93 protein-coding genes and 1 riboswitch (1 of these 94 running past the window's edge) are annotated in these 115,343 nt (G+C 58.2%); of the genes, 38 read left to right on the forward strand and 55 right to left on the reverse strand.

What is annotated here, in order from left to right; genetic code table 11:
• From repC to FMN63_RS27735, 4 genes are all read left to right on the forward strand, one after another.
• Positions 1-134, forward strand: a 134-nt coding sequence (gene repC / locus FMN63_RS27720; protein ID WP_286192789.1) for a replication initiation protein RepC, incomplete at its 5' end; no start/stop codon positions are given.
• 254 nt (positions 135-388) lie between these two features.
• Complete coding sequence (locus FMN63_RS27725) at positions 389-3,028, forward strand: ATP-binding protein (RefSeq protein WP_148587408.1); 2,640 nt, start codon at positions 389-391, stop codon at positions 3,026-3,028.
• 97 nt (positions 3,029-3,125) lie between these two features.
• Positions 3,126-4,361 carry a serine hydrolase gene (locus FMN63_RS27730; RefSeq protein WP_162530135.1) on the forward strand — a complete coding sequence of 412 codons (1,236 nt, stop codon included), beginning with the start codon at positions 3,126-3,128 and terminating at the stop codon, positions 4,359-4,361.
• Positions 4,362-4,525: 164 nt separating this feature from the next.
• The gene (locus FMN63_RS27735) at positions 4,526-5,461 is read left to right on the forward strand and encodes a hypothetical protein (RefSeq protein ID WP_148587410.1); all 936 of its coding nucleotides are present in this window, start codon (positions 4,526-4,528) and stop codon (positions 5,459-5,461) included.
• Positions 5,462-5,545: 84 nt separating this feature from the next.
• On the opposite strand, the gene FMN63_RS27740 is transcribed toward FMN63_RS27735, so the two are convergent.
• The gene (locus tag FMN63_RS27740; protein ID WP_148587411.1) at positions 5,546-7,987 is read right to left on the reverse strand and encodes a GcvT family protein; all 2,442 of its coding nucleotides are present in this window, start codon (positions 7,985-7,987) and stop codon (positions 5,546-5,548) included.
• Between the two features lie 94 nt (positions 7,988-8,081).
• Between FMN63_RS27740 and FMN63_RS27745 the strand changes: the two genes are divergently transcribed.
• The 3 genes from FMN63_RS27745 (at position 8,082) to FMN63_RS27755 (ending at position 15,137) form a co-directional block, all read left to right on the forward strand.
• A complete protein-coding gene (locus FMN63_RS27745; RefSeq protein ID WP_148587412.1) occupies positions 8,082-9,008 on the forward strand; it encodes a LysR substrate-binding domain-containing protein in 927 nt (308 codons plus the stop codon).
• A 198-nt stretch (positions 9,009-9,206) separates the two neighbouring features.
• Positions 9,207-9,331: riboswitch (TPP riboswitch) on the forward strand.
• A 90-nt stretch (positions 9,332-9,421) separates the two neighbouring features.
• Entirely contained in the window at positions 9,422-11,230 is a 1,809-nt protein-coding gene (thiC, locus tag FMN63_RS27750) for a phosphomethylpyrimidine synthase ThiC (protein WP_148587413.1), read from the forward strand.
• Positions 11,231-12,176: 946 nt separating this feature from the next.
• Positions 12,177-15,137: a calcium-binding protein gene (locus FMN63_RS27755; protein WP_162530136.1), complete on the forward strand. Its 2,961-nt coding sequence runs from the start codon at positions 12,177-12,179 to the stop codon at positions 15,135-15,137.
• A gap of 75 nt (positions 15,138-15,212) precedes the next feature.
• Here the strand turns inward: FMN63_RS27755 and FMN63_RS27760 are convergent, their stop codons facing one another.
• The 12 genes from FMN63_RS27760 to FMN63_RS27815 form a co-directional block, all read right to left on the reverse strand.
• On the reverse strand, positions 15,213-16,421 hold the full coding sequence (locus tag FMN63_RS27760; protein WP_162530137.1) for an alginate lyase family protein: 1,209 nt from the start codon (positions 16,419-16,421) through the stop codon (positions 15,213-15,215).
• A 14-nt stretch (positions 16,422-16,435) separates the two neighbouring features.
• Positions 16,436-19,333, reverse strand: coding sequence for a tetratricopeptide repeat protein (locus FMN63_RS27765; RefSeq protein WP_148587416.1), 2,898 nt, complete (start codon positions 19,331-19,333; stop codon positions 16,436-16,438).
• Between the two features lie 70 nt (positions 19,334-19,403).
• Complete coding sequence (locus FMN63_RS27770; RefSeq protein ID WP_148587417.1) at positions 19,404-20,066, reverse strand: alginate O-acetyltransferase AlgF; 663 nt, start codon at positions 20,064-20,066, stop codon at positions 19,404-19,406.
• A 14-nt stretch (positions 20,067-20,080) separates the two neighbouring features.
• Positions 20,081-21,490: an alginate O-acetyltransferase AlgX-related protein gene (locus FMN63_RS27775; RefSeq protein ID WP_162530138.1), complete on the reverse strand. Its 1,410-nt coding sequence runs from the start codon at positions 21,488-21,490 to the stop codon at positions 20,081-20,083.
• A 58-nt stretch (positions 21,491-21,548) separates the two neighbouring features.
• Positions 21,549-22,634: a hypothetical protein gene (locus tag FMN63_RS27780; protein WP_148587419.1), complete on the reverse strand. Its 1,086-nt coding sequence runs from the start codon at positions 22,632-22,634 to the stop codon at positions 21,549-21,551.
• A gap of 25 nt (positions 22,635-22,659) precedes the next feature.
• The gene (locus tag FMN63_RS27785) at positions 22,660-24,108 is read right to left on the reverse strand and encodes a mannose-1-phosphate guanylyltransferase/mannose-6-phosphate isomerase (RefSeq protein ID WP_148587420.1); all 1,449 of its coding nucleotides are present in this window, start codon (positions 24,106-24,108) and stop codon (positions 22,660-22,662) included.
• Positions 24,109-24,215: 107 nt separating this feature from the next.
• A complete protein-coding gene (locus FMN63_RS27790) occupies positions 24,216-25,277 on the reverse strand; it encodes a PilZ domain-containing protein (RefSeq protein WP_148587421.1) in 1,062 nt (353 codons plus the stop codon).
• Positions 25,278-25,331: 54 nt separating this feature from the next.
• A complete protein-coding gene (locus FMN63_RS27795; protein WP_148587422.1) occupies positions 25,332-26,828 on the reverse strand; it encodes a glycosyltransferase in 1,497 nt (498 codons plus the stop codon).
• A 448-nt stretch (positions 26,829-27,276) separates the two neighbouring features.
• Positions 27,277-28,386: an alginate O-acetyltransferase AlgX-related protein gene (locus tag FMN63_RS27800; protein WP_148587423.1), complete on the reverse strand. Its 1,110-nt coding sequence runs from the start codon at positions 28,384-28,386 to the stop codon at positions 27,277-27,279.
• 20 nt (positions 28,387-28,406) lie between these two features.
• Positions 28,407-29,840: an MBOAT family O-acyltransferase gene (locus FMN63_RS27805; protein WP_148587424.1), complete on the reverse strand. Its 1,434-nt coding sequence runs from the start codon at positions 29,838-29,840 to the stop codon at positions 28,407-28,409.
• A 59-nt stretch (positions 29,841-29,899) separates the two neighbouring features.
• Complete coding sequence (locus FMN63_RS27810; RefSeq protein WP_162530139.1) at positions 29,900-32,863, reverse strand: tetratricopeptide repeat protein; 2,964 nt, start codon at positions 32,861-32,863, stop codon at positions 29,900-29,902.
• Positions 32,864-32,974: 111 nt separating this feature from the next.
• Positions 32,975-36,931 carry a right-handed parallel beta-helix repeat-containing protein gene (locus FMN63_RS27815; RefSeq protein ID WP_162530140.1) on the reverse strand — a complete coding sequence of 1,319 codons (3,957 nt, stop codon included), beginning with the start codon at positions 36,929-36,931 and terminating at the stop codon, positions 32,975-32,977.
• 307 nt (positions 36,932-37,238) lie between these two features.
• On the opposite strand from FMN63_RS27815, the gene FMN63_RS27820 reads away from it, so the two are divergent.
• Positions 37,239-38,351, forward strand: a complete 1,113-nt coding sequence (locus tag FMN63_RS27820) for an alginate lyase family protein (protein ID WP_148587427.1) — start codon at positions 37,239-37,241, stop codon at positions 38,349-38,351.
• 195 nt (positions 38,352-38,546) lie between these two features.
• Here FMN63_RS27820 and FMN63_RS27825 read toward each other — a convergent pair whose 3' ends face one another.
• The 4 genes from FMN63_RS27825 to FMN63_RS27840 form a co-directional block, all read right to left on the reverse strand.
• The gene (locus FMN63_RS27825) at positions 38,547-39,962 is read right to left on the reverse strand and encodes a tetratricopeptide repeat protein (RefSeq protein ID WP_148587428.1); all 1,416 of its coding nucleotides are present in this window, start codon (positions 39,960-39,962) and stop codon (positions 38,547-38,549) included.
• Positions 39,963-40,265: 303 nt separating this feature from the next.
• Positions 40,266-41,597, reverse strand: a complete 1,332-nt coding sequence (locus FMN63_RS27830) for a nucleotide sugar dehydrogenase (RefSeq protein ID WP_148587429.1) — start codon at positions 41,595-41,597, stop codon at positions 40,266-40,268.
• A 136-nt stretch (positions 41,598-41,733) separates the two neighbouring features.
• On the reverse strand, positions 41,734-43,191 hold the full coding sequence (locus tag FMN63_RS27835) for a phosphomannomutase (protein ID WP_148587430.1): 1,458 nt from the start codon (positions 43,189-43,191) through the stop codon (positions 41,734-41,736).
• 320 nt (positions 43,192-43,511) lie between these two features.
• The gene (locus tag FMN63_RS27840) at positions 43,512-44,732 is read right to left on the reverse strand and encodes an AGE family epimerase/isomerase (protein WP_148587431.1); all 1,221 of its coding nucleotides are present in this window, start codon (positions 44,730-44,732) and stop codon (positions 43,512-43,514) included.
• Positions 44,733-45,766: 1,034 nt separating this feature from the next.
• Here FMN63_RS27840 and FMN63_RS27845 point away from each other — a divergent pair.
• From FMN63_RS27845 to FMN63_RS27860, 4 genes are all read left to right on the forward strand, one after another.
• Positions 45,767-47,509, forward strand: coding sequence for a type I secretion system permease/ATPase (locus FMN63_RS27845; protein WP_209001418.1), 1,743 nt, complete (start codon positions 45,767-45,769; stop codon positions 47,507-47,509).
• Positions 47,509-48,834, forward strand: a complete 1,326-nt coding sequence (locus FMN63_RS27850) for an HlyD family type I secretion periplasmic adaptor subunit (protein WP_353619244.1) — start codon at positions 47,509-47,511, stop codon at positions 48,832-48,834. The genes FMN63_RS27845 and FMN63_RS27850 overlap by 1 nt, the downstream gene beginning before the upstream one ends.
• Before the next feature lie 263 nt (positions 48,835-49,097).
• Complete coding sequence (locus FMN63_RS27855) at positions 49,098-49,802, forward strand: DUF1275 family protein (protein ID WP_148587433.1); 705 nt, start codon at positions 49,098-49,100, stop codon at positions 49,800-49,802.
• Between the two features lie 15 nt (positions 49,803-49,817).
• The gene (locus tag FMN63_RS27860; protein ID WP_148587434.1) at positions 49,818-50,849 is read left to right on the forward strand and encodes an FUSC family protein; all 1,032 of its coding nucleotides are present in this window, start codon (positions 49,818-49,820) and stop codon (positions 50,847-50,849) included.
• A 171-nt stretch (positions 50,850-51,020) separates the two neighbouring features.
• Here the strand turns inward: FMN63_RS27860 and FMN63_RS27865 are convergent, their stop codons facing one another.
• From FMN63_RS27865 to FMN63_RS27880, 4 genes are all read right to left on the reverse strand, one after another.
• A complete protein-coding gene (locus tag FMN63_RS27865) occupies positions 51,021-52,667 on the reverse strand; it encodes an NAD-dependent malic enzyme (RefSeq protein ID WP_148587435.1) in 1,647 nt (548 codons plus the stop codon).
• Positions 52,668-52,710: 43 nt separating this feature from the next.
• A complete protein-coding gene (locus FMN63_RS27870) occupies positions 52,711-54,057 on the reverse strand; it encodes an MFS transporter (protein WP_148587436.1) in 1,347 nt (448 codons plus the stop codon).
• A gap of 173 nt (positions 54,058-54,230) precedes the next feature.
• Positions 54,231-55,949: a ubiquinone-dependent pyruvate dehydrogenase gene (gene poxB, locus FMN63_RS27875; RefSeq protein ID WP_148587437.1), complete on the reverse strand. Its 1,719-nt coding sequence runs from the start codon at positions 55,947-55,949 to the stop codon at positions 54,231-54,233.
• Positions 55,950-56,293: 344 nt separating this feature from the next.
• The gene (locus tag FMN63_RS27880) at positions 56,294-56,686 is read right to left on the reverse strand and encodes a tautomerase family protein (RefSeq protein ID WP_148587438.1); all 393 of its coding nucleotides are present in this window, start codon (positions 56,684-56,686) and stop codon (positions 56,294-56,296) included.
• 543 nt (positions 56,687-57,229) lie between these two features.
• Here FMN63_RS27880 and FMN63_RS27885 point away from each other — a divergent pair.
• On the forward strand, positions 57,230-58,873 hold the full coding sequence (locus tag FMN63_RS27885; protein WP_148587439.1) for a cation:proton antiporter: 1,644 nt from the start codon (positions 57,230-57,232) through the stop codon (positions 58,871-58,873).
• Positions 58,874-59,032: 159 nt separating this feature from the next.
• Here the strand turns inward: FMN63_RS27885 and FMN63_RS27890 are convergent, their stop codons facing one another.
• Entirely contained in the window at positions 59,033-59,563 is a 531-nt protein-coding gene (locus FMN63_RS27890; RefSeq protein WP_148587440.1) for a hemerythrin domain-containing protein, read from the reverse strand.
• 411 nt (positions 59,564-59,974) lie between these two features.
• On the opposite strand from FMN63_RS27890, the gene FMN63_RS27895 reads away from it, so the two are divergent.
• The 3 genes from FMN63_RS27895 to FMN63_RS27905 are packed head-to-tail and all read left to right on the forward strand — an operon-like array spanning position 59,975 to position 63,992.
• Positions 59,975-61,606 carry an FMN-binding glutamate synthase family protein gene (locus FMN63_RS27895; RefSeq protein WP_148587441.1) on the forward strand — a complete coding sequence of 544 codons (1,632 nt, stop codon included), beginning with the start codon at positions 59,975-59,977 and terminating at the stop codon, positions 61,604-61,606.
• Positions 61,607-61,634: 28 nt separating this feature from the next.
• The gene (locus FMN63_RS27900; RefSeq protein ID WP_148587442.1) at positions 61,635-63,347 is read left to right on the forward strand and encodes a thiamine pyrophosphate-dependent enzyme; all 1,713 of its coding nucleotides are present in this window, start codon (positions 61,635-61,637) and stop codon (positions 63,345-63,347) included.
• Between the two features lie 48 nt (positions 63,348-63,395).
• Positions 63,396-63,992, forward strand: coding sequence for a DedA family protein (locus FMN63_RS27905; protein ID WP_148587443.1), 597 nt, complete (start codon positions 63,396-63,398; stop codon positions 63,990-63,992).
• A gap of 205 nt (positions 63,993-64,197) precedes the next feature.
• Here the strand turns inward: FMN63_RS27905 and FMN63_RS27910 are convergent, their stop codons facing one another.
• From FMN63_RS27910 to FMN63_RS27930, 5 genes are all read right to left on the reverse strand, one after another.
• Positions 64,198-64,848: a DUF6629 family protein gene (locus FMN63_RS27910; RefSeq protein WP_148587444.1), complete on the reverse strand. Its 651-nt coding sequence runs from the start codon at positions 64,846-64,848 to the stop codon at positions 64,198-64,200.
• A 143-nt stretch (positions 64,849-64,991) separates the two neighbouring features.
• On the reverse strand, positions 64,992-65,303 hold the full coding sequence (cyoD, locus tag FMN63_RS27915; protein ID WP_148587445.1) for a cytochrome o ubiquinol oxidase subunit IV: 312 nt from the start codon (positions 65,301-65,303) through the stop codon (positions 64,992-64,994).
• Positions 65,300-65,935: a cytochrome c oxidase subunit 3 gene (locus FMN63_RS27920; RefSeq protein ID WP_148587446.1), complete on the reverse strand. Its 636-nt coding sequence runs from the start codon at positions 65,933-65,935 to the stop codon at positions 65,300-65,302. The genes cyoD and FMN63_RS27920 overlap by 4 nt, the downstream gene beginning before the upstream one ends.
• 1 nt (position 65,936) lies before the next feature.
• A complete protein-coding gene (locus tag FMN63_RS27925; RefSeq protein WP_148587447.1) occupies positions 65,937-68,015 on the reverse strand; it encodes a cbb3-type cytochrome c oxidase subunit I in 2,079 nt (692 codons plus the stop codon).
• Positions 68,016-68,027: 12 nt separating this feature from the next.
• The gene (locus FMN63_RS27930) at positions 68,028-68,999 is read right to left on the reverse strand and encodes a cytochrome c oxidase subunit II (RefSeq protein WP_148587448.1); all 972 of its coding nucleotides are present in this window, start codon (positions 68,997-68,999) and stop codon (positions 68,028-68,030) included.
• Positions 69,000-69,852: 853 nt separating this feature from the next.
• On the opposite strand from FMN63_RS27930, the gene FMN63_RS27935 reads away from it, so the two are divergent.
• From FMN63_RS27935 to FMN63_RS27965, 7 genes are read left to right on the forward strand one after another with little or no spacing between them, the layout of a single operon-like run.
• Positions 69,853-71,226 (forward strand): class II fumarate hydratase, encoded by a 1,374-nt coding sequence (locus tag FMN63_RS27935; RefSeq protein WP_286192786.1) that lies wholly within the window; start codon positions 69,853-69,855, stop codon positions 71,224-71,226.
• Positions 71,227-71,244: 18 nt separating this feature from the next.
• Positions 71,245-71,631, forward strand: a complete 387-nt coding sequence (gene sdhC / locus FMN63_RS27940; protein ID WP_148587450.1) for a succinate dehydrogenase, cytochrome b556 subunit — start codon at positions 71,245-71,247, stop codon at positions 71,629-71,631.
• Between the two features lie 10 nt (positions 71,632-71,641).
• A complete protein-coding gene (sdhD, locus tag FMN63_RS27945) occupies positions 71,642-72,184 on the forward strand; it encodes a succinate dehydrogenase, hydrophobic membrane anchor protein (RefSeq protein WP_148587451.1) in 543 nt (180 codons plus the stop codon).
• Positions 72,185-72,187: 3 nt separating this feature from the next.
• Positions 72,188-73,981, forward strand: coding sequence for a succinate dehydrogenase flavoprotein subunit (sdhA, locus tag FMN63_RS27950; protein WP_148587452.1), 1,794 nt, complete (start codon positions 72,188-72,190; stop codon positions 73,979-73,981).
• 17 nt (positions 73,982-73,998) lie between these two features.
• Positions 73,999-74,778, forward strand: a complete 780-nt coding sequence (locus FMN63_RS27955; protein WP_148587453.1) for a succinate dehydrogenase iron-sulfur subunit — start codon at positions 73,999-74,001, stop codon at positions 74,776-74,778.
• A gap of 7 nt (positions 74,779-74,785) precedes the next feature.
• Positions 74,786-76,477: an NAD-dependent malic enzyme gene (locus tag FMN63_RS27960; protein ID WP_148587454.1), complete on the forward strand. Its 1,692-nt coding sequence runs from the start codon at positions 74,786-74,788 to the stop codon at positions 76,475-76,477.
• Positions 76,478-76,531: 54 nt separating this feature from the next.
• Positions 76,532-77,800 carry an NAD(P)/FAD-dependent oxidoreductase gene (locus FMN63_RS27965; RefSeq protein ID WP_148587455.1) on the forward strand — a complete coding sequence of 423 codons (1,269 nt, stop codon included), beginning with the start codon at positions 76,532-76,534 and terminating at the stop codon, positions 77,798-77,800.
• Between the two features lie 194 nt (positions 77,801-77,994).
• Here the strand turns inward: FMN63_RS27965 and FMN63_RS27970 are convergent, their stop codons facing one another.
• The 14 genes from FMN63_RS27970 to FMN63_RS28035 all read right to left on the reverse strand — a co-directional run bounded on the left by FMN63_RS27970 (position 77,995) and on the right by FMN63_RS28035 (position 89,809).
• Positions 77,995-78,750 carry a Crp/Fnr family transcriptional regulator gene (locus FMN63_RS27970; RefSeq protein WP_286192790.1) on the reverse strand — a complete coding sequence of 252 codons (756 nt, stop codon included), beginning with the start codon at positions 78,748-78,750 and terminating at the stop codon, positions 77,995-77,997.
• Between the two features lie 5 nt (positions 78,751-78,755).
• Positions 78,756-79,313 (reverse strand): c-type cytochrome, encoded by a 558-nt coding sequence (locus FMN63_RS27975; RefSeq protein ID WP_148587456.1) that lies wholly within the window; start codon positions 79,311-79,313, stop codon positions 78,756-78,758.
• A 147-nt stretch (positions 79,314-79,460) separates the two neighbouring features.
• On the reverse strand, positions 79,461-80,003 hold the full coding sequence (locus FMN63_RS27980) for a copper chaperone PCu(A)C (protein WP_148587457.1): 543 nt from the start codon (positions 80,001-80,003) through the stop codon (positions 79,461-79,463).
• A gap of 12 nt (positions 80,004-80,015) precedes the next feature.
• On the reverse strand, positions 80,016-80,612 hold the full coding sequence (locus FMN63_RS27985) for an SCO family protein (RefSeq protein WP_148587458.1): 597 nt from the start codon (positions 80,610-80,612) through the stop codon (positions 80,016-80,018).
• 4 nt (positions 80,613-80,616) lie between these two features.
• Positions 80,617-81,471 carry an ABC transporter ATP-binding protein gene (locus FMN63_RS27990; protein ID WP_148587459.1) on the reverse strand — a complete coding sequence of 285 codons (855 nt, stop codon included), beginning with the start codon at positions 81,469-81,471 and terminating at the stop codon, positions 80,617-80,619.
• Entirely contained in the window at positions 81,468-82,178 is a 711-nt protein-coding gene (locus FMN63_RS27995; RefSeq protein WP_148587460.1) for a hypothetical protein, read from the reverse strand. Before FMN63_RS27995 ends, FMN63_RS27990 begins: the two co-directional genes overlap by 4 nt.
• Positions 82,175-83,122: an ABC transporter permease gene (locus FMN63_RS28000; protein WP_205514379.1), complete on the reverse strand. Its 948-nt coding sequence runs from the start codon at positions 83,120-83,122 to the stop codon at positions 82,175-82,177. The genes FMN63_RS27995 and FMN63_RS28000 overlap by 4 nt, the downstream gene beginning before the upstream one ends.
• A gap of 101 nt (positions 83,123-83,223) precedes the next feature.
• Complete coding sequence (locus tag FMN63_RS28005; protein ID WP_148587461.1) at positions 83,224-84,600, reverse strand: ABC transporter substrate-binding protein; 1,377 nt, start codon at positions 84,598-84,600, stop codon at positions 83,224-83,226.
• 406 nt (positions 84,601-85,006) lie between these two features.
• The gene (locus FMN63_RS28010) at positions 85,007-85,543 is read right to left on the reverse strand and encodes a TlpA family protein disulfide reductase (RefSeq protein ID WP_148587462.1); all 537 of its coding nucleotides are present in this window, start codon (positions 85,541-85,543) and stop codon (positions 85,007-85,009) included.
• Entirely contained in the window at positions 85,537-86,328 is a 792-nt protein-coding gene (locus FMN63_RS28015) for a GntR family transcriptional regulator (RefSeq protein ID WP_209001419.1), read from the reverse strand. Before FMN63_RS28015 ends, FMN63_RS28010 begins: the two co-directional genes overlap by 7 nt.
• A 54-nt stretch (positions 86,329-86,382) precedes the next feature.
• Entirely contained in the window at positions 86,383-87,336 is a 954-nt protein-coding gene (locus FMN63_RS28020) for a HEAT repeat domain-containing protein (RefSeq protein ID WP_148587464.1), read from the reverse strand.
• 13 nt (positions 87,337-87,349) lie between these two features.
• The gene (locus FMN63_RS28025; RefSeq protein ID WP_148587465.1) at positions 87,350-87,583 is read right to left on the reverse strand and encodes a 4Fe-4S dicluster domain-containing protein; all 234 of its coding nucleotides are present in this window, start codon (positions 87,581-87,583) and stop codon (positions 87,350-87,352) included.
• Between the two features lie 21 nt (positions 87,584-87,604).
• Positions 87,605-89,341: a fumarate reductase/succinate dehydrogenase flavoprotein subunit gene (locus tag FMN63_RS28030; protein WP_148587466.1), complete on the reverse strand. Its 1,737-nt coding sequence runs from the start codon at positions 89,339-89,341 to the stop codon at positions 87,605-87,607.
• Between the two features lie 66 nt (positions 89,342-89,407).
• Positions 89,408-89,809: a gamma-butyrobetaine hydroxylase-like domain-containing protein gene (locus FMN63_RS28035; RefSeq protein WP_148587467.1), complete on the reverse strand. Its 402-nt coding sequence runs from the start codon at positions 89,807-89,809 to the stop codon at positions 89,408-89,410.
• A 130-nt stretch (positions 89,810-89,939) separates the two neighbouring features.
• On the opposite strand from FMN63_RS28035, the gene fdxA reads away from it, so the two are divergent.
• The 5 genes from fdxA (at position 89,940) to FMN63_RS28060 (ending at position 93,472) form a co-directional block, all read left to right on the forward strand.
• Entirely contained in the window at positions 89,940-90,266 is a 327-nt protein-coding gene (fdxA, locus tag FMN63_RS28040; protein WP_148587468.1) for a ferredoxin FdxA, read from the forward strand.
• A gap of 69 nt (positions 90,267-90,335) precedes the next feature.
• Complete coding sequence (locus FMN63_RS28045; RefSeq protein WP_148587469.1) at positions 90,336-91,151, forward strand: ferredoxin--NADP reductase; 816 nt, start codon at positions 90,336-90,338, stop codon at positions 91,149-91,151.
• The gene (locus tag FMN63_RS28050; RefSeq protein WP_148587470.1) at positions 91,148-92,170 is read left to right on the forward strand and encodes a YeiH family protein; all 1,023 of its coding nucleotides are present in this window, start codon (positions 91,148-91,150) and stop codon (positions 92,168-92,170) included. The genes FMN63_RS28045 and FMN63_RS28050 overlap by 4 nt, the downstream gene beginning before the upstream one ends.
• Positions 92,171-92,469: 299 nt before the next feature.
• Positions 92,470-93,060, forward strand: a complete 591-nt coding sequence (locus tag FMN63_RS28055; protein ID WP_148587471.1) for a TetR/AcrR family transcriptional regulator — start codon at positions 92,470-92,472, stop codon at positions 93,058-93,060.
• A gap of 1 nt (position 93,061) precedes the next feature.
• Positions 93,062-93,472 carry a hypothetical protein gene (locus tag FMN63_RS28060; protein ID WP_148587472.1) on the forward strand — a complete coding sequence of 137 codons (411 nt, stop codon included), beginning with the start codon at positions 93,062-93,064 and terminating at the stop codon, positions 93,470-93,472.
• A gap of 387 nt (positions 93,473-93,859) precedes the next feature.
• Here the strand turns inward: FMN63_RS28060 and FMN63_RS28065 are convergent, their stop codons facing one another.
• Both FMN63_RS28065 and FMN63_RS28070 read right to left on the reverse strand, forming a co-directional pair.
• A complete protein-coding gene (locus tag FMN63_RS28065) occupies positions 93,860-94,255 on the reverse strand; it encodes a VOC family protein (protein ID WP_148587473.1) in 396 nt (131 codons plus the stop codon).
• 66 nt (positions 94,256-94,321) lie between these two features.
• Entirely contained in the window at positions 94,322-94,744 is a 423-nt protein-coding gene (locus tag FMN63_RS28070; RefSeq protein ID WP_148587474.1) for a tautomerase family protein, read from the reverse strand.
• Positions 94,745-94,864: 120 nt separating this feature from the next.
• Between FMN63_RS28070 and FMN63_RS28075 the strand changes: the two genes are divergently transcribed.
• A complete protein-coding gene (locus tag FMN63_RS28075) occupies positions 94,865-95,452 on the forward strand; it encodes a TetR/AcrR family transcriptional regulator (RefSeq protein WP_148587475.1) in 588 nt (195 codons plus the stop codon).
• A 526-nt stretch (positions 95,453-95,978) separates the two neighbouring features.
• Here the strand turns inward: FMN63_RS28075 and FMN63_RS28080 are convergent.
• On the reverse strand, positions 95,979-97,019 hold the full coding sequence (locus tag FMN63_RS28080; protein ID WP_162530141.1) for a helix-turn-helix domain-containing protein: 1,041 nt from the start codon (positions 97,017-97,019) through the stop codon (positions 95,979-95,981).
• 111 nt (positions 97,020-97,130) lie between these two features.
• Here FMN63_RS28080 and FMN63_RS29535 point away from each other — a divergent pair, with 111 nt between their 5' ends.
• The 6 genes from FMN63_RS29535 (at position 97,131) to FMN63_RS28110 (ending at position 104,109) form a co-directional block, all read left to right on the forward strand.
• Positions 97,131-97,493 carry a helix-turn-helix transcriptional regulator gene (locus FMN63_RS29535; protein WP_162530142.1) on the forward strand — a complete coding sequence of 121 codons (363 nt, stop codon included), beginning with the start codon at positions 97,131-97,133 and terminating at the stop codon, positions 97,491-97,493.
• A gap of 81 nt (positions 97,494-97,574) precedes the next feature.
• Positions 97,575-99,074, forward strand: a complete 1,500-nt coding sequence (locus FMN63_RS28090) for a DUF1254 domain-containing protein (protein ID WP_148587478.1) — start codon at positions 97,575-97,577, stop codon at positions 99,072-99,074.
• Between the two features lie 90 nt (positions 99,075-99,164).
• Positions 99,165-100,712: a DUF1254 domain-containing protein gene (locus FMN63_RS28095; protein ID WP_209001420.1), complete on the forward strand. Its 1,548-nt coding sequence runs from the start codon at positions 99,165-99,167 to the stop codon at positions 100,710-100,712.
• A gap of 70 nt (positions 100,713-100,782) precedes the next feature.
• Positions 100,783-102,282: a DUF1254 domain-containing protein gene (locus FMN63_RS28100; protein WP_148587479.1), complete on the forward strand. Its 1,500-nt coding sequence runs from the start codon at positions 100,783-100,785 to the stop codon at positions 102,280-102,282.
• 71 nt (positions 102,283-102,353) lie between these two features.
• Complete coding sequence (locus FMN63_RS28105; protein ID WP_209001421.1) at positions 102,354-103,379, forward strand: DUF1214 domain-containing protein; 1,026 nt, start codon at positions 102,354-102,356, stop codon at positions 103,377-103,379.
• Between the two features lie 184 nt (positions 103,380-103,563).
• Positions 103,564-104,109 carry a hypothetical protein gene (locus FMN63_RS28110; RefSeq protein WP_148587480.1) on the forward strand — a complete coding sequence of 182 codons (546 nt, stop codon included), beginning with the start codon at positions 103,564-103,566 and terminating at the stop codon, positions 104,107-104,109.
• 945 nt (positions 104,110-105,054) lie between these two features.
• Here FMN63_RS28110 and FMN63_RS29960 read toward each other — a convergent pair.
• Positions 105,055-105,285 (reverse strand): Rid family hydrolase, encoded by a 231-nt coding sequence (locus FMN63_RS29960; protein WP_205514384.1) that lies wholly within the window; start codon positions 105,283-105,285, stop codon positions 105,055-105,057.
• Positions 105,286-105,448: 163 nt separating this feature from the next.
• On the opposite strand from FMN63_RS29960, the gene FMN63_RS28120 reads away from it, so the two are divergent.
• From FMN63_RS28120 to FMN63_RS28130, 3 genes are all read left to right on the forward strand, one after another.
• On the forward strand, positions 105,449-106,045 hold the full coding sequence (locus tag FMN63_RS28120; protein ID WP_148587481.1) for a TetR/AcrR family transcriptional regulator: 597 nt from the start codon (positions 105,449-105,451) through the stop codon (positions 106,043-106,045).
• A complete protein-coding gene (locus FMN63_RS28125) occupies positions 106,042-106,698 on the forward strand; it encodes a hypothetical protein (protein ID WP_148587482.1) in 657 nt (218 codons plus the stop codon). The genes FMN63_RS28120 and FMN63_RS28125 overlap by 4 nt, the downstream gene beginning before the upstream one ends.
• Positions 106,699-106,882: 184 nt before the next feature.
• Positions 106,883-107,380: a hypothetical protein gene (locus FMN63_RS28130; RefSeq protein WP_148587483.1), complete on the forward strand. Its 498-nt coding sequence runs from the start codon at positions 106,883-106,885 to the stop codon at positions 107,378-107,380.
• A 94-nt stretch (positions 107,381-107,474) separates the two neighbouring features.
• Here the strand turns inward: FMN63_RS28130 and hpxZ are convergent, their stop codons facing one another.
• The 10 genes in view from hpxZ to FMN63_RS28180 are tightly spaced (at most 16 nt apart) and all read right to left on the reverse strand, a layout consistent with a single transcriptional unit that may run on beyond the window.
• On the reverse strand, positions 107,475-107,861 hold the full coding sequence (gene hpxZ / locus FMN63_RS28135; protein ID WP_148587484.1) for an oxalurate catabolism protein HpxZ: 387 nt from the start codon (positions 107,859-107,861) through the stop codon (positions 107,475-107,477).
• Complete coding sequence (locus FMN63_RS28140; protein WP_148587485.1) at positions 107,861-108,631, reverse strand: 5-formyltetrahydrofolate cyclo-ligase; 771 nt, start codon at positions 108,629-108,631, stop codon at positions 107,861-107,863. The genes hpxZ and FMN63_RS28140 overlap by 1 nt, the downstream gene beginning before the upstream one ends.
• Positions 108,632-108,647: 16 nt before the next feature.
• Positions 108,648-110,063: an AtzE family amidohydrolase gene (locus FMN63_RS28145; RefSeq protein ID WP_148587486.1), complete on the reverse strand. Its 1,416-nt coding sequence runs from the start codon at positions 110,061-110,063 to the stop codon at positions 108,648-108,650.
• Entirely contained in the window at positions 110,060-110,245 is a 186-nt protein-coding gene (locus tag FMN63_RS28150) for a DUF4089 domain-containing protein (protein WP_148587487.1), read from the reverse strand. The genes FMN63_RS28145 and FMN63_RS28150 overlap by 4 nt, the downstream gene beginning before the upstream one ends.
• Before the next feature lie 12 nt (positions 110,246-110,257).
• Complete coding sequence (locus tag FMN63_RS28155) at positions 110,258-110,923, reverse strand: cysteine hydrolase family protein (protein ID WP_148587488.1); 666 nt, start codon at positions 110,921-110,923, stop codon at positions 110,258-110,260.
• Entirely contained in the window at positions 110,923-112,464 is a 1,542-nt protein-coding gene (locus FMN63_RS28160; RefSeq protein ID WP_148587489.1) for an ABC transporter ATP-binding protein, read from the reverse strand. Before FMN63_RS28160 ends, FMN63_RS28155 begins: the two co-directional genes overlap by 1 nt.
• Positions 112,461-113,198 carry a biuret amidohydrolase gene (gene biuH, locus FMN63_RS28165; RefSeq protein WP_286192788.1) on the reverse strand — a complete coding sequence of 246 codons (738 nt, stop codon included), beginning with the start codon at positions 113,196-113,198 and terminating at the stop codon, positions 112,461-112,463. Before biuH ends, FMN63_RS28160 begins: the two co-directional genes overlap by 4 nt.
• A 5-nt stretch (positions 113,199-113,203) precedes the next feature.
• The gene (locus FMN63_RS28170) at positions 113,204-114,223 is read right to left on the reverse strand and encodes a formamidase (RefSeq protein ID WP_148587490.1); all 1,020 of its coding nucleotides are present in this window, start codon (positions 114,221-114,223) and stop codon (positions 113,204-113,206) included.
• Positions 114,224-114,234: 11 nt separating this feature from the next.
• Entirely contained in the window at positions 114,235-115,158 is a 924-nt protein-coding gene (locus tag FMN63_RS28175) for an ABC transporter permease (protein ID WP_148587491.1), read from the reverse strand.
• Positions 115,155-115,343, reverse strand: partial view of an ABC transporter permease gene (locus FMN63_RS28180; protein ID WP_148587492.1) — the end only. Its footprint extends 927 nt past the window's final position; 189 of the gene's 1,116 nt are visible here — the last part of the coding sequence; its start codon lies beyond the right edge, outside the window — the gene reads right to left on this strand; it ends in the stop codon at positions 115,155-115,157. The genes FMN63_RS28175 and FMN63_RS28180 overlap by 4 nt, the downstream gene beginning before the upstream one ends.

The raw sequence follows: 115,343 nt of genomic DNA on the forward strand, positions 1-115,343 counted from the left end.
TCGTCGTCGCGGAGAAAGCCTTGCGCGATCCGGAGCAAATCGTATCCCCAGGTGGATATTTCCGCGCCATGATCGACAGGGCAGGGGAGGGCAAGTTGCACCTCCACAAATCCCTGCATGGACTGGCCCAGTGAGGGAGCTGGAAGTTTTTATCTGGCCGCTTTGTGTTCCGGCGAGGTTGAAACCGGATGTCTATCCGGAGGAGGTCATGAACACCTGATTGAAGGATTTCCAAGGTCTCTCCTATCAGGGCGGCCTCGGCGACACGAAGAGGAAGACGTCGGATTTTCAGGTATTTATTACAGGTTCGGCAACATTGACGTTGATGGACTTGATATAGATAGCCTAGATTTCTTCCTGCATTTCAAACTGTCTCCCGGTAGGTCGGTTGCTTCTCGAGCGTGAAGAGCATTTGAAGTTTCTGGATGAGGCTCGGAACTCCATTTCGAGGTCCGGGGGACGGCTCGTCTTCGTCGCCGGTGAGGCAGGGGTCGGCAAGTCATCCCTGATATCCGAGTTCCTGCAGTCTCTGGGGCCGGCAACTCGGAAGGCTGTCGGCCTTTGCGATCCACTGGTCACCCCGCGTCCGCTCGGACCCGTTCGCGATATTGCTGCCGGTCTCATGGGATCAGCGCAATCCCCCGATGAGGAAGCACTGCTTTTCGGGGGACTTGTGGAGCATCTGTCGCATGCCGGCGAGCCGGTGGTGCTTGTCATCGAGGATCTGCATTGGGCGGACGAGCGGACACTCGACTGGCTGAAGTTCATCGGCCGCAGGATCGCCATGCTGCCTTTGCTGCTGATTTGCAGCTTTCGCGACGATCAGGTAGCCGGTTACCACCCCCTTCGCTCGGCGATGGGCGAAATCGGACCGGCATGGAAAAAACAGATAAATCTTGCCCCGCTGTCCCTCGATGCGGTTGAGGCTCTTGCGGGGTCGACATCCCTGGACCCTGAGCGGCTGCTGGAAATCACCGGCGGCAATCCGTTCTTCCTGACGGAACTTCTGGTGCAGTCGACCGATGGCGGCAATATTCCCCAGACCATCGGCGACGCGATCGACGCACGACTTGCTGGCACATCCGCGGAAGTTCTCCGTTTGCTGGAATTTGCGTCTTGCTGGCCGGGTGCCATTCCGTTGGATGTTCAACTCGCCTTGCCGCCGGAGGATGGATACGACGCGCTGACAGAGGCCATCGGAAAAGGCTTGCTCACGGAAAGCGGGCGCAAACTCTCCTTTCGCCACGAGATTGCGCGCCTTGCCCTCTACGACCGCCTCGGCCACCCGAGGCGGATCGAGGCCCACAGGTTTTTCCTGGACCATTTGAGCAAGCAGGCGGACCTGGCCTCGCACCTCGACATGATCGTGCATCACGCCCGCGGTGCTGAAAACGAGGAACTTCTGCTGCGTTACGCACCACTTGCCGCGGACAACGCAGCGAATCTCGGGGCGCATAGAGAAGCCGCACGCTTTCTTGAACACGCGCTGAAGCTTGCAGACCGGCTGGGTGTTGAGGAGGCTGCCGAGATCAACGAGCGTTGGGCATATGAAGCCGGGCTGTCGCTCGGTATCGATGCCGACGTGATTGCCGCGCGCCGCAAGGCGGTAGAACTCTGGCGCGAGGCCGGACGGGAGGACCGGGTCGGGGAAAACCTCCGGTGGCTGTCTCGGCTTCACTGGTACAGGGGCGAAGCCGAGGATGCCCGGCGCTACATCGAAGAGGCAATCGAGACCCTCGAAAACAGCGTTTCCAGCGTGGACGGGACCCGGGCCAAGGCTTATGCCCTGCGCGCTCAATATCATATGCTCCAGGACGAAATGACAGAGGCTGTGAAGTGGGGGCAAGAAGCTTTAATGCTTGCCGAACCCCTGAAAGAGGTCGAAACCTGTGCGCATGCCCTGAACACCGTCGGTTCTGCTCTGTTGTTCCGTGGAAATCCGGAGGGCGAGGAACTGCTGCGGAAGAGCCTGGGCATCTCGCTGGAGAACGGGTTCGATGAGCAGGCGGCTCGGGTTTATACGAATCTCTCCGAATGCCTCATCGAAATGCGCGCCCTGGAGCGAGCCGAAGACCTGATCGATGCCGGCATCAGTTTCGACAGTGCGCACGACCTTGATGCATGGACCTATTATCTTGTCGGCCGGAAGGCGCATTTGCGCCTGGAACAGGGGCGCTTTGAAGAGGCCGTGACCATTGCGCGCGGAGTGCTTCGGCAGGAAAACCAGACATTGCTTATGCGCATGCCGGCGCAGATCGTCCTCGCCCGCTCTCTTGTGCGACTGGGAGATGCCGATGCAGGCAAGGCCCTGGCAGATGCGCTTGCCTCTGCGGAGAAGATCGGCGAACCCCAGTACCTGACCGTCATGAAGATCACCGAGATCGAACAGGCCGTGCTTGAAGGCACGCCGGAAGCCGCGGTGTCTGCCTGGAGCTGGCTGAACGCTTTGGACCGAAGGCTTTTGAGCCCCCGCAAGCGGGGTGAGGCGATGTTTTGGGCCCGGATTGCCGGGCTGCCGGAGGAGGAGACGTCAGCAGATCTTGAACTTCCCGAGCCTGTCAGACTGTTTCTGGACGGGAATGCCGAAGATGCCGGCCGGGCCTTCCAGTTGGAAAATTCCGATTACCTGGCGGCCTGTTCGCTTGCGGTAAGCGGAGAGGCGCACTTGCATCAGGAGGCGGACGCGCTCTTGCAATCCCTGGGTGCACTCGCGGCCCGCCGCTGGATGCGTGCCCGGAACGGGGCCTGCGGCCTCTCGGCCCTGCGGCGCGGCCCCTACAGAATTGCGCGCAAACACCCATACGGGCTCACGGCCAAGGAGCAGATGGTGCTCCGTCTTCTCGTCAAGGGCAACAGCAATGCGGCAATCGCAGATGCGATGAACCGGTCCCGGCGAACCGTCGAAAATCACGTGTCGTCAATCCTGTCCAAACTTCAAGCGAAGGACAGGGTGGAAGTGCTTCTCCGCGTTCAAAGCGAACCCTGGATTGTTGCGGCGGAAGATCAACCAGACATGGAAATTGAGTAGTCTGCACGCGAAAATTAGGTGTGCTCACCCATGATCCGTCCGGCCGCCGGCCGTACAGTTTTCCTGTTTCGTTATGTTTCAGGAAACGGATATTGTCATGTTCAAACTCATTTTGATGTCTACGATTGCCATTGGACTTCCGGTCGCGGCCAGCGCTTGTGACCTTCCCGCAGAAAGACCGGCTTTCACCAAGGTTCAGGAAAGGCAGAATTTCGACACGGCGGCCTTCGCGACAGTTGTGGCTCAGGCGCTTGGCGACCGCTATATGGGCTACGCCGTAACGCTACGTGGAAAGAACGGCAACGTCATTGCGCAGGTCAACCACGGTTATGCGCGGTCACCTTGCGAAAACGGCGGAGAACAGCGGTTCAACGGTCGTACCCAGGCAGCCATCGGTTCCGTGTCGAAGGTCCTGACAGCGGCAACCGTCATCCATCGGGCCGAAACGCTTCAGGGTGTTTCGCTAGAGGACCGGTTCCAGGACTACCTGCCGCGGCGCTGGCAGAGCGAACTCGATGCCTCCCTGCAACCCGTCACCATCCGGAACCTGCTGCAGCATCGTGCGGGGTTTGCCAAGTCCGGCAAGACACTCTGGGACCATAAATACACGCTGCGGGAACGGTATCAGCTTGGTGCAGAAACCTACATCGTGCGTGCCCAGAACATCGCAACACAGTCAAATGCCTGTGTGCCCGAACCGGTGACCAAGCGATGCTACGCCAATACATCGTTTGCGCTCTGGAACGTCAGTGCCGCTTCGCTCGTTCCGGCAAAATGGGCACAGATCGAGGACGCGTACTCCCCAGGAGAGATCACCTATGAGAGCTATCTCCAGGTTCATGCTTACAATCGATACCGGGATATCGTGGCAAAGACCCTGTTCGAGCCTGTTGGCGTGATCGGAGGCTGCAACGTCTTCGCCGATCCCGAGCGTGGCGCCTATTACTATGACGGACCGATGGACGAAACGGGAATCGACCGGACCGAGGCCGGCCGCCCTTGTGCGATCGGGGGATGGTTCCTCTCGACGCGCGCCTTGTCGAAGGTCGTGCACCGCATCGTTTCAACCCGTGAAGTCATCAACGACAACCACGAGCTCATGTTTTCCGCAGGTGATGACCGGCTGGTCTTTGCAAGTCGTCCGCGAACGAACGATGGACGGGCTATCTCCCACAATGGAAGCCGCTGGGGCGGACAAGCCACGGCCGAGGTCGTCGTCTTTCCGAATGGCTATGTCGCGGCAGCAATCGCAAACTCGCGCAAAGGGAATACCGGTGCCGGGCTGAGAGACGCAATCATCGACGGCTACAACGCCGCGCGTGGGCCGTCGTGATGGCCAAGGCTGAAGCCATCACGCTACAAAGTATCAGTAGCTGATATTTTCACTTACTTAAAATAAAAAACAGAAAAATACGTCCTTTTTTAAGTAATGGACTTTTCTTCAATAATTTATTCAGAAATCGAAAAGTGATTGAAGCAGAGCATGAAGGATCTCTCATGAATCTATTTGATTTTCCCAGCGCAATCGTAGCGACAATTTCGCAGGCTCTTTCACAAGGTATCGACGATCCCTCCAAACTCGCCGACCTGGTCTTCTACTGGCACCACCCCGAACTTCGCGCGTCCGGGATCAGAAAAGGCATGAAGAATTTTGACGAACTTTCGAAGGAATGGCTCAGCTATCACGACATGTTCGTCAGTGCATATGGAAACCCTTCACCGGCGCCGGTTGACCCTGGCGAAGAGGCTGTGTGGCGGCCCTACAAAATGTCGAAGCTCGATGGCAACGCGTTCATCAGCTCTGACGTCAAGTCATGGGCATCGAAGCCACCGAAACACAAGCGCGAGGCTGCAGCCTTCATAAGCAACAAGACAGACGGAGACCGCAAGCTGATCTTTATCGTTTGGAAGACGAACGACCCTGCAAACCATTGCGTAAATCATCACAACGCCACAGCAAGTGGAGCGATCCATTCCTGGATCGAGCAGCCGCTCAATTACAATGCGATCAGGAAAGAACACAAGCTTGAGGTAAACTGGATTACGTATCTGGGAAATGACGCGGGCGTCAAAGGAATCGCCCTGATGAATTTCGGCCTCAACCTCATCATTTTAGAAAACACACTCAACGACGGCCAATGCCTGAAGAATGCACGAAGTGCAGCGAAAAGAGCGTTGGCCGAAGAAGCCAAGCAAACCTTCAAATTGATGAAATTAGCGATTGGCGGCACCGGCGGCGCCAAGGTCGCCAAACCCAAATGCATCAGTCGACTGGCCTGGCACTCCTTCGGTGCGCAGGTGAAAAATGTCGTCGAGAACCGGTTTCCACGGTCCGCCGCGCCGAACATCGGATCGCTGCAGGGAATTCGATTCAACGACGAGATAAAGGGCAGCAGCGGCAAAGTGATCGGCTGGGTCAACTACTTCGATTGAACGTTACCATCAGCAGCCAAATCTAAAGACACGGCCTCACTGTCACTGGAAGCTTCATCAGTTTCTTGTTTCCGTTGAAAAGGCTTACATGCGGCAGCGAAGGTTCCCAGGATCATAAGGGGACTCAGAAATTACCCGTGCTTTGCACATTTCACCCAGAATGGGAACGTCCAGTTCTGTTCCGATAACGCCCAGTTCAACGGGCAGAAGGGCGAAGGCGACATCATGGCCGAGTGTATAGGCATAGCTCCCGGACGTGATGCGACCGACAAGTTTGCCTGTGTGGTAAACGGCCTCGTGGGTGAGTGCGCTTGCCCCTTCTGTATCGATCGCAATGGTGAAGGAACGCTGCCTTATGCCCGCTTCTTTCTGACGGACGAGGGCCGCCTTGCCGATGAAGTCTGCCTTTTCCAGCCGAATGAAGCGGTCAAGGTTGCTTTCCCAGGCCGTCAGTTCGGGGTTCATGTCGCGATACAAGGCGCGATAGGACTTCTCGAGCCTGAGCGATTCCAGCGCATGATAGCCGATCAGCCGCAGGCCGTGCGGCTCGCCCGCCGTCAGGATCGCTTCCAGTAGGTGCCGCTGATAGGGAAGTGGGTGATAAAGTTCCCAACCCAACTCGCCTTCGTAATTCACGCGGAGCATACGCACGTCTGTTGCAAGTCCAACCGTACCCGATTTGACCGAGAACCACGGAAAGGCATCATTCGACAGGTCCATTTCTGTCAGTTCTTGCAGAACCTCGCGTGCCTTGGGGCCGACGACAGTGAAACATCCGCGCTCGTTGCTCACGTTGCGCAACTGCACACTTCCATCGTTTGGCAGAAGCTTCGAGAGCTCATCAAAATTCCAGCGCTCGGCACTCGGTGTGGAAATCATGTAGAAGCTGCCGTCTTCGAGACGCGAAACCACATATTCAGCCTGGACCCCACCAGTCTTGGTCAAGTGGTGGCTGAGGTTGACGCGACCGGCTTTCGGCAGCCGATTGGCAAGGATACCGTCGAGCCAGATTTCCGCCCCGGGGCCGGAAACTTCGAATTTTGTCATGGGTGTCATCTCGACGAGACCGACCGCAGTACGAACGGCGTGGACTTCTTCGCCGACGAAATTGCCTTTTTCAGTCCAGCGCCAGCTATACTGGTCCTTGGCTTCCACGCCCTCAGGCGCAAACCAGTTCGGTATTTCCCACCCATCAAGCACTCCCCAGACCGCGCCCTTTTTCGACAGGATGTCATAGGATGGTGCAGTCTTTTGAGGGCGCGCGGCCGGCATGTCCTGGCCCGGAAAGTGAAGTTCTGCATGGGTGCCCCAGCTTTGTTTCACCTTCTGGCGCGTCCACTCCTTGTTGGCGTAATCGCCGAAACGGCGTGGATCGAGATCTGACGTGTTTAGGCTGTTGGCGCCTTCCACGATGCGTTCCGACAGATAGTAGCCGATCGCCCCACCCCACAGGATGCCGCCGGGCACGCCTTCGGCAAGCCAGACATTCTCAAGGCCCCAGGCGGGCCCGACCAGCGGTAATTCGTCAGCAGTCATTTGGAACGGACCACGGACATTGGCCTTGATGCCGACCCGGCCAAGGGCAGGAACCATCTCGATAGCTGTTTCCCAGTTCCAGGCAACGGCGTCGAAGTCTTCTTCCACGAGATCTGCGCCGAACCACTCTGGAACGCCGTTTTCGGCAAAGAGCTTCAGGTGTTCAGTTCTTTCGTAAGGGCCGAACATGAGCCCGTCGCCTTCTTCCCGGAGATAGCCCTCAAAACCCTCGTCGCGAAGGATTGGCATTTCCGGCAGACCCTGATGCTTGCGCTCAACGATTTCCGGCACCTTATCCGTGATCCAGTATTGATGCAGAATGGGGATGGCGGGGATTTCGAGACCAAGCATGGCACCTGTCTGACGGGCGTAGTTCCCGGTCGCGCAAATAATGTGTTCGCAGATGATCTCGCCGTTATTTGTGTGGATTTTCCATTCCCCGCCTGGGGTTCGCTCGAAGCTCTTTACCTCTGTGTTGAGATGCACCTTGGCGCCAAGGTCGCGTGCCCCTTTCGCCATGGCCTGCGTGACGTCAGCCGGCGCGATATGACCATCATCGGGGTGATAAAGCGCGGCCAGCATATCGGTGTTGTTTTCCAGAAGTGGCCAGAGTTCGCGGGCTTCGGAAGGGGTTACCAACTCGGCGCGAATTCCCTGTACGGCGGCGACGCTCATGTAGCTCTTGTATTCATCGAGCCGGTCGCTTGTATTGGCAATGCGAAGCTGGCCGCACTTGTGCCAGCCGACATGCTGACCGGTTTCGGCTTCAAGACCCTCATAGATTTCGATCGTTTTCGCAATCATCCGGCCGACATTGATATTGCGCGCGTAAGAGGGAATAAGGCCAGCCGCGTGCCAGGTCGAACCTGCGGTTAACTGAGTTCTTTCGAGAAGAGCCACATCCGTCCAACCACGTTTTGCCAAGCCATAAAGAATTGCTGCGCCGACGCAGCCGCCACCGATTACGACAGCACGAGCATGAGTTCGCATGGGGTCATTCCTTTGGTTGCTTCAACGTGAGATTACCGACCGCAAAACCGGCTTGTAACGTTGCAAAAAATGCAAACTGGCATAACCTGAAATTATGCATCGGTTACGCTCGCTTGTTCCTTCGGCCAATTATCTTTTCGTTTTTGAAGCTGCCGCGCGGCGTGGCAGTTTCACGGCTGCGGCCGAAGAATTGAATGTCAGTCAGCCAGCGGTCAGTAAAACGATCAAGCTTTTGGAAGAGGCGACCGGACTTCAGCTTTTCCGGCGCGAACACAAGCGCCTGGAACTGACGGCGGAGGGGTTGCGGTTCTACAAGGAAATCCAGCAGTCGTTTGACCATTTGCATATGGTGCTGACCTCGCTGAGACGTCAGCTTTCAAAGGACACGGTGCGAGTTTCCTTCTCGACCTCGTTCATTCAGCTTTGGCTGTTGCCGCGGCTGAAAGGTTTCAAGGCAAAGTATCCCGACGTTTCGCTCCACATTGCCGAAAGCAGCCGGGACGATCAGGATCTTATTGTCGAGGATATCGATCTTTCGGCGCGGCTCGGGCGCGGGGAGTGGCCCGGCGTCCATGCCTGGGAATTCGTCACCGAGGAGATCCTCCCGGTTTGCAGCCCGGAGTATCTGCGCGAGCGAGGCCCCATTTCAACGCCGGCACAGCTTCTCAAGCACCCGCTTCTGCATTTTGAGGAGCGACACCGAACGCGTCTGGGTTGGAAAAAGTGGATGATGCATCACTCCGTCCCGGTGACAAAATTGGATCTCGATGCCGTCTTCACCGATGCGCTGGCCTCTATTGAAGCGGCAGTTCATGGCCATGGGATTGCGCTTGGATGGAAACACCTGGTGCAAGACCATGTGCGCGCCGGGCGCCTCGTTTATCCGCTAAAGTCGGTCTATCGATCAGGCGAAACGATTTTCCTCGTCATGCCGGCGCAAAGGCCACCGAAGCCAGGTGCTTTGCTGTTTCGAGACTGGCTTCTTCAACAAAGTGCCGATGCCGCATTCTCTTTTGAGTGAGCGGTGATCAGCCGAACCTTTGGCATTTTTCAAAGAGATACGCCGAGATGATTAAGGGCTGAAACGCGCGAATTGACCAAGGAAGTCGAGTGGCGGCACCAGGCTTGGCTAACCTCTTGGGAGGTAGCCAGTCTTGTTAAAAAAGCGGAGAATCGCCCCACTTTGTATTGACAATCGCTCCTGTTTGACGGTCGATGGAAACGTTACCAGGGGTGTCCCGCCAAGGGGCTGAGATTCTGCTGGGCCGTTCAAGACGGCAGCGCAGTGACCCGTTGAACCTGATCCAGTTCATACTGGCGTAGGGACGGTGCGAGCGCTGCAAGTCTGACGTTGCCCCGGATGCGGGCTGTTGTGGCGTCTGTCCATCTTTCCGGCTTCGAACTGGGTCTCCAACCTGAAGATTGGAGCCTCAAATGAATTTTCCCGCCAAGGCGATCACGTCCGAGATCACCAAAGAGCCGCTGCCGGCCTCGACCAAGGTTTACAAACCGGGTGAAATCCATCCGTTTATCCGCGTGCCCATGCGCGAGATTGCCGTTCACCCGACTGCGGGCGAGCCGCCGGTGGCAGTCTACGATGCCTCCGGTCCCTACACCGATCCGGCCCAATCCATCGACATCGAAAAGGGCCTGCCGCGGCTTCGCACTGAGTGGATCGCCGCCCGCAGTGACACGGAGGAATACGAGGGCCGCATGGTCAAGCCCGAGGACAACGGCTTTGCCAGTGGCGAGCGTCTGACCCCGGAATTCCCGAACCTCAAGACACCACGCCGCGCCAGGGCCGGAAAGGCGGTCACCCAGATGGCCTATGCACGTGCCGGCATCATTACCCCGGAAATGGAATTCATCGCTATTCGCGAGAACCTCGGGCGCAAGGCACTGAGGGGTGAGTCTGGCCGTGATGGCGAGAGCTTTGGCGCCGCTATCCCGGATTACGTCACGCCGGATTTCGTCCGAGAGGAAGTTGCCCGCGGCCGGGCGATCATCCCGTCGAACATCAACCACCCGGAAGCAGAGCCGATGATCATCGGCCGGAATTTCTTGGTGAAGATCAACGCCAATATCGGCAATTCCGCGGTCACCTCGTCGATGGCCGAGGAGGTCGAGAAGATGGTCTGGGCGACCCGCTGGGGCGCCGATACCGTCATGGACCTGTCGACAGGCCGCAACATCCACAACATCCGTGAATGGATCATCCGCAATTCGCCGGTTCCGATCGGCACGGTGCCGCTCTATCAGGCACTGGAGAAAGTCGGCGGCGTTGCCGAGGATCTGACCTGGGAGATCTTCCGCGACACGCTGATCGAACAGGCAGAGCAGGGGGTCGATTATTTCACCATCCACGCCGGCGTGCGGCTTCACTACATTCCGCTGACCGTCAACCGGGTCACCGGCATCGTCTCGCGCGGCGGTTCGATCATGGCCAAATGGTGCCTGCATCATCACAAGGAGAGCTTCCTCTACGAGCATTTCGAGGAAATCTGCGACATCGCCAGAGCCTATGATGTTTCCTTCTCGCTCGGTGACGGTCTGCGTCCGGGTTCGATTGCCGATGCCAACGACGCCGCGCAATTCGCCGAGCTGGAAACGCTTGGTGAACTGACGAAAACGGCCTGGGCGAAGGATTGCCAGGTCATGATCGAAGGCCCCGGGCATGTACCGATGCACAAGATCAAGGAGAACATGGACAAGCAGCTCGCCGTGTGCGGTGAAGCGCCATTCTACACGCTCGGCCCGCTGACGACCGACATCGCTCCCGGCTACGATCACATCACGTCTGGCATCGGCGCGGCGATGATCGGCTGGTTTGGAACGGCGATGCTCTGCTATGTCACGCCCAAGGAGCATCTCGGCCTTCCAGACCGCGACGACGTGAAGACAGGCGTGATCACCTACAAGATCGCCGCTCATGCTGCTGATCTCGCCAAGGGCCATCCGGCGGCAAAGATCCGCGACGACGCGCTCTCGCGCGCCCGCTTCGAATTCCGCTGGGAGGATCAGTTCAACCTGTCACTCGACCCGGAAACGGCCCGCTCGATGCACGACGAGACATTGCCGAAGGAAGCCCACAAGGTCGCTCACTTCTGCTCCATGTGCGGCCCGAAGTTCTGCTCCATGCGGATTTCACACGACATCCGTGCCGAGGCACAGAAGGAGGGCATGGAGAAAATGGCGGTCAGATATCGAGACGGCGGTGACCTCTATATGCCAAAGGATCGGTAGTTCGTTCACTAAGGGGAGGGGAGATGCAAACTCTCCCCTCAAAAATCACGTCTTGTCAGACACTCAAGCTGCTTTCCAGTCTGGCGATGGCAATTCTCAATCCTGTACTTCAATCCTTTTTGAGCGCGATGCCCGAAGCCAGGACGTGTTCCGGTCCGGTGCAGTTGTGCAGCTTGTCCACTGCCCGGCAATATTTTGCGAATGCAATGCAACGAGAGGGGCGGCACACCCCTGGGCTCGCCGAACTACGTGACCAGCACGCTTGAGAATCGTTTGGCCGCTTTGGCATTCCAGCGGCATCGAAACAGGATTTCGAGCACGTCTCCATTTCCGCCAATAGTCCGCCAGGGCCAGCATTTTACTCCGCAAATGACGATCGCGGCGTCATCAGGATGCCACTTGCTTTTGGGCCTTGGTCGCTCCCGACGAGGGCTGCGCACGATATGCCGGCCAAACCGGTTCATCCATTGCGGATCGTTTCACGGCTGACACCAATGCCCGCCGCAGCAATCGCCTCACGGCTAGATCCAATCTCCACGCGCGAGCAGATGCATTCGGGGCATGGACTGACCGTGCCCTCAAGAGGCGCCATGAACGCGAAAATGTCGGAAATCGCGGTTTCATCCAAACAAGTTTGCAAAGCTCTCAAAAGCTTTATCAGAAGTTAAAACGCTAGAAATAAATGAATCCTCGCTCTTATCCGGGTCGTAATTTGATTTTCATATAAAAAAGTCAGTACAGCAGAGACTTCGCTGATTAAAAATTGGGCAGAGGGAAGTAACAGATGTCGGACATTACCCCTATTCAAGAGTTGGATCCTGATTTTATTCAAAATCTATATATTTCTGCTCTCGCGAAGTATGCCGAATATGGATCAGCGGATGCAGTCGACGAAATCAGAATCCTGTCGACGTCAGGGTATGTCTTGGACTACAGGCAGACATCCTTGTTGCAGAATATTGACCGGTTCGACATGACGGCCGCCAGCAACGGTGGTGTTGTCGTCCGGATTGACGCTCACATCCTCGATCAATCCGATGCCGGTCGCATCGACCTGCAGTTTGCGCAGCAGGGATACCATCGGGTCGATCTCATGGAAGCGGCTACAGGCGATGTCGTCATCGACGGCGCTGGCGAACTGGAGCTACGCGGTCTGCGGGGCGGAGAAGGTGGAGATAGTGCAGAAGGCGGAGACGGCGCGGTAACTTTCCACCTTGCGCAAGGGTCGGACTTCGATGTCACCGGGAGCCGCGGCGACGAGACCGTGATCGGCAACGAAGCGGATACTGTCTGGGATATGGGCAGTGGTGACGATGTCGTTGCCGGCGGTGGTGGTGTGGACACATATATTTTTGACAAGGGCCACGACAGTATCACAATTCGGGATTTTACTGTTGGTGAGGATGTCCTGGATCTACGAGGATATTCTTTTTTCAACCAGGATCATTTGTTCTCCCTCGCAGGGCAGGAGGGGGAGAATGTGGTTCTTCAGCTCTCGGGCGACGATGTTATCACCTTCGAAAACATCGATCTCGAGACGCTGTATGATGCCAACATTACATATCAGACAAATACTAATTATAATAATTCTGGTATTACCTCAGCGAGTGATACTATGTTTTCACAGCACGGGAATACTTACTACGTCGATACAGGGGTCAGTGTCGATGTCCTGAACGCTTTCATTGCAGATGCGCCGGCCGGATCAACTGTCATTCTTCGTGATGGCGTTCATCGGTTTACCGGCAGTCTTGTTATCGACAGGCCGGACATCACGCTGAAAGGTGAGAGCGAGGCCGGAACAAAGCTGGTTTTCGATCTTGATCCGGACGTCTCGGGCGACGGTATCGTCGTCGGATCGCGTTCCATACCGGAAGACATCACGACGGTCGCAAACGGCACGAATGAAAGTTCGACGGTCCTTTATCTGAAGGACGCGAGCCAGATTTCCTCGGGGGACTATCTCTATATTTCCCAGGAGAACACGACCAGTTTCCTGCAGTCCCGTGGAGACACGGAGTATGACGCCGACCAGGCAGCAATATCGCCCTTTCGGGAAACCCTGGTCAAAGTCGTCGCCGTTAAAGGCAATAAAGTCTATCTGGAAAACGAGGTCGGGCAGAAGTTCGACGCCGGCAAGGCGACCGTCGGAAAGGTCGATCTGCTTGAAGACGTGAGTGTCCAGGATCTTACCATCACTTACGACCTCAGCGACTATCTTCCGACGAGCCTTCAGAACAGCCCAAATCATAATGATTTCGTGAATGTTATACCGGAATTCACGCAGGCCGCAGGGATGCATGTCTACAGTACCTATGGTTTCGAAACCAAAGGCGTCTCGGTGATCAATGCCGCCAGCGATGGTTTCTGGTTTCAAAACAGTTTGTCTCTGACAGCAGACGATCTTTATACCAACGGCAGCTACAACAAGGGGACGGCGGGTAACGGCTACGGCATCCAGCTCTACGAGACGTTTCACAGTAGTTTGTCGAGCCTGGAGCTGTTCAATAATCGCCATTCCTTCCTGTTTTCATCGTGGCATGCAGAAGACAACAACACGATCCACATCTCCGAAAGCAATCGCGACATCAATTTTCACGGCAGTTTCGACCACTCCAACACGGTGACCGTCGACAGGCTGGTGCTGGAATATCAGCCGGATCAGAACACTGGTAGTGTGCGCGGCTACTGGACAGCGATCTCGCCCGGCGGCAAGGCTCATGTGGAGACCGACATCTACGGCGAGAACACGATCATTCTCAACTATGTCGTTGGCCATGATGCGGACGACTATCTGGTCGCTTCAGATACGCTTTACTACATGGCCGGCGGCGGGGGTGACGATGAACTGCACGGCAATGACCGCGAAAACTATCTCGTCGGAGACGAAGGCAACGACCTGATCTACGCCGGAAACGGTAGTGACAAGGTGACGGGCGGTGACGGCGATGACACCATCATCGACGACCATGGTCACGACGTGATCTACGGAAACAACGGCAACGACACGATTTCTTCGGGCATGGGCGAAGACTATATCAATGGAGGAAGTGGCAAGGACACCATCAAATCCGGCTCGGGCAACGACACCGTTTATGGAGGATCGGACGACGACACCATTGAGGGCGAAGGAGGGAATGACCGGCTTTACGGGAACAGCGGCCACGACTGGATCAACGGCGGGGTCGGTAATGATCTGATAGAAGGCGGAGACGGCAACGACACGCTCTACGGCGGTTCCGGTGAAGATGACCTGAAGGGTGGTGATGGAGACGATCTGATTTCAGGTGGGTACAGCGACGACAGGCTCGACGGCGGCGACGGCAACGATACCCTCAAGGGAAATTCCGGGGCCGACTACATCACCGGGGGCAACGGCAACGACAAGCTTTACGGCGGTTCTGCCGGTGACCAGATGTATGGGGATGCCGGCAGCGACATTCTTTACGGCGACACCGGTCATGACGAGTTGCACGGCGGTTCCGGCGACGACAAGCTGAGCGGTGAGGTCGGTTCCGACAAGCTGTATGGCGATAACGGCAACGACCGGCTCTACGGTGCGACCGGTAACGATCTTCTCGAAGGTGGCGCAGGAGATGACGTTCTGGATGGCGGCGACGATGATGACGTACTCGTCGGCGGTTCGGGAAATGACAGGCTCGTTGGCGGCGAAGGAGCAGATCAGTTCGTCTTTTTGCCCATGTCCCAAGGCGAGACGGACCGTATCCTTGATTTCCAAAGCGGTGAAGATCTGATCGACCTGTCCGGCATGGACATCGGCGGGTTCAAGGACCTGGACTATTCTGCCTATGGCGATGGCGTGCAAATCGAATTCGATAACGGAGCTTCTATCATTCTCGACGACTTCAGATTGGCCGATCTGCACCAGAGCGATTTTCTGTTTTAGAAAAGCGGTCAGCGGTTGAAACAAAGAAAGGGGCCGGCAATTGCTGGCCCATTTCCGTCGTTAAATACCGTAAACTCAGCGTACAAATAGCGTGGTGGTTTCCCCACCCAGATTTGTCGAATAGAGCGGTCTGCGTAGTTTCAGATCGTCGATGCGAAACACTTCCGCCTTGTCCGGGAAACGAGCCCTGTAGGGTTCGGCCCACGCAAACCGATCCCCCCGGTAATACCCGCCCGGACGTTTCGGGATCGGTATTTGTTTATGGCCCGTCATCTTTTCGATTTCGCTCTCATCGAAGACCGATGTCATCAGGAAACGGACAAGACGATGGATCGCAGAATCGCAGAATGAATAGGCATCAATGCCGTTGCTTTCCGCGATTTCGGCAATCAGGATAAGCGGTGCGAGCGCATGGTTATGATACTGACGTGCCCTCTTGCCACGTGCCAGTTCCAGCGGAAGCGTCCCGTTGTCCGCGATTTCGCACACACCCAGGCGGTAGCTCTCAACGCCCCACTCGAGAAAGTCCTTCCGGCCGGTCACGACGCCAATTGAAGCGACAGCCAATCCCCCCCAGTAGCGATGGTTCTGCCGGTTCGAGGCACGGTCCTCCGGGTCACCGTACACTTCCTCGATCAGGGGTTCTGCACGGCGAACAAACCAGTCCTGGATGAGCCTGACATCGATATCCTTCATCTGATCGGCGACGGGCATGACCTGCATCATGCCAAGCGCCAGGCCGGAGAGGACGCGCGTCGACGTCAGATAGGCCTGCCGCGTCTGCAATTTGGAAAGCGCGTCCGACTTTGCCCAGTCCTGAAGCCAGGTAAGGGCGCAGGCCGCGGCTTCAAGGTCGCCATTGGCGTGGAAACTGTTGGCCATGCGCACGACATCCGAAGCATAGGACCGTACAGCTTTCATCTTTGCCAGATAGACTTCCTGTGCCTTCGGATCGACCCTCGAATGGGTCTCGTCGCCGGGGGTGTAAATGCTGCCGACATCAAGATCGATGACAGGCGCCGGTGTCGGTCTCGCACATACAAGTTCCTGCTGACGATACGGGCCGTCGTCGCGCACCTTGAACGGGAAGGCGAGCATTTTCATCTGGCCTTGCGCATCAGCGCTCTGGGATTTGGCAACAGAGTTCGAATTGCTGATAGCGACGATCATGCGGCCGTCATCAGCCATCGCGGAAGTGGAGGTCCAGGACGCGGCAGCAAGGGTGACGGCAAACATCGCTCCCTGGATGCACAGGCGACCGGGGCCGATTGCTTTAACTGGCATTTTTCGACTTTCATTCACTCTTGCAGGAAATTGGCTTTTTCGTCCCATTCAGCAGCCAGGGACGCATTCTTTTCGAAAACGAAACCGAACTCGTAAGACCGGGCAACACGCTCGGCGGCAGTGCGATCTCCGGCTTGCGCTGCTTTGAGCATCCACTCCATGCCGCTCTCAAGATCCCGGTCTATCCCCATCTGTCCGTTCAGATAGATTTCGGCCAATCTGCGGAACAGCTCGGGATCGGCACTCTTTTCCGCGGCATCCAGTAGCAAGGAGACTGTCTGGGGGCCGTTGCTATCGCCAAATTTTCCCTTCGTGGATAGGTCGGCAAGCTTGATATAGAGCGGGGTGAGCTCGGATTGCAGGTCAGGGATTGCCCTGACCTGAGACAAAAGCATTTCGATCTCATCGAAGTTCGAGTTCACTTTGCCTTGCGAAATGAAGCGCAGCAAGGAATAAGCGGCGTTGGCGCGTCCCGAGGCTGCAAGGTCTCTGTAGATCTTTGCGCCTTTTTCCGGGTCCGAGTCCGCCCAGACATCCTTTATATGGCCTTCGGCCAGGATAAACAGCGGCTTTTCCTGACCAAGTTCAAGGGATTTTACCAGATAGGGTTCCGCTTGCTGCTTGTGGTCTTCTCCGAAGGCGCCCTTCCAGTAAGCCATGCCGATGTCGAGTGCAGCGAGCGGGTCGTTTTTTGCTATGTCGTTGGACCGTGCAAGCCAGTCATCCCTGTAAGCATTCGCCTCATCGCTGCCTATTTCCGAGAAAGCGGATGCAAGAGCCAGGGCGTCTCTGACACTGCAGACACCTTCCTGGCCGATTTCTGCCAGCGCGTCGACCGTATAGCCTTTGCTGGAAAAGCGAACGAGATCGATCTTTGCTTTCACGTAGCCCTCGTCCGCAGACTCTTCCAGCAGGTCGAGCGCCTCCAGCGTTGTTGCCTGGTTCGCCCCGGTTTCCAGCAAATTGTGAGCAAGCTGGAATTGGTCGCTCGCCTCGTTAACAGTGGAGGCCTTGGCTGCGAATGTCTGCGCGAAAATCGGATCGAGGTCCGTTATCTGGAGCTCCCCCGCGGTCTTCTTGATGATGTCGAGCCGAGCAGCCTCGTTCATGTCCTTGGTAAATCGGCGCACGGCAAGTTCCCGGAAGATCTTTTGATGATCAAACGGGTTTCGAAGAGTGTAGGCGATCAACTGGTCGTATCGCTCCGGATCTGCGGGCAGATACTCGGTGCCCTTTTCATAGGCGAAGGCGAGCGCTGCGATAGCCTTCGCCGATCCGTCGTGAGCGGCTCTGCGCAGCAGCATCGTGCCGCGCGCCATCATTTTGGCGTCGTGTTTCAGCATTCCGGATCGCAGCATTTGCTGAGACAGTTCATACATGCTCTCGGAAGACCCCAGGAAGGCTGCCTTGTCCATCCATGTCTCGGACACGTCGTGCTTGTAGGGTAGGCCTTCGCCGCAGCGATAGAGTTTGGAAAGAGTTCTTGCTGCAGCGGAATCTCCGCTGATGGCGGCAAATCGGTAGAGGCGGACCGCTTTGACGTAGTCCGCAGGCTGGCCGGGAATTAATTCACGCATGTAGAGATTGGCGGCTTCGCGAGCGGCGCCGTCATGCCCCAGCTCCGCGGACGCTTCAAATGCGGCAAGGGCGCGCTTGGGGTCATACACCGGGGTGTCCAGCATCAGCAGCTTGCCAAGGCCGTACAGCATTTCTTCCCGTTTTTCGCCTGCTGCCGCCGCCTTTTCATAGAATTTCGCAGCCAGTTCCGGCTGGAACCGGTGCCCATAGGAGCCGCGATAATATTTGGCGAGGACTTCATATGCCTTGGGCACCTCGGCTTCCGCAGCCTTAAGCAGGTAGTCCTCTCCGATTTGCTCCGACGCGTTGGCAATAAGGCTCTTGATGTGAGCCTGCCCGACTTCCAGCATCGCTTTGGGGCGTCCCTTTTCCGCGGCGATCTTGAAGAGTTCGATTGATTTTTCCTGATTATAGTCGAAAAAGCGGCCAAGCTTCAGGCGCCGGCCAAGCAGTTCGGCGAGGACGCCGTCTCCAAGTTGCGCCTGGATCCGCAACCACGCGAGAGCCACATCATTCTGCTTGGTAATATATTTTTCCAGAAGGTAGAGATTGCCGATCTGAGAGAGATAGGAACAAGTGCCCTCGTTGACGATTTCCTGAATCATGCGATTGAGGACATTGGTCATGCGAGCGCGTTTTTCCGCGACCGTCATCGCGAATTCGGGCCTGCCGGTATTGGCAAGTGTAATCAGCCCCTGTTCCGCCTCAAGATTACCGGCCCGTGCCGCAGCTGCATAAAGACGGGCCGCTTCCTCGAGGTTCTGCCGGTTCGCCGGTGCTTCCGGGCCGATATACCGGGCCATAAGGGTGGCCGCTTTCACGGAGCCGGCGTCGATCGCCTGCTGCAAACTGTCGATCACTTCCTGGCTAAAGGCGTCCTTCTGGGCGTTGAGCACGTTCTCCGCCTGCGCCAGTCGCAGTTCAGCGACTTCGAAATCGTGCCGGTTCGTCTCGAGGTAAGCCAGGATTTTGCTGGCCGTTTCCGGGTCTGCAAAAACGCGATCGCTGCCCTTGCTGTATTCGCGGGCAATCTTGAACAGATCGTCGCTCTTGCGATCCGTTTTCTCCCCGTTCCATTGTTCCCAGTCGGTTATCAGAGGCACGCGGACAGAATCCCGCTCGCAGAGGGCCTTGTAATCGAGGTCCGGCGGCAAGATACCGATCACATCGAACAATTTTTCGTTCTTTGAAGCGGCGATAGACGGAGAGACACCCGTGACGCCGACACCGAGCGCGCAGACTGTCGTCAGGGCAAGGCGTCTCAAGGAAACAGCGGTCGCCGGAAGTGCTTCGGTGCTGAAAGAAACCGAAAGTGCGCGCCTGAGAAAATCCATTTGTCGTACACCACGTCAACTGAAAACTGGAAAGAGGGCGGGAAGCTGCAAGCTTCCCGCCCGGGATCGGTCATTGTTCCAGGGAATTGTTGCTGACCAGAAGTTTGTAGTTCCCCGAATCCTGGAAGAGGACCACGGTCGTGCCGATCTTCCGCTTCAGGCTGAATTCGTCTGCGGCTGCCAAGGCGTTGCCGGACTGCTGAGCTTCAAAGCCCACGGTTGCCGCCTTCAATTGCCGGAAGGCTTCGCTGTCGGCGGAAACATTCTTGAAGGCCTTCACTGCCTTGCCACCGAGCACCAGTGCGAGATCGACGTCGGAGGTACCCGTGGCGTTATAGAAGTACAGGCCAGCGCGGGAAGGATTGCTGATTGGCTCGTCCTCGACCAGCACAGGCTCTGTTCCTGCTGCTGCCACGATCGTATAGAACTTGCCGGCTTCGAAGCTGAAGCTTGGGGACGCATCACGCATCGACAGGTCATAGGTTCCGGCGTGAACGATCTTGTAAGGCGTAAGACCTTCTTCGGTCAGCAAATATTCGACCGAGCCGACACTGGCGACACCGGATGCGCGCTGGCCGTCGATGATACGGACAAAGGAGGAACCGGGAGGGGGAGGACTGTCATATAGTCCTTCGTCACCCGCACGTGCCGGGAGAAGCGCCGCGAAAGTCAGCGCGAAAAAGAGGGTCACAAGCGCCAGAGCGGATGCCTGTTTGGACGAGTACTTGAACATGATTATGCTTTCTCTCACGAGTTGGACGAGCCATATCGACAGAGGCTGAGGGTGCCTGATAAGGCCTTTTCGCCGCCGGGTTTCACAGTGATGGAACGCAGCGGGGAAATCTGTGTCTGGGACATTTCGAAGAACAGGGAACTGAAACTGGTGACGCGTTCAGGACGATTGATCAACACGTTCTCGGATGAACCGTCGCGTTGGGAGATTTCGAGCGCGAAGCTGCGGACGTCGCTCTCCGACAGGCTCATGGCGAGATAATAGTCCGATCCGATGAGATGATCCTGATCGGGAACAAGCTCCTCCAGATCCATCGTGACAGCACCGCCGGGCTCGATATCGTACGCCACTTCGGCAATCTGTCTGTCAGCCTCGCAAAACCCTGCAACAGCCGGAATGATCTGGCGGAAGGTCACCTCGGGAAAGCGGGCGATGCCGGCCGTCATCGGCAATTCCCAGATAAGGAAACGCGTTCCCTCGCTTTCCGGGAGAGCGTTGTGCGTCCAGTCGAGGACTGAGGATTCCATCCCGCCGCCGCTGATGGCGTAGCTGGCGATCTCGACCTGCATGAACTCGCGCAGGAATCCGGAGAAATTGTAAGGGTTGATCTCGTCGCTGAAGCTCGTGCCGATCAGCGCGACAGGTGTCGCATCGTCGTCAAGCAGCGAGTCGAGATCGTTCAGAGCTTCGGTCGTCTCATATCGAACCATATATTCCTGGACGGCCGGCCCGGTACAAAGCGTGTCGACGATCTTGTGCATGCCCGCAAGGTGCAAGAGCTCCGCATCGACGATCTCGGTCTCGAACTCCTTGGTATTCAGGTCCTGGTAGGCTTCGGTCTGTTTCAGGGCGTCTGCGACGACCTTGGCCGTCGCCCGCGAACCTCTCGGCATCCAGTGGAAATCGCGCAGAAAGAAAAAGCTTTCTTCGCCTTCCTCGACGAAATGGTCCCTCAACTTCAGAAAATCGACGCTGCGCAATCCGGCACGGGTCAGGTCTTCGTTCAGAAGCTTGTAGGTCTGCGTCGCCATTTCACGATCGAAATCGTATTCCTTCCAGACTTCCTCGGGCACGAAAGCCGCGTCCATGAAGGATTTGGGAGGAACGAAAACCAGGGTGAGGTCGATGTCTCTGGACTTGAGGACTTCGTTTAGCCGCGCGAAATACTGAATATTGGACCGTGAGTAGAGATAGAAATCTCGCAGGTCCGCGCTTACCCGATAGAACGCCCCGCCGTAGCCTTGAACCAGTGGATGCGTAAGACCCTGAGCCAGGCTCCGTTCGGCGAGGTCCGGACAGGTAAAGATATTGCGCAGTTTCGCCGCCGGCCCTTGCGCATTTGCTGCTGTCGAGGCTGCCAGGATTGAAAACACTGCGGCCGATACCAGCCGTGTCGCATTTGCGAATATTGGAGCTTGAAACATCATTCGTCTCACTTTGCATGTCAGCGTCGGCAGGTATCTTCCTGTCCAGCACATGTCCTCACGTCGCCTTGTCTTCTGCCGGGCCACACCAGGTGGTTAGGGAAGGCACCGCTCCGGCAAGTCCGCATATACTCTGGTAGAAGGTGTCGTTTCTTCTGATCTGGATCGAGGCTGTCTGGCCAACCAGGTTCCGGAAGTCGTCAGGGAGCTGCACCTGAACCTTCATCAGCGGGTCGCTCGTGTCCTTGTCGTTGACCGGTTGGTGAATGTCATCGAGGCCGAGAGGCAGGAAAAAGACACTGTTGTCGCGAAAGTTCACCTGCGCTACCGCGCCTTTCGCAATAGCAATCGCTTCACTGAAGGGAACATAAGTGACCAGCTGCGGTGCAGCGTTCTCATCTGCAATGCGGCCGAGAGCCTTTCCTCTTTCAACTCTCGCTCCTGGTGACGCGACCGCTTCGAAGTTGGCGGTGCTGATCGGCGCATTCACGATAACCGGCCTGCCCGATGTCCCTTCGATGCCGAAAATCGGCTCACCAGCCGTGATGGTCTTCTCGTCGTTGACGAACACGACAGTCCCGGTCACGGGACTGGCGACGAGCTTGTAGTCGGACGTCACCAGGCTGGACGTGTTGGAAATCGTCAAATGCTGCTGCAGCCAGAGAAAACCGACTGCCCCCGCGAGAACCAAAGCGGCCAGACCTGCCACCAGTCTTTTCCTGGTTCCAGACGCTCCAGAGGAAGCGCGTGCCGCAACGGCGTAATAGGGCAACTGTTCGTTCCGGTCTCCAGCCGCCGCCGCCATATGTCTCGTTGTCGCGAGGTCGAAGAAGGCAGGTACTGAAATGGAGCCTGCCAAAAGCTGATCGGCTATCAGCTTTTGACACTCGTCATACTCTTCGGCGAATGTCAGCTTGGTACCGGACAGAGAACACAATACTGATTGAGTGCATGACACGTCTTCCGAGACAACATGAAGCCACGCCTGTGTCATCGTGCCCTCGAGCTGTTCCCGACGCGGCGCCTCGGCGCTGTCGTCGGAGCTCTGGGGCACGACGGACATCACCTTACCTTCGGCGGCCGTGACTCGGAAAACCGACTGCCCTGGGAATTCGACAAAGTATCCGGGTTCACCGATTTTCATGATGTTTTTCCTGAACGAACATTGGTCATTCCGCAGCGATCGCGGGACCAATGGCTTCAAAGAGCCGGTCGAATTCGCGATTTTCCTGAACCATCATCATGCATTTGGCTTTCTTGTCCTCGTCGGGATTGATGACCGTGACCATGTCGTTGGCCTTCAGGCTGAAGGTTTCCCCCTTCGACCGCGTAAGGCGCTGGTAATTCACGATCACATCAACGGTTCCCTTCACGACCAGCCAGATTTCCCGCTCTGCCGTCACGCGGCGGTTCGGAATAATGTTGCCGGGGCGAATCTTGAGCTGGCTGACGCAGTGATCTTCGTCGACGAACTTCTGCTCGGTGTCGCCCCAGTCGTGATTGATGAGCGGCATGGAGACCGCTTCGTTGGCTCCCAAGGCTTTCAGTTCGGAGACGACCTGCTTGACCTCTTGTGCGCGATTTCGAGGCATCACGAGAACGCTGTCGATCGTGTCGACAATCATGATGTTCTCTAAACCAAGCGCCACGATCCGGCGATCTGCGGTCGCTCGCAGCAGGCAGTTGGTGGAATCGATGGCGAGAACCTTGCCCGTCGTCACGTTGGATTCTGTATCCTTCGGACTGATGTCCCAAAGAGCGGACAAGGATCCGACATCGCTCCAGCCGATGTCGCTGGGTACAACGACAATCTTGTCGGAATGTTCCATCACGGCGTTGTCGATAGACATTTCAGGCGCTTGAGCGAAGGATTCCGGGTTCAGGTAATAGACGGGAATGTCTGATCTCAGCTCCGACTGCGATCCGGCGACCGCTTCGCCTGCGGCTTGCATGATGCCTGGCGCAAAGGTTTTCATCTCCTTGATGATCGTCTTGGCGGAGAACAGGAAGATGCCGGCGTTCCAGTAGTAGGTGCCTGCAGCCAGGAATTCTTGCGCAGTTGCCAGATCCGGCTTCTCGAGAAAGCCGCCCTTCGAGACACGAAAGCCTACGTCGCCCTCCGACGTGGACACGGTCTTGCCGCCCTTGATGTAACCAAATCCCGTTTCCGGAGCCGTCGGCACGATGCCGAAGGTGATGATTGCGCCATCTTCGGCCAGGGGTTTCGCAAGCTCAATCTGTTTGCGGAACGCCTCCGGATTTTCAATGACGTGGTCGGCAGGGGCCGCCAGGATCAAGGAGTCGGGATCAAGCTGTTCTGCCGCAACCGCCATCGCACCGATTGCGGCGGCTGTGCCTCGCATAAGCGGTTCGACAAAAATACCCGCGGGTTTGACGCCAATCTCATCGGATTGTTCAACTGCGAAGTTGAGAACATCCACGTTGGTCATCAGCCACGGACTGGCGAACTCCTCTCGTGGAAACCGTGTGACGGTCTCCTGGAAAAGACTGTTGTCGCCAAACAGACGTAGAAACTGCTTGGGGCTGTTCTTGCGCGAAAGCGGCCAAAGGCGGGTGCCGGAGCCGCCGATCATTATCGTAGGAATAATCTTTGCCATCTCATGACCTCATACTTGGGGTGTCTGGGCAACCGAGATTTTTAATATTGATTTCAGTGTCTTATCTTTCTTCGTTGCGTTGCCCCGCATGCGGGACAACGCAATGCTCATAGCTCTGGAAGCGAGAAAGTATTGAAGCGCACCCGGACTGGAAGACCGATGTCACTGGCGGAAATGTCTCTTTCGACCGGGATGCGGAGATAAACGTTGTCGTCGAGTACTTCGGGATTGACGATATTCTGCAGCACCTGTTCAGGCAGGGAACTTAGCTTGACTTCGCTTCCATCCATGAAGCTGATCAACGTGCTGGTGCCCGAGCCAAGTCTGGAAACGTCGTCAAAGGAAACCTTCGCTTTGACGAAACTCGGCGCGAAACTGTCGAAGAATTTCACCGGTGATTGTCCGCGGGCAACATAGTCTCCCTCTGCCGGAATTTCGCCGACCACATCGCAACTGCACGGGCTGAAGATCGTGGTCGGCTCGTTGGTCTGAATATCGACGAAGACGTAGACCGGTTCTCCCGCCTTGAACGAGGTCTTGTCGGCGAAGGACGTCACAAAGCCACTGGAAGGGGCAGGTAACGAAACCAGTTCGGATTCTACGGTCGCTGACTTTGCATCGAAGACGAAGATGCGGTTGAAGGCAGAGACACCCAGATAGGCAAGGGCGAGAAGCGCAAGTCCGAAGGTGAGTGTAAAGCCGAGAACCCGCCGGACAATTGCAAGGAGCGACGGGCTGCCGTCGTCATTCGCGGCCTTTTCAAGTTCCTTTTTGCGGGCCTTCGCCGAATTATCGCGGCTCATGAACTCCAAGACATCGCCGGCGTCCACCAGCTGGCCCGAGATGTAACTGTCAATCATGAAGCGGATTAATGTCAGCTGGCGCTGCGTGACATCAGTGAACTCGATACCGCAGCGGCCGATGTCTCGCCGGTTGTAGCGCACGATGCCGTTCATCTTCAGGCTCAGGGAATAGCCTTGAAGATTGAAACTCATGGTCAGTTCAACCGGTTCCCCGACTTTGAGCGCCTGATCGGCATTCTGAAGGGCAATGCCACCTACGGACCAGTCGGCCGCCATGAATTTCCGGTCCTTGATGGTGACCATCAGGGGCAGTTTGAAACGCGGGTGCTGGCGCTGGACTTGCACTTCTGAAGCAACGGTACTCATTATCAATTTCCCAGCCAAAGGTTGTTCGAAAGGGTTAGGGAGCGAAACTCTTGATCAGCGGTAGAGGCCATGGATCGCATCGCTCGTTGAGAAGATGTTGATCGTGTAAGCCAGCACGGCGACATAGACGAGTAGCGCTGAAGCGTGGACCAGATTGGACGAAACGATCTTGTAATAGTGCCTGAACCGGCTCTCCGATCCGCCAAGCGTGGTGTTCTGGCGGGTCCAACGCTGCTTATCCATGCGAAAGAATATGTAGACCTTGATGAAGGAGCCGAAGATCTGGTTGAAGTAGAGCAGGAACGGGTAGGTGATCGAAACTTCCTTACGAACGGTAAGGAACGTCAGCATCACCAGGTACCTGGAGATCGCCACCCACAAGAGATAAAGAATGAAGGCAAAGGGCGTCACGAAGATCGATGCGAGAACGGCCATCGTCAGCCCGGAAAGACAGGTCCACATGCTGATGCGCTGGTCTAGCACCGACCACCAGGTGAAAAGACCTACCTTATGTGGGCCAAGCGCAAGCGCACGCGTGTTCGTCCGCAGCATGTTGCCGAACCATCGGGTCATGAGAACTTTGGCGGAGACAATGAAGTCGTCGACGGGCGGCTGCTCGATTGTTTCGACGACAACGTCCGGCACGTAGTACATCAGGTAGCCGTTCTTCAGCAGCCAGTACCAGGATGACTTGTCGTCGCCTGTCAGCATCTTGATGCGTCCAAGACGCCAGTGCTCAATGAAATCCTCGTTGATGTGGCGATAAAATTCCGGCCGGCAAACGAGTTGCGCACGGAACATCGACATGCGCCCCGTCAATGTGAGCACGCGTTTGGCGAGGCCGTTCGAACTCATCAGGATCTGGCGCTGTGCGAACCGCAGCGAATACCATTTGCGGAAGATGTCACGCCCTTCCACCGTGCAGGTCTCATCGGTCGTCAGGGCGCCGACGCGCGGGTTGATCAGGAAGATGTTGGCGCATTTCTCGACCAGGTCGGCAGGCACAATACTGTCGCCGTCAATGACCGATGCGGTATCATTGGGGCCCGGGTTGTAGCGCGAGATCGCCTCGAAGCCGTACGTCAGAGCATCACGCTTGCCGGTCCCTGCGATACGCACAAAATCTAGTTTGAATGGCTGTTCGTCGCCAAACATGCTCCGGTAGAGCTGCTCAATGAGTCTCTGGTCTCCCAGTTCAACTATGGAAGCAATCACGGTTGCTCCTGCCGGAGCGCGCATGGCGGCCTCAAACGCACCCCGATAGACCTTCAAAGTGGTCGGCGCATCGATGCGGAAACTGGTGATCAGCATGAAAGCATGACCGTAGCCTGCCTCGTCGGCCTTGGCCTTGGCAGTGCGGCGTATGCGCGGGAAAGCGATTTTCCTGTACCAGAGACTGCGCAGAAGATGAATGATGCCCCACGTGTAGCGCCAGATCCCGAGCAAGCCGAGCACGAGAAGGACCTCTTGGGTTTTGCTCGTGAAGGCTTCGTCCGGCAGGAGCAGAACCACGATTGCGATCACGAGCATGTACAGGACATGATAGATCATGCGGTCTCCAGGGCGTTTAGGAAGTCGTTTGCGGGCAATGCCATGGGTGTAGTCTTTTCATCTGACAGCCGGGTGACGATGCAGAGCCTGTTGTCTGGTGAAAGCCTCCGTGTGGCTGTTTCAGGACGCACTCCGGCGCTCCTGTGATATTGATGCTTCCCGTTCATCGACCTTATCCCGATCAAGCAGTTTTCTAGTGTATTGTCAGTAAAGTCGGACATACGTCACGATTCTTCAAAATCACAATCACTTACCAAGTGAATAAGCAATCAGCGTGCCAATACGATCTTGATCAATTTGCTGTTGTTTCTGCGAAAATTATGAGCGATTTTCTTTTAGGTTTTCTATCGTGCCTTTTTTATAGTCATTTACTTAAATTTTAGACATTTATTTCTTGAATTTCCTCTAAGTCGCTTTTCTCTCTCATCAAGTGTCGTGTGCTGCTTCGTCAGTCGACCTGGAAGTCAAGGCTCTGGAGGAGTTCAGGACTGTAGTCGTCCAGATACCGGATCGGCATTTCCCAGATGACCAGCTGCGGATAGTCGAGTTCCCCGTCTTCCAGCTTCTTCAGGTAACCGGACATGGGATCGAACGGACCCTTGCCTTCCTCGGCGACGTTGAGCACATCGGTTTGCAGCGCGTTGCGCAGATGACTCTCAAAACTCCAGAGCGTATTCGCGCTGTAGCTGGTCCCCGCCAAGGCGACGGGAACAGGGTTCTCGTCGCCGTCGTCAAGCAGACTGGCCACATCGTCAACCGAAGCCCGCACCAGGATCGGTTGAATGGTCTCGTCCGGATAGGACAGGGAAGGCATGATCGATCCAAGCTTGATGAACTTCAGAAGATCTCCGCGATGGCTGGTCTTCTGTTGAGGTTCGACCGTCAGTTCGGCTGGTGGCAGGCTCTCGGCCAGAGTTTCCGGCACAAGATTTCTTGCAACGACTTCCGCACCCTCGACGGTCCAGTGTGTATCGGTCTTGAGAAAGACCTGTTCGTGTTCCTTGGCCTCTACAAGCGGCTTGCGCAGTTCGGGCACCAGAACAGAGTGTGCTTGAAGCTCGCCCCGGACCTGCTCGTAAAGGGGTTGATGAACCTTCGGCCATCGGAGCGACCCGAGATGTTCGCTATAAACTTCCGACTTGGTGGGAAGAAGGGCGACGACAAGCTTCGTGCCGTGCTCAGCAAAGAGCTTGTCCGTATTCTCGACCGCAGCAAGAGCCGCTTCCAGGTTCTGTGGTGAGTCCTTGGTCCAGGAAAATTCTTCCGTCGAATAGAGCCAACCGTCTGCTCCGACCAGGACCCCCTTCTTGGCTTCGCCAAACAGGCCCAGCGAAATGACGTTATAAAGATTGATGGAAATTTCGCGGAAAAACAGATCGTCCTTGTATGCATTCTCGAGATCGAGCGCGACCTTTCCCTTGAGAAAGGCCGATGGTGTGCCGTCGTTGTTTTTCCAGTCAATATTGCTGAACATGGCGAAATTGACGGTGTAGGCGAAGCCGATGGCGAACAAGCCGATCATCGAAGCGGAAAGGATCTTGGAACCTGTGCTGGTCATGGCGTGTGTCCCTCTCTCGGTCAGAACTGGAAGTAGAGGAAAGGGGAATCGTTGTCTGCGGTCAGCTTGATCAGAGACAGGACGCCCACACTCGAAACCAAAAGGCCGTGCCGAATTGAGATGAATTCGGGGCTTACGAACGTGTCACCTTTGGTCGGTTTGGATCCGGATTGCGACAAATAGGGCTCCAGGTAGACGATGACGATTGAGACCACGAGCATCGCAAGCGAGAACCGTGTCACCTGCCAGGCGACGATATCTGTCATGCCGAACCCGTGCATGCCCACCATGCCCGACAGCATGGCGAAGGCTGAGGGAACGTTTTCGGCGCGGAAGAAAACCCAGCCGATCATCACGCAGACGAGCGTCAGCGGCAGGTAAAGGATCGATCTGTCTCGCGTGCTGGAAACACCGCACCAGCGCTCTATCCCCAGAAGGATTCCATGCCAGGCACCCCAGATCGCAAATGTCCAGTTTGCACCATGCCAGAGACCGCCGAGAAACATCGTCAGGAACAGGTTTACGTAGGTCCGTGTGACGCCAATACGGTTACCTCCCAGGGGAATGTAGAGATAGTCGCGGAGCCAGGCTGAAAGGCTGAGGTGCCAGCGTCTCCAAAATTCCGTGATCGATCGGGAGATATAGGGGAACTGGAAGTTCCGGATGAAGTGGAAGCCGAGCATAAGACCAAGGCCGATGGCCATGTCACTGTAGCCGGAGAAGTCGAAATAAAGCTGGATCGTGTAGGCGGTGATACAGAGCCAGCTCTCCGAAAAGGTCGGCATATCCACGCTGAATATCGTATCGGCGATCGGCGCCACGGAATCGGCGATCAGAACTTTCTTGGCGAGACCCAGCATGAACATGCGTGAGCCTTCTCCGAACTTTTCCCAGGAGTGCTCGCGTTCGACGAACTGATCCGCGAGATCCTTGTAGCGAAGAACGGGCCCTGCGATCAGCTGCGGAAACAACGCGATGAAGGCAGCAAAGTCGAAAAGGTTTGTCGCGGGCGGAGCATCCTTCCGGGCGACGTCGACAACATAGCTGATCGCCTGGAAGACATAGAAAGAGATGCCGATGGGCAGAATAACCTGTCCGAAAAGGGGCGACAGAGGCTCTCCGTTAAAGAAAGTCAGGGATACGCTGTCGACGAAGAAATTGAAATACTTGAAATACAAAAGAACGGATAGATTTCCTATCACGCCAATCGCGCAGAAACGCTTGGACGCCTTTGCATCTTCGCGCATTTGAGCAGCGTAGATTTTATGGCCGACGAAATAGCTCCAGCCGGTCACCAGGATAAGCAAAGCCAGATAGTCGACACGCCACCACGCGTAGAAGAAATAGGACCCTGCGAGAATGACTGCCGACTTGAAGCGGAAAGGTGTCACAAAATAGAGCACCAGAAATATCGGCAAGAAGGCCATGATGAAAAAAGCTGAAGAGAAAACCATTTTATCAATTTCTTCCGTTGATCAGGTTCGCACCGAGTGAATCCGAAGAAAGGAAAATGTCATTCGACATATTCTTTCCAGCCTGAAGTCAGAATTGTTGCGGAATACTGGTGGCCAGCCGCGCTGGCGCGCTTCAGCCATTCCTTGACGCCTTTGGCGTTGTCATCCTTGGCCTCCGCGCGCAGATGCGCGGCATAGCGGAACATGGCTTCGGCGCTGCCGTTTTCGGCAGCACGATGCAGCCATTCGATGGCGACCTGCTGCGCATCAGGCGTGTCCTGATAGATGAAATGGAAGAACAGGTCGTACATGGCACGCGCACTGCCATCTTCACCGGCATCTTCAAGCCACTTCACCCCGAGATCGATGTTCTGGTCGATACCGAACCCGGCGAGGAGCGAGCGGCCGACCTCGGCCTTGGCTTCGGTGGAGTCCGCTTCAGCAGCTCTGTAAAAATAGACGAAGGCCAATTCCGGGTTGATTTCGGTAATGCCACCCGATGCAAAGATGCGGCCCAGTTGCAGCAGCGCGGTGGTCGAGCCGGCATCTGCCGCCTGCTGGTACCAGCCGATGGCCTTGGTCGAGTTCCGTTCGGTTCCGACCCCGTCCAGATAGGCTTTTGCAGTCCGCAATTGAGCGCGCACGCTGCCTTGGGTCGCTGCTTCCTCGAAGTACTGCAGAGCGAGGTCCAGATCCCGCTCGACATAGGTGCCATCCGTATAGGCCTGGCCGAGGCGAAAGGCGACATCGAGGCTTTGCGGCGACTTCTGGTAGACCTGCTTCAGGAGTTGAATGGCCTGTTCCGGGTCGGCTTCAATTTCAGGTGTGCCTTCCGAAAGCGTCAGTGCGACCTGGACCATCGGCGCAGTGTAGCCCTGTGTCAGGCCGACCGAGGCGATGGAAAGGGCTTTTTCGAGGTCCGGGGTACCCGCCTCGCTGCTGAGATAGATTCTGACGGCGCGCGCGACTGCAGGACCATAACCCCGATCGACGAGCACGTTCAGAATATCCAGCCCGGTGCCGATGTTGACCGGCTCTCCCGTGGCTATATAAGTTTCGGCGACCCGCAGATTTGTGCCGGAGCTGTCGATACCGAGCTGCTGCGCGCGCTGAAGCAGGGAAAAGGCTTCCTGATCGTCCGCGGACTTTTGAAGCAGGGCGAAGGCATAGGCCACCATCGCTTCGGGATTTTCTGCGTCGGAACCCGATTTCAGGGCGGCCATCATTTTTTGAGGTTCGCCTGCGAGCTCGTGGAGCGACGCGATACCGATCCACCCCTTGCCATCTCCTGCGTCTACCGCAGCTTGGAAGGAGTTTCTGGCCAGCTCGAAATTCTGTTCGCTGTCCCGATAGAACTCACCCAGCACGATCAGTGCCTGGGTGGAACCGGCGTCCACGGCCCGGTGTAGCCAGGTCAGGGCGCGGGGCACATCCGGTGTTAATGTTCTCTTCCCGCGAAGGTAGATCGTGCCGAGCGTCGTCATCGCGGAGGCGCTGTTCTGCGCGGCCGCGCTTTGTAGCAGCGACAGTGCCTCATCAAGCGACTGAGCATCTTCGCGGGTGGCATTGATGAAGGACGCGAGCCGTTCAAGAGCTCTCGGTGTTGGGTCGAGCGCTACAGCCTTCTTGTACCACTCTTCCGCCTCACTGAGCGAAAGCTCGACAAATTCGTTGGTGCGATAGACGTCGCCCAGGCGGACCATCGCAAGCTGGTTATCGCGTTCTGCCGCGTACTGCAGGGCGCTAAGCGCCTTTTTCTGCAGGGCCTTGTCGCCCAGCTTGTCAAAATACTGCGAACTGGAAAGCCGCCCCAGAACAAGGTCGCCCAGCTCGTAAGCGGCGGACACCGAGCCTCGTTCAAGTGCATATTCAAAGAAGTAGAGAGAATATCCGAAGCGCATATCTTGCGGCAGCGTAGAGCGCAGGATCCGCCCGCCAAGCTTCTCAGCGTCGTCGGTCGACAAACTTGTTCCGGACGCCAGAAACTTCTCAACGGTGGCGTCCATCTCGTTGGTGGAGAGCTTCTGACCGTCCTTGAGAAGTTTCTCAAAGATACGGATCTGGTAGTAAAGGCCGTCGGAGTGACCCGTTTCGCTCAACAGACTCGCGAGTTGTTCCGCTTCCTCGCGTGTCACGCCGAGCCTGTTCTTGTCCGTGTAGTCGTCGAGAAGACGCAGGGTTGCCTTTACGGAGCCGAGCGTGACGGAGGCGACGAGCGCATTCTTCACCCGCGCTGCAATGTCCGGCTCGTCGAGCAGATCCTTGAGCGCCGAATAGATCAGATAGCCGCCGTTTGCCGAGCCGCCTGTCAGCGCGCTGGCATAGTTGGCAACCGCTTTTTCGAGATTTTTCTCGCCGATTGATCCGTCCAGGTAGGCATTACCCATCAAAATAGCTGCGCGCGCGTCGCTCGGCGCTTCGACGGCGAGCTGAGTAAAGGCAAGCAACCGAAGGGAACGCGCTTCCTCGGGGTCTTCACCTTCGATCAGTTCGGCATATCCCAGAAGTGTCTCGGGATCGCCGTCGGACAGGAACGGCTGAAACAGTTCCTTTGCCCTCTCAGGCCCGACAGCCTCTTTGACGTTTTCCGGATTGCTGACAAACTCCATCGCCAGCCGCAGGCCTGCATCCTTGCGCCCGTTTTCAAGAGCAATTTCAAGATGCTCCGTTGCCCTGCGTCCCTTGTCAGGCTCGGAAGTCGCGAGAAGCGCCTTTCCGTACTGGTATTCGAGCAGGGCAAATTCATCACCGGACGCGGTCGCGAGGGCTTCTTCAAACAGGCGGGAGCCGGTCGTGAAGTCGCTTACGATGAGAGGATTGGATTGGGAATAGGGCAGCCCGCGAAGCAGACGGTCAGCCAGCTCGATCCGTTCTTCCGGCGTGAGGGTGGCGATATAGGCCTCAGTGACCGCAAGTTTATTCACCTGCGACACAGGCAGGTTGCTGACAGGTTCCTGATCTGAAATCACCGCCGGCGCGCTCTGCGCCTGCACTGGCGCAGTCAGCGGAACGAGAGCCAGCAAACTCCATATCGTGGCAATGGCACAGGAACCGAGCAAGGACGTTCTTGAGGACCGGAACGGGCGGTTAGATTTGACTGTACGAGGTACTGACATGGGTCCGCTCATGAAGATCTAGTTGGTCACCGGATTGACCGCACCGGCCTGCACGCTCGTCTCGTTGCCGAGACACAGATCGGTAATCTGCGACGTTTCGAAGGCTGGAGCAGTTGCATGGGAGGCAAGCAATCCCCTCTTCTGCAGCGCGCACGCCTTGTGGTGAGTGACTTTGGGGAGGCAGGTTGATGCAACGGTCACAGCCTGTCCGTCCGAACCGTATTTGAGAAGCCAGAGCGACTGGTCCTTGAGATCGCCGCCATAAAGCCCTTTGCGCTGGAAGATGAACTGGTTGTCCTTGAGTGTTACCGCGCTCAGACCGTTGGCCTTGATGCCGACATTGTTTTCCGTGAGCTCGTTGTCCGCAGCAAAGAAGCTTCCGAAGGGAATGTACGGATCCATCTCGAAGTCGCGGGTATGGGCCGCGTCACTGTCTTCCAGGACCGAAATGTACCCGTCGATAGCTGCTTCCGCATTGCCGCTGATCCGATTGCGGGTGATCGACAGATCCCAGGAATTGCGTGCCTTGATACCTGCACGTTTGTTGTTGAAGAAATGGTTGGAATCGATCAGGGCGCAGGGGCTTTCGAAATAGGTCAGGCCGTCTTGCTCGTTGCCGAAGGAGGTGTTCGCGTAAATCGTGGTCGCCATGGAATCTCGGTCGACCATCAGGCCCGAGCCGGCGTTGTCGAACATCAGGTTTCCGACAAGGAAACTGTCGTCTACCTCTCGCGAGATGATGCCGCCGTGTTTCTTCTCGGTGTCGTAGCCGGTGTTGTACGACAGCGTCAGACGCTTGGAGCGGTCATGCGGGTCGAGGCCATAGGTGATGCTGTTGCGATACTCGTTGCCAACCACAGCCACGTCGTCAGCTTCATAGGAGTAGAACCCGTAGAGCATGTTCTCGAAGCTGTTGTCGGCGATGATGCCGAACGGTCTTTGATCCTGGCGTTTTTCGTCGATGGAATCCTTCGGTCCGGAAGAGAGCGAAAGGCCATAAGATTTGCCGGCGGAATAGCCCAGACCGACGATCCTGGAGCCGCCGATATAGGTTTCGCTGTTGCTCCACGAAAGAATGAAGGGACGGAAGTCCTTACGGTGCTTGTAGTCCGAGAAGGCAAAGTCCTGCTTGCCTTCATCATAGGCACCGAGTGTCGTGTCCACGACGAACAATTTGCCGGCGTTCACGATGAAGGAACCGTAGCTCTGGCTCAGATAAAAGGCCTTGGCCTCCTGACCGGACAGGACAAGTGTCGCGTTCGGGCCAATCACGATCGGTGCGCGGAAGATGAAGCCATCATCCACCCGGTCAACCGTTCTGAACCTGCCCGAAACAGACAGGTAAAGCAGCTTTTCGACCGTGAAAACGCCTTCTGTCAGATAGAGGAAAATCGGGTTGATCGTGCCCTGGCGCTTGTAGAGGTAATCGCGCGCACTCATGCCGACGACTTCCTCGAAGAACTTGGAGGAGAACCGGTTGAGGCGGGCAAACCGGTTGAGGCCTGCCACGGAAAGCCCGCTTGGGCCAGCGCGCGGAAGCAAGGGCACGATGCTCCGGACATTGCCTGAGGAGGCATTTAGCCCGGCGATGAGGTCCGGATAACCGTCGTCCTGAACCAATGTGTTCTGGCGCACGAGCCTGATGCCGTCACCAACGCGCAAGGTGTTCGAGTCTTCGATCTGGAATGACAACGGAGTGACATCTGCATCGACGTTTTTCGCCGCAGCATCTTCCCCTTGTGTCAGGGCGTACGCCTGAGGGTGGTTGCGTGCCAGAAGTCCATCCGTGTCGAGATCATGCGCCATCCACTCTGCGACATCACGATAGGTACCAACTCGCAAGCGGTAGTCGTCAACGTCTTTAAGCAGCCGGGCACTTTCCTCCAGATTGCCGAGTCGAGCTTCTATCCGGAGAGCCCCGGCCAGGGCGCTCTGAGCCAATGAAGGGTGTTCGATCTTTGATGTTGCAAGCCTTGCTTCTTCGAACCGTCCGGCCATGGCGAGGGCCGTAGTTTTCTGTTCCAGCTTCTGGTCGGAATTGAGCCGGTCGTCTGCGCTGCCAAGAAGAAGATCCGTGTTTTCGACGTCGCCCAGCATGGCAAATGTTTTCGCCAAGGCTTCATGGTCCTGAGCCTCAAGACTTTCATCTTGAACGAGCCGGGAAAGGAGAGGGGACACGAAGTCTAGATCGGAGATCGTTTGTGGGTCGTCTTCAAATCTGGCCCTGACGAAGCCGTGGAGCAGATCTAGCAGCGACTTTGGCGAAAGATCCGATGCGCTCTCTGTGAGAAGAGTACGCATGAACTCTGGTTCCCGGACATAGGCGCCCAAGGCAGCCGTGTTGTCGAAGCTGGAGACCGTTTGTGTATTTTCAGCTGGAACGCCTTGGAATGTTTTCAGGGCCTCGGATGTCGCATGGACGTCCTCTTGCAGCACTGCGCTGTAGGCTTTTGCCCAAGCGCGGTCGTTGCTTGCAAACGGTCCCTCTCCGGAAAGCAGAGCTTCGAGGATATCCACGTCCCGGTTATCGATTGCAATGCGTAGCAACTGCCGGTTCGCTGCGGCGGCAACGGTTTCGTCCGATGTCATGGACTGCACACGTTCCAGAAGCTCGTTCAGGCCTGCTTCTCCGAGGGTTGCGGTAAGGTCCCTGAGCAGTTCCAGATCTTTTGCGTCAAACTCTCCAGCTTGGAAACTGTCGAGAATCTTGCTGGCGGTCGTTTCCACGGCAGCATCGTAGCCGGCAGTCGCCAACTCATCGGACGCCACCTTGAGTGCCACGTTTCGCCGCTGCGTATCGCTTATCCTGCCTGCAGCTTCCAGCGCAGGAAAACCTCGCCCCTGCGACGCCATGATCACACTGATTTCCTGCAACATGGGGTCGCGGGCATTTTCAGTTCGCTCATTTGCTGCAGTTGTCCAGAACGACGTGAAAAGAGCCATATCCAGCTGGTTCTGACGGGCCAGTGCACGGGTCAGCGCGACAGCCAATTTGTGCGATGCAGCATCGTTCTCATCGAAGTTCGCAATCAGGTTTACCAGGAGCTCAACACTGGTGAGCTCACCGCTGGCGATGCCGCGCTCAAGACTGTCGGTGAGTTCCTCGCTCTCCAATTGCTTCAATGTTGAGAAATAGTCGGGCCTGTAGAGCTCTGAGGTCGCAAACGATCTGCCGAAAGGTTCAAGGTATCGGTAGGCAAGCCCTGGATCGGAATGGATCTCAACCATCCGCTCAGCAAGCGGAAACGCCTTTTCAGGATCCTCTGATTTCAGTATTTCTATAGAATTTTCAATGACTTTATCAGCCTGGGCGCGCAAATCGGCGTCGCCCAGAAGTTTGGCCGCCTCGACCCTAATCAATTCGTTGGAAATTCGCAGGACCGCTTCGAAAAGCCTGATGTCCTTTCCCAGCTTCTTCTCGGTACGCGCCCTGTTATAGAGCGCGCCAAGCGTGAAACGCGGATCCTTCAACTTTGCGAAGTTCTCATTGATCTGAACACTGACATCCAGGATCTGCTTTTCGTCCAGATCGGTCTCGATGATCCTGTTCGACAGCACTTCTATGAGAAAGCCGGCGATCATGTCCCGTGAAATACCGGCTGCGCCCAATCTCTCCTTCGCCAGCTTGGCCTCGCTGATCATGTCGCTGAGTACCGAACTGATGTGGGCTTCGGACTTGGCAAGGTTGTCGAGCTGTTCGTAGATTTTCAGAGCGAGTTGTGCCGACTGAGTGGCTTCGCCGATCAGGCTTGTATGCTTCGCCAGGGCGATGTTCTGGGAAATAATGAGCTCAGCCTTACGCACATCAATCTTGTCGACAATGTCGAATTCGCCGGCTGTCTCTCCAAGTGTCGAAAAGGCCTGATCAACGACGTTGACGCGCGTATTTTGCGCTGCAGCAGAGCCGCAGGCTATGCCGACAGATAACGTAAATGAGAGGCAGGTTTTTCCCGCATTTAGAAATGCGATACGCATGGCAAAGGACTTCTTGAACTGCAAATTGTTGCTATGCAGCATAGTAGTTTCAGTCGGCTAAAATTGTAAAGTTACGAAGGGTTTAAATTGGAGCGACCTAACGTCAATTTGTGCGGAAAGTAAAGGCAGCCGCATAGTTTTTGTGCAGGTGCAGCATAAATGGGTGCCAATAGGACGCCTGATTAAAGCTTTAAGGCTGACGTAGAGAAATTCAGGAAATTTGGAACTCGTTAAAACTTTAGGATTTTCTCCAAGGGGTTTGAAAGCCGGCGATGCCTAGTGTGAGCCAAATGTCTTGGTGAGCACTATGTCGCGTTTCATTCAAAATACGGTTCGAACCGGTCTCGGCGTTGCAATTTACGCCCTTGCCATGTCAGGGATTCAGTCATCCCCGGCCAAGGCGCAGACGCTTCTTTCGAGCCTTTCCAACGTCCCCCAGGTGACGCTTGCCGGAGTGGGAACTTCTGCCTCCGCTGCGAGAAACCCTGCCGATACGAACGTCTCATCCTGCAAATCGGTGCCGGCGCCGGTCGTGGTGCTCGATACCCGGTCCAAATACCATCAGTCGGGTTCCAAGGATACGGTTGACGCAGCTGCCAGACGCAAGCGCGAACTTCAGATGAAGCCGGTCCGAAGCTTCTTGCGGACAGTTGGTATGGAGGCCTTCAGCGGCGACGTGAAGCTGGAGCGTTGTGCGGCGAAAACTCTTGCGGCTTGGGCACGTGACGGAGCGCTGACGAAGATGAAAAGCGGTGACGCTCATCTTTCGCGCAGTCGGTTTATGGCCGAGATCGGTCTCACCATCGACTATCTGGAAACCAGAGGTGCCTTCTCCGAAGACCAGCGCGTCGTCATCGGGGGCTGGTTAACGGATGTGGCTCGCTCGACGGTACATTTCTTCCGGTATCAGGCTGGGCCCAAATCGCGCAGGAACAATCATAGATACTGGGCAGCACTCGCCGTCGGAGCGGCCGGATACATTGGTCGGGATGCTGATCTCGTCAAGTGGGCTCACGAAAGCGCCAAAATCGGGCTCTGTCAGGTCGATGCCGCAGGTCATCTGGCGCTGGAAATTCAGCGGGGAAGCCAGGCTCGCAACTATCATGTCTATGCCCTTCGGCCACTCGGTGGACTGGCTGCCATGAGCGCCGAAAGAGGGGACGATCTGTCCTTGATCTGCGAGGGAGCCTTGGGCCGGTTGGCGAAGACCACGTTGGCGGCCGTCCGGAACCCCAATCCGATTGCCGAGATTGCAGGGGCTGAGCAGGCAAGACTGGTGAAGGAAAGCGACTTTGTCGCCCCGCTTCGCCTTTCGGAAGGGACGTCGCTCTTCGTGTCGCTGCAGAAGCTGATCGTACCGGATCAGGATACTGCAAAAGCCGACCTGGAAATTGTGGTCGCGGCATCGACGAAGGGATGAAGGAACGTCGTTAAAGCGCGGCACGATGCGGTCTCGTTTCGCCCTCTGTCTGACTTTGCCCGGTCTTCATTTATGACTTTACACTTGGCATGAAGATCGGTGAAAGCTGCTGCCACGGTTGAACAAAATGCAAAGGGCCGGTGCATTCGCCGGCCCTTTTCATTCATCCAGTTGATAATCCGACTTTCGGCAGCATCATTTCGCTGGAAGCGATTGCAGGTAGGCTTTCGCGGCGCTGTTGCCGCTGTCTGCAGCGGCTACCAGATAGTGGCGCGCAGCGGAAATGTCCTTGGATGTTCCGTTACCTTCCGCATAAGCGACACCCGTGTTGAACTGGGCTTCCTGGTTTCCGGCATCGGCTGCTTTTTTGTTCCAGTACAAAGCCTTTTTCGGATTTTTCGGTGTCGGTCCGCCAAGCTCGTAGAAACGAGCCAGCGCGATCGAAGCATCGACATCTCCTGACTCAGCTACAGAGGTAAGCGTCGAAACGATCTGATCCGTCGCGGAGTTGCCGGCCTTGCCGAAGGAAGCCTGATCGACCAGAAGCCGTACGGCGCTTTTCTGTCCGTTCGAGGCTGCAATTCCGTAGTATTTCAAAGCTTCTTCATTGATTGCATTGTTGTTGCCACGCAGAACCCGGGCAACCAGAAGAGCAGCTTTGCCGTTCCCTTCATCGGCGACCTTGCGGATTTGTGCGAAGACCTCGCGTTTCCGGTTCTCGTCGGTAAGTGCTTCATAGTCCGCAATCAGATCGTTGATCCGGGCGCTGGGGATCGACAGCATGTATGGCAGGACAGCGGCACGCTCCGCCTCGGAATCAGTCTTGCGATAAAAGCTGGCTGCGGTGCTGGAAGCCCTTTCCGGGTTGATCTCGGCTGCGGCTTTTATCCAGAAAACGCCAGCTTTAAGGTTTTTACGAATACCGTCTTGACCGGCAAGCGTATCCTTTGCCAGCGAAAGATACTTCCCAACAGCCTTCGTTCTGCCCTGGCTGGCGATCAGGCGTTTGGCTTCGTTGAGACGGCCGCTGGAAGCATAGAGTCTCGCAAGATCGTCTTTCGCCCGGACTGATCCGTAGGAGGCTGCTTTCGCATACCAGTAAGAGCTGTTGGTGTTCAGGCCGCTACCCTTCAGCTTGCCCTGCTTTGCCAGGTCGGCAAGAAGCATGGAAGCGCGTATCGACTTGTCTTCATTCGCCAGTCTTGCGTAGCCAGGCAGAACGGCACGTAAATTTCTCGGGATATAGACGCCATCGCTGTGTAACTTGGCAAGGCGGGATATGGAAGAGCCGTAGCCTGCAGCAGCGGATGCTTCGAGTGCGGCATAAGCTTCTTTTTTCTCGCCGCGGTCTTCGTGTATCTGGGCGAGCTTGCGGCCAGCGATGCCTTTGACCTCGAGTGCTTCCGCATCTCCCGGTGACTCGGCCAATTTTTCGTCCGCTGCGACGAGCGCCTTGTTGTACTGGACTTCTGCCCACCGTTGCTGGTTGTCTCGCTCGGCGCGGCTTCCGACATCCAGAATAGTCCGGGGGCTGGCGCAGCTTGCAAGAAGTCCAGCAAGGAAGGCCGCTCCGACGAGTTTTTTCAACGATCTAAAGGACTTACTTTTCAAAACTAATCGTCCCGATTTGCGGTGCCTAGAACCCTGTTGTTCTCGAGTTTTGTAATATCTGCCGGTTCCAGAAGGCAAGAAGTCAGCTAAAAATAATGAACCTGGATTAAGTTTTAGTAACTATAGAAACATATTTACCGCACTTATCCGTCGCTTTAACCAAATTTCAATGTTCGTTTCCGTGCAATTGCTTAACTTTTAAGCAACTTACTGGGAAACAGGAAATGGAAGTTGGCGGCGCCAAGAAATGAGCGACGGAATATCCGTCGCTCATTGGCTTGATTTCCGATGATTTCCCTGCCGTTACCAGCAGAGGCCGTGGTAGGTGAGGTTGGCCGTCGACGTCATCGAAACGCGAGCAAGGTCGATCACGGTAAGTTCCTTGTTGGAAGCCGAAAGAGACTCCGCAAGCCCTGGATACTTGTTTCCGATGACCACTATCTCGGAGCGTGCAACCACGTCGTCGATCGTGTCGCAGACAAGCGGTGCGATATGGGGCAGATAGTTTCGGCCACCGTTTTCGGTCTTGACCACATTCGGATCATAAATGTTGATCTGCTTGCCCTTGCCGAGAAAGGTTTCCACCAATTCGACCATCGGACTTTCGCGAAGATCGTCGGTGTTTTCCTTGAAGGTCACGCCCATGAAACCGACGTTGTTCTTGCCGGCGTTGTTGACCAGTTTCTTGGCACGGTCGATCTGCAGCAGATTGGCGCTGTAGGCAGCATCCAGCATCGGTGTCGGAACGTTGTTGAGCCGGCCGAAACCGGTCAGCGCGCGCAAGTCCTTGGGCAGGCATGATCCGCCGAAGGCAAAGCCGGGTTTCATGTAGGCCTTGGAAATATTCAGCCGCGTATCGGCGCACAGGACTTCCAGAACATCGTGGCTGTCGATGTCCTTGGACTTGCACAGGTTGCCGATTTCATTCGCGAAGCTGATCTTCACTGCATGCCAGCAATTGTTTGCATATTTGACGATTTCGCCACTGCGCATCGGGATGACATGCGGAACAACCGGAATGTGAGCGACGAGCGACTTGAGCGCATCAATGGAGCGGGTGTCATCGCCATACTGGCCGAAGACAATCGCGCCAGGGCTGTAGTAGTCGTCGATGGCCGTGCTTTCGCGCAGGAATTCCGGATAGTAGGCGACGCCGAAATCAACTCCAGGTACCTTTCCGGAAGTTTCGGCCAGGGCCGGCAGCACGACTTCTTCCATCGTGCCTGGAAGAATCGTGGAGCGCATGACGACAATGTGGAATTCGTCCTTGTCGCGCAACACGCGGCCAATGTCTTCCGAGACCTGCTTCACATAGCCGGTGTTCAAGGTGCCATTGGGAAGGCTGGGTGTGCCCACACAGCAGAACGTCATATTGGTGGACCGGACGGCTTCCTCGATGTCGGTCGTGGCTTTCAGCGTGCCCTTTTCGTGGCCAGCTGCAATCAGCTCGTCCAAGCCTGGTTCGATAATCGGTGACTTGCCGTTGGCGAGGCGCTCGATCGTTGTGGCGCTGACGTCCATCGCAACGACATTGTAGCCGTCATTGCAAAGGCAGGCTGCGGAAACGCAACCGACATATCCGGCACCAACCACGCTGATGCTGAAAGTTCCGTCATTGGACTTGAAGTCGATCATGGCAGTTATTCACCTCATAATTGATAAGTAATTCGGTCATCTCAGGGATGACGTAGAGTTCTCCGCGGCGCGGCACTCAGGCCGCGCTTCGCGATCAGGTTTTCATGGGCGTTTCACCGCCGTTCGGTGCAGCAACTCATGCCGACAACCGCTCTGAAATAACGTTGGAGCCGGTCCAGCCCGAGAGCAGCTCCAGTCCGTCCCTCAGAAGTTTTCTCGCCTCGCTGAGCGAAGATGCCTCGACGTAACAACGCATCTCGGGCGCATTTCCGGAGGGGCGCAGGTGAATGATCCGTTCTCCGTCGAGGGTGATCCGCAGACCGTCGATCGTGTCGATCGAGACGGGCTGTCCGACGGGAGCCAGGAAGTCCCGCAAATTGTCTTCATTCTGCGAGAGGTAGCTAACAAGGCTGGAGCTGCGATCGGTGGAGTAGTTTTCCAACCTGTCCGCCAGAGCAGCCTTCAGGCCAAAGGATCTCGCCAGGGTTCCCAGGTCGTCTTTCGACGCGGCGAGGTTCTTGAGCGTTGCGAGGATCGGGACAAAACAATCGCGTGTCGGCAAGGCTTCGAACCTGGATGGCCCGCAATCGAAATTTGACTGGAGCAGTACACCGCCGTTGGCCTCGAAGCCGACAACGGCTGTCGCTCCATTCACCTCGACCGATTCCATGCCGGATATCACAAAAGGTGACCCGACCCGGGTGCGGAAGGTTTCGAACGGCGCATCCTTCTCGATGCTGGAATTCGATGTAACCGGAGTAACCACGGCATCCGCTCCCAGATGCAGGGCGCTGATCAATCCAAGGAGATCCCCGCGCAGGGGAGTGCCGGTTTGGTCAGCGACCAGAGGGCGGTCACCGTCGCCGTCGGCGGAAACAATGGCGTCGAGCTGGTGTTCGGCAGCCCAGTCTTGCAAAAGCGTTTCCGTTACTGCAGAGACGGCTTCCGTGTCGACCGGAATGAATGTTTCGGACCGACCAAGGGGTATTGCCTGGGCGCCGTAATATTCGAGGATGCTGACCAGAAGGTCTCTGGCGACGGTGCTGTGCTGGTAAACGCCGATCCGGAGACCGCTGAGCGCACCGGCTTCCAGGAATGTCTTGAGGCGCGTCTCGAAACCGCGCATTGCTTCGTCACAAATGCGGGCGGGAGGCGAGTTGGCACGCTTGACTGCGACAATGTCCGTCTTCGTGATCATTGCGGCAAAGCGCGTGATTTCCATTTCATCGACCTTGGAAATCTCACCGTCCGGCCGATAGAACTTGATACCGTTGCGATCAGCCGGAATATGCGAGCCGGTCACCATCAGACTGGCGCTGAGACGTCCAATCGCGTGATAGGCGAGGGCAGGTGTCGGCAGCGTGCCGCAATCGACCACGTTCAGATTGAGCTCGCTGAGTGCGTTCGCGCAAAGCTCCAGGATCTCGGGGCTGGACTCGCGAAAATCCCGGCCAATGTAGACGGTATCGAATTCGGAAATCTGGTTTGTCTCCAGAAGATACCGGCCAAAGGCGAGCGTGTAGATAAGAGTCGTGTCACCGACGAGTTCAGTTGACAGACCCCTCAGTCCGCTTGTTCCAAATTTGGCGACCATCTCAAAACACCCCATCAAAAGAATAAGTCACGAAGGTCCGTTGACGGTAGTAAAAACCAGACGTGAGTCTAGATTAACCGCCTTAAAGATTCTGGTTTTTATGTGCTATTCAAGCGATTACTCGGATGAATATTTATTATCACAAATTGTAGTCAAAAAATTTTCTTTTAAAAGTGAAATTCATGTGACAAATGCTTTTATGAAGTGCGTTTTTATGTTCAAAAATTTAACTGGTGCAAATTTTGTGTGCATAATTCTTTTGCTGGGTTCAAAGTGGTGAGAGAGGTCTTCGCAGGTGGCCACATTGCGGCCCCCGAAAGTCATGCCAGTTTTCTCTTGAGAGGCTGCAAGGTTTCGAATGCCGGTTCGTTTTCGCTGAGCCGCTCAATCCTGTCCGACAATTCGTAGATCGAGCAAAGGATGTGGTAGAAGGAGCTTGCAGGTGCAGGCTCATCAATGAAGCTGCCGTCGGTTTTCATCTTGTCTCGCCAAAGTCCGGGAACCGGCGTGTTCAGGAAAAGCTCCAATGCCTGGCACGCGGCAAGGGTGGATGCGAGGTATCTTTCCTGTTCGGCACCCGACGAAACGGAAGCGAGGGCGATTGCCGCCTTGATCCACTCCGTCTGCGGCCAGAGCCTTGCGACGCCGTCACGCACGGTGAAGTCGTCATTCAGCGCCATGATCGCCACTTTTCGAGTGGCGCAGATGCCGTAGGTTTCCGCGATGTCGAAGAGGCGCCGGGCCTTCAGAAGCGCATCATCCCGTCCGCGTAGCGTTCCCCAGCGCACCAGAAGCCAGGCCCATTCAAACTGGTGTCCGGGTTCGACCGTGCGTCCCTTGTCCTCGGCGAATTGCTCCCAGTCACCGTCGAAGAATTCACGGAGTGCGCCGGTAGCGGGGTCGATGAATTTGCCGAGGCAAAGTTCCGCGATCTCGTCCGCCAGTTTGCCGAACGCATATGCCTGTACGCCACCAAGCTCATGCCAGGCGAGAGCGGCCTCGAACAGATGCATATGCGGATTGGAGCACAGCGGCAGAACGCGGGGGACTTGCTCTTCGAAGCCGGCAAACGGGTGAGCGAAACGGTCTTTCAGTCTCCCGAGAAGCGTGGCCGCCCGTATCCCGTATGCTTCGGCGTTTTCCGGAAACGATTTTGCCGCCTGTGCCAAGGCAAAGAGGGCGAAGGCCTGATTGTAGAGATCGAAGCTGCGATCAGTCAGCGTGCCGCTTGAAGACGCCACTGCGCCGTATAGCCCGTCCTCTAGAAGATAGGTTTCGTCGAAGAACCTGAGCCCATGACCTACGGCCTCTTCCCAGGGGCCGTTCCAGCCCTGGTGACCCGCTGCCGCATAGCAGTAGATCTGGCGCGGCTGAACCCGCGCGCGCCGATCGATCCGGCAAGCCGTGCCGTCCTGCGCAATGGCTTCGAAAAAGCCGCCGACTGCCTTGTCGGCGCCAATCTCCCACCAGACAGGCAAGGCCTTGCTGTCCAGCCAATCGGTCAGACGAGCGCTTGCATTGTGCAGTGCGTCCTGGATCATTCTGAGAAACCCGCGTGAGCAATTCAGGTGTCAACATAGAGAGTTAACGAAAGGTAAGCGGAGGTTACGCAGGGTTTGTTTGTACCGCAATAGGGGGAGGTGCTCATATTTTGTGCTGCAGCGCACAACGGTCATGGTTCTGCACAATCAGAGATGGGTGGATTATTTTGCACTGCGGTAACATGCTCATGACGCAGGGGTAGATATTTATGTCTTCGGGTTGCACCGCGAATGGCAGCAAAATGCTGGGTTCGATGCGGCTGCCGGCTAAATATTTGCTCTGAGCTTCAGTTTTATTTCCGAAACATAATTGGAATAGTTGTATCGGATCAGATACAGCCTAATTTTTTTGCAATCGGCCTGTGTGCAATGCTGTCGGTCGCTGGCTGATATCAGGCGTAAAAGCTTTAAAATCATATTGATAGATTGATGTAGGTGCAAACTCCGACAAGACATGTTGCGGTGCAAAATATGTGCTTGTGCCAAAAAATGGGGCTTGCTAACTTCAGGAAAGTCAATCTTGTCTTCTTGCCTAAAGTTTCGTCAGATTGAAGAGTAGTGTTCTCATGTACAGTGTGATCGTTTGGCCGCGAGAGTAGGGACGATATACTTCAGAGATGGCGATCTGGGACGCAACTATCTCTATGACGTGGAAAGCATCGTCTTTACCGACGGCCTTCCTTTCGCATAGGTGGCGGGACACCGGGAAGTTAACCGAACATCTATATCGATGTGAGATCCGTAGGGATGATCTCATGCGATAGGGAACTGTTCATCGTTGTCACCGACGTCCAGCGGGCGTGATTGCCCGAGCACTGGGGGTGTGTTGAGCGTGTCGCAACGTTCTTTGGCGAACGATATCATCCAGCCGGTGCACGTCAGACTGCCGATTTTGTCCCGTCTCGATTTGACTTTGGCGTTGGAGAGATGCCCGGCCTGAGACGGGGCTGCATGTTTGGTTGTCACACGGAAATGTTTTCTACGCATACAAGCTCTCCAAAAACTCTGCGAAGCAGCCGAATGGAATGATTTCAATGCAATCAAACGCTCGCAATGCTTCCCAGAGTCCCCGGAAAAACGACCCCCTTGTGCTGGCCTTCCGTTCCATCAGACCCACCTTCTGGGCCATTGGGGCGGTGAGCCTCGTCATCAATATTCTGATGCTTACCGGGCCGCTCTTCATGCTCCAGGTCTATGACAGGGTGCTGGCCAGCGGTTCGGTGCCGACCCTTGTTGTCATAGGTTCCCTGGCAATCACGCTTTACGCGTTTTACGGGCTGCTGGAGGGGGTGCGTGGCCGTATTCTGGCGCGGGTGGGGCAACGTGTCGACGCGAAGCTTTCGGACGCCGTCTACGAAATCTCGAACCTCTTGCCTGTCCGACTTGGCGCAAGGTCGGCAAAGCTGCGGCCGGTTCAGGATCTGGACACGGTCAGGCAGTTTCTGTCCGGGCCGGGCCCGGCTGCGATCTTCGATATTCCCTGGCTGCCGCTCTATCTCGGTATTGTGTTCCTTTTTCACCCTCTGCTCGGTCTGGTTGCCCTGGGTGGTGCTGTCGTGATTTGCGCGATGATCGGCCTGAACGAAGCCATGTCGCGCGGCCCGGCACAGGAGGCGGCCGGCCAGACCGGTCGTCGAACCTCCGCGATCGAAGACGGGCAGCGCAATTCGGAAGTCCTGACCGCGATGGGTATGCAGGAAGCCCTGTCGCTAAAATGGAACGCCCAGAACGGGGATTATCTCGCGACCCAGCGAAAGGCCGCCGACCGGTCCGGTTTCTTCGGGACGGCCATCAAGACCATCCGGTTCATATTGCAGTCCGCAATCCTGGGCGTTGGAGCCTGGCTCGCGATCAGGCAGGAAATCAGTCCTGGCGTGATGATTGCGTCTTCCATCATGACCTCCAGGGCACTGTCTCCCATTGAACAGGCTGTCGGCCAATGGCGCGGTTTCGTTGCCTGCCGGCAGGCGCTGAGCAGGTTGAAACGCGTCCTGCACCTGGTCGACGAAAAAAAGGACATCATGGATCTTCCTGTACCGGAACGGGAGATCCGGATTGAGCAGGTATTTTGCGGCCCGGTCGGCGAAACGCTGCCGTACGTCCAGAATGTGACCTTGACCCTGGAAGCGGGAGAGGGCCTCGGCATCATAGGCCGTTCGGGGGCTGGCAAATCCACATTGGCACGGGCTCTGGTGGGGGTGGTTCCCCCACTCAAGGGCGTCATTCGATACGACGGGGCTGAACTCGGCCAGTGGCCGAGCCCGAAACGAGGTGAGTTCATCGGCTACATGCCGCAAGACCTGCAACTCTTCGACGGAACCATCGGCGGGAATATTGCCCGGTTCAGGGATGGTGCCAGCTCAAAAGACGTCATTGAAGCGGCGATGATCGCTGATGTTCACGACCTGATCGTTGGTCTGCCAGAGGGCTACAATACAGTCATCGGTCGGGGCGGGCGCGAGCTTTCGGCCGGCCAGCGCCAGCGCATCGCGCTGGCCAGAGCAGTGTTCGGCAATCCGTTTCTGATCGTTCTGGATGAGCCGAACTCCAACCTCGACTCTCAGGGCGAGGACGCACTTTCAAATGCGATTCAAACAATGAAAGAGCGCGGGTCCATCGTTGTCGTCATCGCGCACAGGCCAAGCGCCATCGCATCGGTCGACAAAATACTCTTTCTCAACGATGGGAAAATGGCCGGCTTCGGTCCGAAAGAGGAAGTGCTCAAACAGGTCGTGCAGCCAGTACCTCAGCAGGTGACAGGCAGGGGAGGCGTCTGATGAAGATGATTGAGACGCCGCCGAGCGGAGGTCGCAACGATCACGATGCGCTTCTTGGCAAGACCGTGCGGTCCCATCTCCTGTTTGCTTTCCTTGCCATCGTCGTTCTGGTTGGTGGCATCGGGATCTGGGCAGGCCTCGCCGAAATCTCGGGGGCGGTCGTCTCCAGCGGTACGGTCGTAGTCGAAAGCAGCGTCAAGGACGTTCAGCACCGCGAAGGCGGGATCGTCAAGGAGATCAAGGTCAAGGATGGAGACGAGGTCCTTGCGGGCGATCTCCTGATACGCCTGGACGATACGGTGACCCGGGCAAACCTTGCGGTTGTCACGAAACAGCTCAGGGATCTCTCCGCACAACAGTATCGCCTTGAGGCGGAGCGCGACGACCGCGACGAGATTGCCTGGCCGGACAATCGCAAGACCAAGCCCGGTGATATAGAGCGCGGCCAGCAGATGCTTCTGGACGCGCGGCGAAAATCCATTGCCGGCCGAAAGGATCAGCTTGTCGAGCAGGTCCGCCAGTTCAACAAACAGATTGAAGGCCTCCAAGCGCAAGTCGAGGCGAAGAGATCCGAGATCGAGCTGATCAATGAGGAATTGTCTGATCTGTCAGGCCTTCTGGGGAAGAACCTGGTTTCCAAGAGCCGGGTGACGGCTCTGAAACGGGAGCATGCCCGCCTGCAAGGCGAATTTGGCGGCCTCGTTGCGGAAATTGCGCGCACGAAGGAAGCAATCAGCGAGCGGCATATCCAGATCCTTCAGATCGAAGAATCCTACCGGGCTGAGGTTCTCGAGCAGCTTCAGGAGGTTCGCTCGCGCATTGCGCAACTTGAAGAACAGAAGATCGCGGCTGAAGACGAGTTGACCAGGGTCGAGATCCGGGCCCCGAGAACCGGGTATGTGCACCAACTTGCCGTTCACACCATTGGAGGGGTCGTCGCCCCCGGCGAAACGGTTCTGCAGCTTGTTCCTCGTGAGGACCAGTTGATCATCGAAGCCCAGGTGCGGCCGGTGGATATCGATCAGTTGTCATCGGGCCAGGCTGCGCGTGTCCGCTTCCCAAGCTTCGATCAGAGAACCACGCCCGAACTCCGCGCAACGCTTCTGACGGTATCAGCAGACCTCAAGCAGGACGAGCGCACGGGCATGGCGTTCTATGTCGCGCGCCTCGGTATCTTGGACGAAGAGCTTTCCAAGCTTGAAGGCAAGGTGTTGCTCCCCGGCATGCCTGCCGAGGCTTTTCTGGAAACGGGAGACCGAACTGTTCTGAGCTATCTGGTGAAACCGGTCGCCGATCAAATCGCACATGCGATGCGGGAACGTTAGGGGTGGACGAACGTTACGCAATAACCTCGTTTTAATTTTGCACCAAAACCGCCACTGGTTGATGAGGAAATTTTCCGACCATCTTGACTGGTATTGCCTAGGTGCTTGCGGCTTCTAGCTGGGCACACGGTTGTGCCAGGGAGATACCGTCGGCAATCCCACGCCTTTCGGTCAACCGGTTTGGCGGGTAGTTTGCGGCCTGAAAAATATAGGGGCGGACCTGTCGGTGTCCGACGAAACGAAAAGATAGTCGGAACATATCGATGCCGCAGAAATCCGAATCCCGTGGGCGGGGCGCAGAAGAGAATCCTAAGATCACGCGCCTTTCGATACCGCAAGGGTTTGTATCGTTGATCCTCAACGCCGTTGCCGGGTGGATCGATGCGGTCGGATATCTCGCCATGCTGGCCTCGATCCAGATGTTTCCCTCTTTCATGAGCGGCAACCTGACCAAAATCGTGACTGGTGTCGTGAATGGCAACGGTGCGACATCTTTGAAAATTGCCGCTGGGGTTCTCGCGTTCTTCGTGGGAGGCGTTGTTGGTCGCCTGGTCAACGCGGGCGAAGCGCGGCGCGATCCGGTGTCGCTGGCGCTGGTCGCGGGGGTGCTCGGTGCCTCGGCGGTCAATCTGGTCATGGGCGGCGACGCCTATCTGACACTGCTGGCTCTGGCGGCTGCGATGGGCATGATCAACCATGCTTTCAGCGGGCACATGGATTTCCATGTCCGGACGTATCTGAGCGGGATGCTGGTGACACTGGCAGGAAAGGTGGCGGATGCGATCGCAGGGCGCGGGAACTGGCGCGAGGCGGTGGGCCCGGTGGTGACATTGCTCAGCGTCCTGATCGGGGCCTTAGCCGGGGCGTTGACGGTCATTCATGCGCCGCTTGTCGTCTCCATCTCGTTGCCGGCCGCCGTCATCGCGGCCCTCGTTATCGCTTTGCTGACCGGGCTGGTCGGACCGTAGGAAGGAGGCATTTGAATGGCCAGCGAAAAAACGTCCTGGAGCCTTCCATCGCTGGGAGAGTGGCTGTGGGACTTTATCTTCGAGGGATCGCCGGTGCCGCTTCGGCTGGCATTAGGTACGACCTTCGCGACCTTTGTACCGGCTGTCATCGTCTTCTTTATTGTCCCGCATATGACACCAGTCCCGTTTCTGGGTGCACTTGCGATGATCAATGGAATCCGGGGATCGGGCTATCGGGTGGCGACCTTTTCCATTCTGGTGGGGGCATGCGCCATCTATCTGGTGCTGCTCTTCGGGGCATGGGCACCTTTGATCGCCGCCGCCCTGGCAATGATTTCAGGCTTGTTCGGCAGTTTCGGCCACGCGCGTCCGATGATCGTGGTCTGCATCACCTGGTCAGTATTCACCGGACAGATCATCCCGGAGAACGATCCGGAGCTTGTTGTGGGGCTCTATATGAGCGGTGCGCTTGCCTCGTTTCTGGTGGCGCGGCTGACGTCTGCCTCAAATAGCTTTCCGGCCGAGGATGAACGCTCACGTACCCATGCTCTGGTCCTCGGCGTCCTGTTTGCCAGCGGTTTCGCATTTGCCACCTGGTTCGGGCGGCAGTATTTCGATCAGCTCGGCAATCACGGCTATTTCTTTCCCCTGGCCTTCGCCTTCCTGTGCCTCCCGCCACATTCGCTTTTCTTTGGCAACGCGATCAAGAGGTGCCTGGGTACGGGCCTGGGCTGGCTCGTTTCCATCGGTTTGAACGATCTGTCGCTTCCCATATGGGGCAGCGTCGTCATCGGCGTCTCCTGTTTTTTCCTGTTCCAGTGGCTGCTCTCGTGGTCCAAGCTGATCGCGATCATGTTCGTCACCACCGCGATTATCGTCCTGATTGGCATTTTCGCCCCGGACAAACCCATTGCGGAGGAGCGCATGGACGCCGTTCTTGCGGCGGCGGCCATGGCGACCGTCCTGGCGTTTATCGCGATGGGGGTGCTGAAGGTCGTCTCGCCAAAGGCTCTGCGGGAACTTATCGGAGCCTCATCGAACTCCTGACGGAGTCGACGACGGGCCGGTTCTCAAGCGCAAGACCGGAAAGGGCCGCGTGGTGGCGGGGCAGGGGCCTTGCCCACGCGGTCGGCCCTTCGGCGGTCTTTTTCGATCCGCCGAAGGAAAGATGGACCACGATCAACGGGAAAGTTGATCGCTGCGCACCGTCTTTTGGTTTCAGTCCTTGTTGCTTTGGTAGACTGGTTCGAAGACGTGGCTCTGGATCAGCGCGCCCACGTCATCGGGCTCTTCGACACCTGCCAGACCGCGGTCGAAGATGTTCCGCGCAACGGCAACGGCGATCCGAAGCTCGGTGGCCAGCATGTCTTTTTGCGGCGGGAACAGCATGCCCTTGTCGCGGGCCGAGTCCGAGACCTGCCCTGCGCACCCCCGGGCAGCTGCGATAAACATCTCGCTGTCGATCTTCGTCGCCTTGGTCGCGTAGGCTGCAAGACCGAGGGCGGGGAAGATGTAGAAGTTGTTCGCCTGTCCGGGGTGGAATTCCTGTCCGTTCACCTCGACATCGGGGAACTGCACCCCACAGGCCACCAGGGCCTTGCCGTCGGTCCAGGTATAAGCGTCCTTGGGCGTGCATTCCGCGTTCTCGGTGGGATTGGACAGCGGAAAGATAATTGGCCGGTCGCAGTGCTTGGCCATTTCCCCGACCACACCCTCGGTGAAGAGGCCGCCGACGGTGCTGACCCCGATCAGGATCGTCGGTTTGACCGCCTTGACCGCGGCCTCGAGGTCCTTCGTGTCCTTGAGATCCTTGGCGAAAGGTTGCTGATAGGTATTGAGGTCGTCACGCGTGCTGGTCAGCAGGCCGTTCACATCGAAGAGCGTGATGGCCTCCTGCGCCTCGGACTCGCTCAGGCCTTCGCCCTGCATCGCCTCTGCGATCATCTCGGAAATCCCAATCCCGGCGGACCCGGCCCCGGCGAAAAGGATGCGCTGATCCTTCAGCGCCTCGCCCTTGATCTGCAGCGCCGTCGTCAGGCCCGAGATCGTCACGCTGGCAGTGCCTTGGATGTCGTCGTTGAAGATCAGGTAGTCGTCCTTGTAGCGGTGGAACAGGCGCAGAGCGTCGGTGCCTTTCCAATCCTCGAAATGGATGCAGATGCCTGGGAAGACCTCGTTCGCCGCCTGCATGAATTCGTCCATTAAGGCGTCGATCTCATCGCTGCTCGCAACGTCCTCGTGCAGGCCGGGATAGAGCGGGTTGTCGCGCAGATCCCGATTGGTCGTGCCGATGTCCATGTGGATCGGCAAGAGGGCATTGGGGGGCACGCCCGCGCAGGCGGTGTAGAGTTGCAGCTTGCCGATGGGGATTGGCGCGCCGTTGGCGCCGATGTCGCCGAGACCCAGGATGCGCCCGCCCGAGGTGATGCAGATGAAGCGGATATCGCGCGTCGGCCAGTTGGACAGAACCTCCTTGAGCCGGCCCTTCATGTGCTTCGTCAGATACATTCCGCGTGGCCGGCGAAAGATCTGCCCGTAGTCAAGGCAGGCCTGAGCGATGGTCGGGTCGTAGACGATGGGAACGAACCGCGCCGGGTCCTGCATGAGCACCGCGTAGAACAGCGTCTCGTTCCGGTCGCACAGACCCATCAGGTAGATATAGCGTTCGAGGTCCGTCCCCTTGGCTTCGAGATGGGTGTGGACCCGCGAAATCTGGGTCTCAAGCGTATCCACATGCGCGGGCAGCAGCCCGGTTAGACCCAGCTCCTCACGCTCCTCCTCCGTAAAGGCGGTGCCCTTGTTGAAGCTCGGGTCGTTGAGCAACGTCGTGGTCGAGGGCGACTTGGCTGTGGTCTTGGGGCGCATGTGGTTGTCCTTTTCTGCAGACCGGTTGGCAGGGTGGCGTCGGTTAACGCCGCTCCGGATAGGGATGGTCGATCGCGTCGCGGTCGGGACGGTGAAAGAGGAACGTCAAAATCACCGAAGAAGCTCCCAGCCCGGCGAGGATGAAGAACGCCCGCTCAAAACCGCCGCTGCTGCCGACCACCCAGCCGGTGATGGCAGGCGCGGCAAAGCCCGAAACAGCAAAGAAAAAGTCCATTATCCCCAGCGCTGTGGCCGACCGGTCCGGGGCCACGTCAACGTTGACGGCGTAGTAGACCGCGTTCGCCCCCATGGAGGCCGCAACCGCCACGCTGATCAGTGCCAGAGCGACCCAGAGTGTCGAGGTGAAGGCGACGGGCAGGATGACGACGGCGGCGATCAGCTGCGTGATGATGATCTGCCAGCTGCGCGAGATCCGAAGGCTGTGGGTTTTCTCCAGCAAGCGGTCGGACAGATTGCCAAGCAACAGCAGCACCAGGCCGGCGACTGCCCAGGGCACGAAGGAGAACCAGCCCACATTGGCAACCGATACCGAAAACTTCTGTTCCAGATATCCCGGCAGCCATGTCATGAAGAAGAACAGGAAATAGCCGAAGACGAAGAACGCCCAGTAGTTGGAAAGAAGCGTTCCGTTCGTGAACAGCCGTTTCCAGCTTGTTTCGGTCGCGTTGTCGGATTGGGCAGGAACGACATTTCCGCTGCCACGGTCTTTGTCGGTGTCGTCGACGGCCTTGTGCTGGATATGGGCCAATTCGGATTTGTTCACTTGAGCCGATTCTTCCGGCCGGTTTCGGAACAACCAGAACCACAGCGGAAACCAAACAAGGCTTGCGACGGCGAGGATCCAGTACAGCGAGCGCCAGTCGGTAAAGGACAGGATGCCGCTGACGACAGGGCCGCCGATGGCCAACGAGAGAGGCACGGCTGCCAGTGAAAAGCCTAACGCCCGAGCGCGTTCACGCGGTGACAGCCAGTTGGCGACGGCACCGGTCAGGCCCGGAAACATCGGCCCTTCCGCAAGACCCAGCAGCGCGCGCAGGGCCAGGAGAAGGAAGAAGCTGGAGGCGACGGCGGTCAGCGCGCTTGAGACCGCCCAGAGGATGACTGCGGCAGTCAGGATGATGCGCGGACCGAAACGGTCGGTCAGGATACCACCGATGAAGGTGGTGAACATGTAGCCAACCCCGAAAGCCCCGAGGATGAGCCCCTTCTGGGTGTCCGACAGGCTCAGTTCCTTTGAGATCGGGTCGATGGCGTAGGAGATCGCCGAGCGGTCGATGTAGTTGATCACGACGATGGCGAAGAGAAGCGCGACGACGAGCCAGCGATAGTGGGTCATGGCTCCGTCAGAGCGGGAGGTTGGGGCTGCCATTCGGATCACTCCCGTCTTGGCGTTGCAGTATGCGCAGCGCTGACCGCCCACCACCGGCAGGACCAGCCCCGCTGCGCACTCGTTTCATTTCCGGCTATATTTGATCGTGTTTCTTTCCTCTGCCGGTTCCCAAGATCAAATAAATGTAAGAATTCGGCCGGTTGGTTGGGGGCTCATCTGAAGAGGTTGCTGGTGGCCAGTTTCACGATCTCGTCACCGCGTCCGTTCAGGATCGCGCGCATGCCATAGAGGCTGAAGCCGATGGCCTCGTCGGCCTTGATGGTCGGCGGCATGGCCAGTTCTTGCCGGTTCGACACCACGTCGATCAGCGCAGGGCCATCGTGGGCGAAAGCGTCCTGCAGCGCGCCCTTGAGATCGTCGGCCTCCTCGACACGAATACCCTTCAGGCCGATGGCCTCAGCGACCTTTGCGAAATCGGGGTTCTGCAGGGCGACATTCTCGGGCAGGTAGCCGCCGGTTTTCTGCTCCAGCTCCACGAAGCCGAGCGTTCCGTTGTTCAGAACCACGATCTTGACAGGCAGCTTCAGTTGTACGGCTGTCAGCAATTCGCCGAACAGCATGGCCACCCCTCCGTCACCCGACATGGACACGACCTGCCGGTCAGGAAACGCCGCCTGGGCCCCCAGCGCCTGCGGCATCGCGTTCGCCATGGAACCATGGTTGAACGAGCCGATCAGTCGTCGCTTGCCGTTGGTCTTGAGATAGCGCGCGGCCCAGATCGCGGGCGTGCCGACATCGACGGTAAAGACCGCATCCTCCGAGGCCACCTCGTTGACGATCGAATAGATGTGCTGCGGGTGCAGAGGTTTGCCCGGCTTGCTGGGGATCGCCAAAGCGTCGAGGTCTTCACGCGCCTTGGCATAGTGCTTGAGCGCCTTGTCGAGGAACTCTCGCGGTCGGCCTCCGTCGATCTTCGGCGTGATCATGCGCGCAAATTCCACAACGTCGGCTTCGATCCCCATTGTCAGGGCCACACGCTTGCCGAGCGCGCCGGGCTCACGGTCGACCTGGATGACCTTGGCACCCTCGGGATAGAAATTCCGATAGGGAAAGTCGGTGCCGAGCATCAGCAGCGTGTCGCATTCCTTCAGCGCGTGATACCCCGACGAAAATCCGATCAATCCGGTCATGCCCACATCGAAAGGGTTGTCCCATTCCATGAATTCCTTGCCGCGGAAGGCGTGCACGATCGGCGCTTTCAGTGCGTCGGCCAGCGCCACGACCTCGTCACGCGCGCCAACGGTACCGGCCCCGGCCAGGATCGTGACGTCGCGCGAGCCGTTCAAAAGCTCCGCTGCGGCCGCGATATCGCTATCGACCGGCACGCGGCGCACCGGTGAGGGCGGTACGAAGGCCGGGGTGTCACCGTCGAAGTCCAGCAGAGACACGTCGCCGGGGATCACGATCACCGAAACGGTGTTCCGGCCGATGGCCGTGCGCAAGGCCCTGTGCAGGACGCCCGGCATCTGCTTGGGCGTGGTGACCAGCTCGCAGAAGTCGCTGCATTCTTCGAACAGTTTCGTGGGATGGGTTTCCTGGAAGAAGCCCAGCCCGATCTCGGTGGAGGGGATATGCGACGCGATGGCGAGCACGGGGACCCGGTTGCGGTAGCAGTCGTAAAGCCCGTTGATCAGATGCAGGTTGCCCGGCCCGCAGCTTCCTGCGCAGACCGCGAGCTTGCCTGTAACCGCCGCCTCTGCACCGGTGGCAAATGCTCCGGCCTCTTCGTTGCGGACATGCATGAACTCGATCTCACCGTTCTCGCGCAGGGCGCCGTCAATGGCATTGAGGCTGTCACCCGTCACGCCCCAGATCCGCGTTACCCCGGCGGAGGCGAGCGTTTCGACAAGAAGTTTGGCAAGAGTGGTCATCTGCAGGGTCCTTTCGGAAATGGATCAGAGGCGCCCTCGGGAAGGGGGAGCGCCTGTGCGGGACAAGGGGTCGGCTATGGCTTGGGCGGGTCGGGATCAAGGTTATGGAGAGTGTCGCAGAGTTCGTGGAGAGCTTGAATAGGGAGACGACAATTCTGGTGTGAAAGCCAAAATCGTAACCCCTTTGTACGTTGGGTATTTCGCCAGTGAGACAATCAACCCGAAAGTGAAAAATTGGACATTCAGACCTGCAGCAGTGGAATGAAATTCTCTGGCGAGAAACTTTGCGACACGCCCGGCCCCGCCTTGTGGAAGGGCCATCCGACCGGTTTTGCAGGGGGCTCTTATGGTAGGCGTCCGGTGACGTATTGTGCTTCGCCCTGGGCGAAGCTCCAGTCTTCCTCCCGATTGGTGAACACAGAAATCAGCAGGTCGTTGGGATTGAGGCCGCATTCCTTTTCGAGGCGGTCAGCAAGAAGCTCATAGACCTTTATCTTCTCGACATGCGTTCGCGGGCTGGTGAAGAACTGGATCGATACCATCTGGTTTGAACGCGTGAAGCCTAGTCCGGTATCAAGGAACACCATGCGTCCAGGCTTGTGCTCATGGACGATCTGATAGCGGTCTGAATCAGGTACGCCAAAGGCGTCAACGACGCAGCTCTGAATGGTGTCTAGAAGGGTCTGAAGCTGCTCTTCCGAGCGGCCTTCGATCATGTCAATTCGCAGTAGAGGCACTTGGTGTTCTTTCTTGGAGAGATCTGTTTTTGCTTTTACACTGACCTATAACGCTCTGCCCACCGGACTGGTTCCCTGTCTCTCTTATTAAAGTGTGCTTTGTCTACCACCAACTTCCTTTAGGATATCTGAAAGTGAAAGAAGCGAAGCCATTTCCAGTGGTTAGTGTCTGGTTTCCGGATCTGCAGAATATGCTTCGAACGCTCGAAACGAGGGCGCGAAGCTTCCTGGCAGGGTATTTTAAGACGTTCTGAATTGCCTTGAAGGTGGCTGAGTGGGTGTGTGGGTGCGTTGCAAAGGAGTCAAACGAGGAGCCAGCAACTTTCCACTAGGGGAAGTTTGCTCGGCCGGCGCCGCGATGAAAGCTGATATGGCGGCCCGCTGGAACCGCCTGAGCCAAAAAACGTTCCTTGCAAAAGATGGAAGTTCGACAGAGTTTTCAGATGCAATTTCGTCTTCATTTATAGTTTCGCACCCTTGGGTGTCACCGTCGAAGGAAAGTCAAACCATGACCGCTCACGGACAAAAACGGCGGGGGGCCGTATGAACGTCGGTCTCGTCGTGATTCTGTTCCTGCTGGCCACAGTGATCAGCAGTCTGCTGTCGCGAGTCGTTCCAGGACTGCCACGACCCCTGGTGCAAATCGCGCTCGGGGCGGCCATCGGAGCGCTGTCACCATGGAACATCACGCTCGATCCGCATCTGTTCTTCCTGATGATTGTTCCGCCACTCCTGTTCTATGATGGCTGGCGCCTGCCGAGTGATGACCTGGCGCGTGATGCGCCGACGGTGCTGAGCCTGGCGCTTGTTCTGGTCTTTGTCACCGTCGTGGCAATCGGCTTTCTGATCCACACGATCTTGCCCCAGTTGCCGCTTCCCGTGGCCTTTGCCCTTGCGGCGGCGATCTCGCCGACGGATCCGGTTTCGGTCTCGGCGATCACCTCCCGTGTGCCAATGCCCCACCGCCTGATGACCGTGTTACAGGGCGAAGCGCTGTTGAACGATTCCGTCGGACTGGTGTGTTTCAAGTTCGCGGTTGCGGCGATCGCTTCGGGCGCATTTTCGATCTGGCAGGCCAGCGGCGAGTTCCTTTGGCTGTCCAGCGCGGGCGTCGGGATCGGCGTCGCCGTGACATGGCTGAGCATCTGGCTGACCGCAAAGATCGATGATCGCCTGGGCGCGGATGCAGGATCGACGGCACTCATCACGGTGCTGATCCCCTTCGGTGCCTATATCGCGGCCGAGCATGTCTCAGCGTCGGGAGTCCTTGCCGCCGCGTCCTCGGGTCTGGCCGTGACCTTGCGCCATTCAGCGAAACTGGGTGGCGGTGTCCATCGGTTGGAGCGGCGCGCGATCTGGAACCTGATCAGCTATACGCTGAACGGGGCCGTCTTCGTCCTGCTGGGCGAGCAACTTCCCAGACTGTTGGAGAGCGGACTGAAGGTGTCCGGAAGTGCCAATCTGAAAGGGGCGGAAAGCCTTGTCCTGCAGATCGGCCTGATCCTGATCGCGCTCTACGCGGTCAGGCTGATCGTCCTTGGCATCGTCTTTGGCGTGCTGCCGGCCTGGCGTAAGCTGCGCGCGGGCGACGCGGGCCCGAAGTTGTTCCCGCTGCTGGTGTCGATGACGGTGGCCTCACCGCGCGGAGCACTGACCCTCGCCGCAATCCTGACATTGCCGGCAACGTCCTCTGGCGAGATTTCGCTGGAGACCCGAGACCTCGCCATCCTGGTTGCTGCCGTGGTGATCGTATCCACCACGACCCTGACAGGGCTGCTGCTGCCGGTCTGCCTGCGATGGCTTGACTGGTCGGGCACCGGATCGACACGGGACGAGCTGCGGGAGATTGAGGTCGGCATGGCGGAGGCAGCCCTGTCGGCGCTGAAAGACGCGCGCTCGGATCGGGCCAAGGACATGGAAGATACCACTGCCCTCGACGCGGCCTCGGGCGAAATCATGGAAATCTACCAACATCGGCTCGACAGCTTGCATCACGAATCCGATGCGGATGACCGGGAGGTCACCGCCGAGCTGCGCTGCGATCTTCACAGTGTCGCTCTGAAAGCAGAGCGCCGTTTCTTGAAGGATCAAAGAAATGAGGGCGAGATCACCGTCAGCCAGGCGGTGGAACTTGACCGACGCATCGATTTGGAGAGCGCCATCAAGTCCCAGCGGGGACACGACTAGCCTGAGGTCGGGTGAGAGCCCGAAAGGGGTATGGCCTGGCGCTGACACGCACCTACCGGATGCGCGTCAGGCATATTTGGAATTTCTGCAACCCGGACTACCATCCGATTGCGAAGGCGGCCGCTTTGTGGCCGCGATCCGCCTTCAGGGGTGCTTGGATCAGGCGTTGCCGAGTGTCTGCGCCGGATCCTCGACGTAGTCGTCCACATCCTTGTCCTTTACGGGGACGCCCGTCAGATGCGCGCACTGAAACGCAAGGAAGCGGACGCCCAATTTGTGGCGCTCCTCCAGAGAGTTGCGTTTGCGGAAATCCGCGAGGCCCTGACGCTCTTCTTCACCCATGTGATCGCTATTGGCGACCTCGCAGGCCGCGACTGCCGAGAACCACTCCGGCGTTCCAACCTTGTAATTCTGCACCTTTTCGCCGGTATCCCGGATCTCGTTGTGATCGCCAATGGCGTCGCGTGTCTCTTCCTCCGCATCGTCGGCATCTGCGGCACCGGTGCCTGTTTTCAGCAGGTCAGGATAGAAAAAGCGCTCCTCGGCCTCTGCATGTGAATCGAGCAGGGCTTTCAAGCGACCCCACACGGCCGTGAGGGCTTCGGTGTCGCTTGGGTCGATCTCGTTGATCGCAGCAAACAGACGGCGTTGTTCGGCGTGGTCCTGCAGGATGATCTGTGTGACGTCCATGTTTGTTCCTTCGGGTTGCAGAGTGGCTCTCGAAACGTGGTTAGAAAGAGCTTCTCAAGTGTTCGGATTTTTTTAGGGCATCCGATTCTGGGTTCAAGTCTCGGTCCGGAGACGAGAGAGCTGCACCGCCTCTGACACCGGGCTGCGCCGGTGGTGCTCTGAAAGCCTGGGACTGCAGATAGAAACTCAACAGTATTTCAGCTTTGACGATCAATTCGTAAGAACTTCCGATTGTAGGTCAGTTGCAGTACACAGAAATGCGGTGCAAGCGCTTGATCCGAAACAAGTAAGAAACAAGAAAGACAGGTGCAAGGGCTTGACCGGAGTTAAGTAAGAATCCAGAAATGGTGCATGGGCACTGACGGCAGGTCACAGGCACGTTGCGTTGACCAAAAAAAGAAAGAAGACAAAATGAACAATCAACTGGCCAGCCTTCTTGATCTGTCAAAGCGCGCAATCGTCCCGATTATCGCAGCGGTTGGACTTCTGCTCGCTGTCGTCATGGGATGGATCTGGTTGGGCCTGGCAATGGCCGCCGTTGTCCTTCTAGGGCTGTACGATGCGTTCCAGACCCGCTGGTCGATTACGCGAAACTATCCCGTGGCCGGCCGGATCAGGTGGCTGTTCCACGATCTGCGACCCTATCTTCACAGCTATATCGTTGAGGACGATCTCGGCGGCACGCCCTATTCACTGTCGGCAAGACGTCTGGTTCATGCGCGCGCTGACGGTCTCACCGACACGCAGCCGTTCGGCACCGAACGCGACACCGACGAGGACACCTATCACTGGGTGGTTCATTCCATCGCACCCACCGAGAACCCGATTACATCGCCCCGGGTGGATGTTGGATCCGATCAGTGCAGCAAGCCCTATTCGGCCTCGGTCCTGAACATCTCCGCCATGAGCTTTGGCGCGCTTTCGGCCAATGCCGTGCGTGCGCTGAACCGCGGGGCCAAGCTGGGCGGATATTACCACGACACGGGCGAAGGCGGGCTTTCCCCCTATCACCTGGAGAACGGCGGCGACATCGTGTGGGAGCTCGGGTCCGGCTATTTCGGGGCGCGCGACAAGGATGGCAAGTTCGATCCGGAGAAATTCGCCGAAACCGCGCAGCGCGACGAGGTCAAGATGACCGAAATCAAGTTGAGCCAAGGCGCCAAGCCGGGCCACGGCGGCTTGTTGCCGGCGGCCAAGGTGACCGAGGAAATTGCAAAGATCCGACAGGTCCCCGCACATGAGGATTGCCTGTCGCCGCGTGGCCATTCGGCCTTTTCCACACCGATCGAGATGCTGGAGTTCGCCGCGAGGATGCGTGAGCTGTCCGGCGGCAAGCCCGTGGGCCTCAAGCTGTGCATTGGACAGCCACATGAACCCTTTGCCATCATGAAAGCGATCCTTGAGACAGGAATTCACCCCGATTTCATCGTCGTCGACGGCGGCGAGGGCGGCACCGGGGCCGCTCCTCTGGAACTGTCCGATTGGGTCGGCATGCCTCTGTCCGAAGGCCTGATCCTGATGCGCAACGCTCTGGTGGGGGCGGGCGTCAAATCGCAGATCAGGCTGGCGGCAAGCGGCAAGGTCTATTCCGGCATGGGGCTGGCGCGCAGCATCGCGCAGGGGGCGGACTGGTGCAACGCGGCGCGGGCCTTCATGTTCTCGGTCGGCTGCATCCAGGCTCAGCGCTGCCATCTCGGCACCTGCCCAACCGGTGTCACCGCACAGGACCCAAGCCGTCAACGCGGCCTTGTTCCCGAGGTTCAGGGCGAACGCTCGGCCCGGTTCCACGACAAGACCGTCAATGCCTTGATGGAGATTGTCGCTTCGGCCGGACTGGACCACCCGAGCGAGCTTGAGCCGCACCATCTGATGCATCGCAGCGGGCCCGAAAAGGGGGTGCCGATGGATCGGGTTCACACTTTCCTCAGCGAAGGGGCGCTTCTGGATGCCCCTGAAGACACCATCTACGCCGACTTCTGGCGCGCAGCGCAGGCGACCAGTTTCCGCCCCGCCATTGATCTCGCACGGGAACGCGCGAACTAACCAACTGATAAAAATAAGGAATACGAAAATGGCCAAGGTTGCCGATGTTGTCGTTGACACCCTTATCGAAGCTGGTGCGAAGCGCTGTTGGGGGATCGTGGGCGACACGATCAATCACTTCACCGATGCGGTCCGCCGCTCAGATCTGCGCTGGGTGCATGTACGCCACGAAGAGGCGGGTGGGCTTGCCGCTGGCGGCGAGGCCTTCTTCACCGGTGAACTGGCCGTCTGCGCAGGTACTTGTGGCCCCGGATCACTTCATTTCGTCAACGGCATCTTCGAGAGCCACCGCAACGGCGCACCCGTCCTCCTGATCGCAACGGACGTGGCGCGCGCCGAGACCGGTCTGGGCTTTCCCCAGGAGCTGGACCAGCGAAAGATCTATGAGCAATACAGCGTGTTCTGCGAATACATCTCGCATCCCGATCAAGCTCGCCGCATCATCGTGCAAGCCGCGCAGGCGGCCCTGACCAAAGGTGGCGTCGCGGTCGTCATCATCAACGGCGACATGTTTGAGGAAGACACCAAGGACGATCTGGCCTGGTCCGTCCATCGGCCCAAGTCGCGCCAACGACCCGCGGACGACGAGCTTGACGCCTTGGCGGACCGGCTCAACTCGGCGGGCAAGGTCACGCTTTATGCCGGGATCGGCGCGCGCGATGCCAAGCCCCAGCTGGTGGCCTTGGCCGAAAAGCTGGCCGCGCCCATCGCCCATACCTCCCGCTCGAAGGAATTTATCGAGCCCGACAACGACTACAACATCGGCATGATCGGCATCCTGGGCAACAAGGCGGGGGTCGAGGCCGTGGACCGCGCCGACGTGATGCTCTGCCTCGGCACGGATTTCGCCTATACGCAATTCTATCCCGGCAAGGAGAAGATCATCCAGGTCGATCACGACCCGGCGCATATCGGACGCCGCGCGCCGGTAGGCATGGGTCTTGTCGGCGACATCGGCCCGACCATTGAGGCGCTACTCGACCGACTGGACCAGAAGGAAGACAAGGGCCATCTCGACACCGCGCGCAAGCAGTGGAAAAAGGATCTTGAAGGCTACGTTTCCGAGGCCGACGAACACGATCCGTCGCTGATCCATCCGCAGTTCGTCGCCCACACGCTCGACCGGCTGGCGGCGCAGGACGCGATCTTTACCGCCGATGGCGGATCCCCGATGGTCTGGCTTTTGCGGCACCTGACGGCGAAGGGCCAACGGCGTTTCCTCACAAGCCTGCTGCACGGCACGATGGCCAATGCCTATCCGCAGGCCATGGGGGCCGCGGCCGCCTATCCCGGGCGCCAAGTCATCTCTCTGAGTGGTGACGGAGGCATGACCATGCTGATGGGCGATCTTCTGACGCTCAAGCAAGAGAAGCTGCCGATCAAGATTCTCATCTTCAACAACGGAAGCCTTGGCTTCGTCGAGATGGAGCAACGGGTCAGTGGCCTGCTCGACAGTTTCACCGGGCTGGAGAACCCCGATTTCTCCAAATTGGCTGAGGTGTGCGGTCTGAAGGGATGGCGGGTCGAGAATGCGAGTGATCTGGAAGGCGCGATGAAGGAATGGCTTGCCGCCGAAGGTCCCGCAATCCTCGACGTTCGCGTCAATCGGGTGGAACTGGTCATGCCCCCCAAAATTGAGGCCGGTCAGGTCGCCTCGACCGCGCTCTTCGGCATTAAGGCCGTGCTGGACGGGCGCACGCGCGAAGTCGTGTCGCTCTTGCGCGACAACTTCCTGCGATAGAGCGAGAGGAAAGCGATCCGTGCAGCGAGATGCAAGGCGAGATGAGCGATGAAGATCTCGCTCATCTCCAGCTGGGGACTGCTGGGCGGGAGCATCCCGGCGGCAGTCTTCGTAACGGTCCTTCTGGAAGCCTTCGGCTTGCCTCTGCCCGGCGAAAGCGCGCTGATTGCCGCCTCGGCCGCCGCCGGCGCGGGCGCAACACGCCTGCCGTATGTCTTCCTGGCGGCTTGGGCGGGGGCGGTCATTGGTGACAACATCGGTTACGTCATCGGGCATCGATATGGCCAGTCGCTGGTGGCACGCTATGGCGACCGCGTGGGCCTGACACAGGCGCGCTACGCGCGCGTTGAGGCCGCAACGGAGAAATACGGCGCGTTCATGGTCGTGTTCGCGCGGTTCTTCGTCGTGCTGCGCCAGTTCAACGGACTGGTTGCGGGATCGACGGGAATGCCCTGGATTCGGTTTCTGATCGCCAACATCGTCGGTGCAGCGGCCTGGGCCGGGCTCTGGACCGTGCTTGGCGGCAGAGCCGCGCGCTGGTTGACGCACCATCCGAACGCAATGCATGCGGTTCCGCTTGTGGTAATCGTTGCGCTCGTGATCTTCGTCGCCATTCGTCTGTTTCGAAGACGGCGCAAGCGCTGACGGCCACGCAATCCGTAACTTTTCGATGGGCCGGTCACACGGCAGAGGCGACGCTTTCATGCCCGTCTCTGATCGACATCATCTTACTCGACCCAGAACAGATCTGCGATATGGCAAGCCTGATCTTCCTGCCGGTCCCTGCCTTCGTGCCTCTTGGTGCGGCACGTCACGTTGCGCGCGGCGAGGGCAGGGGAACCTGCCCTTATCAAGGGACGGACGAGGACAGGATCTTTCCGTTTCGGAACTGCCAGTAGAGCATGACACTGATCACCGCGGCGTAAAAACACCAGACCGAGGAGAAGGCGTAAGATTTGGCAAGGATGATGATCGTGAGCCCGACCAGGTTGTAGACCCCGAACCACCGAACCACGCGGAAGCTCGACAGAACGAGTGCGCCGCAGGTGACAAAGATATAGGCAATGCCCGTCCACGTCGTTTCCGTTACCGGGTTGGAATAGACGATCGACCTGTTCTCGACGTAGCACGACGTCGGGTACGACATGACACCCCAGATCATGTAGGCCCCGAAAACAAGGGCGATCAGGGTGATTGCCGCCAATACCATGCGGCGCCAGCCGACATCTTCCAGCAGGAAAACGGACAGCGACATCAATATCGGCAGCAGTCCCTGTGCATAAAGCAGGAACAAAAACGCAGCATGATCGCGCGCCGTTTCACCAATTGTCCCGTCAAGTCCGAGCCAGACGAATCCCTCGGTGAACTGATGCAACGCGAAGAAAAGCGGCATCGCGGCAAAGAGGACATGGCGTGGATGACGGACATGGGTGAGCGTTGCGACCCCGACCGCGCCAATGGCGGCGCTGGCCACAAAATTCACTTCGGCGGAAAAACACATGGGACGCGTCCCCTGTCACTGAATTTGGTCTTGATATCGTAAAACTCCGCAGCACGAGAAATTTGAACTTTCCCTTGCAGCGGAGTTGGTACGAACAAATCCGGCCAGCCCGAAGAATGCGTCAGGGAGCCGACCGGATGCCGTTACATCATGCGCGTCATGAGATTGCCGAGGACCCAGACCGTTCCAGCGACCATGATGAGGATGATCAGGCCGGTGAACAGGATGAGCTGCAGCTCCTCGCGTTTCTGCCGCGACACGTCGATGTGCAGGAAGAAGCGGAAGTGGACGGCTATCTGCACCGCTGCCAGCACCGCGAGGGACGCGAAGATTCCGACGGAGCCGAAGGGTTGCAGGATCGCGGTCAGGAACGACAGGGCAGTCAGGATGACGGCGGCAATGAAGCCCGTGAAATACATGCGCAGGTCGTGCGCGCGTTCGTCCTTGTTGTTCATGACAGTAGCCCCGGAAGAAAGACGACCGAGAAGATCCCGATCCAGATGATGTCGAGAAAGTGCCAGTAGAGCCCCAGCCGGAGCACCCGTGTCTTGACGTCGCTGGCAAAGCCGAAGAAGGCGATCTGGACGCAGACAACCAGGATCATCAGGCTGCCCACGCTCACATGCAGCCCGTGCAACCCGACCAGCGCCCAATAGGAGCTGAGATAGCTCGAGCGCATCGGGACTGCCCCCTTTTCCGCCGCATCAATGAAGTCGCGGATTTCGAGACCCAGGAAGCACAGACCGAAAGCCAAGGAAGCCAGAAGCCAGAGGATCACGACACGTTTGGAGGAATGGTATTTCATCGCGACGGTTGCGACGCCGAAGAGCAGTGAGCTGATCAGCAGTGATCCGGTTTGGAGTGCGATGCTGGTCACATCGACGATGTCCGCGTTGCCCGGCCCTCCTGCGGTTGCCTGGATCGACGTCGCATAGATCGCGAAAAACATCGCGAATGTGACGAGATCGCTCATCAGGAAGACCCAGAACCCGAATACGACGGATTCGGCTTCTTCGTGGGCTTTTCCGTGGGAAGGGCCAAGGTTCAGCCCTGGATGGCGTCTGAGGTTGGTGTTCGACGTCGTCATCTCACGCCTCCGAAATGCGGGCGGCAATGCCGCGGTTGCTGGGCGAGACCTCGTCACGACGCTCGGTGCCCGGGCCTTCTGCGGCCAGGGCGATCCAGTCTTTCTCGGTCCGCTCGATCACAGACGCGGGGATGATCTCGCCCTTGTCGCGCACGAAGCCGAGGCCGATGGAATGGGTCAGCAACGCAAGTGCAGACAGCACGGCCAGCCACCAGATCCAGAACACCATGGCAAAACCAAACAGCGTGCCGAAGACGATGATGTTCAGGCCTATCCAGCTGGTCGGTGAAAGCTCGACGTCCTCGTAGGTGTCGCAGTCGATCTCGTAGGCCGTGCCTGCCGCTTTCTCTTTGGCGAAAGCATCCTGGCTGTTCACCGTGGGGATGAAGGCGAAGTTCCACTCCGGCACCGGTGCGGGCGAGGCCCATTCCAGGGTGCGCCCGTCCCAAGGGTCGCCACCTGGCACCGCAAGAGTATCGCGTCGCAGCGCCGAGACCACGAAGCTTCCGATCAGCGTACACAGGGCAGCGAGCACGCAGAGCGCCCCAACCATCGTCACGATCATGTAGGGAATGTAGCTGGGATCATCGAAGGCCGGGCTGCGCCGAGGCAGGCCCATCAGCCCGACCATGTAAAGCGGCATGAACGCGAAGGTGAACCCGATGATGAAGAGCCAGGCAGCCGTCGCCGACCAGCGTTCGTCCAGCCGGAAGCCAAAGAACTTCGGAAACCAGACGTAGATGCTGGCAAGCACGGCGAAGAGTGTGCCCGGCAGCAGCACGTTGTGGAAATGCGCGACCACGAACTGGCTGTTGTGCACGGCAAAGTTGACCGTCGGGTTGGCCAGCAGGATGCCGGTGTAACCGCCCACAGCGAAGAAGACGATGAACCCGGCGAGGTAGATGATTGGTGTGCGCATCCGGATCCGTCCGCCCCAAAGCGTTGCGATCCAGACATAGACCTTCACCCCCGTGGGGATCGCGATCAGCATGGTGGCGATGCCGAAGGCAACGTTGATCGTCGGGCTTTGTCCCATGGTAAAGAAGTGGTGCAGCCAGACAGTGAAGGACAGCACGGCGATGGCCATGGTCGCGATCACCAGTGACATGTAGCCGTAGATGCGCTTGCCCGAGAAGATTGCCGTGAACTCGGAGTAAAGGCCGAAGGCGGGCAGGATCAGGATATAGACCTCCGGATGGCCGAACATCCAGAACAGGTTGGCGAAGTTCATCATGTTTCCGCCAAGGTCGTTGGTGAAGAAGTGAAAATCGAGGTAGCGGTCAAGCGCCTGCATGATGACCACGGCCGTCAGTGGGGGAAGCGCGAAGATCAGGAGGATGGAGGTGCAGAGCGCCGTCCAGACGAAGATCGGCATCCGTAAAAAGGTCATGCCCGGGCAGCGCATCTTGTAGATGGTCACGGCAAAGTTCAGCCCGGTCAGCACCGTTCCGATGCCAGACAGGCCCAGTGACCAGATCCAGTAATCTGGCCCGGTTCCTGGTTGGAAGGCGACACCGGTATAGGGCGGATAACCGGTCCAGCCGCCGGTTGCGAACTGTCCGACCACGAGGCTGATCATCAACAGCATCGCGCCGACGATGGTGAAGCCGAGGCTGATCTGATTGAGACGCGGGAAGGCCACGTCGCGCGCCCCGATCTGCAGTGGCACCAAAAGGTTCATGAAACCGATCAGGAACGGCATCAAGACGAAGAAGATCATGATGGTGCCGTGGGTCGAGAAAAGCTCGGAGAAGTGATCTGGCGTCAGGTAGCCCCCCTGGTAGGAGGTCACATATTGCGAGCGCATCACAACGCCTTCGGCCACACCGCGCGCGAACATGACAAGGCCCACGACGATGTACATGATGCCGATCTTCTTGTGGTCGGTGGTGTTCAACCAGGTAAACAGCAGCGGCTTCCACCAGCCCTTGATCAGCAGCAAAGCGGCGACGATCACCGCACCGATGACGGCCAGCCAGCCAGCCGAGCTGCCGACGATGTTGCTTGCCGTAGGGTCGCGGAAAACGTCGAAGATCGCGATGTCGTCCCAGCCGAGACGACCAAAAATAAAGTGTTCCATGTTCTGTCGCTTCTACTGGTCGGACCCGGTGGGATCTGTGGCGGTATCGTGGTGCATATTGCCCATCTGGCTCATGTTGAAGTGGCTGTTGGCCAACAGCTTGTCACAAGGTCCATCGGGCAAGGCGCCTTTCGCGGGATCGAAGACTGTGCTGCCCGGCTGCGCCTCCGGCGGTACGGGAGTGCCCTGATGATAGCGGGCCACCACGCGGTCGAAGAGACAGGTATCGGCCAGAGGTCGAAGCGCGGGCGTATTGGAGTTGTACTCCTTCGCGCTGTCTCCGGAGACGAGCAGCTTGACGTAGCTTTCGGCATCGACCGTTTCGCCCGCAGCACCATTGACCCAGGCATCGAATTGCGCGTCCGAGACGGCGCGCATGGGTACTCGCATGTTCGCGAAACCGTAGCCGTTGAACTGGGTCTGGGTCGCGGTACCCTCACCCTCTCGATTGGCGGCAAGGTTCAGTTTGGTGACCATCCCCGGCATCGCGTAGATCTGCCCGGCAAAGCCGTTAGGCAGGAAACTTTGCATGTTCGTGTCAGTGGTTAGCCGGAAGGTAACGGGACGGTTGGCCGGGATGACGATCTGGTCCAGAGCGGCGACACCTTGGTCCGGGTAGATCGCGAGATAGCGGAAATCGATGCCCACAAGGTCGATCTCCAGCGGATTTTCCCCCAGGGGTGTGTAGGGATCGTACTTGAGCGTCGACTGGGCAAGCCAGTACGCCAGTACACAAATCACCAGAACCGGCACCCCCCAGATGGCCATTTCGTACCATTTGTTGAACTCCCACTGGGGCGTGTAGCGCGCGTTTCCACCGATCCGGTAGCGCCAGAGCATGATCGGGAGAAGGAGGATCGCGGGCAGAACCGCCACGAGGGCGATCAGCGATGCCCGCAGCAGATGGGTCGACTGATCTTCCAACACCGGACCTATCGGGCTGAAAATATCCGCGGCGACGGTCACGTCCGACCATCCGGCCAACACTGCCACTCCAGAGAGAATGGTGACCGCCCACCTCCATCCGCGAGGCAAGATTGCGCAGTGACGAGGGCTCATGCTGTCAGGGCTCCGGTAGTCGGGTGGGCGTTTGCCTTTCGGGTCATCGATGCCGGGCCGCTCAGGTCGCCCCCGGAACATCCAGCGTTCCGCCAATCACCGCTTCCGCGGGCGTTGGTCACATTTGTACCGATCGATGGCATTCGACCCCTCCAGCCAGGTTCAAGGTTTGAGTTGCAATTCGCGCCAGCAGGATGTTGGCACGGCAGCGCATTCGAAGAAAACATGAACCAATCAGTAAATATTCGCTCCGCACTTTTGAGAGTTTTAAAAAAAAATTCTGGTTTTGCAACTGATTACGTAGCGAAATTGACAATGGGCTCTCTTGCAGTTGTATCCGCGTGCTAATCGTCATGGTTGCATCGTCAAGTTGTTTCGATGCGTAGCGATAGCCGACATTTTCCGGTTCATGGCGTCATCTTGAAGGTATGGTCGTGATGTCAGGTTAATCGGCCGGCATATTTCGATCCGAACTTCCTCGCCCGGCAACGGACCGTTTCACAGGAAACGATGATGCCGCGTTCTCAACAGCGGCCCCCGTATCGGCTTGCCTTTACGGCAGGCAATACGATGAGTGTGTCACATGACCAGATGTTAACTTGATCGATCTCTCGGGAACCCGGAGAGTGTCGGAGCGTTACCGTCAAGAATTCGATTTATCTTCATCACAAACAGGAGACGCTGCCCAATGCGTCCTGATTCCTCACCGCTTACGCTTGCTCACCCTCTGCCGCCTATCGGGCTGAGCGCGCGGGGCACGCGGACGGAAAGCGATTCCATGGGTGAAATCGAGGTGCCCGCTGATCGCTATTGGGGCGCGCAGACCCAACGCTCGCTGGTTCATTTCTCGATTGCCGGTGATCGGATGCCAAAGCAGGTCTATCATGCTTATGGCTACGTCAAGAAGGCCGCCGCCAAGATTAACGCGGACGCAGGCCGTCTTGATCCAACGCTTGCCGCTGCCATCATACAAGCGTGTGACGAGACCATCGCTGGAAAGCTGGATGCGCATTATCCGCTTTTTGTCTGGCAGACCGGCTCTGGCACGCAATCGAACATGAACATCAACGAGGTCGTTTCCAACCGCGCAATCCAGATCCTTGGCGGGACATTGGGCAGCAAGGATCCGGTGCATCCCAACGATCACGTCAATATGGGACAGTCGTCAAACGACACTTTCCCGAGCGCGATGCATATCGCGACTGTCCTGGCGCTGCATGCGCAGGTCTTTCCTGCGATCGAGGCTTTGGCCAGCGTGTTCGAGCAGCGGGCGCAGGACTGGGCCGATATGCCAAAGATCGGGCGTACCCACTTGCAAGATGCAGTGCCGCTGTCGGTGGGCCAGGAATGGTCTGGTCATGGCGCGATGCTGCGTGACGGGCTCGAGCGGTTGCGCCAGGCCCGCGATGGGCTCTACCGGTTGGCCGCAGGGGGAACTGCGGTGGGCACGGGCTTGAACGCGCCGTCGGGATTCTCAGAGGCGATAGCATCCGAAATCGCAACTCTCACCGGACAACCCTTCATCACGGCCCCCAACAAGTTTGCAGCCCAGGCCTCGCTTGATCCGATGGTAGCGGTGATGTCGGCGCTACGGGGTCTGGCGGTGTCGGTGATGAAAATCGCCAACGATCTGCGCTGGCTTGCGTCGGGTCCGCGCTGCGGCCTGGCCGAACTTCACATGCCCGAGACGGAACCGGGCAGCTCGATCATGCCGGGCAAGGTCAACCCCACGCAATGCGAAGCGATGATGATGATCTGCCTGCAAATCATCGGGTTGGACACAGCGGTCGGAATGGCGGGGGGTATGGGGAATTTCCAGCTCAACGCGATGCGCCCGATCATCACGGCAAATGTGCTGCATGCGATTGACCTGCTGGGCGATGGTACGACCAATTTCTGCCGTTTCGCGGTCGAAGGGATCGCCCCGCGCAAAGAGGTGATTGCAGGATATCTGGAACGCTCACTGATGCTGGTGACCGCGCTCAGCCCCGAGATCGGCTATGACCGCGCCGCCGAGATTGCACATCTGGCCGAAGAAAACGACCTGAGCCTTCGTGAGGCCACGCTGAAGCTGGGCTACCTCACCGGCCCCGAATTTGACCGTATTGCCGATCCGAGCGCCATGATCGGCGATGGGATTGGCGGTGCCTGACAGGATGGAGAAATGGACATGACAGCACGCTCCACGACGCGACCGCTTTCACCGCATCTGCAGCACTACCGACCCGAAATCACCTCGATTTTGTCTGTGCTGCACCGCGCAACCGGGATCGTGCTGGGCTTGGGCGCCGTGGGGCTTGCGTGGTGGATTACCGCGCTTGCGTTGGGGGGCAGCGCTCAAAGCGTGACGCATTGGCTGCTCACGTCGTGGCTTGGGTATCTCGCGCTGTTTGGCTGGACCTTCGCGCTTGGTTTCCACCTTTGCAACGGGGTGCGTCATCTGTTCTGGGATGCCGGTATGGGCTTTGAAATGGACAGCGTACGGCGCAGTGGAAAGGCCGCCGTAGGGGGGGCACTTTTGCTGACGGTGATTGTCTGGATTGTGGTGATTGTGTGAGGGGGCGGCAATGAGTGACGCGAAAAACACTGATAAAAAAAGCAAGGCGGATGATGCCGCCAAAGACACCGCGAAGAACGACGATCAGCAGCATCAGAACGATAAACAAAAAGACGAAATCAAGGTCGCACGTACCCAGACCGATCCCTCATTGTTGACACGGCTCGCGCAGCGCACCGCCTATCGCCGCGCAACCGCACTCGGTGCTTCGGGCACGGGGGCTGCGATCTGGACGGTGCAACGCATGACGGCGCTGGCCCTGATCCCGTTGGCGCTCTGGTTTCTTGTCTCGATCCTCAGCATGCTGCATGCCCCTGCCACCACTGCCGCCGCCTGGCTTGGTGCGCCCTGGAATGCGGCGCTTATCGGCGCCTTTGTGCTCGTTGCGCTGCGCCACGGCACGATCGGATTTCGCGTTATCCTGGAAGATTACGTCCATTCCGAGGGCTGGCGCGTGGCATCCATCGCCCTTGTTTACGCGATTGCCGCGCTTTCGGCGCTTGCCACTGTCGTTGGGCTGGCTGTTCTCATTTTCACACATATCGGAGGCTGACCCATGGCCCGTTCCTATCAAGTCATCGATCATGCTTTCGATGTTGTTGTCCTTGGAGCCGGTGGCGCGGGCTTGCGGGCAACGTTGGGCATGGCCGAGGCGGGGCTCTCAACGGCCTGCGTCACCAAGGTGTTTCCCACGCGCAGCCACACGGCGGCGGCACAGGGCGGCATCGCCGCGGCCCTTGGCAACATCAAGGAGGATGATTGGCACTGGCATATGTATGACACTGTGGCAGGGTCTGTCTGGCTCGGCGATCAGGATGCGATCGCCTATCTGTGCCACGAGGCAATTCCAGCAGTCGTTGAGCTGGAACATATGGGCGTGCCATTTTCGCGTACCGAAGATGGGCGGATTTATCAGCGCAAGTTCGGCGGCCATACGACCCATTGCGCCGAAGGCGAGATGGCCGCGCGCTCTTGCGCTGCGGCGGATCGCACCGGACACGCCGTTTTGCACACTCTGTACCAACAATGCCTGAAACGGCGGGCCCAGTTCTTTGTGGAGTATTTCGCCACCGATTTGCTGATGGATGAAGACGGCACTTGTCGCGGGTTCATGGCTTTTTCGCTGGTCGATGGTACGATTCATCGCTTTCGAGGCAAGCAGACGGTGCTGGCGACGGGGGGATACGGCCGAATCTATGAAAGCTGCACGTCGGCGCACACCTGCACGGGCGATGGAGGAGCGATGGCGTTGCGCGCGGGTATACCGCTTCAGGATGGCGAGTTCGTTCAGTTTCACCCCACCGGCCTTAAAGGCCCTGGCGTGCTGATCACCGAGGGGGCACGGGGTGAGGGAGGCTACCTCACCAATTCCGAGGGCGAGCGTTTCATGCCCAAGTACGCCCCCCACGAAAAGGATCTCGCCAGCCGCGATATCGTCTCCCATGCCGAGGGGGTAGAAATGCGCGAGGGCCGGGGATGCGGCGAGAACGGGGATTATATCGAGCTTCACCTGGAAGATCTTGACGACGAGGTGCTTGAGAAGAAGTTGCCCGGAATTCTTGAGACGATCCGGGTGTTCAAGGGGATCGACGCACGCAAGGAGCCGGTTCCTGTCGTACCGACCGCGCATTACTGCATGGGCGGGATTCCCACCAATATCCACGGCGAGGTGATCGATCCTCGCCGGGGTGGGCCGGATGCGATTGTGCCAGGCCTGATGTGTATCGGCGAGGCCGCCTGTGTTTCGGTGCATGGCGCGAACCGGCTGGGAACGAACAGCTTGCTCGATATCATCGTCTTCGGGCGCGCTGCCGCCCTGCGCGCGGCCGAGATAGTGAACAAGGACGAAGACGTGCCGCCCGCCCCGAAGGCGACCGAAGAGGCCGCCCTGTCACGCTTTGACGCCTTGCGCCACAACGCCGCCGGCGCAAACGCGGGCGAATTGCGAGCGAAGTCACAAGCGATCATGCAAAAGCACTTTGGCGTCTTTCGCGACGAGGAGACGATGCAGGAAGGGATCGACGCAATGGCCGAACTGGCCGATGGTATCGATGATATCGGTTGCACCAGCCCCGACCTGCATTGGAACATGGAGCTGATGACCGCGCATGAGGTTAAAAACCTTTATGACCAGTCGATTGTGGTCGCGCAATCATCCCTCAATCGCACCGAAAGCAGGGGCGCCCATCTGCGCGATGACTATGAGGAACGCGACGACGAGGGCTGGCTGAAACACACCGTCGCGTGGTTGGACGAGGCACGCAAGGTCGAGATCGACTACCGCCCGGTGCATCTGGAAACCGGGCGCGATGATGCCAAACCCTTTCCGCCTACCGAGCGCAAAATCTGAAGAAAAGGAGGTCTGCAATGGCCGAGTTCCGTCTGCCGCCTAATTCGCGCCTCGGGCAAGGTAAAACCTGGGATAGCCCGAGTGATGCGAAGAAACCCCGTGAGTTTCGCGTCTACCGCTTCGATCCGGCGAGCGACGATCACCCGCGAATGGACAGCTTCACCCTTGATCTGGACGAAACCGGGCCGATGGTACTGGATGCGATCCTCAAGATTATCGACGAGGTAGACCCCTCGCTGGCGTTGCGCCGCTCATGCCGCGAAGGGGTTTGCGGTTCCTGCGCGATGAACATCAACGGCAAGAACGGACTGGCCTGTCTGACCCATATCGATGAACAGGGTGACGGCCCGATCACGCTGACACCGCTGCCCCATCTCGAGATCATCAAGGATCTCGTCGGCAGTCTGGAAACTCTTTACGCGCAATATGAAATGATCGAGCCGTGGATGAAGGCAGATGGCCCCGAACCCGAGCGCGAGCGCCTGCAAACGCCCGAAGACCGCGAAAAACTCAACGGCAGTTATGAGTGCGTCCTGTGTTTCTGCTGCGCGACCGCATGCCCTTCCTATTGGTGGAACGGCGACAAATACCTGGGCCCCGCCGTGCTGTTGCAGGCTCATCGCTGGCTGGCGGATTCACGTGACGACCATACCGGCGAACGCCTTGACGCGCTGGATGACCCGTTTCGCCTTTATCGCTGCCATACGATCATGAACTGCACCTCGGCCTGCCCCAAGGGGCTGAATCCGGCCAAGGCGATCGCCGAAACCAAACGCAAGCTTGCCCAACGCCGTTGAGGACACCATGACCAATAAAACCAATTCTGCGCAACGCGTCACAAAACGCGGCATCGATCTGCTGGATGATCCGCTGTTGAACAAGGGCACAGCCTTTCGCGAGGATGAACGCGATGCGTTTGGGGTGCGCGGGTTGGTGCCGCCGCATGTCGAAACGCTGGAAGACCAATGCGCCCGCGCGAAAATCGCGCTCGATGAGGTGGACGTGCCGATCCAGAAATATCTGCGGTTGCGCCAGATGCAGGACGACAACGAGGTTCTGTTCTACAAACTCATTTCCGAACATCTCACTGAAATACTGCCATTGATCTACACGCCCACCGTGGGCGAGGGCTGCGAGGAATTCTCGCGCCATTGGGAGCATCCGCGCGGCCTGTTCCTTTCCCCACCCGATCAGAGCAAGCTCGACGACATCTTTGCCGATCCGCGGTTCGACGCCGTGGAGGTGATTGTGGTGTCGGATGGCGAGCGGATTCTCGGCCTTGGTGATCAGGGCGCCAACGGCATGGGTATCCCGATTGGCAAGTTGTCGCTTTATACCGCCTGTGGCGGGATCGACCCGAACAAGACACTGCCGATCCTGCTGGATACCGGCACCGACAATGAAGATCGGCGCAACGATCCGCGCTATATCGGCTGGCGCCACGCGCGGGTGCGCGGCGAGGAGTACGATGATTTCGTCGAGGCATTTGTCACTGCCGTCAAGAAGCGCTGGCCCCATGTGTTGCTGCAATGGGAGGATTTTGCGCGCGGCAATGCGCTGCGCCTGCTGGAGCGCTACAAAGACCATCTGTGCACCTTCAACGACGATGTGCAAGGCACAGCGGCTGTCGCGGCCGGCACCTTGCTGGCGGCAAGCAAGGCGAAGGGTGAGGGGCTTGGCGATCAGGTTGTGGTGATCTTTGGCGCGGGCTCTGCCGGATGCGGAATTGGGCGTCTGATCCTGCGGCTGATGCAGGACGAGGGGCTGAGCGAGGCCGAGGCACGCGCAAGATTCTATGCGATGGACGCTAACGGGCTGGTGCTGGACGACGCCGATCTGCAAGATTTCCAGAAACCCTTTGCGCGTTCACGTGACGATATCGCGGATTGGAAGTGTGCTGACAAGGACCGGATTGATCTGATCGACGTGCTTCGCAACATCAAGGCCACCGTCTTGCTGGGCACGTCAGGGCAGGCGGGTGCCTTTGACCAGAGCTGCATCACCGAAATGGCTTCGAAGGTCGAGCGCCCGGTCATTCTGCCGCTGTCCAACCCGGTTTCGAAATCCGAGGCCAGGCCGCAGGACATCGTGGATTGGACGGATGGCAAGGCGATGATCGGTACGGGCAGCCCATTTGATCCGGTCAAGATCGGCGGCAAGAGTTACACGGTCGATCAGACCAATAACGCTTATGTTTTCCCGGGTGTCGGGCTTGGTGTGCTGGCGGCCCGGGCCACTCGCGTGAGTGAGCAGATGTTTGTCGCTGCCGCCAAGGCACTTGCGCAGACCGCGAAGACCAGCACCGAGGGGCCGGGCCATATGCTGCCACCCACCTCGGAATTGCGCCGCGTCGCCGTCGAGATCGCCAAAGCCGTTGCTCGCTCTGCGGTGGCCGAAGGGCTGGCAGAGGCGCAAGCAGTTGGCGGAGCCGCGCTTGACGACGAAGTAGAGGCGCGGATGTGGCACCCTGTCTATCGCGATTTCAAGGCGGAGTAACAGGGGGGCAACAGCCTCACCGTTGCGAATTCAAGAAGGTCTGGACGGCAGGTAATGCAAACATTTCCCATTGTGATTGTCGGTGGTGGCGCAGGCGGGTTGGAACTGGCGGTGGGACTTGCCAGAAACGGCCATCCGGACCTGCTTTTGATCGACAAGAGCCCAACCCATATCTGGAAACCGCGCCTGCATGAGGTGGCAGCCGGTAGCGGGCCGGGCGAGATTGACGAGATCGGCTACGCGACTTTGGCGGAAAAATGGGGCTTTGCGTTTCAGCAAGGCAGTCTGGCCGATATCTCGGCTGAGGATCGCACGATAACGCTGGCGGCGATGACGCAAGACACACAAAGTCATGTCGTGCCGCCACGCCAGATCGGCTATCAGGCTCTGGTGCTTGCAATTGGCGGCGGCACGCCGGATTTCGGCGTTGAGGGTGTCCGCGAACATGCCGCGATGCTGGATGATGTCGAAGGAGCCAAGGCGTTGTTTTCCCGGCTGTCACACCGCCTGCTGGCGCATCACGCCAACAACACCGGCCGGCCGTTTCAGATTGTTGTCGCAGGATCGGGCGCCACCGGTGTCGAGCTTGCCGCTCATCTCAAGAATGATCTTCACTGTACAGCACTGGCGCCGCATTCGGATTTGCCACCTGTCGATGTGACCATTCTCGAAGGAGCCGATCAGATCCTGGGCGGTGTTGATGACGAGGTTCGTTCTGTCGTGAGAGATCAGCTTGAGACAGCCGGTGTGCGCGTTGAGACCGGTCAACAGATCTGCAAGGTCATGGCAAATGCGGTTGAGACCAAATCGGGCCAGACGTTCAAGGCCGATGTGACGATCTGGGCCACGGGCACTTCAGGCCCTGCGATTGCCGGTGACATTGCTGCGCTTGAGACCAACAAGAAGGGCCAGTGGAGTGTCAGGCCTTCCCTGCAAAGCACGCAATCGGATGCGATCTTTGCGCTTGGCGATTGTTGCGCAATTACCGACACCCCGGCTCCGACGACCGCGCAAGCCGCCAGTGAGCAGGCCGAACATCTCATTCATGCGCTGCCGCGCTGGCTGAAGAATGAACCGATAGACGCGTTCGAGTTCCGCAACAAGGGAACCTTGTTGTCTCTGGGAGACGCCGGAACGGTCGGCACTTTGAAGTCGTGGTTTCACACCGATATATCCATCAATGGCCGCCTGGCCCACGCTGCCTACCGGGGTCTCTATCATCAACACCAATTCCGCATATTGGGGCCATTGAAAGGCTCCGAAGAATTTGCGGCAGACCTGTTTGAGCGCGCCGCCGGTCCACGGCTTAAAGTATACGGATAGGCCGGGTTGGCTTTCGCGCGTTTCGACAAACACGACGAACGGAAACGAAATGCTGCCCTGCGCTCACTCAAAATTGCGGAGCCGTGTTGCTTTCTTTTGAGATGTATAAATATTCCATAATACAAATTACGCGATAGTTGTTAAGTTTTTGAAAAATATAGATTGTTAGAGAAGTTGGCGCGCGGTATGAGCCGTTACGTTGCCAAGCCATGCAGCAATTCATAGTTTTCGACCGACAGCTTGTTTCTGCTTACCGAAATCAGACCCTTCTTCTGGAACTTGTCCAATGTCATCGTGACCCACTGCCGCGTTGAGCCGACAATTGCAGCGAGATGTTCATGGGTGATCTTTTTCTCGATGACGAGCCGATTGCCTTCCGATCTGCCGTGCGTGTCCGCAAGAATGATCAGCAATTGCGCAAGGCGTTCGGTGACTGAACGCGTTCCCAGCATTTGAACCAGAGCGGAATAGCATTTCCCCTTGGCCACCAGCCCGTTGATGATGCAGATGGCGAAGGACGGCATCGTGTCGATCAGCTGCCGAATGCGCGCGCCGGTCAGGTAGAGCAGTTCGACTTCTTCCTGTGCGTCCGCCGACCACATATGCGTGCCGCCTCCGAATATTTCGGGCCCGCCGACGAAATGCCCGCGCGTCCAAAGAGCCAGGGTGATCTCCCGGCCCGACGGACCGGCATAGAACGTTCGCACCGTGCCTTTTTCGATCAGCCAGATACCGCTGTGGCGATCACCCTGGAAGAACACGCCCTCCCCTTTTCCGAACCGGACAACAGAGCCCGCGGACCTGACCGTAGCAAGGTCCCTCTCGTTCAGCCGGCTGAGGAAATCCGCTCCTTCGTCCAGATCGGAAAGCACTTCGCTCAGATAGACGGCAGAGACCCGGTCCGGGGCCTCGACTGCCTGTTCCTTCATTCTGTTCGGGTCACGTAACATCTTGTTCAAGGTGTCCTCTCCGGTCTTTTCTGCGCGGCAATGTAGGCAGCCAGGGGTTCGATATCCGCCTCCGGCAGCTGGGAAGCGATGGTCTGCATGACGCCACCTGGATCGTTACCGCGTTTCCCCTGCCGAAAGTCCTGGAGCTGCTTGACGAGATATTCCGGGTGCTGCGCCTCCAGCCAGGGCGCCAGCGGCACGTCAGGATCCGTACTGCCGTGGCAGGACAGGCAGGCCGGAATACCGCTTCGCCCCTGACGAAAGAGCTGTTCGGCACTCGGCCGACTGCCCGCGTCTGACGGGGAAACAGGTTCAGGCGGTGCCAGGCGTGCGAAATAGTCGGCAATCGCCGGCAGGGCGTTCGGATCGATCTCGGTCGTGATCGCCTGCATCTGCCCACCGTCATTTTCCCGCGTGCCGGAATGAAAGTCCCGAAATTGCTTGATGACGTAAGCCGGTCTTTGCCCCGCCAGTTTCGGAAACTTCGGCATGCGGCTGATACCGTCCAGGGAATGGCAGAGACCGCAAGTTTCCCATGGCTGCATACCGCTCGTGTCGATCATGTCCGCCTGCGCGGCTGTCGTTCGGCCGGCGAGGACCAACAGAAAGAGGCATAGCGCAAGGGCGGTCTTCCGAGCTGGAGGACGGGTTGCCGTCGCAGGCAATCCGGTTGCCTCGATTTTTCCCTGACGGGCCACGCCGAGCGGTCCTCAGTTCATCTTCATGGTGCTGTGATCGTGAGCGCCGACCGGCATTTCTCCCGGATTTACGACACTCACCTCAACCTCGATCGCTTGCCCGGAGCCGAAAACGAGGGTCAGGGGAAAGCTGTCGCCCGGATGGTAAGTCTGCTCGGCTCCCATCAGCATGATGTGAAGACCGCCCGGGGCAAACCGGACGCTCTCTCCCTTGGGCACGGTGAGCTGCGCGACCGGTTCCATGGTCATGAGACCATCCGCCATGGCGGTCTTGTGAAGATGTGTCATTGCGAATGCGGGGCTTTCCACACCCACAAGGTCAACATTGGCCCCGCTCGCGTTTTCCAGGAGCAGATAGACCGCCATGGTGCCAATGCCTGGTGCCGCAGCAGGTGACATCGCTTCACTGACGACAACTCCAGACATCTTCTGGTCGCTCATATGGGCGTGGGTGTGGTCTCCGCCGGCCAGTGCGGGCCCCTGCGAGAGAACCGTCACAGTTAATGCGCAAGCCATTCCAGCGAGGAGTTTGCTACGAAGATTGCTGACAAGCATGGAAAGTTCCTCTCAGTTGGTGACGTCCAGTCCGCGCATGTGGCGGAACAGGTAAGTCGCGGTATTGACCGGATGAAAAGGCGGGCTGATCTTCGCGGTGATGGCACCGTCAGGATTGATTACGGTGACGGCCGCGCTGTGGGTGACGTCGTAGGCGTCGTCGTCGGCCCCCGACTTTTCCAGTCGGTAGAAGCCGTCAATGCTTGCCACGAGCTTGTCGATTTCCGCCCGCTCACCAGTGATGCCGGTGAAAGAAATCCCGAAATGCGCGACATAATCGGCCAGCAGCTCTGCATCCCGGTCCGGATCCACAGCCAGAAAAACCACTTCCGGAAGCTTTTCGGGCGTCATCATCTGGGAGAGTTCGGTTCGCACCGCCTCCAGATTGGCGAGCGTGAACGGGCAGACATCCGGGCAATGGGTGTAACCGAGAAACATCAGGGTCCATTGCCCCGCCAGGCCGTCCTGCGTGAACGGGGTTCCGTCCTGTGCACGCAGGGAGAAGTCATCGACCTTGACCGGGTCGTCCAGGATAACGCCCTGGACGCCCTGCGCCGCGACACCAAGCGGGAGGAGGAAAAGCACCAATGCCAGGAAAACGCGCGCCATGGGATCACCTGTTCTGCTGTTCGAAAGCTCTCAGGCTTTCGGAACGGATCTGGTCGAGGCAGATCTTCTTCAGCGCCATGAACTCGGCCCCGGTCGCCATCGCCGGGTCGCGTGGACGCGGCAGCGTGACCTGAAGATCGTCGATGATCGAGCCCGGGCTGGCGCTCATGACCAGCACCCGGTCCGCCAGAAAGATCGCCTCGTCGACATCATGGGTGACGAAAACGACCGTGATGCCGAACTCGCTCCAGATCGACAGCAGATTTTCCTGCATCATCAGCCGGGTTTGGGCATCGAGCGCACCGAACGGCTCGTCCATAAGGAGCACCGAGGGGTAATTCGCGAGCGCCCGTGCAATCCCGACCCGCTGCTGCATGCCGCCGGAAAGCTCCGAGGGATATTTGTCTGCGAACCGGGACAGGCCGACCATTTCCAGGAACGTGTTGGCGATGGAGCTGCATTCGACATTGCTCCGACCGGCAACCTTTGGCCCGAAGGCTATGTTGTCGCGGATGGTCTTCCACGGAAACAGCGAATACTGCTGAAACACCATGCCGCGGTCCGGCCCCGGAGCCTTGACCGGCTTGCCATCGACGCTGACCACGCCGCTGGTGGGCGTGATGTATCCGGCGATCGAGCTTAGGAGGGTGGATTTTCCGCATCCGGAGGGGCCGAGGATGCAGACGAATTCTCCGGGCTTGATATCAAGTGAGGTCTTCGTCACGGCCTGGTTGGCGTTGGCGCCTTTGCCGAAGACGATTTCGACATCCTCGATCACGATATGGCCAATGTCCTTTTTGGAGGCGGCAAGGGCCCGGTGTGGAATGTGTTCCGTCAGAGACACGACTTGGGTGTTCATGCATGCACTCCTTTCGCAGAGGAAATCTTGTCTTGCTGATCTCTTGCGCTCGTGGCGGGTGTCCCGGGAGGGGTGGCGAGAGCCAGCGCGGTCGCCGCGAGCAGGCCATAGCCGCCCATTGTGAGATACGGGCCGATCGGCTCGATCCAGAAGGACGCCGAGACACCGAGACCGAGCATGGACAGGCCGACGATCCACGATGGCGTGGCGCAGCACACGACCCAGCTCATGGTGGCCGAGGTGAGCGCCACGAAGCCGGCACCCACACCCGTGGCGGTGCCCGCCTTGAACCGCGTTGCCGTGGAACACGCGCTCTTCGCTCTGAGCAGCAGGATGTTGACTGCGAGCAGACCGGCGAGGACGGCGACCAACATCACCTTGTAGGGCAGGATATTCAGCGCCCATTCGGAAATGCCGTGTCCGTAGTCGTAGTTCATGTAACCGAACTCGAGCAGGTATTCCTCGGCGACGATCGGAGGAACGTCGCTGAAGGAGGGCGTCGAGCGGAAGATGGTCCACACATTCTTCGGCCAGTTGTAGGCGGTCGCATAGTTTGGCAATGCGCCGAACCGGACGATCAGTGCCGCCATCAGCAGGAGATAATAGCCCACCGTGAAACCCGCGGTGAGCGCCAGCCACAGGCCGAGCCTGGACCGGATCGTACCGGCCGCAACCGCCAGTCTGGAACCGAGAGCGAGGGCCATCATCTTGCCCTCTTCTGCCAGGCCAGCAGTGGTTTCATGCCGATTTTCACTGCGTAGGTGGACAGTGTGCCAAGACCGCCGATCACCAGCATGCCGACGATGATGTCCGGGTAGTTGATCAGCGAGTAGGCGTTCCAGGTGAAATAGCCGATGCCGTACTGGCCGGAGATGATCTCACCGGCCAGCAGCGAGAACCAGCTCACCCCCATGCCGATGGCCAGGCCCGCCGCGATGCTCGGCAGGGCCGCCGGCAGGATAACGTGCCAGAAGATCTGTAGCCGGGATGCGCCGAGCGATTTTGCCGCCCGAACAAGCACCTCCGGCGTCTGCTCAACTCCGTGCAAGGTATTGAGAACGATTGGGAACAGAGCGCCCAGCAGCGTGATGTAGATGATCGAGGCTTCCTCGGTCGGCCACATCAGGATAGCGAGCGGGATCCAGGCGACGGCCGGGATCGGGCGCAGAACCTCGATATAGGGATAGATCAGCGACCAGGCGATTTTCGAGCGTCCCATCAGAACACCCGCGGCAATTCCGATCACCGACGCGGTGACATAGCCGATCAGGATCCGCTGCATGGAAACACCGATATGGATATAGAACTCGCCGTCGCCGAGGTGCGTCCAGAAGGCCGCGAAAACCTTGCCGGGCGAGGGAATGTTTTCGAAATTGATGTAGAAATCGACCTTGTAAGCCGTCGCCAGCTGCCAGAACACAATGCCCGCGGCGAGCGAGACGAGACTCAATACGATACTGACCCCATGTTTCTTCAGAAGGTCGTAAGTGCTCGACGTGCAGCCGCGCACCGCCTTCAGAACATCCTTTCCGGACAGGCCGGGCGCGTCCGCGAAACCGACCAGGTCTTCCTTTCTTTGGGTGGGGGTGGAGGGCTCCGGCTCCGCATCCCTGACTTCGGCCACATCAGTGGCCTGACCCAAGTTACTCATGAAACTCTCCCTCAATAGACGGCTGTGGACCCGGGCGCGAACGGGCGAAAATCAGGTGTTGCGAGCGCCGCGGAAATGGCCGCGGCGCCCGGGTCAACGCATTATTCGGTGGGAACGAAGGCCGCGACGGCGGTCGGTAGATCGATCACCTCGCCCTTGACCTCAGCCGCGTAGGCTTCCGCCTCCGGTTTGCGCAGGAAGGTTTCATAGGTGCCGTCTTCGCCGTGGACGAAATAGGCGGTCTTGCCGAAGAGCTTCAGGCCGGTCGACTTGTCGTAGACATAGGTCGCGTTGAGCTTGGCCCCGGTACCCTGGAACTCGGCAACGGCCTTGAGGAAGTCCGGCAGGCTTTCGTAGGTCAGGATACCGTCCCGGGAATGCCAGATTTCAACAGGCAAGCCGGCATTTGCGGTTTCCGGATCGACCACCGTGGCCTTGTCGGCTTCGTAGTCCAGGCCAAGGTCGGAATAGGCCGCCTTGATATAATCCTCCGTGATCCAGGCATCGAAATCGAGCGGCGGGATCGCCTTTTCCTTCACCAGGACCGTATGGTCGAACTTCAGGGCATCGACCCAGCCGTCCTTGATGGTCGGATCGAGTGTCAGGTGACCGCCGTTTGAGAAGTAGATGTAGAGAACCTCTTTCTCCACGCCGGTCCATTTTTCCATCAGGTCGACGGCTTCGCTCGGATTTTCCTCGATCCACTGGCCGGCTTCGATCACGGCCTTCAGGAAGGCGGTGACGACCTCCGGATATTCCTCGGCGAAGTCCTGCCGGACCACGACACCATGGAGGTAGGGAACACCGGCTTCGCTGCCGTCATAGATCTTCCGGCCCGTGCCGCGGAATTCCATGATTTCCGACCAGGGGCAGAAATCGGAGTGGGCGTCGATCTTGCCTGCCGCGATATTGGCGGCACCAACGGCCGGGCTCTGGTTCTTCAGCGACACCTCTTCCGTGATGCCTTCGTCCTGCATCGCCTTCAGCAGCATGCCCCAGGCGGCTGAACCGACCGGCGTCGACACCGACTTTCCCTTAAGCTGGTCGAAAGAATAGATGTCACTTTCCACCGGAACGACGACAGCATTGCCGCTGCCCTTCAGATTGTAGCCGGTTCCGGCGACATAGAGCGTGCGCAGGGAATCCGTTTCCTGGAACTTGGCGCCGTTGACGATCAGCGGATAGTCGCCCATCACGCCGATATTCAGCTTGTTGGCCAGCATCTGGTTGGTGATCGGCCCGCCGGAGGAATAGTCTGCCCAGGTGATGTTGTAGTCGACGTCCGCATAGGCGCCGTCCTTTGGCAGATATTTTTCGAGAAGTTTCTTTTCCTTCACCACGATGCCCGCGGTGTAGGTGTCCGTGCACATGCTCTGGTGACCGATCGCGATGTCGATGGTTTTGGCCAGTGCTGGCATGCCGGGGAGTGCGACCGCGAGTGCGAGCCCCAATCCGAATCCAAGTGTTGTGTGTTTCATAGCCTTCCCTCAAGTAGTGCCGCCTATCTCAGGACGGTTTTATTGGCGCAAATGCCGTGCCAGCTTGCGGGAAGTATTTTGGGCTGGAGCCGTAACCTACTGACAAGAATAAGTATTTATCGGGATGACCGATTGTCTCGGTTAGACGGTATGGGGCGGGAAATGGGGTAAACGCTTATCCCGGCGGCAAGGTGCGCGGTTCTTGTGCATCGCGCCAAGCTTTTTTCTAATACAAGTTCGGAAAACCTGTATTATTTGATCACCTTTACCCCAGGCAGAAAAGACAAGTTTCAGCAACCCAAATGAAGAAGGGCGGCTCTTTTTCTTTTTGGAAATTTAGTGAAAAGACATCTGTGCTGCCCGATGCAAATCGCGCAGGAATGAATACTTTGAATTCTTCTCCGGATCAGCTCAAGGACTTGAGGCCGGAAATCATGGCTGGAGAGTCCCAGACCCTTTCGCCAATGGCACCATAGATCACTTGCCCGGCACCATCCAGAACATAGGTCACGGGCAGGCCGCGAATGTACCATTTGCTCGGAAGGTCCGTGTTCCGATCCAGCAGGACCGGAAGTCCGTCATGGTCGATTTTGCCCAGGAAATCCCGAACCCGGTCTTCCCGGTCGCCGACATTGACCGCAAGGACGGCGAAACGGTCCGGGTCCAGTTCCCGGCTCAGCCGGGCGAGCGTCGGCATTTCCTTGCGGCAGGGCGGACACCATGTCGCCCAGAAGGAGACAAGCACTGTCTTGCCGCGGTAGTCGCCGATCTGGTGAACGGTGCCGGCCAGGTCCGGAACGTTCAGTTCCGGCGCTTCGATTGCCAGCGGCGGTTTCACCAGCCCGAGCGATCTGAAATCGTGTTCCGCACCGTGGGCCGGGATCGCGGTTGCCGCGCAGGCCGCCAGTCCAAGCAAAATTTCGCGCCGGTTCACCTTCACCATCTTGGCACCCTGATCTTGAATTGATGACAATCCGGCCGCACGAACAGATGCTCATAATCGATCGGCTTGCCGGATGCGTCGTAGGTCAGGCGTTCCGTACGGATCACGACATCACCTTCCTTCACATTCAGGAGGCGGCTTGTGTCCGCTTCAACCGGGATGACCGTCATGGTGATGTCGGCAAAGCCGATCTCGATGCCAAGCTGGTTCTCGATGAGCGCAAAGATGTCCATGTTAGGAAGATCGAGCTGCAGGAGTTTCTGGCCGATGACGAGCGGAAAATAACTCACATCGATGCTCATCGGTTCTTGTGCGGCGATGCGGATACGCCGGATCTTGACCAGGTCTTCCCCCCGTTTCAGGTTGAGCGCGGCTGCCGCATCCCCCGGCGCCGGAACGATCCCGGCGGACAGGACTTCGGAGCGGGTTTCGACCCCGAGGGGCGCCATCAACTCGCCGAAACCCTGGAGGCGTCCAAGGTCCTGGACGGCCTGTAGCGTGCAGACAAAATAGCCCTTGCCCTGATGACCGACGATCAGGCTCGCCTCGCGCAACATGTTAAGGGCCAGCCGGATGGTGACCCGGCTGACCCCGAAACGTTTCATCAAGGCGCTTTCGCTTGGCAGATAGCTTCCCGGCGAATAGTCACCGGCGAGGATGGCCTCCATCAGCGTATTGCCAATTTCCCTGTATTTCGGCAGACGGGAAGAGGCTGCGGTCAGCGAAGGGGTAGCCCGGAGGCGGCTGCCATCATGCGCCCTGGTCCGGTCCGCCAGCCTTTCCATCCCTCTGCCCACGTTGTGCCTCTCCCCTTGCCGAAATGCTGCTCTGCAGCATTGTTACTCAATTTGCCCCAAAGCCCAACGAACATTTTTGCGAACGTCCGGATCCGGATCGTCCACGAGGTCTTCCAGGAATGGCAGGGCCGACCTGTCGGCAATCTCGCCAAGCGCCGCCGCAGCCTCCTTGCGCAGGTTCGAGGTCTGCTCTTCGAGCTGCGCTCCGATTTTCGCCACCGCAGCGGTCACCTTCAGTTTTCCCAGGCTGCGCACGGCCTTGACCCGGACCTGCCAATACGGATCGTCGAGCAGCGGAATGAGCGGCCCACCGTCACCGGTCGTGGAGATCTTGCCAAGCACTTCCGCCGCGATCTCGCGAACGGCCCAATGCTCGTCCATGAGTGCCGTCAGCAGGGCATCCCGGGCATGCGAGGATTTCGAAAAGGCGAGCGCCCCAACCGCGGTGCGACGCACCTCCGGGTCGTCATCCCGGCAGCTGGCGATCAGCGCCGGCAGGGCTTCTTCGGCCTTCAGATATCCGACAACCCCGACAGCCTGGATCCTGACTGCCGTTACGGGATCCTTCATGCCTTCGATGCCATTGGCCAGGGCATCGGGACGGCGCAGCTGCTTCAGGCCGAGCAGCGCCCCTTCCCTCACCTTTGCGTCTTCATGGTTGGTCAGGGCCAGTAGCGGATCCGCTGATTTCGGGTCCTTGAGCTCAGCGAGGCTGTCTGCTGCGGTTTTGGAAACCTTGCTGTCGGTATCCTGAAGGGCCTGGCACAAGGCCGTCGCAGCCTCCAGTCCGTCGAATTCGCCGAGCGCGATTGCCGCTTGCAGGCGCACGTCGGCGCTGCTGTCGGCAACGGCTCGGGCGATCAGCGGGATTGCATCCGGATCAGCCGTGTCGGCCAGACCCATGACCGCCACTCGGCGTATCGCCGGATCGGGATCCGACAACCTTGCGTCCAGATCCTCAAGATCGTTCTCGTCTTCGAAGGGTTCGAACACCATCTTGTCCTCCTCCTCAGCGCAGCAGATAGGGGATGTTGACGGTGACTGCATCGGTCGGGCAATCGGCCTCGCAGGGCATGCAGTACCAGCACTCGTCATATTTCATGTAGGCCTTGCCGGTCAGGTCGCTGATGCGCAGCACGTCGAGCGGGCAGACGTCGACACAGACGGTGCAGCCCTTGTCGGCAATGCATTTTCCTTCATCGACCACGACGGGAACGGTTGTCGGCGTATTGGCAATGGGCATGGGTGTCTCCGTGCGTTCGGATCAGGCCTGGGCCGTGATGCGTTGCTTGTAGTAGGCGTCCTTCTCATCCTCGGCGATCGGGATGATGTAAGGTGCGACTTCCTTCTTTTCGCAGGTCATGACGCCGTCCTGGTTGGACAAGAGGACATGACACTTCCAGTCGGAGTCGTTTGTGTCCGGATAGTCCGAACGCCAGTGATAAAGGCCCCAGCGGCTTTCCGCGCGATAGAGCGAGGCATGGGCGGCCATGTCGGCACAGTCCAGGATGCTGGCGACTTCCATCGACCGCATCAGCTCATGCGCATCGCGGGCCATCATCTGCGTGTTCATGTCCTCACGAACCTCGGCGAGCCGGGCCTGGCACAGCTCGTATTTGGCCGTCACCTTCGGCGGCTGCAGATAGTCGTTCACCAGACGCCGGATCTTGTATTCGATCTGGTTCGGCGGGATGCCGTCGTCGCGCTTCGTGGGCGCAAGAACACGCTCCTGTTCCATGGAGATCGCAGCGTCGTCGAACTCGTCGTGATCGACTTCGGCTGCGAAGTCGACAGCGTGTTCGCCCGCGATCGCACCGTTGGTAAACGCGCCCAGCATGTAGTTATGCGGGACGCTCGCCATGTCTCCGGCGGCATAGAGACCTGGCACGGTGGTGCGGGCGAACTCGTCGACATAAACCCCCGAAGCCGAATGTCCGGAACAGAAGCCGATTTCCGAAATGTGCATTTCGATCATCTGTTCGGAGTATTTCGTGCCGCGCTGCTCGTGGAAGCGGCCGCGGCTCGGCCGCTCAACCGTATGCAGGATGTGCTCGATGTGATCGGCTGTGTCCTTGTGCAAATGGTTGAGCTTGAGGAACACGGGTCCCTTGCCGGACTGCAGTTCGTTGTAGAACTCCTGCATCATCTGGCCGGACCAGTAGTCGCATTCGATAAAGCGTTCGTTTTTCGAGTTGGCCGTGTAGCCCCCGAATGGGCCCGCCACATAAGCACAGGCAGGGCCGTTGTAATCCTTGATGAGCGGGTTGATCTGGAAACACTCCAGATTGGCGAGCTTGGCACCCGCATGATAGGCCATGGAATAGCCTTCGCCGGAATTGGTCGGGTTCTCGTAGGTGCCGTAAAGATAACCGGATGTCGGCAACCCGAGCCTGCCCGCAGCCCCCATGCACATGATCACAGCCTTGGCCTTGATGACCAGGAACTCGCCCGAGCGGGTGTTGACCGCGATCGCACCGGCGGCACGGCCGCTTTTGCCGGTCAGGAGACGTGTCGCCATGTAGCGGTTGGAAATCAGTACGCGCGCCCTGCGAAGCTGGCGATACAGGGCCTTCTTGACCGTGTCGCCATTCGGCATCGGCAGGACATAGGTTCCCATGTGGTGAACCTTCTTGACGTCATATTCGCCGTTTTCGTCCTTCTGGAAGCGAATGCCGAACTGGTCCAGTTCCTCGATGATCCCGTAGCAGTTCTGCGCATATTTGTAGACCGCGGCCTGGTCGACGATGCCGTCGTTGGCGATGGTGATTTCCTTGGTGTACTGCTCGGGCGTCGAGTGGCCGGGAATGACCGCGTTGTTGAGCCCGTCCATGCCCATGGAAATGGCGCCGGAGCGCTTCACATTGGCCTTTTCCAGCAAAATGACCTTGGCGTTCGGATTTTTCTTCCGCGCCCGGTAGGCCGCCATCGGCCCGGCCGTTCCCCCGCCGATCACCAGCAGGTCGCACTCCACTTCATTCAATCCTGCACGAAGGTCGTCCATGCCTGTCTCCACTTTTTCCAGCAATTGCATTCACACTAGAACCGGCGCACCAGCCCGGTCGGTCAACTAATTGCCCTTCAGATAGTCTTCCGGTGTCAGTGCCGTTTGCTCTGGTGCTGCCGCCGCAGTTTCAGCAAGCTGCAGGAGGAAGGCCCAAGGGTAGATCCCCCGGTCGTAACCGTCTGAAAAGACAATATTGATCGCGTAGGCCCCGATCGGGCGGACCGACGTGATTGTCAGGTCCGGCCGTGCGGGAACGGCCATACCGTTGAGGCGAAGTTTCTTGCTGCCCGCCGACTGGCTGTTTTCGCGCAAAAACGGCGCGGTGAAGGTTTCGGCCCGGCCCTCCGGCCAGGAAAGCGTCAGCGACGCGCCCTTGCCGCCGACGCGAACTTCCTTGGGCGGCGCACAGGCGGCCACCTCCTCGGCGGAAGGTAGCGGCGTGTAGGTGTTTGGGGTTGGCTGCATGTCTGTTCCAGCTCCTTTAGGACTGAAACCAGCTCACCACAGGCCGGAAATCCGCAATAGCAACTAATTGACCGACATTTCGAAGGGACCCGGCAATAACGGCGACATCTCATCGAAACGGAGGGGTCAAATGACGTTTGTCGTCACCGAAAACTGCATCAAGTGCAAATACACCGACTGTGTCGAAGTCTGCCCTGTGGACTGCTTCTATGAGGGCGAGAACATGCTCGTCATCAACCCGGACGAATGCATCGACTGCGGTGTCTGTGAGCCCGAATGCCCCGCCGAAGCCATCCTGGCCGACACCGATCCGGAAGCGCAGAAGTGGCTCGATCTCAACACACGCTATGCGGCGGTCTGGCCCGTCATCACCGAGAAGATTGACGCCCTGCCCGATGCCGAGGACTGGAACGGTGTCAAGGGCAAGCTTGAACACCTGAGCGAGAAGGCCGCCTGAGCCTTGTCATCGCCCCTCGCAATACCGTCTGCCGGTGGCTCCACGAAACTTGAAGGGAAAGAAGCAGCCATGAATGTCATGACACGACCGGAAGAGCTGGAGGCCTGTGCGCCGGCCGGCACCTTCGTTGAGACCGTCACCAGCGTCACTCACTACACCGACCAGCTGTTTCACTTTCACATGACCCGGCCGGCGGGGTTTCGTTTCCGTTCGGGCGAGTTCGTGATGATCGGCTTGATGATCGAGGGCAAGCCGGTGTTTCGCGCCTATTCCATCGCCAGCCCGTCCTGGGCCGAGGATATGGAATTTTTTTCCATCAAGGTGCCCGACGGTCCCCTGACATCTCACCTGCAGAAGGTGCAGCCGGGCGATGCGATCCTGATGCGCAAGAAGCCGACGGGGACGCTCGTGAACGACGCGCTTGTCACTGGCAAGCGGCTCTACATGTTCTCGACCGGTACCGGCATCGCGCCCTTTGCCAGCGTGATCCGGGATCCGGAAACCTACGAAAAATTCGATGAACTGATCCTCACTCATTCCTGCCGGGAGGTCGCGGAACTCAAATACGGCCAGGACCTTGTGGCTGCGGTGAAGACGGACGAGATGCTGAACGAGCTTTTCGACCCATCGAAACTCACGCTCTACAACTCGGTGACCCGCGAGGATTATCCATTTCGCGGCCGGATCACCGACCTGATCGAAAGCGGCAAGCTTTTTGAAGATCTGGGCGTGCCAGTGCTCGATCCTGCGACCGACCGCGCCATGATCTGCGGATCGGCGGATATGCTGAAGGACACCAAGGCCTTGTTGGAGGCAGCGGGGCTGACGGAGGGAGCCAACAACCGGCCGGCGGAATTTGTCATCGAACGGGCATTTGCCGGATGAAAACGCGGGCTTTCGCCGGCCTGCTGCCAGGGCTTTTTCTTTGTCTGGCGATCAGCGTGCTGGCCATCGGACTGAGCAAGCTCGGCAGCCTCCTTACCAATCTTCGGCTGATAGACCCGTTTACCGGCGCGATCCTCATTGGCATCCTTGTCAGAACCTTTGCGGCCATTCCACCGTCCTTTGCATCCGGGATCCGCTGCGGCACGATCTCGGTTCTCGAGATTGCCGTCATCCTTCTCGGGTTTTCGTTGAGCTTCGACGTCTTCCATGACGGCGACCTCGCTTTCGTGCTGTTCGTCATGCTCCTGGTCGCCTGCATGATCCTGGCCGGCTTCACGCTCTGCAGGGCCGTCGGCCTGCCGGAGGGCCTTTCCCTCCTTATCGCTTGCGGAAATGCCATCTGCGGCAACGCTGCCATAGCCGCAGTCGCTCCCGCCGTCGGGGCCGGCAACGAGGATGTGGTCGCCGCGATCACCTTCAGTTCGATCCTTGGCGTCCTGTTTGTCTTGTTGCTTCCCGCGCTCGCACCATTCATCGGATTGAATGCATTTCAATTCGGCACCTTCGCCGGTTTGACGGTCTATGCCGTTCCGCAAGTCGTCGCGGCGACGGCACCGGTCAGCATGGTCAGCGCCCAGGTCGGCACGACAATCAAGCTCATCCGGGTCCTGATGCTGGTCCCCGCAGTTTTGCTCGCTCCGCTTTTGTTGCGGAACCGCGAAAAGCCAAGCCCATCACATGGCAAACCGCATATACGTCTGGTGAAAGTGCTGCCCTGGTTCATTCCCGGCTTTCTGCTGGCGGCGGCGCTGAACAATCTGGGATGTGTGCCGGAAAGTGTCGGAAACCTGACTTCGGAGATTTCGCGCGGGCTGTTCGTCGTGGCCATGTCCGGTCTCGGCTTGAGCGTCGACCTGCGCCGGCTTGTGAAGATCGGCCCCGCCCTAATCCTGGGTGTTACCTTGAGCCTTGTGATGCTCGCCGCGGTCAGCTTCCTCTTTGTGTTGTCTTTTGCTTGAGAGGTTGAGCCTGCAAGAACGAGGATCGCGGGACCAAATCAGGTCCGCCGATTGCCCTGAAGTCTGAAAGGCCCTTTCGAATAACCTCTCGCGCCCCTTCCAAGAGACCATCAAGGCGTGGTGAATGGCTGAAATGGACCGTTTGGCTGTCAGCCGGTTCACGCCCGAGGAGGTCGGTTTTAGCCGGTCCTACGGATGCCACGCGCTCGGGGAATGGTCGTTTGCAGCAGCAAATCAAAATTCGCTTGAATAGCTCGCATAATTATTGAATGTTCGTTCCATAATTTTGTGAGGTGCGTATGGCCCGGCCAGTTGAATTCGACAGAGAGACAGTTCTGGATGCAGCGTTGCTGGCGTTCTGGAAGTCTGGATATGCCGCCTGTTCGCTCCAGATGCTTGTTGATGCAACAGGCCTGAGCCGCCAAAGCATCTATAACACGTTCGGTGACAAGGACGGGCTGTTTCTTGCGGCGCTGGATCATTACAGGGCCAAAGTTTCAATCCAGTGCGAAATGATTGAGGCTTCGGACGCCGATCAAAACAGTTTGCGTGATTTTATCTTCAACAGCATTTCCGTACAGCAAAACCTTGGGCCGGGTGCTTGCTTTATTGTCATCACGGCATTCAGTCCTCAAGCGTGCGACGCGAAAATCAAACCAGCGCTTGATGCCGGTGCACAAAGGGTCAGGTCCGCTTTGAAGACCTTCATCCGGAATGCCGCCTTACGTGGGGAGTTCAACCCGCAGCTTTCCCCGGAAAGCGGCGCTGCCCATCTCTATGCGGTCATGAACGGCTTGAGCGCGCTTGCGCAAACAGGTGGCTCGAAAGAGCACATGGAAACAGCCCTTGATCTTAGCCTTCAAACTCTCTTTCCAAAGACCGGATCATAAGGTGTCTCGTCGAACTTTCCTGACCTTTGCCTCGTTTGTGGCCTGTACGATTGGCGTGATCGCGGCGGTGTTTCCCATGACCCTCCTTGTCGACATGAAGTCGGCGGTGCCCGGTGACACAGGGTTGGTTATGGCGCGCACGGCTGGGGTCTTTCTTTTGAGTTTTGGTGTCCTGAATTTTCTCGCGCGAGGCGACGCAGATTCACCAACAATGACAAATCTGTTGCTGGCAAACGCTCTTCTTCAGGTGCTTATCCTTCCAGTTGATCCCTTGGCCTATGCAATGGGCGTCTACGGATCCGTCATGTCCTTTATCCCCAACACCATCCTTCATGTCGGTTTGCTGTTCGGATTTCTTTATTATTGGAATGCGTCAATATCCCGTAGAAACGAGTACGCTGGCATCGGCTAGCGCATTGGCCGACATGACATTCCGCCAGAATTTCTGGCACTTGCTGTGAAGGCCGTTCTTGATGAGGGCAGTTGTCAGCGAATTGCCGTGGCGACGTTGCCACAAACGGCAGCCCTTTCCACTCAGCCGACCTTCACCTGAAACCGGGGCGACTCTCTGCATCAGCGCAGCGTACGTCGGTTTCGAGCCTATCCAAGACACATTTTGCAGCGCGCTGAGCTCAACAATTGGCGGGAAGCGGGCGTTCGCTGCGGAAAGAAGGAATGGCCGAAAAGGGGCCGTATGCGGAATGGCAGCTCACAGTTTTTTGTGACGGCAAGCCGACCTTGGCAGGTTTTTTAGTCCTTATGATTTGTCTTCCTGCAGATTATGCCATTCCCAGGCAACTCAATGGACGCAGTCCAGCATCCACTGGACTCCAAATTTGTCAGTCAGCTTACCGAAATAACTTCCCCAGGGTTGCTCTTCCAAGGGTGTGGTAACTTTGCCGCCCACAGCCAGTTTCGTGAATAAATCACGCGTCGCGGTCCGGTCGTCCATGATCATATAATGCGAAGAGCCGCGCATGGGTTCGGCATCGTGGTTGTCGGAGGCGAAGAACTGGACACCTGGCCCTTCGAAGCAGGCATGCATGATCTTGCCGCGCATCGCTTCGGTCGCAACTGGGATGCCGTGGTCGCCATGCCGCATCAGCATCGTCACACGACCGAGGCCGCATTCGGTGTAAAACGCAAGCGCTTCTTCGCACTGCGTCGTGAAAAAAAGATAGTTGGAAAGCTGCATTTTGTGCCTTTTCGGTTATCCCGGACCGGCTCCATCGACGCCAGTCCGGTATTGTCAGAACGAGGCTTATGCCGCCGAGTTCATGATGGCCGCACCAAGATCGGCGTTCACATAACCACGCCCGGCAATGCCCCAAGCCCCTTCAGGCGCGTAAAGAATATTGGACCAGATGTGCTCGCGCTTGATCTTGCCAGCCGCTGCCTTCTCAACGATGTCCGTCGCCTTCTCAATGAAAGCACGCTTTTCTTCCAACGTCGCCAACGCGACCTCCGGCAGCTTCAACTCCACGAATGCTGCATTCACTGGCTTGCCACCCGCGAGAACGCGGCCATGCGGCAGCGTGTGAATGGAACCAACGATGTTCGCGGTCATGAAGGTGTTTCCGCTCAAGTCGGACACTTCCAAAAGTGCATCTGTCAGCGCGGCAAAGGTTTCTTTTTCCTCCGACGACGTCATAACGCCTTCTGGAATTGTGAGTGTAATAGGCATGGATTTCTCCTTGTTTGAATTCATTTGCGGTTCATATATAGTGATCACTCTCTATCTATAGACATCATTTGCTCTCTATTACAAGCCATAAAGAGCGATCTCTCTAAAAAGGTTTTGGTCATGCGTTACAGTGCCGAGCATAAGGAAAAAACGAGGGCGAAAGTTGTAAGCGCTGCCGGTCAGGTGTTTCGTGAGGAAGGTTACGGCGGCGCGGGTATCGACGCGCTCACAAAGGCCGCCGGGGTCACGAATGGCGCCTTTTATGGTCATTTCAAATCAAAGGGCGCCGCATTCCGCACTGCTGTACTCGCGGGACTGGAAGACTTGCGGGTCGGCATTGCGGCAGTGAAAGCAGAACACACATCAGGTTGGCTGAAAGCCTTTGTCGACTATTACATGGGTTATAAGCGAACATGTGCCATGGGTGACGGCTGCGCGTTGCCACTCTTGTCAGCCGATGTCATGCGATCAGACGAGGATACCAAGCAAGCTTATACTGAGGAGTTGGAGCGCATAGCCGCTGAAATCGCCAGTGGCCTGTCGACGGACAATTCGAGTGGTCGGACGCCCGACGATCAAGCACTCCTGTTGCTTTCCCTGCTTACTGGAGGCGTGACGCTGGCCCGCGCCGTGGCCGATCCCGGCATGTCGGAGAAAATAGCGAAACTCGTAACCCATGAAGCACTACGGCTTACAGGCGACAATTGAGGCTGACCAAAATTACACAAATGTATCACTTATTTTGCCTCTTAGAGAATGTAGGTTTGCGTCACATTGGCGGAGAAGCCGGAGTTCGCCACCTAACATTCACTCTTGAAATACGATGTCTAGTGTACGGCTGCACTCGGGATGTTAAACTGAACATTTAGGCGTCCCAAATGAGACGCTAAGCCGCCATTCACTAAGGCGGCGCCCTATGGCAGCTTCGGGCCGGGAAGAGACTGTCGGCCCATACGCTCCATATTACCTAAGCTGACATTTTTATGAATGAGATCTGCGATAGATTGCTGCTCGAAGCGGATGCTGGGCGCGGTCAGGGCATAAGGTAGTTTGCGCCCTCATGCCTGTCTTTGCGGAGATCGTTGGATGCGACCAAGGCCGGACATTTTGGACGGTAGTGTATGAATTCGTTGTTACACCATGAGCAAACGCTTCTGCAAAAGCGAACATTTCCATTGGCTCGGCTGGACGCTCTGGTCCGCTTGCGCCAGGAGAACAGAACGATCAGATCGCATCAAAGCCCATCCACGAAGTTTTGGTGACGATAGTCCGTTGGCGTGATGCCCGTGAACCGGCGGAAGGCGCGTGTAAAGTGTTGGGGGCTTTCATAGCCGGCCATCGTTGCAACATCAATGACCTTCAGAGCAGGATTTTCGAGGTTCTGACGAGCAAGCTCGAAGCGTGCTTCCTGAAGCAGCCGCGAATAGGAACTTCCGCAAAGTTTGAGCCGTCGCTGAAGTGTTCTTGTGCTTATCCCTGCTATTTCGGCGGCGAAGGTGACATCGGTGCGTCCATCGGTAAGGTAGGGCTGAACCATCTTTCGAAGAAGGGTGACAAACTCCCAGTCCTCCGATCGACCGTTTTGCTCATCTTCAGAAGGTGCCGGGGCTGGCTTTTGCAGAGTCGGCCGGTGCGCTGCCTGCGCGTTCGTTGAGAGTGCGAGACACCCACGCTCAATCACAACGGATGCATGGGCTTGGCCAACCAGTATACGCGTGTCGGGAAATGTGGCGTGTACGGCATCGGGAAGACGATGCCTAGACGCGAAGCACAACTCACTCGGATACCACATTGGGCCCGCAACGCTGCGCATCACCGAAATGACCGCCTGGAGGTTCAACCATTCCGCGAAACACACATAAGGATGGCGCCCCAGTCCCCTCATGTTGCAGATCACCCGAATATCATCCGCCTCCTGCCGGACGCTCATTTCAAGGGCACTGTCCTCGAACCGCGACAAGGAGGCCAGGGCCTCCAGGCGTTTCAGGCCGGTTTGTGCCGTGATGATGGCAGCCTGTTGGATCGGACGTAAAGAGGACAGTGAGGCTGCCTGAGCGCCAATCAGCCCAAGTTCCATGATTGGGAGGTCGTGACCGGTCCGAGCGACCCATTCCAAGGCTACGGGGATGCTGACGTAGAGATCCGGGGTCTCTTCAATGTTTTTCGGCAATTTCGAATGTGCAAGACCACGGTCGACCGGAGCACCTATCTCGCGCAGTGCCGAGATATAGTTGTTCAGATGGGTCGCTCGGACGAGCGCAAGCCTGCTTTCCAAACGCAATCCCCCTTGGCTCGCCCGCTTGAATTTTGGCGCGCATTGGTTGGAGTTCGTTTCTCCAACCGGTCAATGTGGTCATTCCACATCTTTCAACCAAGGGTAACACGGATGCCTCGCCGAACGAAGGGTTCCGAAAAGGAACTTGCCAGAATCAGGTCGGCGATCGCCGGGCTTGTTTTGGCCGGCACGATATCGCTTGAATCCGCAGCAGCACATCTTGCGACCACTCCGCGAACGCTTCAGCGCAGATTGAGCAACCATGGCATAAACTTCTGGGCACTCGTCGAGCATAATCGGTTCGAGATCGCCAGCGCTTTACTTCGCGAGACCGACTTGAAGGTTCAGGAGATTGCCGCAAGGCTTGGCTACGGCACGCCAAGCACCTTTGCCCGGGCATTCACCAGGTGGTCGGGACATTCGCCCAATGCCTACAGGACAGCGCACGCAAATCGGTTCCCCGTAGGCGAATAATGGCGCGAAATGGGCAGAAGCGACACATGACGACACGTAATCTTGGTTAGCCAACAAGACCTGTCTGAGGAGTAACAACGGATGATCCGACTGTCTGCCGTGAGCGCCTTCGCGTTAGCCTTCACCCTGGGGTCTGCGCTGGGGCAGGTCTTGCCAGCGGAACTCGAGGCGATTTCCATCCCCGACAAGGTCGAAACCCCCATCGGTACGCTGGAGTTTTTCGATGGCGTTCCCAAGGACGCGACGATTTCGACAGTCTACGACAATCTTGACCGCATGCGTGGGGTGGAGGTGTTTCTGGACAATGTCGGCGCCGTGTCCATGTACAGCGTGCGCACCGGCCTTGCGGATGCCGGTGCCAAGGGGGCGAACAAGATCGCGCTCTTCGAGCAGTTGATGGATTCGCAGACCCTCGTGGTAACGGCCAACACGTCCACGCTTTACGCCTATACCTACACGGATCTCGCCAATGACGGTCCCACGGTGATCGAGGTGCCGCCCGGCATGCTCGGCTTCCTCAACGATGCCTGGCAGCGCTTTGCCGGCAATATGGGCGTCACCGGACCCGACAAGGGCAAGGGCGGCAAGTATCTGGTCGTGCCGCCGGGCTATGACGGTGCTATTCCCGACGGCTATTTCCTGCTGAAGCCATCGACCAACAGAAATTTCATGTTTCTGCGTGGCTCCATCAAGAACGGTCTGAAGCCTGCGGTGGAAAACATCACGTCGAAATTGAGGGTCTATCCGCTGAAAGATGCGGCCAATCCGGCGGCAACCGAATTCGTCAACATGTCGAACAAGCCGTTCAACACCGTCTTCGCCAGTGATTTCAGCTATTTCGAGAGCTTGAACAAGGTTATCCAGGAGGAGCCGATTGACGCCATCAGCCCGGAAGTGCGGGGCGCGATTGCTGCGATCGGCATCGTCAAGGGCAAGCCTTTCGCGCCGGACGAGCGAATGAAGAAGCTACTGAGCGAGGCGGCAACACTGGCGGACGCGACAGCGCGCGTTATCACCTATCATCCCCGCATCGATGGCGTGAGGATCTATCCCGATGACCCGAATAGCGTCTGGTCCACGGCCTTTGCCAACAAGAACACCAGTTTTGAGGCAGACGGCACGATGGGCCTCGACGCGCGGGTGCTGTACTATTTCAATGCAGGCGGCGTGACACCCGCCATGGCCGCTACCCATCCGGGACAGGGGTCGGACTATGGTCTGGCGGTTCTCGATTCCAACAAACAACCGTTCGACGGGTCGAAGACCTACAGGCTCCACCTGCCCAAGGATGTTCCGGTGAATGATTTCTGGGCGGTCACCATTTACGATACCCAGACCCGGTCGCAGCTCCAGACAAGCCAACCGTTCCCCACTATCGGCAGCCAGACCGATGGCATGACCAAGAACGCCGACGGCTCCTATGACGTCTATTTCGCCCCCGAAGCACCCGCGGGTAAGGAAGGAAACTGGCTGCAGACCGTTCCGGGCAAGAGCTGGTTCACCATTCTACGCATGTACGGCCCGCTGGAGCCCTGGATCAACAAGACCTGGCGGCCGGGCGAAATCGATTTGGTCGAGTGATTTGATCGGCGGAGCAGATGCCCCGCCGATTTGCCCTAAATGGCCTGTCGTACAAGCGCGTTCTGGCAATGACCCATAGGATAAGAGAAGATGACACAGATAAACGGATTTCTCGGAACGCCGTCTGCCTCGACGTGGGTCGGCGCGGTGCTTGCCCGTTCGAGTGGGGCACTGCGCTCCACAAAGCGGCACGCGACCCAAGCCTTAACCGTCATCGCCCTTGTCGGTATGACCGCCAGTGCACAGGCCCAGACCGAGCAGAAACTAGAGGCCATCGCAGAGCAGGCCTATATCTACGGCCTGCAACAGGCGATTTATTATGGCCAGCGTTGGACTTACACCCAGAATGACACCAAGGATAACATCGTCTATGCAGGCCTGAACCAGTTTGCATGGGTGCGCAAGCAGATTACCCCCGATTATCCCGTGGTCACGCCGAACGCGACCACGCTTTATGGCGCAGGCTTTCTTGACCTGCGCTCAGGACCAGTCGTCATCGAAGTGCCAGAGATCACCGGCCGTTACTTCAGCGTCCAAGTCATGGATCAGTACGGCATATTTCGGATGATCGTCGGGTCGCCCTTCAATGGCACAAAGGCGCGAAAATATATTCTGGTTCCGCCGGGATTCACCGGCAATGTTCCGGCCGATTTCCCAACCACTGATATCGTACAATGGCCGACCCTGACCGCTTACGGCGTGGTCCGTATGGCTGTCGAAACCGGGTCCGCTGCCGAGATCAAAACGATCAACGGCTATCAGGATCAGGTGACCATCACGCCCTTGGCCGATTGGCTGGCCAATAGCCACAAGGGCATCGCCCAAGCCGACAGAAAGAAAGTGAAGGGCGATTTCCTCATCCCCGATGGCCTGCCCGAATATCAGTTCGGTCAGGTCGACAAACAGACTGCCGAGCAATATTTCACCCTGCTCAGCGTAATCCTGAATGATCCGACCATGCCAACGCTCAAGGATTCGATCATGGAGGCCGACATACTCAAGCAGCTTGAGGCGTTCAACATCGGCAAGGGTCTGAGCTTTGACTGGGCCAAACTGACGGCAGAGAAAAAAACGGCACTCGAGACCGGGTTCAGGGCCGGGTTTGACAACGTGCGCAAGACGCTGAAGACCAACATGATAAACATGAATGGCTGGGGCGTCGTGCGCAATGACGGCGGATTCGAAACCCGTTGGATGGACCGCGCGATCATCGCCGATGCAGCCTGGGCCGCACCGGACAAGAACATCTCGCATGGTGGTGCGTTCCTGTTCACCGATTCCGAAGGCAAGCCGCTCGATGGCAAGAACAACTACACCCTGACCTTCGAGATGAACGATCTGCCGCCGGTTACCCAATTCTGGTCCATCCCGATCTACAGCGCCGAAGGCTACTTCGTGGCCAATGAGATCAACCGCTACACCATCAACAGCTTCATGCTGAAATCTGGTGAGCTGGTGGCCAAGGACGGCAAGCTGGTGATCTATATCCAGAACGAAAAGCCCTCTGATCCGGATCAGGCGAAAAACTGGCTTCCGGCGCCGGCCAAAGGGTTTCGCTTCACCTCGCGCTTCTATGGGCCTTATGCTCCGCTGGTAGACGGCACTTACAACATGCCGAAGGTGATCAAGGTCGAATGATCCGAATGATCAACCATGGGCACCCGTCCGGGTGCCCTCGATCTGCAGACCGCACCAAGGAGACAGTGACATGATTAAGCGGTTACTTCTGTCCACAACAGTCTTGGCGTGTTTCGCGGGATTTCCGGCATCATCCGAGGTCAACAAGGCCGAACTGGAGTCGATCTCCATTCCCGACAAGGTCGAGACGTCGATTGGCACCCTCGAATTCTTCGATGGCGTACCGATCGGCGACACTGTCGACAAGGTCTATGACAATCTCGATCTTATGCGGGGGCTGGCGGCCTTCTTGGACAATCAGGGCGCGGCCTCGCTCCACGCCATGCGGATGGGTAATGCGGGCATCGGCGCCGATGCGTCCAACAAGTTCACGATCACCGAGCAACTGCTCCAGCCGGAATCCCTCTATCTGACCGGGAACACATCGACGCTCTATGCGCTTGGCTACATGGATCTGAAAAAAGATGGCCCATTGGTCGTCGAACTGCCGCCCGGCATGCTAGGCTTTGTCGATGATGCCTGGTTCAGATTTGTCGAGAATCTGGGCGCGATTGGCCCGGACAAGGGGAAAGGCGGCAAATACCTGATGCTGCCGCCCGACTATCAGGGGGCGGTGCCGGCAGGGTATTTCGTGATCAGAACCGACACGTACAGCAACCTCGTGTTCCTGCGCGGCTCCATCGCGAAGGGTCTTGAGCCTGCGGTCGAAAACATCAAGTCCAATCTCAAGGTGTATCCGCTGGCGCAGGCGGACAACCCGCCTGAAACCGAGTTCGTCAACTTCTCTGGCAAGAGCTACAACACGATTGCGCCAAATGACTTCAGTTTTTTTGAGGGCATCAACCAGGTGGTTCAGGAAGAGCCGATCGGCGCGATCGACTCCGAGGCACGGGGGCTTCTGGCCGCGATCGGCATCGTGAAGGGCCAACCCTTCAACCCAGATGCGCGCATGAAGAAGCTGCTCGGCGAAGCGGCGACAATCGGAAACGCGACTGCGCGGGCCATCACCTATCAGCCGCGCATCGACGGGGTGTTCATCTACCCGGATACCAATAGTGCCTGGACAACCGCCTATGCGAACAAGAACACGACCTTTGAGACCAATGGCGCGATGGGCCTCGATGCGCGTGTCTTGTTCTATTTCAATGCGACCGGTGTGACACAGGCGATGGCGGCCACGACTGTCGGGCAAGGTTCCGACTATGCCCTGGCTTATCTTGATGCCGACAAGAAACCGCTGGATGGGTCAAAAACGTACAAGCTGCGTCTGCCGCCGGACGTTCCGGTCAACAATTTCTGGGCGGTAACGCTCTACGACACGCAAACGCGCTCCTTGCTGCAAACTGGGCAGAGATTCCCGACAATGGGCAGTCAGAGCGAGGGGGTTCAGAAGAACGCCGACGGCTCCTACGACGTTTATTTCGCGCCAGAGGCGCCTCTGGGCAAGGAGGGCAACTGGCTCCAGACCATTCCGGGCAAGAGCTGGTTTACCATCCTGCGCATGTACGGTCCGCTGGAGCCCTGGATCAACAAGACCTGGCGGCCGGGCGAAATCGAATTGGTCAAGTAAGCTTGCTGAAACCTGAAATCCCGATCAATTCACCTTCGAACATCACAATTCAAATGGAGCTCGGTTTTAGAATGAAAAGCTTTTCTTCTCTATCTCTGGTATGCGCGCTTGCCATGACCCCGCTTCCCCTGGCGGCACACGCGGCCGAACCTGTCATCGTCAATGTCGATAATTTCGACAGGGCGCAGACCGACTTCGAGTTTGTCGGCATCATCAAGCTGGCGGACGGCATCAACAAGCTGCACCATAACCGGACGCCGACGCCGATCGACAAGCAGAATGTCATCCGGATGAACCGCGACACGCTGTACAGCCTCGGCGTCGTCGATATTTCAAAGGGAGCGACCGTGACCATGCCGGATGCCGGAAAGCGATACATGTCGCTGATGGTCATCAACAATGACGGCTACGTCAACGAGGTCTACTATGGTGCTGGTGCCCACGAACTGACAGTGGACAAGTTCGATACGACTGTCGTCGGCCTTGTCATCAGAACGCTCGCAGACCCGGAAGACAAGGCGGATCTCGAGGAAGCTCACAAGCTTCAGGACATGATCGAGATTTCGGCCGGTTCGGATGCACCGTTCGTGATGCCGGACTACGACAAGGCAAGCTACGAGGCGACACTCGCGCCGGTTCTCGATCTTGCCAAGGGGCTGAAGCGGTACATCAACACCTTCGGCTCCAAGGAGGAAGTCAACCCCGTCCATTTCCTGATCGGCACCGCGTCTGCCTGGGGCGGGTTGCCGGACAAGGCCGCGGTTTACGTTAATGTGCAGCCTGACCTGCCGGTGGGCGAATACGAACTCAAGGTCAAGGATGTGCCGGTCAAGGGTTTCTGGTCGATCAGCCTTTACAACGCCAAGGGTTATTTTCAGGAAAATGACCTTCATGCCTACAGCCTCAACGATCTGACCGCGAAGCCGAACAGTGATGGGTCCTATACCATTCGCTTTGGCGGATGCGGCGAGGGTGTCGAGAATTGCCTGCCGATCATGGACGGCTGGAACTACGCAGTGCGTATGTATGAGCCGAGCGAAGCGATTCAGGACGGTACATGGACGTTCCCGGGTCCGCCGACGCCACGGAAGAAGTGACCGGAAAACGGCCCGGCCACTAGACTGTCCGAGCCATCTCGGATGCGGCTTCACAAGCCGAAATGCGTAGCGTCGGAGGACCCAGGGTCCTCCCAGACGATTAGAAAAGCCAAACAAATTCTGTTCCTGAGGCACTTCCAGTTAACGGGTGTGGCTCCACTTTCAATCTGTTGGGAGAATTCCGATGAAACCGCTGGAACTTGCAGTAAACAGGCGAACACTGGTAACGAGCCTGGCCGCAACTGCGGCGATCGCCGCGGCAGCCCCTCACTCGGCCGCACAAGCAGCGGAAGAAAACGCCGACTTCCTCTTTGTCCAGACCTCAAAAAGCATGGCGTTCGATCCGGCAACCATGACGCTGACTCTGAAGGATGTCAGTCCGACGACGTTGTTCTTTTCCGACAGACCGGAACGGATCGCCGGCAACATGACCACCGCTGCATTCCTTCCGTTCTGGAGCGAAGGCACCGACAGCTTCCTTTCCAATCCGCCCAATGCCGATATTTCGGTTCTCGAAGGCGAGATGCTTCATCAATCGGTGGTGGTCCTGATGGATCCTCGCCTTGAGGGCGACGATCTGGTTTACACGGTGAAGATGATCGAGGGAGAACTGCCTGGCACGGGCGAAAACGTCTCCGTCTTCATTGATGTCATCGGCATGCCGCTGACGCCGCTTTCCTATGCCGGCGCCCGGCGCCGCGTTTATCGCCGCGCATATATGTATCGATAGATGCAACCCGGGAATGCAGAGCGCGGCACAGGATCGGCGGTTTTCTGATAAAGTGGCTGTCGTTTGCCATTTGGAAAAGTGAGCGGATTCTCGAAAGACGACTGGTTGCGAGGCTTTGACATGCTGAAGCTTGTACTGAATTCGGCTGCCTCGAATAGCCTTCTGTTCTGTCCGGGGCCTTCGGCGCTGGCCGCCGATGGCCCTCATCCGGGCGAGCCTGCGCTGGCTGCGGACCTATTCAAGGGTGGCGTTTCAAAGCGGCGTCTATGGCTGGCTTCCAGACATTGACATGAGGACATCAGCTGGTGGCACCGTCGAGCTTCCGATCTGGCAGATCCTGCAAAATCTGAACTTTACCGCGATGGGCCAGCTCTCAGCGGAAAGGGGCACTTCGGTGGGGTCTCCGATCTCATCTACATGAACCTTCAAGGGTCGGAGATGTCCGCTACCTAGACTATAATTTCGGCGATGCCCCGAAGCTGAGCGATCTGACGGTGAACGGCCCGCTTATCGCCCGATGCTCTAGGCCTGCTATTCGGGAGGCAGAAAATGACCTGTTCCCGCTGGCACGATATGGCCGGACGAACGCAGAGCGTTTGCTCCGGTGATCCCGATTGCGCGGACGATTGCCCTGATTAAGTCGAGGCGAACGTCCGGTTTCAAGGTGCCTGCTGGAAGCCGTAAACGGCCGACATGGGGCCGCGAAGCCGCCATTAATTGAGACAGTGCCCTATGGCAGCTTCGGGCCGAAAGCTACGCCAGCGAAGTCGATTGGATTGGTGAGGGCCTGCCGTGCCGACGCAAGTCCGGTCCGAGCCCTCGTTTTACAAGTGCAGCAGTTCGCTTGAATGGCTGCAGTGCGTCATAAACTGAGCCGATTTTGGCCGTGACCTTGATCTCTAGGAGCAAACTGGGATTAGCGAGATTAACCACGCCGACAGCGGTTCAATTCAGGAACGGTGGTTTTGGAAAGACCATTTGTTTAGCCGCAGCGAAGGCGGCGAAGTGGCCATGCATATTCACATGAAAAGTGGTGATGTCGACAATGTCGTCGAAGCTGCATTCTGCGGCGCTTAGCACGTCACCCAAGTTTGCGAACGCCTGTTTAAACTGCGCCGCAGGATCCGCGATTGCGATGCCAGACGCGTCGACACCCACTTGTCCGGATACAAACAGGCCCCCCCGCTTCTGACGGCCGTGGCGTACCCGTAGGCATCATAGTTGGCTTGCTTGCCCTTTGGAAAAACAACGTCTCTCATCTCGAAACCCTTTCTATACAGTTGAATAGAAATAATAACTATGCAACTGTATAGAAATGGTCAAGTGAGTGGATTGAAAGATGGTGCGCCCCAAATCCTATGATCGTCAGAAAGCCGTTGAGAATGCATGTTTGGCCTTTTGGGAACATGGGTTTCAGGCCCTGGGCGTAAGAGAGCTGGAACAACAGACCGGCATCAATCAGTTTGCCATTCGGTCAGAGTTCGGAGGTAAGGAAGGGCTTCTCCTAGAGGCGCTGAACTATTATCGCGATGCCGCAATCACCAATGAAATGGCCCCGATGTGGGACGGTGGCATCCCAGAAATCATCACGTTCTTACGAGGTCTTGTGACGCCTGGTTCAATGACGTCCAGCCAGTTCGGCTGTTTGATGGTCAACACCGGGGTCGAGAATGCAAGGCTCAAGAGCCCCGCTTTGGGAGAGGCTACACGGGGCTATTGGACGGAGCTGGAAAGTCACTTCACACGGGCCCTGGAAAATGAACTGAGGGCGCAAGGCGGGAAAGTGCGATTTTCGCCCGCCGAGCTGGCCGCGGCTCTGGTTTCTGCGGTTATGGGCGTTCATGTGCAAAACCGCACGCAAAAAGACCAGACGGCGGGGCGCGCCCTTGTCGATCTCATGTGCAACAGACTTGCGGAATTGAGAGCATCATCATGAAGGCTGATATTCAATCGGTGAAGGGGGTCGACGGCATACATGTTGCGCGGTTGGCGAAATTGAGCTGCACGGCTTTGCGCCTGCGAGATGGCAGCCTTTGCCTCTATAGCCCGGTTGCCGGAATGGAAACGGCACTCACCCAGAGCCCACACGAGTTGAGAGATGTTTCTGCCCTGTTGGCGCCCAACCACTATCACAACAAAGGTTTGAAGGCCCATGTCGAGGCTTTCCCGAATGCTACGTTATATTGCTCTGCCACGGCTAAACCTCGCCTGACTAAATTGACTGGCCTGACGTTCGACGGGCTAGATCGTTTGCGGGAGAAACTCCCCGACGGATCAGACCTTTGCGAACCCGATGGTCTGAAGACGGGGGAAGTCTGGTTGCAGGTAAGGTCGCCGACCGATTGCGCCTTGGCTGTGACGGACGCGTTCAATGCGGCGCTTCGCCCTCCCGGTGTCTACGCCAATCAGGCGGGCCTGCTGGGAACTTTTCCGCGCTACGGAATCAAAGACGCAGCTGCCTACAGAACCTGGGTGACTGAATTCCTTGCCACAGCTTCTCCGTCGATCCTGTTTCCCTGCCATGGCTCCCCAGTGAAGTCCGAGGATCTAACGGGGCAGCTCATTGGTTTGGTTGAAGACGCATTTTAGTTGCAATGTGCAAAAGCGACCGTTGGCGTAACTGCACGGAAAGTCCGCACCGAATGAGAGGAAGACGGCATCATTGCCCTGACATGGCAGCCTGGCGTGTCCCGATGGAAGACACGGAACGAAGCACACACCATCGGTCTGGTGGAAGCCACCCAGACTGAGTATGCTCCTTGGAATGATGGTCTTGCAGAACAGATATCAACTCGCCGTTGCCATAGTGGCATCTCTTCTATCGGGACCGGTCTTCGCCCAGTCAGCGATCGAACACCACGTATGGCAGGATGAACGGGAATTCGAACCATTCAGCCGTACAGCGGAAGCCATCACGGGTGCAATCCGGCTGTCCGGCAACAATCAGTTCGCGACCCCTGGAAGCAAGATGACAATCACTTTCGGCAACGGCAAGAAGGTGCAGCTGACGTCAGTTGGCGCCTCCCAGCGTCAGTGGGACGACGTCGACGACAAGATGATGACTGCCGAAGTGTTCAAGGTCGCTCAGGATCCGGGCACACTTCTCAACGGCAACACTCTTTGCGGCAAGGCAGCCACATTTCTGGTCTTCCATGAAACCTCGTCGTTTGGGGATTCTCTGCTTGGAGTTGCCGCTTTCGAGGGATCGGAAGAGCCAAAGGACATCAACAGCCCGGGGCTGTGCGGTACCTTCAACTATGTGATCGACTGATAGTCGGCCCTGTTTACCGATGTCCGCCTGTCGAGCGTCACCCTGGGGACGTCGGTGACGCGTAAGGCAACCCATTGCCGTTTGGGCCAGGCGATCAGGCCGTCTCGTCAATGACGCTGACGTGGGCAGCCACGACCCGCCAACCGGCTTCCGTCTTCACCCAGGTCTGCATCTGACGGCCGACCTTGCCGGGTGCCGTGTCGCGGTAGAACAGCGTGGAAGCCGTCGCGAAGGACGTGCCATAAGTGGTGACCACGGTCCTGGCGAGCGTCCGCTCCAGGTTGCTGCTGCTTCTGGCGGACCGGAAGGCGGCGATTTCCTCATAACCGTAGAGGTTCTCGCCCCCACCGTAACGGATCGTGGTCGGTTCGTTCAGGAACAGTTGGCCCAGCGTCTCGACGTCATTGGTGACGAGCGCCGTTTCATAGACCTCGAAAGCCGCCTCGACCTCCGCCTTGACCGCCGCGATGTTGATGTCCATCAGTCTCTGTCTCCTGCCGCCTCGAGGCGTTCCCGCAATGTGGTGAGGAACGGAATGTCCCGGTACTGATCCGGCTGAACCTCGTCCCAGGCCACACCGCGAGGCTGAGAAATGGAGGTCCCGGTCTCGATCAGTTCCTCCTCCGTTGCAATGGCGTGAAGCGCACTGTCATGCGCCATCATCACAAGCTGGTCGTTGCCGACGACCTGCGAGGAATGCACTGTCGTGGTGATCGGCGTGTCCGGCCTGAGTTTTGAAAGCTCGCGGAAGATACCGAGTTCCAGATCGGCGAAACCGCCGCCCTTGCCGGTGCGTGCACCTTGCCGGCTGACGGCAACGCAACCGACCACGACCAGATCCAGCAGCTCCATGTCCTCGAATTCGACCGGCTCGCCGTGTTCCACAAACCCTTGCGAGGTCGCCGCCAGCTCGAACTGGATGCCTTTCTGTTCGAGTTTGTCCGGATCCAGCCGAACAAACGGATAGGGTTTCAAAAGCTCCGGTACAGGGGCATAGACGATCTTGCCCTCATACAGCGCCCTGAGCCGGACGGGTATCTGCGGTGGGTCGGGATTGCATTTCACCACACGGGCCTGCTGCCATTGCGGCAGCCGCGCCAGATTGCGGGCTGCAAGATCCGCACCCGCGAAATTCGGGATGCGGCTGAAGGCCGGGCCGATGCTGGTTCCGCTGGCCTCAAGGCCGGACCAGACACGCTGCCGGATCCTGTCCTTGTCCTGGTTTCTGCCTGCCCACCGTGCGTTGTCCATGCTTTCCACCTCCGCGTCATACTTCAAATTTGCTGCCGGCAACCGGCGCCTTGCAGACACCGGTTCGTTCAAGCGTGTCGGCAACCCTCAGGGCCAGGTCCTCACGCCAGGCCGGTGCGATAATCTGAACGCCGATCGGCAGGCTTGCGCCGTCGAGCCAGACCGGAACAGCAACGACCGGCAGGCCGATGAAGGAAATCGGCTGCGTGAACAGGCCGATATTCGGACGCGCCGGCATGGTCTCGCCATCCAGCGTGACGGTCTTCGTGCCGGACGGCAGTGCCGAAAAGGGCGTGGCCGGGGCCAGGATGATGTCGACATGCTCGAAAATGCCGCGCATCATCGCGCGGAACCAACTGCGGAAGCGCTGTGCCTGCTGAACCCAGACGGCAGGCACCATCGTGCCGGACAGGAACCTGTCACGCGTGTCCGGATCGAAGTCCTGCGGCCGGGCCATGATCCGGTCGAGGTGAAGGTTGGCGCCTTCGGCAGCCGTGATCACGTAGGCGGACGCTCGCGCCCTGGCCGCCTCGGGAATATCGATTTCGGCTGATACGCCCAATGCGCCGGCAACCGTGTCGACGGCGGAAAGGGCTTCCGGTTGCGCCATTTGCCGGAAGTATCCGCCCGCAATGGCGATCCTCAGCCCGTCCGTTCCCTTGTCAAGTTCCCCGCACGTCGCCAGATGGGGCCGGTCCGCCTGCGCCGGATCGTTCTCGTCCCTGCCCTGGAGAGCATCGAAAACGAGCGACAGATCCCGAGCCGACCGGGCCAGTGGCCCCAGATGATCGAGGCTGCCGACAAACGGAAAGGTGCCGTGCCGGGACAGACGGCCATAGGTCGGCTTCAGCCCGAACAGGCCGCAGAAGGAGGACGGCACGCGGATGGATCCATTGGTGTCGGACCCGAGCGTCACCGGCACCATGCCGCTGGCCGCTGCGGCACCCGATCCGGAAGACGAGCCGCCACTCATGCGCCCCGTGTCATGTGGATTGAGGCAATTGCCGTCATGGGCGTTTTCGCCGGTGAAGTCGTAGGCGAATTCACCCATGTGCAGGCCACCCATCAGGACAGCACCCGCCTTGCGCAGGTTCGTAACGAGTGTTGCATCCGAGGTGGCCGGCGGGGTCTCGAGATTGATTCTGGAGCCGGCGCGGGTCACCACGCCCTTGATATCAAACAGGTTCTTGACGGCGAAAGGCACGCCGGCCATCGGCAGGTCCGCCCCTGCGGCAACAGCCGCATCGACGCTTTCAGCCTCGGCAAGCGCCCGTTCGCGGGTCACATCCGTGAACGCGTTAAGGGCGGGATTGAGTGCCTCGATCTGCTTCAGCGAAGTCAAGACCACGTCAACGGCCCGTCTCTCTCCCGTTCTGACCGCCGACGCGATCTCCGTGGCGGATGACGTCGCCGGGTCCATTTGCGCAGTCATGCCTCGAACACCGGAGCCGCCTCGACGTCGTCTTCCAGCGGAAAGGCCAGGACGAGTTCAGCGGCCTTCTGCGTGGCTGCGATATGGGCCTCGACGACGGGTCGCCAGTCGTCCTTTATGGTCAGTCCCATGACCTTTTCCATGTGGGCGACGTGGGATTTCGGGTCGAATTCAGCGCTCATGGGCACTCCGGTTCATTGGGTGATGGCATTTTCGAAATTCGCGAGCGGCGCCGTCCATCCGACGATGCCGCCCTGCGCCCGGATCATGTCGAGCGTGGCCGCCTTGAACTCGGGGAAGTAGCTCTCGGTCGCCTCCTCGATCACGAGGCATTCGTAGCCCCGGTCATTCGCCTCGCGCATTGTGGTCTGGACGCAGACCTCCGTGGTCACGCCTGCAAAGACCAGGTGTTTTACGCCGAACCCCTCCAGGATCTTGCCCAGTTCGGTCGCGTAGAAGGCCCCCTTGCCCGGCTTGTCGATGACGGTTTCACCCGCGACAGGCGCGCAGTCGGATATGATCTCGGCGCCCGGCTCGCCGCGGATCAGGATCCGGCCCATTGGCCCGGTGTCCCCGATGCGTAGCGCGGGACTGCCGCGCTCTCGTTTGGCTGGCGGACAATCGCTCAGATCCGGCGCGTGGGTCTCGCGGGTGTGGATCACCGGCCATCCCTTCTGCCGGAACAGCTGAAGCAGCTTGCCGGTCGGTGCGATCGCCCGTTGCATATGCGAGATGTCATTGCCCAACGCTTCGCCGAACCCGCCCGGCTCGATGAAATCACGCTGCATGTCGATCACGACGAGCGCGGTGGCGCTAGGATCCAAGCTGAACGTGAAAGGCGCGGCATCAATCCTGATCATCAGTGATGCCCCGCCATGGCATGGCCGATCGTGGCCCTATCTGTTTCCGCCATCGGCGACTGGTAGGTGATCCTGCCTTCGGACATGACCGCGACCGTATCTGCCAGTTCGAGAATTTCATCCAGATCCTCCGACACCAGAAGGATCGCCGCCCCCTTGTTGCGCTGGTCCATGATCTGCGCCCGGATCTCCGCGACCGAGGCGAAGTCCAGGCCGAAACAGGGATTGGCGACGATCAGGACGTCGACTTCGCCGGACAACTCGCGGGCCAGGATTGCCCGCTGGACATTGCCGCCGGACAGGTTCTCGATCGGCTCTTCCGTCGACGGTGTCTTGACCCGGTAGGCGGCGATCAGTTCGCGGGCCCGTTTGCGCATGGGCGGCGGCGACAGCCAGCCCTTGAACGGGGAAATTGGCGCCTTGTCGAAGGTGCGGAAGGCCATGTTCTCCGCGACGCTCATGCGCGGCACGGCAACATTCTTCAGCGGTTCCTCCGAAAAGCCGAACACCTTGAACCGGTCCATCTGGTCCCGTTCCGGTTCATAGGGTTTCTTGTCGATGAAGATCCGGCCATCCCTCGGCGTGCGTTGTCCGGACAGGACCTCGATCAGTTCCGACTGGCCGTTGCCGGACACCCCGGCGATGCCGAGGATTTCGCCGGTGTGGATCTTCAGGCTGATAGCTTCGATCGCGGGCAGTTCCTCGTCGTCATCCGCAAAGAGGCCGGCCAGCTCGATTTTCAGGGTTTTTTCCGGCTGCGCGACACGGGCAGCGCTTTCACGGATGTCCGCCTCGCCGATCATCATGTGGCTCATCTCCTCGACGGACAGATCCTGGACCCGCCCGCTGCCGACCACCCGCCCGCGCCTGAGCACCGTGACGTCGTCCGCATAGGCAGTGACCTCTCGGAACTTGTGCGTGATCATCAAGATGGTGAGTTCACCGGCCTCGGTCATGCCGCGCAGCAGCCCCAGAACTTCGTCCGCCTCGTCCGGTGTCAGCACCGATGTCGGTTCGTCGAGGATCAGGAACCGCTGGTCCAGATAGAGCTGCTTCAGGATTTCAAGCTTCTGCTTTTCTCCTGCGGAAAGCCCCGAGACGGGCACATCCAGCGGCACCTTGAACGGGGTTGTCTCCAGAAAGGCGTTGAGCGCCTTTCTTTCCTTCGTCCAGTCGATCACCGTCGGTGTGTCCGCCCGTGCGATGACAAGATTTTCCGCGGCGGTCAGGGACGGCACCAGCGTGAAATGCTGGTAGACCATGCCGATCCCGAGCGCATGCGCGGCCCGCGGATTGGGCACGGCAACCTGCTTTCCATTGACCAGCATCGACCCCCTGGACGGCTGGTAGAAGCCCATCATGCATTTGACGAGAGTGGACTTGCCGGCGCCGTTTTCCCCCAGAAGCGCGTGGAACGACCCGGGTGAGACCCGGATCGAAACGTCATCCAGGGCGGTCAGACCCCCGAAAACCTTGCTCATGCCGATGGTTTCCACGCCGATGGCACGCGGTGCAGGCGTGGTTGTCTCTGCGACACTCATGCCGACGCCTCCCCGGAAGCCCTGCGCAACCCGCCGAGAAGCGTTTCGCTGTCCGCCACCGCGCCGAAGACACCGCCTTGCATGGTTACCATCTTCAGGGCGGCCTCGTGATTGCCCGGGTCGGTCGCCGCGCAGCAATCGGCCAGGATCAGGCATTCGAACCCTCGGTCATTGGCTTCGCGCATGGTGGTGTGTACGCAGACATCCGTCGTGATGCCGGTCAGGATCAGGTTGTCGATGCCCCGGGTTCTCAGCAGCAGCTCCAGATCCGTTGCGCAGAACGAGCCCTTGCCGGGCTTGTCGATGATCGGTTCGCCTTCGACCGGTGCAAGTTCGGGAATGATCTCCCAGCCCGGCTCACCCCTGACGAGGATCCTGCCGCAGGGGCCCGGATCGCCGATCCCCGCGCCAATCTGGCGAGAACGCCAGCGCTTGTTGGCGGGCAGGTCGGCAAGATCCGGCCGGTGTCCCTCGCGGGTGTGAATGATGTGATAGCCGCCGGCCCGCATGGCGGCGAGCACCTTGCCGATCGGTTCGATAGGAGCCCGGGTCAGGCCAATGTCGTACCCCATGCTGTCGACATAGCCGCCCTTGCCGCAGAAGTCGGTCTGCATGTCGATGATGATCAGCGCGGTGTTGTCCGGCCGAAGATCGCCGTTATAGGGCCAGGGATACGGGTTCGCGGCGACCTGTCCCTCTGCTGTTTCCGCAGTCATAACTTGTGCCAGGCTCATGCCGGTCACTCCGCCGCGTCGCTGAGGGAGGTTTCGCCGAACACGCGATCAGGTGCCTCGAAACCGCAGGAGGTGCCGTCCTTGTGCAGGACATCGTCCTCCCAGGGCAGACGGTAGCGCCCCGCTGCAAGGTCGGTCATGTAGGTGTAGGGGCAATCCTGTGCGCCGCCTTTCACCGCCACGTAACCGCGATGACCGAACTGGTAGATGTTGTTCTCCACGCCCCAGTTGATGCGTGCCTCGCGCACGAGATCGGGCCGGACTTCCGCAGTGATGATCTCGTTCGGCCGGCCGCTGGTTCCATGGGCCAGAATGGTGCCGTCGAAGTTGACGATCATGCCCTCGCCCATGCTGTCGAAGGTCCCGTCCGTGCCACACATGCACACATTGGCGGTCACCATGAGATTGCAGAAGGCGTTGGACTGGTTGGTGAACCTCCAACTGTCCCGGATGGGGGCCGTGTAGCCGGCCGTCCGGATCATGATTTCGGCGCCCTTGTAGGCGCACTCCCGGGCCATCTCCGGGAACATGCCGTCATGGCAGATGATCAGCGCCAGCTTGCAGCCGTTCGGGCCGTCGATCACCGGAATGCCCTGGTCGCCGGGCTCCCACGGCTCGACGGGCACCCAGGGATGCATCTTGCGGTAGTAGAGTTTCAGCTCGCCCTTATCGTCGATGACCAGCCCGGAATTGTAGGGCATGCCGCCGGGGTTGAGTTCCATGATGGAAAAACAGCCCCAGATTTCGTTGTCGACACAGGCCTTCTTGAAGGCCGCCACTTCCGGACCATCCAGCGTGCACATGATGTCCGGATTAATATCCATGGAGAGGCCGTGCAGCGCATATTCCGGGAAGACGACCATGTCCATGGTCGGCATATTGCGCCGGGCCTTGGCCACCATGTCAACGATCACCTGGGTCTGCCGTGCGAGATCGTCCTCGGTCGCGACGGTCGGCAGCTGCAGCTGCACCATTCCCAGAACGACCCCATTCGGGGCCTTGTTCAGTCCTCCAAGTCCGCTCATGTCGTGGCTCCTTATTTGGTGATCGAGAGTTCGCCGGGGGCGCCCTTGAGCGACCGTCTGGGGGACGTGCTCGCGATCATGATCAAAAGGGTGAGGATGTAAGGCGCGGCATTGAAGAAGTGATAGCCGCGCGAAATGCCGATGGATTGAAGGGCCGGACCGAGCGCTCCGGCCGCGCCGAAGAGCAGTGCTGCCCAGAAGCAGTAGATCGGGTTCCAGCGCGCGAAAATCACGAGCGCGACGGCCATCAGTCCCTGTCCGGAAGACAGTCCCTCCGTCCAGCTGCCGGGATAATAGAGCGACAGGAACGATCCCCCGACGCCGGCGAAAAACCCGCCGGCCATGGTCGACAGCAGCCGGACCTTGTCGACATTGATGCCGAGCGCCAGGGCCGCCGGGGCACTGTCCCCTGTTGTTCGGATCGTCAGTCCGTAGCGGGTGTTCTTCAGCGCCCACCACAGGAAGACAGCCAGAACGATACCAAGCAGGAACAGCGGGTTGATCTCGAGCGCCTGGCGCACGCCTGGATGATCGCTCCACGACCCGAAGGATAGCGAGGGCAGGCGCGGCGCTGACGGCTGGATGTAGGCCTTGCCGAAAAAGAAGGCGAGACCGGTGCCAAACAGCATCAGCGCGATGCCGATGGCGATGTCGTTGACCTTGGGCAGCTTGCAAAGGTAACCGTGCAGCGCGCCAAAACCCGATCCGCATAGTCCGGCAACGAGCACGCCCAGCCAGGGCGAGCCCGTATGGTAGGAGATCGCGTAGCCGGACATGGCGCCAAAGACGAGCGTGCCTTCCAGTCCCAGATTGATGCGCCCGGATTTCTCCGTCAGCATCTCGCCAAGACTGACGAACAGGAACGGGGTCGAGACCCTGATGGCTCCGGCGAACATCGCCAGCAGCACGGTCATGAAGCCGGCGTCGTCGCTCATTGTGTGCCTCCCTTCGACTTGAAGATGGAAAAGCGTCCGTAGAAGGTTTCCGAAACCAGGATGACGAGGAACAGCAGCCCCTGCAGGACAAGCACTGTGGCGTCCGGCAGGTCCATGCGGCGCTGGATCAGACCGCCCGAGGCGGCGATCCCGCCGAGGAAGAAGGCGACCGGTATGATCACCAG

The sequence above is a fragment of the Stappia sp. BW2 genome (assembly GCF_008107695.1).
GTDB lineage: Bacteria > Pseudomonadota > Alphaproteobacteria > Rhizobiales > Stappiaceae > Roseibium.

What these genes read in the sequence shown, in the direction of transcription:
- FMN63_RS27730 (WP_162530135.1), top strand. Translation starts at nt 3,126, where the DNA reads ATGTTCAAACTCATTTTGATGTCTACGATTGCCATTGGACTTCCGGTC.
- FMN63_RS27735 (WP_148587410.1), top strand. Translation starts at nt 4,526, where the DNA reads ATGAATCTATTTGATTTTCCCAGCGCAATCGTAGCGACAATTTCGCAG.
- FMN63_RS27740 (WP_148587411.1), bottom strand. Translation starts at nt 7,987, where the DNA reads ATGCGAACTCATGCTCGTGCTGTCGTAATCGGTGGCGGCTGCGTCGGC.
- FMN63_RS27745 (WP_148587412.1), top strand. Translation starts at nt 8,082, where the DNA reads ATGCATCGGTTACGCTCGCTTGTTCCTTCGGCCAATTATCTTTTCGTT.
- thiC (WP_148587413.1), top strand. Translation starts at nt 9,422, where the DNA reads ATGAATTTTCCCGCCAAGGCGATCACGTCCGAGATCACCAAAGAGCCG.
- FMN63_RS27760 (WP_162530137.1), bottom strand. Translation starts at nt 16,421, where the DNA reads ATGCCAGTTAAAGCAATCGGCCCCGGTCGCCTGTGCATCCAGGGAGCG.
- FMN63_RS27765 (WP_148587416.1), bottom strand. Translation starts at nt 19,333, where the DNA reads ATGGATTTTCTCAGGCGCGCACTTTCGGTTTCTTTCAGCACCGAAGCA.
- FMN63_RS27770 (WP_148587417.1), bottom strand. Translation starts at nt 20,066, where the DNA reads ATGTTCAAGTACTCGTCCAAACAGGCATCCGCTCTGGCGCTTGTGACC.
- FMN63_RS27775 (WP_162530138.1), bottom strand. Translation starts at nt 21,490, where the DNA reads ATGTTTCAAGCTCCAATATTCGCAAATGCGACACGGCTGGTATCGGCC.
- FMN63_RS27780 (WP_148587419.1), bottom strand. Translation starts at nt 22,634, where the DNA reads ATGAAAATCGGTGAACCCGGATACTTTGTCGAATTCCCAGGGCAGTCG.
- FMN63_RS27785 (WP_148587420.1), bottom strand. Translation starts at nt 24,108, where the DNA reads ATGGCAAAGATTATTCCTACGATAATGATCGGCGGCTCCGGCACCCGC.
- FMN63_RS27790 (WP_148587421.1), bottom strand. Translation starts at nt 25,277, where the DNA reads ATGAGTACCGTTGCTTCAGAAGTGCAAGTCCAGCGCCAGCACCCGCGT.
- FMN63_RS27795 (WP_148587422.1), bottom strand. Translation starts at nt 26,828, where the DNA reads ATGATCTATCATGTCCTGTACATGCTCGTGATCGCAATCGTGGTTCTG.
- FMN63_RS27800 (WP_148587423.1), bottom strand. Translation starts at nt 28,386, where the DNA reads ATGACCAGCACAGGTTCCAAGATCCTTTCCGCTTCGATGATCGGCTTG.
- FMN63_RS27805 (WP_148587424.1), bottom strand. Translation starts at nt 29,840, where the DNA reads ATGGTTTTCTCTTCAGCTTTTTTCATCATGGCCTTCTTGCCGATATTT.
- FMN63_RS27815 (WP_162530140.1), bottom strand. Translation starts at nt 36,931, where the DNA reads ATGCGTATCGCATTTCTAAATGCGGGAAAAACCTGCCTCTCATTTACG.
- FMN63_RS27820 (WP_148587427.1), top strand. Translation starts at nt 37,239, where the DNA reads ATGTCGCGTTTCATTCAAAATACGGTTCGAACCGGTCTCGGCGTTGCA.
- FMN63_RS27830 (WP_148587429.1), bottom strand. Translation starts at nt 41,597, where the DNA reads ATGATCGACTTCAAGTCCAATGACGGAACTTTCAGCATCAGCGTGGTT.
- FMN63_RS27835 (WP_148587430.1), bottom strand. Translation starts at nt 43,191, where the DNA reads ATGGTCGCCAAATTTGGAACAAGCGGACTGAGGGGTCTGTCAACTGAA.
- FMN63_RS27840 (WP_148587431.1), bottom strand. Translation starts at nt 44,732, where the DNA reads ATGATCCAGGACGCACTGCACAATGCAAGCGCTCGTCTGACCGATTGG.
- FMN63_RS27845 (WP_209001418.1), top strand. Translation starts at nt 45,767, where the DNA reads ATGCAATCAAACGCTCGCAATGCTTCCCAGAGTCCCCGGAAAAACGAC.
- FMN63_RS27850 (WP_353619244.1), top strand. Translation starts at nt 47,509, where the DNA reads ATGAAGATGATTGAGACGCCGCCGAGCGGAGGTCGCAACGATCACGAT.
- FMN63_RS27855 (WP_148587433.1), top strand. Translation starts at nt 49,098, where the DNA reads ATGCCGCAGAAATCCGAATCCCGTGGGCGGGGCGCAGAAGAGAATCCT.
- FMN63_RS27860 (WP_148587434.1), top strand. Translation starts at nt 49,818, where the DNA reads ATGGCCAGCGAAAAAACGTCCTGGAGCCTTCCATCGCTGGGAGAGTGG.
- FMN63_RS27865 (WP_148587435.1), bottom strand. Translation starts at nt 52,667, where the DNA reads ATGCGCCCCAAGACCACAGCCAAGTCGCCCTCGACCACGACGTTGCTC.
- FMN63_RS27870 (WP_148587436.1), bottom strand. Translation starts at nt 54,057, where the DNA reads ATGGCAGCCCCAACCTCCCGCTCTGACGGAGCCATGACCCACTATCGC.
- poxB (WP_148587437.1), bottom strand. Translation starts at nt 55,949, where the DNA reads ATGACCACTCTTGCCAAACTTCTTGTCGAAACGCTCGCCTCCGCCGGG.
- FMN63_RS27885 (WP_148587439.1), top strand. Translation starts at nt 57,230, where the DNA reads ATGAACGTCGGTCTCGTCGTGATTCTGTTCCTGCTGGCCACAGTGATC.
- FMN63_RS27890 (WP_148587440.1), bottom strand. Translation starts at nt 59,563, where the DNA reads ATGGACGTCACACAGATCATCCTGCAGGACCACGCCGAACAACGCCGT.
- FMN63_RS27895 (WP_148587441.1), top strand. Translation starts at nt 59,975, where the DNA reads ATGAACAATCAACTGGCCAGCCTTCTTGATCTGTCAAAGCGCGCAATC.
- FMN63_RS27900 (WP_148587442.1), top strand. Translation starts at nt 61,635, where the DNA reads ATGGCCAAGGTTGCCGATGTTGTCGTTGACACCCTTATCGAAGCTGGT.
- FMN63_RS27905 (WP_148587443.1), top strand. Translation starts at nt 63,396, where the DNA reads ATGAAGATCTCGCTCATCTCCAGCTGGGGACTGCTGGGCGGGAGCATC.
- FMN63_RS27910 (WP_148587444.1), bottom strand. Translation starts at nt 64,848, where the DNA reads ATGTGTTTTTCCGCCGAAGTGAATTTTGTGGCCAGCGCCGCCATTGGC.
- cyoD (WP_148587445.1), bottom strand. Translation starts at nt 65,303, where the DNA reads ATGAACAACAAGGACGAACGCGCGCACGACCTGCGCATGTATTTCACG.
- FMN63_RS27920 (WP_148587446.1), bottom strand. Translation starts at nt 65,935, where the DNA reads ATGACGACGTCGAACACCAACCTCAGACGCCATCCAGGGCTGAACCTT.
- FMN63_RS27925 (WP_148587447.1), bottom strand. Translation starts at nt 68,015, where the DNA reads ATGGAACACTTTATTTTTGGTCGTCTCGGCTGGGACGACATCGCGATC.
- FMN63_RS27935 (WP_286192786.1), top strand. Translation starts at nt 69,853, where the DNA reads ATGGGTGAAATCGAGGTGCCCGCTGATCGCTATTGGGGCGCGCAGACC.
- sdhC (WP_148587450.1), top strand. Translation starts at nt 71,245, where the DNA reads ATGACAGCACGCTCCACGACGCGACCGCTTTCACCGCATCTGCAGCAC.
- sdhD (WP_148587451.1), top strand. Translation starts at nt 71,642, where the DNA reads ATGAGTGACGCGAAAAACACTGATAAAAAAAGCAAGGCGGATGATGCC.
- sdhA (WP_148587452.1), top strand. Translation starts at nt 72,188, where the DNA reads ATGGCCCGTTCCTATCAAGTCATCGATCATGCTTTCGATGTTGTTGTC.
- FMN63_RS27955 (WP_148587453.1), top strand. Translation starts at nt 73,999, where the DNA reads ATGGCCGAGTTCCGTCTGCCGCCTAATTCGCGCCTCGGGCAAGGTAAA.
- FMN63_RS27960 (WP_148587454.1), top strand. Translation starts at nt 74,786, where the DNA reads ATGACCAATAAAACCAATTCTGCGCAACGCGTCACAAAACGCGGCATC.
- FMN63_RS27965 (WP_148587455.1), top strand. Translation starts at nt 76,532, where the DNA reads ATGCAAACATTTCCCATTGTGATTGTCGGTGGTGGCGCAGGCGGGTTG.
- FMN63_RS27970 (WP_286192790.1), bottom strand. Translation starts at nt 78,750, where the DNA reads ATGTTACGTGACCCGAACAGAATGAAGGAACAGGCAGTCGAGGCCCCG.
- FMN63_RS27975 (WP_148587456.1), bottom strand. Translation starts at nt 79,313, where the DNA reads ATGATCGACACGAGCGGTATGCAGCCATGGGAAACTTGCGGTCTCTGC.
- FMN63_RS27980 (WP_148587457.1), bottom strand. Translation starts at nt 80,003, where the DNA reads ATGCTTGTCAGCAATCTTCGTAGCAAACTCCTCGCTGGAATGGCTTGC.
- FMN63_RS27985 (WP_148587458.1), bottom strand. Translation starts at nt 80,612, where the DNA reads ATGGCGCGCGTTTTCCTGGCATTGGTGCTTTTCCTCCTCCCGCTTGGT.
- FMN63_RS27990 (WP_148587459.1), bottom strand. Translation starts at nt 81,471, where the DNA reads ATGAACACCCAAGTCGTGTCTCTGACGGAACACATTCCACACCGGGCC.
- FMN63_RS27995 (WP_148587460.1), bottom strand. Translation starts at nt 82,178, where the DNA reads ATGATGGCCCTCGCTCTCGGTTCCAGACTGGCGGTTGCGGCCGGTACG.
- FMN63_RS28000 (WP_205514379.1), bottom strand. Translation starts at nt 83,122, where the DNA reads ATGAGTAACTTGGGTCAGGCCACTGATGTGGCCGAAGTCAGGGATGCG.
- FMN63_RS28005 (WP_148587461.1), bottom strand. Translation starts at nt 84,600, where the DNA reads ATGAAACACACAACACTTGGATTCGGATTGGGGCTCGCACTCGCGGTC.
- FMN63_RS28010 (WP_148587462.1), bottom strand. Translation starts at nt 85,543, where the DNA reads ATGGTGAAGGTGAACCGGCGCGAAATTTTGCTTGGACTGGCGGCCTGC.
- FMN63_RS28015 (WP_209001419.1), bottom strand. Translation starts at nt 86,328, where the DNA reads ATGGAAAGGCTGGCGGACCGGACCAGGGCGCATGATGGCAGCCGCCTC.
- FMN63_RS28020 (WP_148587464.1), bottom strand. Translation starts at nt 87,336, where the DNA reads ATGGTGTTCGAACCCTTCGAAGACGAGAACGATCTTGAGGATCTGGAC.
- FMN63_RS28025 (WP_148587465.1), bottom strand. Translation starts at nt 87,583, where the DNA reads ATGCCCATTGCCAATACGCCGACAACCGTTCCCGTCGTGGTCGATGAA.
- FMN63_RS28030 (WP_148587466.1), bottom strand. Translation starts at nt 89,341, where the DNA reads ATGGACGACCTTCGTGCAGGATTGAATGAAGTGGAGTGCGACCTGCTG.
- FMN63_RS28035 (WP_148587467.1), bottom strand. Translation starts at nt 89,809, where the DNA reads ATGCAGCCAACCCCAAACACCTACACGCCGCTACCTTCCGCCGAGGAG.
- fdxA (WP_148587468.1), top strand. Translation starts at nt 89,940, where the DNA reads ATGACGTTTGTCGTCACCGAAAACTGCATCAAGTGCAAATACACCGAC.
- FMN63_RS28045 (WP_148587469.1), top strand. Translation starts at nt 90,336, where the DNA reads ATGAATGTCATGACACGACCGGAAGAGCTGGAGGCCTGTGCGCCGGCC.
- FMN63_RS28050 (WP_148587470.1), top strand. Translation starts at nt 91,148, where the DNA reads ATGAAAACGCGGGCTTTCGCCGGCCTGCTGCCAGGGCTTTTTCTTTGT.
- FMN63_RS28055 (WP_148587471.1), top strand. Translation starts at nt 92,470, where the DNA reads ATGGCCCGGCCAGTTGAATTCGACAGAGAGACAGTTCTGGATGCAGCG.
- FMN63_RS28065 (WP_148587473.1), bottom strand. Translation starts at nt 94,255, where the DNA reads ATGCAGCTTTCCAACTATCTTTTTTTCACGACGCAGTGCGAAGAAGCG.
- FMN63_RS28070 (WP_148587474.1), bottom strand. Translation starts at nt 94,744, where the DNA reads ATGCCTATTACACTCACAATTCCAGAAGGCGTTATGACGTCGTCGGAG.
- FMN63_RS28075 (WP_148587475.1), top strand. Translation starts at nt 94,865, where the DNA reads ATGCGTTACAGTGCCGAGCATAAGGAAAAAACGAGGGCGAAAGTTGTA.
- FMN63_RS29535 (WP_162530142.1), top strand. Translation starts at nt 97,131, where the DNA reads ATGCCTCGCCGAACGAAGGGTTCCGAAAAGGAACTTGCCAGAATCAGG.
- FMN63_RS28090 (WP_148587478.1), top strand. Translation starts at nt 97,575, where the DNA reads ATGATCCGACTGTCTGCCGTGAGCGCCTTCGCGTTAGCCTTCACCCTG.
- FMN63_RS28095 (WP_209001420.1), top strand. Translation starts at nt 99,165, where the DNA reads ATGACACAGATAAACGGATTTCTCGGAACGCCGTCTGCCTCGACGTGG.
- FMN63_RS28100 (WP_148587479.1), top strand. Translation starts at nt 100,783, where the DNA reads ATGATTAAGCGGTTACTTCTGTCCACAACAGTCTTGGCGTGTTTCGCG.
- FMN63_RS28105 (WP_209001421.1), top strand. Translation starts at nt 102,354, where the DNA reads ATGAAAAGCTTTTCTTCTCTATCTCTGGTATGCGCGCTTGCCATGACC.
- FMN63_RS28110 (WP_148587480.1), top strand. Translation starts at nt 103,564, where the DNA reads ATGAAACCGCTGGAACTTGCAGTAAACAGGCGAACACTGGTAACGAGC.
- FMN63_RS28120 (WP_148587481.1), top strand. Translation starts at nt 105,449, where the DNA reads ATGGTGCGCCCCAAATCCTATGATCGTCAGAAAGCCGTTGAGAATGCA.
- FMN63_RS28125 (WP_148587482.1), top strand. Translation starts at nt 106,042, where the DNA reads ATGAAGGCTGATATTCAATCGGTGAAGGGGGTCGACGGCATACATGTT.
- hpxZ (WP_148587484.1), bottom strand. Translation starts at nt 107,861, where the DNA reads ATGGACATCAACATCGCGGCGGTCAAGGCGGAGGTCGAGGCGGCTTTC.
- FMN63_RS28140 (WP_148587485.1), bottom strand. Translation starts at nt 108,631, where the DNA reads ATGGACAACGCACGGTGGGCAGGCAGAAACCAGGACAAGGACAGGATC.
- FMN63_RS28145 (WP_148587486.1), bottom strand. Translation starts at nt 110,063, where the DNA reads ATGACTGCGCAAATGGACCCGGCGACGTCATCCGCCACGGAGATCGCG.
- FMN63_RS28150 (WP_148587487.1), bottom strand. Translation starts at nt 110,245, where the DNA reads ATGAGCGCTGAATTCGACCCGAAATCCCACGTCGCCCACATGGAAAAG.
- FMN63_RS28155 (WP_148587488.1), bottom strand. Translation starts at nt 110,923, where the DNA reads ATGATCAGGATTGATGCCGCGCCTTTCACGTTCAGCTTGGATCCTAGC.
- FMN63_RS28160 (WP_148587489.1), bottom strand. Translation starts at nt 112,464, where the DNA reads ATGAGTGTCGCAGAGACAACCACGCCTGCACCGCGTGCCATCGGCGTG.
- biuH (WP_286192788.1), bottom strand. Translation starts at nt 113,198, where the DNA reads ATGAGCCTGGCACAAGTTATGACTGCGGAAACAGCAGAGGGACAGGTC.
- FMN63_RS28170 (WP_148587490.1), bottom strand. Translation starts at nt 114,223, where the DNA reads ATGAGCGGACTTGGAGGACTGAACAAGGCCCCGAATGGGGTCGTTCTG.
- FMN63_RS28175 (WP_148587491.1), bottom strand. Translation starts at nt 115,158, where the DNA reads ATGAGCGACGACGCCGGCTTCATGACCGTGCTGCTGGCGATGTTCGCC.